The sequence below is a fragment of the Leptolyngbya sp. FACHB-541 genome (assembly GCF_014695875.1).
Taxonomy (GTDB): Bacteria; Cyanobacteriota; Cyanobacteriia; order Elainellales; family Elainellaceae; genus JAAUTN01.
The window spans coordinates 1-115,343 of sequence record NZ_JACJPC010000083.1; the positions used below are offsets into that span (position 1 = coordinate 1).

A 115,343-nucleotide genomic window follows, 5' to 3' on the forward strand; every position below is an offset into this window, starting at 1 on the left:
CAACACTCATCTAGCTTATTTACACTGCGGTCTGGACGAATCGCATGGCAGGAGGGTAGAAACGAAGGGCATCCTTGGAGAGCACATCGGTTGATTTTATCCTGTGCTGTAGATACCGATACTTGGACTCAAGAAGGTACAGAACAAATCCGGCAAAGAAAAGCTAATGAATGTACAAAAGTTATTGCTGGTACTAAAGCTAAAGAGAATTTGAACGAGAACCAGGAAGCGTTCATTAGAAAACGGGAAAGGATGCTAGCTCTGCTTGATAGTCCATTTCCTCGTCCCAACCGCCTTCTTTACCAAGGGCAGCCATCAATCCTAGCAGCGGTAAGCTATGGACTTGATAAACCTGCTACTCTCGCAATCGTCGATATTAGAACTGGAAAGGCTATCACCTATAGAAGTATCCGCCAGCTGTTAGGAGAGAATTATAAGCTTCTCAATCGATACCGTCTGCGACAACAGCGCAATGCTCATGAGCGACACAACAATCAGCAAAAAGGTGCATTCAATCAACTTAGAGAATCTAATGCAGGAAAACATTTAGACCGTTTAATAGCTCATGAAATTTTAGCAATCGCTCAAAAACATCAAGTTAGCAGTCTTGTGTTGCCCGACCTCGGCAATATTCGAGAGGTTATCCAAAGTGAGATCCAGGCTAGAGCAGAGCAAAAAATTCCTGGCTCCATAGAACAACAGCGACAATATGCCCTTCAGTACCGTGCAAATATCCATCGTTGGAGATACGCTCAACTGAGCGAGTTTATCCAAAGCCGAGCTGCTCAAATTGGCATCTCTATCGAGATCGTGAAACAACCACTTGTAGGAACTCCCCAAGAAAAAGCCAAAGACTTAGCGATCGCAGCCTACCAATCTCGAAAATAAAACTACTTGCAATCAGTTCAAATGTACTGTATAAATTAGATGCGCCATAGTTCATGCCAGAAATGGTCTCTGTGCTATTGCTAAAAGGCTAGTTTGACTATTGGAAGGTGGTCATGCTTTCTGGCTTTGGTTAACTGTCCACCTCGAAGTTGGGTGCGCTCCCAGCAAGAAGGTGCGGGTTTACCGCAGTGGTGGTTAACCGTTCTCACCTCCGAGCAAGGAGGAATCTACCTTAACCCTTAAAATTTGGCAAACCGAAGCAAGGGCAAAAATCCTGGAAGGTTTGACAGTTCATATTTAGTCAACGTTTCAAGGATTTTTCACCAGTTGAAGGCGCTTTTGAGTTTCTCAAAAGCCGACTTAGAAAGGAGGTTTGCCAAAAGCGTAGCTGAAAGCTTTAGTGGAATTGATTTTCCAGCACTCCAGTTGCGATCGGCATTTCGGCATTAGGCAGATTGAAAGATGATTTGAGGTTTTTGTGGGAGGGTGGCGCTTACACAGTTGCGATCGGCATTTCGGCATTAGGCAGATTGAAAGCATCAAGCACATCAGCTTGCATCCTTATCCCAGTGCAGGTTGCGATCGGCATTTCGGCATTAGGCAGATTGAAAGGACTAAGGAACCTCCGAACGCCCTAGCATTTGTTAGGAGTTGCAATCGCCATTTTGGCATTAGCATTTTGGCATCAGGCAAATTGAAGATTGAGGTTTAGAAGAATTTGATGAAGCTGGTTTCTTCTAAGGGAAAACTTACGCTAAAGTTTTGTACAGGGTAGATTGAAAGGCGCACCTTGTTCGGGATTGTTAGCTTCAACTCTCAGTAGAGTTGGTCTCATGGCTGTCAAAAAGTACAGTGACAATAAAGCGTTAACGACCAGGTAAAGGTGTTTGACGACAGTAAAGTGTTAACAGTGACATGAATTTGCTAACGATGACATGAACTTGTTAACGATGTCAAATAAAGTGTTATTCGATGTCCATTAAAGAATTAATTTCCACTTTAAAGCGATAACTTCACTTTCGGAAGTGGGCGCATAATTAGCTTCAAAGCTCCATTCAATAAGGCTTTGAAGCTAATTATGCGTCTTTTTGTCTTGTCAACGATCTTTAAATCAAACTACTTCCCAAATTTGCAACCATCATTATATTCTTTAAATCAAACTACTTCACTTTTTATAGTGTCTCAGGAGGACTTTTAGGTATATGGAAAACGACTCAGAAAATTGCCGTGCTGCTGACGGTTTGGGACTAGAACGGGCACAACAGGGCAATCCCCCTATGCTTCTTAATGAAGTTTCAAATGAGCTTCAGCAGGAGATCGACCTAATTGACGCTATTCTTCAAGCACCTGACAAAAAGGCTCGAAGGGAAGCTATTCTTCAGGCCGCCGAAACGCTCGGAAAGACCACCCGAACCATACGGTCGAAGATGAAAAACGTTCAGGATGAGGGAGTTGCTATTCTTGCAGTTGGTCGTAAAGACAAGGGGCAGTTTCGCATTCCTGAGCAGTGGTTCAAATTTATCGTAAAGATTTACGAGTGGGGACAACGAGAAGGTTCTCGAATCAATACAAGAGGGGTTCATGTTCATTTAGTTGCCCTAGCATCTCAAGGAGAAGCATTACGGGATAAGAAATACGCCAATGGATTTAAGGGCTATCCAAAAGTACTTGAAGATTTAATAGTGGGAAAGCATCCCTCTCATCCAACTGTTTATAAAGTTGTTAATTTTCATCTCGAACAAACAAATAAGAATGTTCGTCACCCCGGTTCACCTGCGGAAGGACAAATTATTCAAACTACTGAAGGAATTATAGAACTGACTCACAGCAACCAGGTTTGGCAATGTGATCACACTAAACTTGACATTCTGCTGGTCGATGCTGACAGGGAAGTAATTTTGGAGTGGGATGATGACAAGAAGAAAGACATTCTTGGTCGTCCCTACTTAACCTTGATTATGGATAGCTACTCCGGCTGTGTTGTAGGGTTTTATTTGGGCTTTGAAGCCGCAGGTTCTCATGAAGTGGGTTTAGCCTTACGTCACGCTATATTGCCTAAGCAATATGGGTCAGAATACGAACTTCAGCAGGAATGGCAAGTTTTTGGGAAGCCAGTGATTTGGTTAACCGATCGGGCTAAGGAATTCAAATCCAATCACCTGAAACAAATATCGATGCAGCTAGGCTTCAAACGCCGTTTGAGGGCTTTTCCATCAGCAGGTGGGTTGATTGAATCTATTTTCGACAAGATTAATAAGGAACTCTTATCTCATCTTCCAGGCTATACTGGGTCGAACGTTAAAGAACGTCCCAAGGAAGCTGAGAAGTACGCTTGTCTGACGCTTGATGAGCTAGAGAAGCTGTTGGTAAGATACTTTGTTGATCATTACAACCAACACGATTATCCAAGAGTAGCCAATCAAAAGCGGGTGGAGCGATGGAAAGCGGCACTCTTAGCAGACCCAGAGGTACTGAGTGAACGTGACCTTGACATCTGCCTCATGAAGACTGCTAAATGCAAAGTTCAAAAGCATGGCAGTGTTCAATTTGCGACTTTAGTGTATCAGGGAGACTGTTTAGTAGACTATGAGGGAGATTACGTCTCTCTTAGGTATGATCAACGCAACATCCTTACACTTTTAGCTTATACGTTCCCAAAACATGATCGACCAGGAGAATTGATTGGTGCTGTTCATGCAAGAGATGAAGAGAAGGAGCAGCTTTCTCTGGAAGAACTGGAGTGGACAAAGCGAAAATTGAAGAAACAGGGTAAGGAGGTTGACCGTAACTCAATCTGGGCTGAACGGCTAGGCTTGTATGGGTTTGTGGAGGAGAAGCGGAAATCCAAGCGGCAGCGTCGTAGAAAAGCTCAGCAGCAACATAGCCAAGAAACTAATCAATCGCAGGTGGTTGAGCTATTTCCTCAAAACGTTGCTCCTGAGAATCAGCCGGAGGTTCAGGAAAATATAGCCTCTACTGCTGATCAACACCAAACTGATATTGTAGAGTCTACATATACACCAGCAAGTTCAGAGTCGATCGCACCTGATGTTGTTGCCTACGATTGGAGTCAACTTTTAGAGGATAACTGGTAGATTTCAATGGTGCAGTCTAACGCAGTTCCACAACCAGGAAATGAGGCTAGGCAAGCAGCGATCGAGCCTCAAACTATTGCAGTACCGCAACCTGCACCAGTTCGACCTTTTGCTGAACCCGATCGATCGCCTGAAGTTCAGCAGGAGGTCGATCGGGTTCGCAGTAGCGATACTTATCGGCATGTATCTCGTGATGTAGCGTTGTTCAGTTGGCTCAATTCACAACGAGATTCACGATCGAATGGGTACATCGTTGGGGCTAATTTTGCAGATTTACGGAAAGCTTGTCAGTTTTATCGACTTCAATATGTTCGGAGAAAAGGTGTTCTCTACACAATTCCAATGCCGATTGCCTATGCCGAAGTTGAACAGCACGGTTCTCCGATTGATCTGTTTATCGCCATTCTGGAATCACTTGGAAGCCCATTTGCAGAGATTGGACCGCTAAAAGATATTAGATCACGTACTTTAGGTACACTCAAATCTTTTGGAGTCAAAATTCTGATTGTTGGTAATGCAGATTGTTTATCGTATGAATCCTACAATGAGCTTGTACGGCTTACCTGGAAGTTAAAAATTCCAGTGATTCTTGCAGGCTCACTGTACCTGAGTGAAATCTTTAGTAATTTCCTGAAGCGTCGGGGTAAGCGGTATAGGGATATCTACAACAATTTTCTAGACTTTCACGAGTATCAATCTTTTCAAAAGGGTGAGATTCAGCAGTTAGTTGCAAGTTGGGAGAACCAAGTGCTGAATTCTTGGACTCAAAAACTGGATTTAATTAGTATTGCTGGTGTTCCTGATTTTCTTCACCATCGCTGTGAAGGACAAGCAGAACCACTGTACGAAATTCTCCGCAAAATAGCAGTTTTTAAGTTAGATAACCCTTCTTATCAATTTAATAAAGCCAATATTGAGAAGATGCTTTCGTCGAGAATGATACCGAATCGATCTTAGAAAAGATCAGTTCACAAAATTCTTTGGCTCTGGATTTGCAGAACCAGGTCTGGATGGGCACTGTATGGAAAACGACGAGTTTGATTTACCGCGTTGGTGTCCTGAACCCCACGAGGGAGAGAGTATTGCCAGCTATCTCGTGCGTTTTCGTTCTCAAGAAATTACCCAAATATCTGCACCTAGTAGCTTTAGTAAAGCGATCGGATTAGGGATCGCATTAACTCGGTGGGAAAAGTTCCGCTTCAATCCTTTTCCAAGTGCTGAGGAAATAGAGAGGTTTTGTAGCTTTGTGGGCTTAGAAGTAGAAAAATTCGTTGCTATGCTTCCACCCCAAGGGGAGCGAATGAAGTTAGAACCGATCCGGTTGTGTGCGGCTTGCTATGCAGAAGCTCCCTATCATCGACTTGAATGGCAGTTTCAGTCAACGGCAGGGTGTAGTCAGCACAGGCTTCGTCTCCTTTCAAAGTGTCCTGGGTGTGAAAAACCCTTTACAATTCCTGCTTTGATGATAGAGGGGAAATGTCGGTGTGGAATGCCTTACAAGAGAATGGTGAAGAGGCAAAAGCCCTATTAGCCTTTTTTGCTGTATTTTGCTCCAGCGTGGTTATAGGGTAAGAAGTAGCCGTGCTACCTTTTGTGAATCAAGGGGCCTAAGTACATTGCGGCAAAGTAGTCTTGCAAGTATTTGTGGATAAATCGATAACGTCCTCCAATGCGTTGAAGGAAGAGACGTTCGGTACTGTAGTTAAGAAAACGGGCATAGTTCCAGGGAATTTGCTTATTTTGGTACAGCAGTAGGCGAAGAGCAAGGTGTTTGATGCATACTTTTCCACCGAAAACCAGCCCCAGAGCTAGCCCCAAAATCAGCCCTAGAATTAGCCCGCCAGTCGAATCGGTTAAATTGCCCGTTGAACTACTAATTACTGCAAAAAACAGTCCCAAAACCAGCCCACCACCCAGTCCAAAAATTACAGAATTTTTAGACGAACGCCTAATTCCCTGATTTGGACTAATTTTTAGTTCTACTGTCTCTCTAACTAATCCAGAAGTTAGCCCAACAATTAACCCAAATATTGACCCAACACTCAAACCATCACGCAACCCAATAATTAGCCCATCACGCAACCCAAAAATTAACCCAATACTCAAACCGATCATTGGACCAAAAATTAGCCCAATGATTAGTCCATTGTGTAGAAAACTGTGCCAAGACCACTTCAAAGTTTCTACAGGTTTAACATCAGCATATAGCCCACCGATTAGCCCAAAAATCAATCCAAGAATCAGCCCAACAATCAGCCCAACAATTCGCTCACCACTCAACCAACAAAAGAATGTAAGAATCAGCCCAACAATCAGCCAATCGTGTAAAAAACTGTGCCAAGACCATCTTGAGGCTTTTTCACGTTTAACATCACTAATCAACCCAACACTTAGTTTGCCAATTAGCCCACCAACCAGCCCACCAATTAGCCCACCGACCAGTCCACCAGCTAGTCCAAAAATTAGCCCAACAATCAGCCCAAGGATTAGCTCAAGAACTAGCCCTACGGGTAACTCAGCACTTAATACACCGATCACCCCACCCATTAGCCCAAAAACTAACCCAAAGATTAGCCCAAAGATTAGTCCAAAAATTGACTGGTATAGCCATTCTTGCCTCCTTGGCAGCATTAAAGGCTGTAGCTCCTCAATTAGGAACTCAGTCTGCGATCGCACTTCCATCTGGCGAGCCATCCAGATCAACCATCCTCTGGTTTCCCTAGCGGTAGGGGACTTACGTTTGCCATAAGCCCGACTCTCAAATTGACGATGCAGCATCCGCTCAACATAGGCATCTAGCAGAAACTGGAGCGGGTCACTAGCATTCTGGAGTTGCTGCCACTGCTTATCTGAATTTTGGGGATAAGTTAATAGGGCGATACTTAGCAGGAGAGGCGATCGCACTAGGTTTAATAGATCTGGATGCTGGGAAAGTATCCGCCATAGAAGAGGGCGATCGAGCTGGGTCAGGTAGGCTTGGATTTGTTCATCGCTTAGCTCCTTCAGACAAATCGCTCCATTCAATTTCAGCCGATTAGTCAAGTTCCCGTATTCTGCTAATCGACTACAAACTGTGATATAGAGAGGCGAAGATTCTGAACTCAAGAACTCATTAATACGAATAATGCAACTTTCCTGCCGTTCAGATGCAACCTCATCTAACCCATCCAGCAAGGGCAGCAATTTGCGATCGCTGACCCACTGGCGAGCCAGTTTCAGGCTTACTCCATACTTTAATTTCAGTTCTGCAACTATCCACTCTCGAATTGGTTGCTTTTCATCTTTCCAAGTGGATAGGTTCAGGATGATAGGAATTGGCTGATGAACGTCTGCCTGCGATCGCTCCAGCAGAACCTTTGCCAGATCTAGTAGGGTTGTGGTCTTCCCGGCTCCTGGTTGCCCCAGAATCAGCAGCTTTCCCGTGATAGCAGGGGCATCGAAGACTTGGGCAATGGTCTGATCGGTTGGAAGAGGAGTCGGAGGTTTTAAGCCAATGCGGAGTTCTCGCTCCCAAGGGCGGTTGACCTGCTCTGGCTGCGTTTCCTTCTCCAAGTTAATTAGGACAGCATAATGAAGGGATTGCTCTAAGCGAGAAACAACCTCATCTTCTACAGCTCGTAGCAGCAGCAGTTCCTCACAGGGACGGGTGGGAGCTTCTCGCCCCTGAAGCAGGACATTTCCTTGAACTTGCTCAATGTTGATCTGATCCCGTCCCCGATTGTCGTACTGTCGGCTCATTATTAGGAACCGCCGATTGTAGGGTTACCCTGAATAGTTTCTATGTTGATCTGATCACGACCGTAATTGCTATAAGCTCGATTGGAAACTGACTGGTTCTGAATATTGATTATCTGCTGAGCCACTTGCCGAATATCAGCCGCAAATGCTTCATCCTCCATCATTTCCAGATCTAGGTACTTGCTGACTTTATCAAGGGTAGCTGGAGTCCCTTGAGTTTCTACCTCTACAAGAGCGGCTTCGGCTCGCGAATTGCCCTTAAACTTAGCTTGGATTTTGTCCCGTAAACTCTTGACGAGACTCCCGGTGGCTTCTAGGGATTTCTTTGCCAATTCCCCTGCCCCAGATTTAACGAATTCATCGAAGGCGAGTTTTGCAATGGCACTTGCAGCTAATGCAGTGGCAGGATCCATAGCAGCAATTTTAGATAAGGGTTAAAAATTACGAGTGGAACAAAAAGCTTCCTCTGCTATAGCACAACCTATCCAAGAAGAGATAAAGCTAGCAAAAAACTTTACCTTTCTAGCATCTGATGAAAAAACAGCTTAAATAACATCTTCTACCTCAATTCCGTACTGAATGAAAAGATCGGAGATTGTGATATTTAATGCTGCTGCCAGCTTTTCAATATTGTCAAGGGACGGGTTGACCTCCCCTCGTTCAACATCCGAAATATAAGTTCGATGTAGCTCAGCCAGTTCTGCCAGCTCTTCTTGAGAAATATCTAACTCTCGCCGTCGCCGCCGGATCGCTTTGCCAAATCGTTGCCTGATGGGTTGTTTGCTACTTTCCGTCACCGCACAATACTCATAGAATGCGGATGACAGGTCTACAGGCAACAGACTAAGTTTTGTAGTCTTTGGGCTACAATTTAGCCAATCGCTTTTACACAACCAAATGACGATTCAAATTACGCTGGAACGGCGACAGTTCCGGCTGTATCCTACGGAGCGCGCTCTCGCTAAAGCTTCTGGGAGTAGAGATGCTGCACGCCTCCAATTGGAATCTCAACTCGAAGGCAGACAACTCCCCTATAACCCGGATGATCCTATCTCGATCGAGGAAGATTCACTGAAATGGATGGTTCGTAAATACTCCGAGCAGCTAATGTACCAACCGCTGGAGGAGATGCAGTACTGGTTCACCCATTCCAGCGGTGTGTTCCTAGAACCTGGTTATCCTCCTCTGTTCTACAGCCAGGCAGGAAAGGAGTCGCTATCAGCTAACAAAAGTGCAGTTGCAGGGGTAGGTGAAGGAATCGCTGGTTATTTGATGCAGCGGTACTATCGTGCTCATAAGCTTGCTAGACCTAACCAGGACTACCCTGACATTGTGATGGAGGGAAACGGCAACACCTATCTTGTGGAGTCCAAAGCGACTACTAGCTCTCTTAAAAGGATTAAAACTGTGCTTGAGAAAGAGCTAATTCGCATGACTATTCACACTGCTACCTGCGCTGGATTAGATACTAGACCCGTCATAGGTGTCTTGATGGGTACTGTCTTAGTTGATGAATTGCACTACCACTGCTGTATTACAGAGGTTAGAGCATGAGGTTCAAAGTTCTATCCCAGGAAGAGTTTGTCCTACGTGAGATCGTGAAATTGGTCTGCTACCTTAAAAAGCAGCAATTGGAGGACTACAGCAGCAGCTTGGAGTGGAGCTTAGTTGAATTGGTGCGAAGTTCAATGCGGCAACTTGCCCAGAGTGGCAAGTTTCGTAGAGACAGTACGCTTTTAGAAGCTGCGATCGAGGAGACCAATACAGAGATACAGGAACGTCTGAAAAAGGACAGAATTGACTTTGACTTTGACCCTTACTTTGCCATTGTCCGAAGAACACTGAAAGCTCTTGCTAAGGAGATGATCGAGTTAGGGGTGGAGTTAGGAAAATCTAGGAAATCGAACCGTATTGGTGAGCGACAAAAATTTGTAAGCGAAGCGCAAACTCCCTTTGAGGTGATTGAGCTAGGGCTACGCAATGCTATTGAAGGTTTAGTCGCTTTACCACTTGCAAAGGAATGTGTACTTGATCTAGAAAGAATTAAGCAAGATTACTCTGTGGAGGGTGAATGGTGCCCCTTTAGAGTCAGCACTGGCAATTTGAAATTTATAGTGGATGACGACGGAACGATTTCTATTTCATTGAGGAATCCTTCAGAAACAGTAGTTAAAGAAGCGAAAGAAGTACTGATAGCATTGGCAAGCCAAGTGTACGTAGGGAATTAGCTTAGCGTTGCGAGAATAATTTTCAGCGGTTGCGACGATTTTGGGGCGCGTTTAAGACATGGGGGCAAGAGTCTGAACAGGTGTGTGCAGTTTGACCCAGAAGGCAGCCTAGATGTGCTGTACGGAGCTAGAGCTTGCAACTTTCCAGTAGAAGCCGCGCAACTAGAGTAGAGGCAAAATAAAAGATCCAGCATTTCTGCTGGGTCGGATGTTTTCATGTAATTCAGAGTTCCCTCGGTAGGGGAAGAAGTAACAGACAACTGCCTTGCTGGGCCAAGTGTCAAAAAGTACTGAGGCTTCACGTACTCTTCATCGTTTTTAGTTCTGATGCTCGTGAATGTGCTGGTTATTTTGGGCAGGTTGAAAATGTCCAGGAATTTTAATCAGCATGAAATTTTTCTACACCCTATGCAATTTCTACTGGAACAGTCTTGATAGACTGCTGGGCGATCGAAAGACCTCCACCAAGCTTTTAGCCAAGATTCTGATCACTATAGCGGTATGCGTGTGGACTCCTACTGCTTTGCTAGCTTCAATCGTTAGGTCGCAAACTGAACCATCAGCTACAACAGCGGCAGAAACACCAGTGTCAGAAGCTACCACCGTCCCTGAACCTGTTCAAAGTCCATCTGAAGTAGCCCAAGCTGAGTCTGTGCCTGATCCTCAAGAAACCGTAGAAACCGAGACAGCACCCAATCCCTTCAATTTTCCCCGTTCAACTTGCGGTGATAGTTCATCTGGTTCAGATGACACTTGGTATCCGGTCTTTGTTGACAGCGGCAACTTAGAGTCTATCCGCAATAGCTACTGCGCTGATGCAGTGGCGACAAAGCGTGAAGATACAGGAGTTGAAACTGTTCAACTAGCAAGCTTCACCGATCGCAGTAGAGCAGAAGAGTTTGCTTCAGCAGTCAAAGGAGAAATTGGACAGCCATCACTGCCTGAAGAACCAGAAACACCATCCGCTAGCCAAACTCCATCAGAAGCAGTTAGTTCAGTCGAACAAAGCTGCGACCCTTCATATCCTGGAATCTGCATCTCGCCTAATGAAGGTGATTTGAATTGTGGAGATATCCCTTATCGACGGTTCCAGGTGTTACCTCCTGACCCACATGGTTTTGATAGAGAAGGGGACGGAATTGGCTGCGAATCGTAGTTGCCTAGCCAAATTTTCTATGGCACTCGAAAGGTGTGAGAAATTGAGTGTAGCTTGTTGAGGGGGCACTCCTAAAGGTGGTCATTTGGTGTCTTTGCCATGTCTATCTGACCACTGAAATCGAGTACTGGTCTCAGTGGCGATCGTTGCACTACTAGCGAAACTGGGAAGCTAGAGTCGGAGGATGCTTCTACAAACTTATAAGGACATTAGATGCTGAGTAAAGAGCAAATTGCTGAGATACTTTGCAGAACAAGGCTTTGATTGAGGGTCAGGACTATAACATCTACTCCATCCAACCGCTCAACGGTTTTTCAAAGTACTTGTTCTTCTATTAAGAACCAACAGTTAGACTCATATCAAAGCATTTAGCTTCTGAGAATACTATGAGTCGGGATGCTCTGGTTGTTGGGATCAATAGTTACGCTAATCTGTCCAACCTCTCTGCTCCCTCGGAGGATGCTGAGGCGATCGCCCAACGCCTAGAGCAAGACGGTGACTTTCAGGTGAAGCGACTGCCTGAAACGGTCAAAGATGGCAAGCTGCAAGTCGGCAAACAAACTCAAGTCACCCTACGGGAATTGCAGGAAGCACTGAAGCAGCTTTTCAAACCCGACAGCAAGCAGATTCCTGACAGTGCCTTGTTTTACTTCTCAGGTCATGGCTTACGGGTGGATTTAGGAGTCCAGGAAGGTTTTCTAGCAACCAGCGACATTAATCCTGAATTCAACTTCTTCGGGTTGCCCTTGCGATGGTTGCGGCAAATTCTAGATGAAAGCCCCATTCGGCAACAGATTGTCTGGCTGGACTGCTGTCACAGCGGAAGCTTAGTCAACGTTGCGGAAGCTGACCCAGGAGAACGGGGGCAAGCGCGCGATCGCTGCTTTATTGCTGCCTCCCGTGACTTTGAAACCGCTTGGCAGGATACCAACAGTACCTACAGCGTTCTGACCAAGGAGCTACTAGCAGGACTTGATCCGACTCGCCACCCCAACCGCTGGGTAACAAATTACAGTCTGGTAGATTTTCTCAACCAAGGGCTGCAAGGGGCAACCCAACGCCCTGTCTTCACCAACTTTGGAGAACCAATCAACCTGACTCGCTCCTGGCGAGAGACAGAAGCGATCGCAACAGCACCCTCTGAATCAGATATCTGTCCCTATAAAGGACTGCGGTATTTCGACTGCAACGAAGAGGACCCTAAGTACTTTCATGGACGAAGGGCACTGACTGACCAGCTCCTCGATCACGTCAGGCAAAGCAATTTTGTGGCGATCGTCGGTGCCTCTGGTAGCGGTAAGTCTTCAGTATTACGGGCAGGACTGCTCCATCAACTGAAACAGGGGCGACGGCTTTCGAGCAGCGACCAGTGGAAAATTTGCATTATCTTGCCGGGAGAACACCCACTTCAAGCTCTGGCTCAAGCCTTTGTCGATCCAGAAGCGTCAACGCTGGATCGGGCTGAGCAACTTGGCAAAGCTGAGGGTTTGCTGAAAGCAGGTGCAGACGGACTGCGGCGGCTCATACAGGTGTCAGGGGCAAGTCGAGTGGTGCTGGTAGTAGATCAGTTTGAGGAAGTGTTCACCCTCTGTCACGATTCAGCAGAACGTCAGCAATTTTTTCAATGTCTGCTGAGGGCTTTGGAAATTACCCCACAGCTCTGTCTAATTGTGGCAATGCGGGCTGACTTCTTTGGTAAGTGTCTAGAGCAGGAGTACAGTGGGTTGGCTCAACGGATTCAGCAGAACCTGGTATCGGTCACGCCCATGAGCGCAGCAGAACTAGAAACCGCCATTTTAGAGCCTGCTCGTCTCGTGGATCTGACCGTAGAACCAGAACTGGTTAGCCAAATCATTCAAGATGTAGCGAACGAACCCGCTAGTCTACCGCTAATGCAGTATGCGCTAACGGAACTGTGGAAGCAGCGGTTAGACAACCAACTTAAGCTCAGCCCCTATATCCAACTGGGAGGTGTGAGTGGAACGCTGCAAAAGCGGGCAACAGCAGTCTATGAGCAGCTATCCCCAGATCAACAACAGACTGCTAAGCACATCTTTCTAGCACTGACTCAACTCGGTGATGAAACTGCCGATACGCGCAGACGGGTGCTGAAGCAGAATCTGGTCACTGCTCAGCACCCCACTGAGCAAATTGATGCGGTGGTCAAACGACTGGCAGATGAAAATTTAATTGTGACCAGCGAACTGGTCGGTAAGAGTACAGATCAGGCACGTTTAGCAGTAGTGGATGTTGCCCATGAAGCCTTAATTCGACACTGGCCGCTATTACGTCAGTGGTTAGAGGTCGATCGCGACTATCTGAGACAAAAACAGCGAATTGAAACGGCGGCAGAAGAATGGCAGCTTAGAGACAACCCTAATGATTACCTATGGCAGGGCAAACTGCTTTCAAAAGCCGAAGCATTTCAGCAGAAACAAGCTGCAACTTTTTCACTATCTACAACAGCGGAACGATTTATTCAGCAGAGTCTGCACCAACGGCGTAACAATCGCTTAAAGTTAGTCGTTCTGGGCTTAATTGCTCCTTTGAGTCTAACAATCTACGTTGGCTTTCGACTTGCAGAATACTTTAGGCTGCGCCCCCACTGGGAAACAGTCAACTCCCACACTGAAGACAACCCAGCATCAGGACCTGCTCTGGTCAGAGCGTTAGAAGCGCTGAACCAATCTAGACAATCACTAGAAGGAATTTACCTCAGCACCGCCAACCTCAGCGGTGCCAACCTCGGCGGTGCTGACCTCGCTGAGTCCGACTTCAGCAGTGCTGACCTCAGCGAGTCTGACCTCTTCGACGCTGATCTCCGCAACGCTAACCTCCGCTCCGCCAACCTCTTCGAGGCTGACCTCAGCGATGCCAACCTCAGCGATGCCAACCTCTTTGACGACTTCCGCGACGATGACCCTAGCGGTGCCAACCTCGCTGAGTCCGACCTCAGTGGTGCCGACCTCAGCGAGGCTGACCTCCGCAACGCCAACCTCAGCGGTGCCGACCTCAACGGTGCTAACCTCAGCGAATCCGACCTCAGCGACACTATAAGTTGGACAGAAGAACAACTGAGAGCCGCGAAGCTCTGTCAAACTCTGCTTCCAGCAGGAACGAACTTGGACCCTAACCGAGACTGCAAAGAATTGGGTACAGAGCCTGAAACTCTTAAGTGATGCGATCGCCTCATTATCACTCGACGAAATTCAGGTAAAACCGATCGCTTCTACTTTTTGCGCCTTGAGAATAGCCCAATGCTCGAAAAAATGAGCACATTGGCTAGCATTTCCCACCAAGTACATCCCCATCGACTCGTACAAACTTCAGCAGTAGCAAGCAGTATCAGCACATCTACTTTCATCCATTGAATTAAGTCTATGGGTTACGCCGAGCGATCGCTAGGGCAAGGGGGCGATCGCCTACTCCGTCTCATCCTTCCATCCACACCCACATGTCCATAGAGCAAGCTGTTGATCCTGAGAACGCGCCTGCCCGCACTGAGGGCATTTGCCCGTAAACAAGGGATGCCACATGAGCAGTTCTAGCTGCTGGGCACGAGTCCAGCGCTGGGGAGGTTGAGGAACTAGCTCTTCAGAGTAGGTAGCGGGTGGGGTAGACATGGAGGAATGAAGGCGATCGCTCTATCAGATGAACGCTAAGTTACTGCATTGCTGCATTGTTCCCAAAGCAGTAGGGCATTCTGAGTAAAGTTTAGGTGACATCTCAGACCTCCTATGGCTACCTTAATTCCAGCCTTCAGCTCTCGTTCCCAATACATGACACCCGGAGAGCGGCGGCTTGCCCAGAGACTTGAACAGAAACTAGAAGACGATTATCTGCTCTGGTACGATGTCCCGGTCGGTGAAAAGCGGCTGCATCCAGACTTCATCCTCCTGCATCCGTTACGAGGATTGATTGTTCTGGAGGTTAAGGACTGGAAGCTTGACACCATTGGGCAAATCAATCCAGTTTCCGTCACGCTACTGACTGTCAACGGAGAGGAGAGGGTCAAGAACCCCGTAGCTCAAGCAAGAGGGTATGCCTTAGCCGTGAAGCAGGAACTAGAACGAGATCATCTGCTGGTGGAGTCAGCAGGGCACTACAAAGGTAAGCTTGCTTTCCCCGTTTCTCATGGGGTAATTCTTGCTAACATCACCCGCAAGCAGTTTGAATCGGTCGAGGGCTTAAATGAAGTCCTTGAGCCGAACCTGGTCATCTGTCAGGACGAGATGTATGAAAGTGTCGATGCAGGGGAGTTTCAGCAACGCCTCTGGAACTTCTGCACCTACAAATTTGGCGAACCGCTAACCCCTACCCAGATCGACCGCATCCGCTGGCATCTGTTTCCAGAAGTGCGAATTAGCGATCGCCCACTTGAAAGGGAGACATCCCAACCCGAAGCACTGGCTGTGCCCGACGTTCTTCGAGTGATGGATCTCTATCAGGAGCAGCTTGCTCGAAGCTTGGGCGACGGTCATCGCGTGGTGCATGGTGTAGCAGGTTCAGGCAAGACGCTGATTCTAGTCTACCGTTGCCTTCACCTTGCCCAACAAAGCGGTAAACCAATTCTGGTGCTGTGCTTTAATGTGACGCTGGCAGCCAAACTGCGATCGATGCTTCACGAAAAAGGGGTAGGCGATCGCGTCACCGTGCGCCACTTTCACGGCTGGTGTGGTGATCTGCTCCAGCAGTATGGGATGGCAAAACCTAGCTACAACCAGTTTCAGGGCGATGAATACGTTAGGGAACTGGTCAGGCGCGTAATTGGGGCAGTTGACAGCGGGAAAATCCCAGCGGGTCAATACGGAGCAGTCCTAATCGATGAGGGGCACGATTTCAGACCGGAATGGTTGAAGCTTACAGCCCAGATGGTAGATCCCAAAACGAGTTCATTCCTCCTGCTCTACGACGACGCTCAAAATCTCTACGGGGAAAAACGAGCTAAGAAATTCAGCTTCAAAAGCTGTGGCATTCAGGCTCAGGGGCGAACAACTATCTTCAAGATCAACTATCGCAATACGGCTGAGGTGCTGACAGTTGCCTACCAGTTTGCCAGAGAAGCAATGCTGCCAACCGATGGGCAGGAGGAAGATACCCCCATGCTGGTGAAACCTGAAAGCTCAATGCGTCATGGTGCAAAGCCTGTACTAATACGGCTACCCAACTTTAAGCAAGAGATAGACTACCTGGCTGAGCGATCGCAGCAGTTCCACGAACGGGGGACACCTTGGAACGAGATGGCAATCGTCTACCGCTCTAAGTTTATGGGCGATCGCATCTGTAGCCAATTGAAGCAAGCTCAGATCCCGGTGGAGTGGGTCAATGAAAATGGCAACAGCCGAGACTTCAAGCCAACTGAGCAGAGCATTAAGCTCATCACCATGCACTCCAGCAAGGGGCTAGAGTTCCCGGTTGTCTTTATCCCTGGAGTTGGCTATCTGCCGAGTCAGTACAGCACTCCAGAAGAAGAGGCGCGGCTGCTGTATGTGGCGATGACACGGGCGATCGATCAGTTGGTGCTGACGTGCGATCGGGACTCGGAGTTTGTGAAACGGGTTGAAGTGGCGTTGCAAGCAGTGTGAGCGCGATCAAAGAACAGTCCTGAGCAGGCTAGCTTAGGTGCTGCTGCCGCATTAATTTTCTTTAATACCTATGGACGTAACAACCGATCTGAAAAATCAGCTTTGTTTGCCAATGCTGCAAACCTACAACTTTGTTGAACTGGCGCTGTACCACAAGAGCTATATCAACGAAGCCTATGCTCAAGACCCGACAGAACGAAGTTGGATGCTTGTACAACACAGGCGCTTAGCTCACTTGGGCGACGGTATCATGAATACTGCTGTTACGGACTATCTTTTTTTCAAGTTTCTAAATGATGATGCGGGTATTCTCACTGAGAAATCTCAACCACTGAAAGAGCGAAAAGGAGCGGTTTTATATGCTCATGCTGTGGGGATAAACCGAGTCTGCTTTTTGGGCAATGGAATCAGCGATAGAGACAGGCAGGGAGATATGTTTGGAGAAATGTTTGAGGCGTTGATGGGAGCAATTTATCTAGGGAGCGATCGCAATTTCTCTATAGCTTGTGATTGGTTTCATGCTCAATGTGGTGCTGTCATTAAGAAGCAAATTGGTGAAAGTAAATAACTCTCATCAAAGTTGTTTGGCACCTCTCTAGTTGGTTGTAAGCCATTTCAATTTTCACCCAGCCTAAAGCTGAGCCTATCTAGAATTACCTTAAATATTGTTTGCGATTACTGTTCCAATCCTCACCCAGCCCGAAAGCTGGGCGCTACCTGGCTGACAAACCCGTGCCAACGGCGCTGTCCAGAGTTCCAATCCTCACCCAGCCCGAAAGTTGGGCGCTACTGAGTGGATGCTGTAACAGATTTAACAGTTGACTAGGTTCCAATCCTCACCCAGCCCGAAAGCTGGGCACTACGAGAAATCATCATCATGCCAACAGCACTTCAGACTGTTCCAATCCTCACCCAGCCCGAAAGCTGGGCGCTACAGCCGTCCGCACCGAATCTCAGCTAGAGACTCGCTTGTTCCAATCCTCACCCAGCCCGAAAGCTGGGCGCTACATCCGCCAACTTAGGATTGAGGCATGGCTTATAGCTGTTCCAATCCTCACCCAGCCCGAAAGCTGGGCGCTACTCAAGCCAATCAGTTACTCTGGCGAAAGATGGAGATGTTCCAATCCTCACCCAGCCCGAAAGCTGGGCGCTACCTAGACCCATCACAGCTATCGATTTGCATCCTTCTGTTCCAATCCTCACCCAGCCCGAAAGCTGGGCGCTACGTCTGACCCTTTGAAGGGCATGAGGCAAAACCATCTGTTCCAATCCTCACCCAGCCCGAAAGCTGGGCGCTACCGGGCACAACTGCGAGGAGATACACCCGAAAGCATAGTTCCAATCCTCACCCAGCCCGAAAGCTGGGCGCTACGCTGCGGCGATCGCCCAATCCGCCAAGCGTATCGGTTCCAATCCTCACCCAGCCCGAAAGCTGGGCGCTACCATCTAAGATCGCGTTGCCCTCCATTCTGGAAATTGTTCCAATCCTCACCCAGCCCGAAAGCTGGGCGCTACGCTCCGGGATGCCAAAAGCTTTACCTCGACTCTAGAGTTCCAATCCTCACCCAGCCCGAAAGCTGGGCGCTACCCTTAGATCCAGTCGTTCAATCTCATCTGTCTTCCCTGTTCCAATCCTCACCCAGCCCGAAAGCTGGGCGCTACGAGGTGAAGGGCTATCAGCCGATCGCCTTGACATGGTTCCAATCCTCACCCAGCCCGAAAGCTGGGCGCTACCTCGTTCTATTCGTTCTGATAGCCAATGGTGGAATGGTTCCAATCCTCACCCAGCCCGAAAGCTGGGCGCTACCGGGAATTTAGCGATCGTTGCGGCATCCGGAACGAGTTCCAATCCTCACCCAGCCCGAAAGCTGGGCGCTACACTGCTGCATCTGGCTGTATTAGGGGCACTTTCGGGTTCCAATCCTCACCCAGCCCGAAAGCTGGGCGCTACTTGCCAGTCATCTGCATCTGCCACTCTAAAGCGGGGTTCCAATCCTCACCCAGCCCGAAAGCTGGGCGCTACGCGATCGCTGCTTCTACAACGTTGCGATCGCCCGTGTTCCAATCCTCACCCAGCCCGAAAGCTGGGCGCTACAGCGTGTGACCAGGTGAATCCACCACCCGCCACATGTTCCAATCCTCACCCAGCCCGAAAGCTGGGCGCTACATTCACCATTGGCGCGCCGCGCATATCGCAACTAGGGTTCCAATCCTCACCCAGCCCGAAAGCTGGGCGCTACTCCCATGCCCTAGCTATCTTGAGCAAATCAGGGATGTTCCAATCCTCACCCAGCCCGAAAGCTGGGCGCTACTTGTACTTGTTCCGATTTCAGCGCAGCGATCGCTTGTTCCAATCCTCACCCAGCCCGAAAGCTGGGCGCTACAACCGCAATTGCAGCCGTTTGTAATGGACAAATGGTTCCAATCCTCACCCAGCCCGAAAGCTGGGCGCTACCTTCCCGCATATTTCCCACATCCCTGAAGTAATGGAGTTCCAATCCTCACCCAGCCCGAAAGCTGGGCGCTACTATAGGATTGTCGGGAACTAAATGACTGTATTGCGGTTCCAATCCTCACCCAGCCCGAAAGCTGGGCGCTACACAAGCGTAGTAATGAGCTAGTTGATACAGATATTGTTCCAATCCTCACCCAGCCCGAAAGCTGGGCGCTACCTGCGGTCTAGCCTCAATTCCCCATTGATGCCTGAGTTCCAATCCTCACCCAGCCCGAAAGCTGGGCGCTACGCGCAGCTTGCCGACGCGATCGCACGGGTGGAGGTTCCAATCCTCACCCAGCCCGAAAGCTGGGCGCTACCTGCGCCACATGATCCCTACCAGTCAATGGCTTGTTCCAATCCTCACCCAGCCCGAAAGCTGGGCGCTACGACGGGTATGATTTCTTCAGTTAGGCTCGGTAAAGGGTTCCAATCCTCACCCAGCCCGAAAGCTGGGCGCTACTCGCAATTCGTTGCTTTGATTCTAGCCTTGTGTAGTTCCAATCCTCACCCAGCCCGAAAGCTGGGCGCTACTTTGGAGTGTTTGCAGAGAACTGTTATCAGTGGATGTTCCAATCCTCACCCAGCCCGAAAGCTGGGCGCTACCTAGCCGCTGTGCAGCAAAGGTAAGTAATTGTTGTTCCAATCCTCACCCAGCCCGAAAGCTGGGCGCTACTCGAACGGTCAATAGACTAGACTAGCGCCTTTTCATGTTCCAATCCTCACCCAGCCCGAAAGCTGGGCGCTACCAGAGGTTGCATAAATCCTTACCCTTGCTGGGTGAGTTCCAATCCTCACCCAGCCCGAAAGCTGGGCGCTACCCATTAACGGATCGTTGATGTTGTTGGGCAGGCTTGTTCCAATCCTCACCCAGCCCGAAAGCTGGGCGCTACGAGATTAACTGGCTCGCTTGCCCTCCACCGCGAAAGTTCCAATTCTCACCCAGCCCGAAAGCTGGGCGCTACATGTGGCGATCGGGCACCCATTCTGTGTGGAGATGGTTCCAATCCTCACCCAGCCCGAAAGCTGGGCGCTACGTAAGCAGCCATTAGAGTGACACCTTAAGGTAAGGGGGTTCCAATCCTCACCCAGCCCGAAAGCTGGGCGCTACCCGATGCATTCTCAGGATCAAAGATCACAGGGTTAGTGTTCCAATCCTCACCCAGCCCGAAAGCTGGGCGCTACATTGATTTTGTTTAGAGCTTCTTGGAGATTAGATGTTCCAATCCTCACCCAGCCCGAAAGCTGGGCGCTACTAGATAAAATCCAATGCTTTGCCGATGCATTTTTGTTCCAATTCTCACCCAGCCCGAAAGCTGGGCGCTACCAGATTCGCCTGAGTAGGCTTGCCCACTAGCTGTTGTTCCAATCCTCACCCAGCCCGAAAGCTGGGCGCTACTCTAGAGCGTCGGCACGGCAGGTATCGGGGTTGATGTTCCAATCCTCACCCAGCCCGAAAGCTGGGCGCTACCCAGTGTTCTTAGCCCGTCAACGCTTGCGTAAGTAGTTCCAATCCTCACCCAGCCCGAAAGCTGGGCGCTACCCATGAAAGAATCCGCTCACCATTTACTTGAGGAGTTCCAATCCTCACCCAGCCCGAAAGCTGGGCGCTACTAGTTGTTGCCAGGTTTGTGCAGGTGAGGGAGAAAAGTTCCAATCCTCACCCAGCCCGAAAGCTGGGCGCTACCTAACTAGTTGGGCTGTTTCAGTGGTAGAGAAGGTTCCAATCCTCACCCAGCCCGAAAGCTGGGCGCTACACAAAATTACTAACTGAAGCGCCTTGACCGATGACGTTCCAATCCTCACCCAGCCCGAAAGCTGGGCGCTACTTCGGGCTTTTTAAGTTCTTCCTCAACTAGTTGTTGTTCCAATCCTCACCCAGCCCGAAAGCTGGGCGCTACGTAGCGTTGTAGATGCTTGGTGTATTCCCGCGTGGTGTTCCAATCCTCACCCAGCCCGAAAGCTGGGCGCTACTCGCCAATGGTGTGCTAGCAACCTGCGACCTAAAAGTTCCAATCCTCACCCAGCCCGAAAGCTGGGCGCTACACCGACGATAGCCCTATCAAGCCGTTGGCACATTGTTCTAATCCTCACCCAGCCCGAAAGCTGGGCGCTACGGCTCTGCCTCGTTTTTTAGCAGCTTTATCCCATGTTCCAATCCTCACCCAGCCCGAAAGCTGGGCGCTACTTAAGCAAAAACAAGCCTGAGTTCAGTTTAATCGGTTCCAATCCTCACCCAGCCCGAAAGCTGGGCGCTACACAAAAAACTTGACCAGCTTTTTGGAGCAAAAAATGTTCCAATCCTCACCCAGCCCGAAAGCTGGGCGCTACGTCACACCACAGACCCCAACGATTCCCGTAACAGGGTTCCAATCCTCACCCAGCCCGAAAGCTGGGCGCTACACACTGTAATTTTACCGATCTCCTTACGCACTAAGGTTCCAATCCTCACCCAGCCCGAAAGCTGGGCGCTACAGTTCCGCCAAAAAAAGCGTTGTCTACTTGGCTTGTTCCAATCCTCACCCAGCCCGAAAGCTGGGCGCTACATCGGACTTTGAGCGAGGAGAGTTGGGGAGGAAGGTGTTCCAATCCTCACCCAGCCCGAAAGCTGGGCGCTACCTGGATTAGATCCGATTCGAGTGACAACACCGCCAATGTTCCAATCCTCACCCAGCCCGAAAGCTGGGCGCTACTTTGTGACAAAAAAACCTCTAACCCTCGCAGTAGTGTTCCAATCCTCACCCAGCCCGAAAGCTGGGCGCTACGTTAGCCGATTGCAATAGTCACCACCCTGCGTATGTTCCAATCCTCACCCAGCCCGAAAGCTGGGCGCTACCCTTGTCTATTTTTTCGCTCAACCAATGATGGAAGGGTTCCAATCCTCACCCAGCCCGAAAGCTGGGCGCTACTTCAGCGTCTAACTCAAACCCGCGTTTCTCAGGTGTTCCAATCCTCACCCAGCCCGAAAGCTGGGCGCTACGCCTTGTTGGTTCAATACGCCAGCAGGGTCTTTGTTCCAATCCTCACCCAGCCCGAAAGCTGGGCGCTACCTGTGCCGCTTTTGAGCGAGGTTGCTGTTTTTCGCATGTTCCAATCCTCACCCAGCCCGAAAGCTGGGCGCTACTTTGGCGATCGCGCATTTGCTGAGTTGTTAGCATGTTCCAATCCTCACCCAGCCCGAAAGCTGGGCGCTACGTGATCACTCCCACCGAGGGCCCTTCAAACTGTCCCATTGTTCCAATCCTCACCCAGCCCGAAAGCTGGGCGCTACCGCCGGACTGGTATCGCTTCAGACTGGAGATGGGTTCCAATCCTCACCCAGCCCGAAAGCTGGGCGCTACGGTTTGGTGGCGAGAAAACTGTGATGCTTCAGCAGTTCCAATCCTCACCCAGCCCGAAAGCTGGGCGCTACTCGTAGTGAGTGGCGATCGCAATTTCTTTAGCTGTGTTCCAATCCTCACCCAGCCCGAAAGCTGGGCGCTACCCAATCAGCATTGCGCCTGTATCAAGCTTGCCGAGGTTCCAATCCTCACCCAGCCCGAAAGCTGGGCGCTACAAGGACCCAGCAGGAGTGCTGAACCAAAAGGGCTTTGTTCCAATCCTCACCCAGCCCGAAAGCTGGGCGCTACGGCGATTGTATCAAACCCTTACTGGATGCAAGATTCGGAGCATAATAACGCGAACCTTGAATGATCTACCTATATTTGCCCTTTGCATATCTGCCAAAAACGCTTGAAAGTCTTGTCAGAGCTAGGGCGCGAACCCTACTGCTTTTCAGACATCGCTTCAGGTTCGCGCTGAAGTTAGATAATAAGCGTGTCATTGTAATCAATATACTTATCTATTCCGTAACACTCTACGTATTGCTCTCTCGGATTTGGCAGTTTGTAGAAGCGGAGATTATCAAGTTTTGGATCAATGATCTTTACTAACTGAGACTGAAATGTTTCATATTGAGCTTCGTTAATCTGACATTCAAAAATTGAAAACTGAACTCGCTGTCCATAATTTTTGCAGACAGTAGCAACTTTCCTCAAGCGGCGCTTACCTGCTGGTGTTTCAGTATTGACATCGTAAGCAACAATAATGTTCACAAGAATGAGAGGTTAGCGTTGAATGAATGGTTGATAGGCTGGCAGATCGCCTCGCAAGTGCCGTGCTAAAAGGCGGGCTTGAATGTGCGCTACCAGCCCTAGCGGAGTTTTAGAACCTACAAGGGGATGCGAAACTTCTTCCTGCTTGCGTTTCTGATAGGCAGTAAGCAGCGTCTTCCGAGCATCCTCAGTAAGGTGGATTGCTCCACCCGGTCTTTCAATAAAGTCATCAGGCTTGATTTGTCCTCGATTAATCAAAGTCAGGATTAATCGGTCAGCTAGTGGACTCCGAAGTTCCTCCATCAAATCGAGTGCTAGAGCTGGTCTACCGGGCCGAAGGGCATGAAGAAAACCTATCTGTGGATCAAGTCCAACTCCTTCACAGGCGGCGATACACTCTCCTACAAGCAATGTATAAACAAATGAGAGTAATGCATTAATAGGATCACGAGGTGGGCGGCGCGATCGCTCTGTAAACGTAAAGGCTATACGATTGGTACGAACCATTTGAGTAAATGCAGCAAAGTAGGATTTAGCCGCATAGCCCTCAATGCCCCGTAGCTTGTCGAGGTCTTCCGCCTTCTCTGTACTTTGAATAGCATCAGCGTGAACTTTAGCCGCCCTAGATAAGGCAATGCGATCGCTCTCATCATTTGCTTCTCGCGCCGCTCGCATTAGAACACTGCGAGCATTTTGTAGCTTACCTGCCACAACATGACGGGCAATGAGCAGAGTGGAATCAGTGTTATCGAGTGCTGTGTGTTGGGATCGCCGTAGTAGCACATTGCCAGTCGTTGAACCCGATAGCCTTGCTCTAAATCGTCCATGTTCTGAAAGCCAAACGAGATCGCGTCCATCATCCGCACAGCGATGAATCAAAAATGGACTGATCAGGACATTACCAAAAACGACAATGCTTCCCAGATGGTGTAGGGGCATCTGAAATTTAGTGCTGCGTTCGACTTCGAGTCTGAGCGTATCGTGATCAAGATGAACATAGGTGCCTTGAGTTTGAACGTAGAGGGTATTAAGGAGTTGTTTCATGCATCACCCTCTACAAGAAACAATCCATTGGATTGGCTTACACGGGTAAACGCTGTGACAGCGTAGGGCATACAAGTTTCGATGAGGGAACAATCTGGGCAGCGTTCATCTGCAACAGGTAGAGGTAGTTGAGTAGTTGTTACTAGGCTGCGAACTTTCTGTGTGGTTTCAATGACAAGCGATCGCAAATCATCGTTGAATTGCACTTCGCGCCGTCGCCTGGAAGCGTGGTGAAATATAGCCCCAATAGGCACTGGGCGACCTGTCATTTCTTCTAGACAAATTGCCTGGGCACATAGTTGAAGTTCATCCGCTTCACGGGGTTTGCGCGGTCCTGATTTGTATTCAACGGGATAAGGAGTGCCATCGGTGTAGAACTCCACCACATCCGCAATGCCTGTTAACCCTAATTGGTGTGACCAGAGGGGTAGGGCACGTTCAACCCTAACCCCCTCAATCAATTCGTACTCAGGAATATTGACAGTTTCGTGAACCCTATGCCCTCGCAGCGTGTAGAGATTTTCGTCAAAGGTTTGCTCGACGTGGATTAGCGCACATTGACGAGGGCAATAAGCGTAATGCTGGAGGGCACTGATGAGAACATAGTCATCGAGTTCCATAGGGTTAACCCTCAATTAATCGGGTGAGGGTGACACCATTAGGTAAGTTTTGATCATCTACCTGAACGCTGTAGTCTGTAAATTGCCGGGGAACAATGCCTTGATCTTGAAGTTTTGGGATTTGGATGCGCTCAAAGAGTTTGTGAGCTGGGGCGCAACCAAGTTTGTTGTCGTGGGAGAAGACATACAATCCGCGAGGAGCCATCATGCCACGACTGGCAGAGCGATCAAACTCCCACATTTTGACAAGGCTTTCCCAAAATAGTTCTAAATCTTTTTTATTAACTCCTGTTTGAGATGCCAGGTGGGGGGAGTAGAAGCCATGCCCACGAAACAAACCATAGGGAATCATGGTTTTGCGCCCAATAGTCTGTAGTTTCTCCCGATCTTTGGCATCGGTGACAGCAACACGGGTAATAGCTAAATCTTGCGGTTGAACAGGGTCAATCGATCGCGCAAAGGTGAGTTGCATTGCCCCACGCACTTGACCTGCATTTAGACCCGTACTCATGACAGCACCAAACATCCGTACATCGTAGAAGTTTTGGCACATCCACTTTTGAGCTTTTTCAGCATTGAGGCGATTTTTCTCTGGCTTGCCCGCCTTCTTCACTAAATCTTTGATAAATTTGCTAAACGCCTTGTTCTGTTTGAACGATTCTGCTACTACATCAAACTCATAGAATTCCTTCAACTCATCCTCAGACAACTCGCCGCTGTACTCTAAGGTTGCATCTACTTCGCCCGATTCCTCATCGTTATCAACAAAGACAAATGCAGTGGGAAGATAGGGCTTTAACTCCCGTAGCGGTACTAAAACCTTGTTATCTTCAACAACAGCTTTGGCAGATGTACCGACTGGAATTTTTTCAGCGATATATGCTCGACGAATTTGATCATTCAACACCCCGCGATGTTCGACAAAGATTTTCAGCCTTGCCGCTTCTTCATCACTCGCTGCTTCATAATCTGCATAGGTAGCGATGTAGTTGCGAATTTTACGTTTAAGCGCCACATCCGTCACCAATCCTTGAGAAGTTTCCACATCAGTGCGAGGCATATTGCCCCCATCAGGGTCGCCATTAGGGTTGCCATCAACCACGTCAAATAGCAGAACAAAATCGTGGCGAATGTTGGGATCGAGGTGTTTAGTCATGTAAAGTTCTTTATGGACGAATGTCAGAAGTGTTCAATTGATGGTCTAGGAAGAATAATTTGAATAACTGCTTAAGCTGAGGCAGAGACTTGAGCTGCTTTGTTTGCCTCAGCTTTGGCTTTGGCAGTGGCGCGGTCGTTGGCTCGTTGGTGGTAGTAGCCTAAGCCGAACAGCCCTTGCTGCTGTAGATTCAACGTTTTTGGAAAAGTTGGTAGGCGATCGGGAGCCATAATTTCTTCGACTCTTTCTTCTAAGGCTCTGCAAGTCCCTGGCATCGTTTTTCGTAACTTAGAAAAATGTGCTCTTGCCCCTCGTAGTAGGGGAGGAAAGGCAACCGCAGGGGTACTTGATGCTGTGCCGTAGTAGCGATCCGTAAGTGATGCGTTGACAGAACCAATTGCTGATCGCTGAATAGACTCTAGTACTGCTAACAATCGACCACAGGAATAGGCTGCGAGATCATTGCCTTCTAGGTTTGGGTTTGGGTTTAACTGTTCCATGTTGGTCATCATGTCCTTACGGGTTGGGTGACTCGAAAAAATGAGTTTCAACAGAACGGTACGAGGGTAGGTGACTTCCTGCTCAGTGCGATTGCGCCGTACTAATTTGATCAGCAATTCTTCAGGAATGCGATCGCCGTGTAGGGCATTGCGAATCAAAGTTGTGGGGGCAGTTGGCTGCATTTCTTTGGAAGCATCACGATAGACACTTGCCGCCAAAGCGTAAACGCTGAAGAAACGGGGTGCTGCTCCATAAGGGTCAACGATTTGCTGGTGCTGAAACCATTGCTGTAAATTTGTCTGGACGTTAGAAATCGTTGTTTCAAGCCAATCGCGGACTACTGCCCGTGCATTGTTGGCAGTTAGTGCTAGGGCATAGAATTGATTGACCTTTGACTCGTCTAAACTGGATGCTTGTTGGGCTGTAAAAGGAGATTTCAGTAGATTTTCTACTTCTTCTAACTTGGGCTGATTTAGAAGAGCTAATGGGTTGAATCCGGTTTCCTCCCTTGTCCAGAAGGTGTAAACCGTTGAGCCAATGTAGAGACGCGATTGCTCATCAGCGATTAACGAGTTCAATGCTTTAGTAAATCGTTCTGCGGCATCACGAGAAACAGGTGATGTTAAGGAATTCTGCAACCCGTAAGACATAAATGGTGGAGAATTGGCAGACACCAACGCCGTTCCTGATGGTTGCCCACCGATTAGTCCTTTAACTAGGAAAGGAAGGCGCTTCTCAACAATGCCCTCCTCACCTGTGATTAAACAGGTCATAACTGGATTACTGTTATTTTCTTCCTCACTTTCTCCTGATGTGTAACTTGCCCAGAATGCTTCTACAGCTTGGAGCTTATAGCCTGTATCAGCGGGGACCACGTCTCCGACTCTAAATGTCACTACATCACCCGGATCAAAATCTTTGGGTAAATCGACTTTGGCTTTGTCAAATTCGGATGTCGTAAGAAACCTAACAATCGCTTTAACTGTAGGCTCTTCGGTTGCTTTAGCACACGCTTGAATTAGTTGCTTGAATTGTTCATGACAATCTGCAACTCTTTCAGGCTTGGAAGTTGGTCGTCCAACCCCCAACACATACTCACCTGTATCAGCTAGAAGCTTTGGTTTAACACCAACTGTACGACCAATGTGTGGAGTAACTACCGCAATACCGCGTTTTGCTTCCTTTGTTTTCAGAGGAACAAGCCCCTCATAATTGCCTTCTGGCGATAAACTAATGAACCAGGCGACGTTGGTTTTGCCATACATGGGAGGTGGCAAATCGTCTTTCATCCGGTTATCGGCATACTCTTTCAATTTCGTCAGAATCATGTTGGAATCCTCAATATGCCGTCTTCTAACCTGGCTCGAAAAAATCGAGGCTGAGCTTTGCCCCTGGTGACTTTTGCTCCGCTGCTGTCGTGAGTAAAATATTCTAAAGTCGGTGATTCAGTTGTGGGAGTAAATTCCATATCTAGCAGCATTAACCCCAATTCATCGCTATGGGCGATGGGATGATCTTCTGGACTGGGTTCATCGAAAAAGGCACTAAATTCACGAGTTCCCAAGTAGGGCTGATGGTGGCATTGCCCTTTTTTCACCCGTCGTCGAAACTGATCACGATATTTTGCATCATTCGCATCAGCATGGGCTTTGAGTTCGATGTCGGCTTTGATGATGTACGCTACATCGCGTAGTCCTAATGTGTGACGTTGGGCACGATCGTCGTCAGCAAAGTAGTGATAGTCTGCACTCTTGGCAGAACTGGCACTCTGCCAACTGTTCATCTCGTTGCGGACGATGGAGAAATGTTGGATAGGCTTTAACACCTGAATTTCTCGTATGAGCCAGCGAAACTCTGGTTTCCAGAAAATCGCCTCTAATACTCCTCGTGCTGCACTTGCGGTCATGACGGGATAACTAACTCGCTCTGCACCGAATTCAGGGCGTGTGAAGCAGGCATAGTCAGCCCAGACTTTAACTATCAAAGGTGGACTCATCCTTTTTCCTCTTCAAAAAATCAAATCGGCTGGATCACGCACGATCGCCATGTCTCCAATAGCAATTCCCTTTTGGCTGTCGTAGTTGCCTTGCCAGAGCCAAAGACCGGGAGCGATCGCTTCTCGTAGTTCTTCAGTTTCTTGAAATTCGCGGTTACGTAGGTTGATGAGGTAGGGTTGCAGTGCCTTTAAGTCTCCTGAACGCAATCCGTACCGCTGAATGCGGTGAATGATTTCTGAGGCACGATCGTTATACTCAATCACAACAGGTGTGGTGTCGTCTGGAATGAGCTTGAAGCGGGCTGCAACTTCGGGAAAATCGAATACCTCTCGATAGTTCTGCACCTTATTCGCGTCTGTATCTAAGCCTAGATAAACCCTACGGAAATAGGTTTCAAAAATGCTTGGGTCATCCCAATCTAAGTTTTCACGACTCAGCAATATTGCCGTTTCTTCAAACGCCTTGCGATATTCACCAGGAGGCATTTTGCCCTCTTGAGGGTTAAAGATAATGACTTGCCCTTTTTGGGGTCTACGTCCTTCTCGGTTACAGCGTCCTGCGGCTTGCACAATTCGGTCGAGTGGTCCGATTGCTCGATAGACAATTGGAAAATCGAGATCAACTCCTGCTTCTACAACCTGTGTAGAGACAAGAATGCAGGGTTCATGAGTGGTAAGGCGATCGCGTACCTGCTGTAATACTTGTCGTCGATGTTGACCACACAGCAGTGTTGAGAGGTGGAAGATGTAGTCTTCGTTTGCATTCGGCAGTGCATCTAAAATCGCCAGTGCGTCTTTGCGTGTATTCAGAATTACCAGGGCTTGATCCTGCTGTTGGATGCTTTGCGCTACGTCTAACCAACTCCATGCTTCTATCGGTACGGTATAGCTCACGCGGTTCAGTGCTGTGAAATGTTGGATTGCGGTTGCTTTAGGGATGATGTCCCTTACAGTTCCAGCCGTGAACCCTTCTAAATATGGTGTTTCCCCTTCCAATGCGGGTTGGGTTGCGGTGCATAGCACGACACTTACTTGATATTGCCGACAGAGTTCTTTTAAGACACTCAGAATCGGCTTTAATAGCTTAGCCGGAAGGGTTTGAACTTCATCCAGGATGATGACGCTTTTGACGATGTTGTGGAGCTTACGACAACGACTTGTACGATTCGCAAATAGACTCTCGAACAGTTGGACTGTGGTTGTGACAATGAGGGGAACATCCCAATTTTGGGTTGCCAATCTTGCCTGAGCCTGGCGTGATCGGGCATCTTCTTCGTTTCCCTCGTCGGGTTTGACGGCACTGTGATGTTCTAAGACAGCATCTAGTCCAAAAATGCTGCGATAAACCTCCACAGTTTGTTCAATGATGCTGGTGTAGGGAACGGCTACAATCACCCGATCTAAACCATATTGCACCGCATGAGCTAGGGCAAACGCTAAACCACTGCGGGTTTTGCCTCCTCCAGTGGGCACGGCTAGACGAAACACACCAGGAGGTAATGAAGCTGCCTCAGTACAAGCCTGGTAGACTTGCGATCGCACCTGGTTAACCGGAGTGTCAGCAGCTTGAGCCAGCAATTGATCTTGAGCGACTTGTAAACTCTCCCAAAGTTTTTTTACCGTTGTTCGAGAGCCACGCTGAGCCGCCATTTCTGGATCGAAGTGGGTTTCGGTATCGAGATAGTCAGCATCGACCAAACAGGAGAACAATAACCGTAGCAGCAGTTCATACCCTGATTTGTCTTGAAATAACCCCATCAACTGCTGTGCCGCACTGGACGAAATATTGAGGTCTAATGCATCTAATGCTGCATTTTGTAAAACACTTTGGTAAGTAGTAGCATCCACTTCCTTGAGACGATCGCCCAATTTCCCGTAGCTTTGTAAGCCTGCATGATGTCCGAAGATCAGTGGTGCTAATGGTTCAAATCTCTCAGCCGCTAGTTTTGCCCCATAAATCGCATGAGGAACTCGATCGCGAGGCTCTGCATCTTCTGATTGGGATGCTGCTTTGCATTGCTCTAAGTATTTCTGAAAATTGAAGTTGTATTTGCCCAAATCATGCCAAAGTCCAGCATAGTAACCTAACTCACCTGCATCAAGCTTTTCCGCAAATTGCTTTGCTCTAGTCGCTACCTTCTGAAGGTGTTGCTTTAATCCATGCCATGTATCAGAGTCTCTTGGAGGAGTATGAGCAGCAAATTTAGGCTTCATGACAACTGATTATGCGGCTTCAGGAGTACATTTGTTCTAAAATTTCCCTAAATCTAACCTCACTTACTGCATTACTGCAATTCTTTAAATTTGTACACAAATTGTGGTGGGAAAAATAATAGTCTTCTACTTAGACCGAGCTAGCAGCTAATCGCGTCTCGTAAGGTACGTCTCAAGTCCCCAGAAATAGGCAATCCACCAATCTCACCACACAATCTGGATCTAGCTTCCCCTTTGCGTATCCGCTCCCGATAAATAGCAATTAGTAAGGCTTCAAGACCGTACTTTGCGAGCATATCGGCTGCTAACCCAACAATTCCAAGTAATACAACGCCCAAAAACATTCCACCTGGTCCTAGCATTGCCAAAGCTGCGGTAATTGCAGCAGCCCCTGTTAGCCCCGTTGTAGCCATTGCGACTAGCAGAATGATTGCTGGCAGACCGATTCCGGCAGCTTTTCTAACGAACTCATCCATACAAAAAGCCCCTACATGAGATAAATGAATTGGCTTATGCACGATCAAGACTTTTTACACCAGTAGTTTGCTGTCACGACTGTTGACAACCTTGCTGTAACTTGTGTTGATCGTCCGAATTAGACGGTGTGCTAGCTTTTACTTGCCAAGCCGCCCTAGTATTGTGCCAACCCTCATGCCAAAGCTGCTAAAGCTTTGGCAGTGCGAAAAGTGATTACTTTGCTTCAATGGCATTTTGCGTAACCCGATTCAGTTTTCCCAGAATCTAGCCTCGGTTACTGCATGACTGCATCATCTTTAATATCCTTTAATAATCAGTCGATCGCCCTATACACCACTCAAACATCGGTCTTGCCTTTCCAAGCTGCTAAGACTGATAGTTTCCAGTATTAGGAATCATCTGCTATCCGCCTAAAGCAAACGCTCTTGAACTGCCTGTGTCGATTGGCTTAAGCGTCACTCTCTCTGTCCTAGTCAGTCTTAGGCAAGAAACTTGCCCATGTTGAGTAATCAGATGGTTTCCTTCTGCCGTATCCAGCACAACCTTGACTGACCCAGCACCATCATTCTCAACAAACTCAACATCCCCGTCTAAATCGTTAGCCCTCTCCAAAGCAGCGATCGCAGCCGGATTGCCCTGCTGCGCCAACACGGTAAGTAGGTTAGTGACGGTTTGGCTAACGGATTTGAAGACTGGCTCTAACCATAGTTCGACCTTTTGCAGTAATTGACCTAGCTGCTTAACTGTTGGGGGACGAAACGTTGGGAACAATTACCTGTGAGCTAGTGGAAGCCATTCGCTGTAACGTCACTATTGATTGAACAAAGCAGGAAACCGTGAGAGCCAAACTCCGTACTGTCAAATGATTGCTCCGGAAATACGATTATCCACCTGTAAACAGGAGAAGGCAACCCAAGCCATCATTCATTAAGCTGAAACTTTTTGTAAAGATTGGGCAGACTGAACAGTCGGCGATTAATAAAGATGGTTCTTGAGCAATCGAGATTTTTATCCCTACTGACGTTGGTGTTTATACAACTGTTTACAATTCAGTTTCTTCCAACAGTTCAGCTTTTTACAAGTTAGAAGTTGTAACCGCCAAGGAACACTAATAACTGTGAGCAATCTTAAGGGATGTTCACTATTAAACATGAGTTGAGGAAAAATACATGGTATTCCCAGGCTGGGAGTTAACACGCGCAATTCCTTCCGACGTAATCATAGGTCTATTGAGCGGACAGTATAAGCTCTACGGCGGAGTAATTCGTTGGGCGGCAGGCACAGAAAACGCAGGGCAGATTGTGCGGCACTTAGTTCCAGCAGGGGCGCAGTTGCTTAACTTTGTCCCAGGACTCAACTTTATCCCAGGCATCGTCAACAGCCTGCAAATGTCTGAGTTGAAAGACGTGGTGAAAAGTAATACCGTGCAACTTACACAACTCTCCAGCCAGGTAGGATCACTCTCACAAAGTACGCATCAGGTTCTTCAGTTTGCTACAGGTGCTGCTGCTTTATCGGGTTTAGGACTTGTAATCAGTTGTGTTGGCTTTGTTGCCATTAACAATAAGCTCAACGCGATTGATAGCAAGCTCAAGGATATCCAAAAAGACGTTCAAGCGATTCAACAGTTCTTAGCCAGCAGCGAACGCGGCAAGCTCTTTGCCGCACTCGATTCCTTACTTAAGCTAGATAAAACACCCGTCGAGCATCGCCACACCATTTTGCACAACGCTCGGCAAACACTGACCGAAATCAATATGCGTTATCGTGAACTACTTTCGAGTGCTACAACAATCGAACCTGCGATGGCGTATGAGGAATATTTTGTCTTGACAGCCCTCGCTCAAATTCGTTGTACTGCTGAATTAGGTATGTTGGATGTTGCCCAGCATGAAATTCAAGAAGCAAATGGCATCTGGCAAACTCAGGGGCGGAGGATTGCCAAAGAAATTTTAGTCGGTGAGTACCCAGAACGATTTCTAGCCAGTGATTTTGTTAACTCTGTTTCCGTCTCTGAGTTTGTGGAATGGTTGGATTTTGCCAATGAAGAAGTGAAAGGCTATGTGTGGGTCGATGACCTGCGGCGCAAACTAGATGAAGCCTGGTATGCGAAAAGCTGGCTCCCAATGATGAATGGTGGCTCTGGGTTAAACAAAAATATCGGCATTGGCTTAGAGAAAGAACAAACGATGGTAATGCCAGCGTTACGAAAGCTAATTGCTCGGAGTAATGTGTTCGAGGGATATGTTGCCCAATACGACCTATTGGTTGCCCAGAACTTGACTCCCTCTAAGTTTGAGCAAAAAATGGTAGCCCTTCCTCAAAGCTCTGTCGTTGAGGGTTACTTCATCCTAGAACCAGTATCAGCGCCAGTGGAGCAAGTGGAGCAAGCCCCACCAAAGCGCTTTCCTTTTCAAAGGCCCTTACGGCCGCGGTAGCGTTTACAAGACACCTGAACTAGGATTAGCTGCTTTTCAGCGTTCAAGATCCTCGATGAGAGGGTCAGTATTGCATTGATTCTGATACTGTTAGATCCTCAGTCCGCAACCATTGAGCAGAGCTAGCTTCATCTACTGAGATTGCAGTTTAGAATAGCTCATGCTCTGACTGAGGTTGCTCTAACCTGACCACTAATATGCTCTGAGCAGTACTGACCTGAGATGTCCCAAAAGCGACATTCGTGAAAACTCGGGACTTTTCGCGCTGGAGCCGAGCTGCTGAGAATCGCGATCGCTTTCCGCAACTGTGCCTTGAACTTAGCATTCACCGACTTGCTGGAACGCGAATGCTGCCGTCTGCATAGACAGCCGCCCCTCCAACCGTAGCCCTCGACATTGCTTCACACTCAGCGGCAACAGTACCACATGTTCCTTAACCACCCCACGCCAATCAAACTTCTGAGTAGGAAACTCCCACCCAGAAACCTGATATTTTTGCGTCTGCACGTTGAATACCGCGAGGACGTACTGCCAACCGCTGCTCTAAATTGAATTGGTCTCGCTTCTGAGCGCGTTGTAACCCTTCACCAATGTCGCGCAGCTCCTAGTCGAGCCGTAAACGCCCTGTGTCCTTGAGGTTGGCGGCAAGAAACAAGATGGATTATGGGGCTGTACTAAGAAAGGGCATAAGGTAATTGAGCTTAGGAGAAATCGATGTTGCTCAACTATTAGCCGAGAGCGGAGAAAGCCATGTGATTTCTATCCTGCCTCCTCTAATAGCTGTAATCCTCCCCTCCATTTCGGGCAACTCACACTCATATCCGTCACCATCTATCAAATTAGCTACCAGGCTTACTGGCTTAGTTCTAGTAACGATGCTGTTGGTGAAGATATTACAACTGCCCTGACGATCATATTACAAGGGTTGATGAGTAACGAAACGAAAGTCAAGTGATACAACGTTTGCTATACGCTTGTAATTCTGCTCGTACTGAATTCACCAGTAGCATCTGCTGCTAAAACTAAACCTACTTCAGAAAAGCTTTTGTCTTAGCTATCTTTATTGCAAGCCACAAGACTTCCTATTCATTATTTGATTTTTTATAACTAAACCTTATGTAGACAGGATTTAACAGATTTACTCCAGTCCAAAGTAGAAGCCACGAGTCTTTTTACATTGATCAGAATTAACTGAAAATTCTTTTATCTAATAGCTAGCTGATCTCTTTTAAGGATTAAAGATGTAGAGTTAAACCTTTGAAAGCTTTATTTTATGGAGTTTATGCTTGCTGTTTATAATAGCCTCAGCCTCAAAAAAGCACAAATGCTTCAAAAATAATTTGAAAAAGTGGGTTGCAAAATTACATTAGAGGGCCTATAGTTGATCGCATTCGAGTTCGGATTCTTTCAGTGCGACTAAAGGCTTTAACTACCTGGGTTGGTGTAGTCAGCATTAAGTGGCATAGGAATAGCGACTTCAAAAGAAGGAGAAGTAATCTGACTATATATTTCGACTTCCTGATGTAAATGGAAAAGAGTGATTTTGTAAGCTTTTAAACTTGCAAAATCAAAACATTCATTGAAATTAGTAGGTGAAAACTATGCCTGCTAGTAGTCATAGTTCTACTTCTGCACTCAATCCCTGATCTACATTGACTCTGAAGGTAGTGCTTTAAGACAGAAATTTATTTGTATTGTTTTGAAACTTTGTGTTTTAAAGTTTTGGGGATTTAACACTAGGTGTCTGACGACAATTACTTTTTGCCTCCGCGTCAATTATACGTAGAAGCGATCGGAGCTTGTAGCAAGGGTTTGAGCATCTGTTCTAGTTGTCGTTTTGCCCAAAAGTAATTTTTGTCAGACACTGCATGAAGCGTGAAAACTTTAAGTAATCAACTAGTAGTGACTTCGCTTAACCCAGCTAAAACCGCCACATTCACTTAATGACGAGGTTGAAATGGTTGTATCTAAACCGAAACCTTCGGGAAAGAAGAACAAGTCTGACAAGCTGAAGAAAAAGGAGGAGTCTGACAAGCTGAAGGAAAAACAAAAGTCTGACAAGCTGAGGAAAAAGGAGGAGTCTGACAAGTTATACAAAACAGTATGCTGCTACCTTTGTGCAGATGAACTAACTCGTAAGTTCCTCTGGGAAGTGATGGAAAAGCACGGGCTTCTAATCAATGCCCTATTAGACCAAGTTGGTCACTCACTTGAGTTTGAAGAGTGGAAACAGCAAGGCTGGTTGCCGGATAAGGCTCTGGTAGAGTGGTGCAAAGCTCTCAAGCAAGAGAACCAGTTTAAAGGTTTCCCTAGCCGCTTCTATATATCAGCTCAGTCGATAGTAAAAGAGATGGTTGAGAGCTGGGTGAAGCTACAGAAGCAATTATTGGGCAAGAGCAATGGTAAGAAGCGGTGGTTGAAATCTGTTCAGGAGGACATTGAACTTTCCAAAATTACCGATTTAAGCCCGGAGATGATTCAGAATCGGGCAAAAGAGATTCTCTTGGAACTATATCAACAGGAAAACTCTGAGTCCCAATCCTTGGAGAGTTTAGAGGATAACTCGCAGGAAGATCAGCAAGAAGATGAAGGCTCAGACAGCCAACCATCGCTTTTCACCCTTCTGTTTGACACGTATGACATGTACAAGGTGACAGAGGATTTCCTCTCTCGCCGTGCAATTGTTCACCTATTGAAGAATGAGGGTGAGGTGAATGAGGAGATAGAGAAGCCAGAAAAGTTGGAGGAGAGGTTAGTAACAAAAAGGGAAGAAATTCAGCGTTTAGAAGAACAACTAGCAAGTCGTTTACCTAAAGGACGTGACCCGACAGGTGAGCAAGCGCTGATTTTCTTAGAAGAAGCTATTCAACTTCCAGAACATCCAAACTGTTATCCACCTTTATTTCTGTTTAATGTCTTTTACCATTATGCTTTGCTACCAACGCCTTACGTGCAGTACACCGTCTACTTGCTTCAAAAGCGCCTGATTGAGCAAAAAATTGTTGAGTCAGAATTTTTAGCTTGGCAAGAATCGGTGGACGGACGACTTGCTAATGCGGCAAAAATAACAAACTCTTCGCTGTATCCGCTTAGCTTTGGCAGTACAGATGATCTTTACTGGTTATTTGAAACGAAGGAGGGGAATCAACAAGATCCTGAGCTTAGGCAATCATGCGAAGGTACAAAGTTGAGAAAACGCCCTTCAAAACGCAAGCGAAAAAAGCTTAAAACACGGTCAGAAGAACGAATATCTGTTCGTTTCAAGGGATTTGGTGAGTTTGTCTTCAGAGTGAATTGCGATCGCCGTCAATTACCATTGTTCCGACTATTCGCTACAGATTATGACACCCACAAAAAGCTGGACAAAGAACACAAGTACTCCTTGGGATTATTTGCATTCCGCTCAGCAAAATTAATTTGGAAGGAGGATAAGCAGTTACTCCATAAGAAGAAAACAACAAAACAAGCAAATCTAGAAGATATTAATACCTCTCTAGAACCCACATCTCTTCCGCCCTGGAAAACTCATCGCCTTTATCTTCACTGCTCATTTGATCCAGATTTATTAACAGCAGAAGGAACTGAAAAGGTTCGCTTAAGGAAGATTGCTGAGACAAGGAAAAAACTTGATAACACTAAGAAGAAAGAGCAAGAGCTTCTAGCACAAGCATCTGCGGACAACTTGACTGAGCAGGAAAGGCAGGAACTAAAGTACGAGGCAGCTAAGAGACGCAAAGGGATCTCAGCTTACGAGACAAGCTTAATTCAACTGAACAATATACCACCGCGTCCCAGTAAGGTTCCGTATCAAGGTGAGGCAAACATCACACTGGGTATTAGCCTTTGTCGTCAAGAGTTAATAGGCGTGGCTGTTGTGGATTTGCAAACTCAACAAGTGCTTGAGTATTACAGTATTCGAAAACTATTGACTAATCGACGAGTAAAGAAGTTAAGACGCAATCGAAGCTTGCTTCAGTTGAAGTTGGAGAAATATCGTTTAGTGAACCGATTACGAAAATTGAAAAGGCGCAACTTGGTTTATAGGCAGAAGGAACAAAAACAAGGGCAAGTCGTTGAAAGTAACACAGAGTCTAACCTTAGTCAGTATTTAGAGCGATTAATTGCTGCAAGAATTGCTCAAGTTGCTTTGAAATGGCAAGCAAGTAGTGTTGTTATTCCAGATCTAGAAGGTATGAGTGAATACATCGAAAGTGCAGTTCAAGCTAGAGCTAAGCAATTATTTCCGAACCACCGGGAAAAACAGAAAAACTACGCTAAGCAGTTTCGGATTGAGGGACATCGCTGGAGCTATACAATGTTAACTGAATTTATTCGTAGCCGTGTTTTGAGTGAGGGAATTTCAGTCAAAGTTGGAAGGCAACCAGTAACGGGAAGTCTTGTAGACAAGTCCCGCAAAATTGCTTTGTCCGCTCACAGCCTTGCCTGATTTCAGAATATGTTTTTGATCTGTACTTGGACAATGCAATAGTTTGAAGCAATAGCGCGCCGTTACTAAACGGTGTTAAGTGAAGGGGTCAGTTTTATTGCTTTCCGCCCCGGTAGCTGAATGCTCTTCCTGTGAATTTCCATAGGCACAATGCAGGGTCGCGCCTAGCATTAAAGGGTAATTCTTATTATTAGTGGTTCTCGCCTCTAGTAGTAAGGATACAGAAATACATGTATGTCGGCTACCAAAAGCCCAAGCAAGGGTCCCACCGATTACTTCTTTGGCAAACCAAAGCAAGGGAGAAATCCTCAAAGGTTCGCCAATCCCTCAAACTCAAATCTACACAGCTCTCTCCAATTGCTGCATTTTCTTCCAAGGAAGAAAAGGGACATCCATTTAAGTTTGATAAGAGCTTGCCAATCGTTCAGGAGAAAACTGTGTCAGCACAAAGGCTTTGAGGATGGGAGTTGCATCAGCCCTCCCATGATTGGGCGGGTTGAAAGGCGTAGCTTAGCGGTTAACCGCACTCGCCAGGCTCGGTTGCATCAGCCCTCCCACGATTGGGCGGGTTGAAAGTAGCAAACCTAAATGTATGGCTGAGCAAGAGGAGAAGGTTGCATCGACCCTCCCACAATTGGGCGGGTTGAAATAGTCGGGTGGGTTGAAAGGCGCACTTCGTTCGGGAAATGTCCATTAAATGGCTATTTGTCTAGTTTTTAAATTGACAATCGCCTTTTTTCTAGCAATTCCTAAGATACATCAGTTCAGCTTATGAAAGATCCAGAAACTGCATCTGCTGCTCAACCGCCTGCTTCCACAGAGGTGACCGTCTCCGTAAAAGAAAATCAGCAACCCGTGCATAGGATTTTGACCGATCTTATTGAGGATGTTGAGGATTTAGATAAGCGAAGAGAGGTAATGCGGTGGATCGAGGCGATTGAAGACATTATCCAAGCTCCTGACGATCTTCAACAGGAGAGAATTCAGTTGTGGGCAGACCGATTGGAGAAGCACCCCCGAACGATAGAACGAGCACTGGAGAAGGCTGAGAAAGAGGATCTAGCTTCGATCGCTAGGGCTACTCGGTCTGATGCAGGAAGGATTAGGGGTAATAAGCGGTGGAAGCCTTCTGTCCAATATTGGACAGAGTTTATCTTGAAAACTTATAACGATGGTGTTAAAGCCAAATTAGGTATGACCCCAAGTCTTGTTAACAATCAAGTTAAGAGCCATGCCGAGTTGAAATTAGGGTTAAAGCGAGGGGAATACCCTTCTCATATGTTTGTATACAAAATCATAGCTCCCCTCATCGAAAAGAGGAAACAGAAGATTCGTAATCCAGGGCAGGGCCCCGGAATCATTGTTAAAGTTACGAGCGGCAGGAAAGATGGCAAATGGCTTGAGGAAGATATTGAGGTTATCCGAAGCAATCAAGTTTGGCAAATTGACCACACTCGGTTAGACAACTTGCTTGGTGATGAAAAGGGCAATCTCGCTGGCTCTGTATGGATTACTGCTGTTATAGATACGTGGTCAGGCTGTGCGATGGGGTACCACCTCAGCTTTGGCTCTGCTGGATCTTATGAGGTTGCTCTAGCACTCCGCCACGCTATCTTGCAGAAACACTACGGAGCTGAGTATCAACTCCAAAAGGAGTGGGAAGTCTGTGGTCTACCTGAATACATCGTTACTGATCGGGTTAAAGAGTTTAAAACGGCACACTTGAGACACATTGCATCAGACTTGGGCATCAAGTTGCGCTTTCGTCTTTACACGGAACAGGGCGGAATAGTAGAACGGTTATTTTTGGAACTGAAAAGCGAATTTGCAGCATTGATACTTGGCTTTAAAGGGGAGCCTAAAGGATGGTCCAGAAGATGCTGAGAAGTATGCTTGTGTTGTCTTTGAGGACTATGACCGTAAGTTAGTCCGGCATTTCGTGGATCACCACAACCAACATCTTTATCCAAGGGTGCCGAACCAAACACGCTTGATGAGGTGGAAAGTAGGTTTATTAAGTGGTCAATCTAGAATGCCTGCTAGTGAAAGGGAACTCGATCTCTGCTTAATGAAAACTACGAAGCGCAACGTCGAGGAACGGGGATGTATCAATAAATAAGGGTACTGTGTTAGCAAATAAGTTGCGCAAAACTTTCGTCGCAGCAACTTTTATTGTAGAAATTTAACTGGTATTCAGTGAGATGTGCAGATCTAGACCTTGGAAAAGGTGAACAAATGCTCCTAACTCTCGTAAGACATGTAATGGGTTAGAGTTAATGGGTTAGAGTACGCAGACCATAAAAACAGTTTTGCGATTGGGCAACTTCGCTTGTAGCAGGTTGTGCTTCCAGTCAAACAATTTCAGCAGCACGTCCTTCACAGCAGTTTTTGTGAAATTAATTCTTTAAAACTGGTTGTTTAAGTCCACGGTGAGTCAATATGACACCACAAGCTCTTAATGGCCTGCAAATAGGTCACATTTGGCAAGATTGTGAAATTAATTCTTTAAAACTGCCCATTAATTCTTTAATGGACATTCGACAACATAAATCGGGATGAAAGGATTTGAACCTTCGACCCCCTCGTCCCGAACGAGGTGCGCTACCAAGCTGCGCTACATCCCGTAGTTTTTCAACTTTACACTAGCCTATCACAGCAAACGGGTATCCAAGTCATTCACTTGTGGCTCTGATTTCAAGTCCTGACTCTTGCTAAGATTAGATTTGTTAACGTTTGGGTAAGGTTAAGCGTGACTGTTAAGCCAGATTGGTTAAGGGTTAAAGCGCCTCAGTGGGAGCGGGTTGGCAGTGTCAAGGAAATTTTGCGTGACCTGTCGCTGAATACAGTTTGTGAAGAGGCTTCCTGCCCCAACATTGGTGAATGCTTTAGTCACGGCACCGCAACTTTTTTGATCATGGGTCCAGCCTGCACGCGAGCCTGCCCCTACTGCGACATTGATTTTGAGAAGAAACCTCAAGCACTTGACCCAACTGAACCATCTCGGTTGGCAGAAGCGGTTCGCCGGATGAATTTAAACCATGTCGTGATTACATCTGTGAATCGCGATGACCTACCGGATGGCGGTGCATCTCAATTCGTTCAGTGCATCGAAACAATCCGGGTCATTTCTGCTAAGACTACCATTGAGGTTTTGATTCCAGATTTGTGTGGGAACTGGGAAGCTCTGGAAGTGATTCTGCAAGCACGGCCGGATGTGCTGAACCACAATATGGAGACCATTCCACGACTATATCGACGGGTTCGTCCTCAGGGAGACTATGAGCGAACTCTAGAATTGTTGAGGCGATCGCATCAAATTGCTCCCTGGCTCTACACCAAATCGGGAATTATGGTAGGTCTGGGCGAGACTGATGCAGAAGTACGTCAGGTAATGCGAGATCTGCGATCGGTAGACTGCGACATTTTGACGATTGGACAGTATCTTCAGCCCACGTCTAAGCATTTAGCTGTACAGCAGTTTGTTACGCCTGAGCAGTTTGCTGAGTGGCAGCAATTTGGTGAATCTATCGGTTTCCTTCAGGTTGTTTCCTCGCCTCTGACCCGCAGTTCTTATCATGCTGAGCAGGTACAGGAGTTGATGGAGCGCTACCCCCGGACTGCTGATCTCTCAATTTGATGGAATCTACCCGAAAAGAACTTGTAAAGGCATCCATTTGGAGCATAGTTGTCTTTACAAATGGCGTCTTGTTCGCAAATTAAGTAGGGCTGCGGTTCTCACGGCCAGAGGCGGAAACCGGCAGTTAGGTTTGTGGTGCACAACACTGCCTAATTCTATTCCCTAAGAGCGAAAGACTTCCTTGAGTCTTGCTTCTGTAGATCTATAGAGTTGAATCTAAAGCAAAACTCTTGACAGAGATATTTACCCCTAACTTTTAGCTAAAACCTAGATACTACTCTAATGAATAAATTTAGAGCAGTTAAATGGAAGTTTTACTACGAGCGTATTTATAGAAGTAGAAAGGCGATCGCAGCTAGATAGAACCAAACTATTGCTTAAACAATCCTTATTTCTACACACAAATTCAGCCTGGATTGTTAGCCAAAAACTGTTTCTATTTACCGAAGGAACCTTAATAAAACTCCTATAAATGTGCTCCAAGTTTAAGCTTCCTCTCTGAACAAGTGGAGAATTTATTATGGTTGGTCAAATGTGCTGGCTATCTAAACTTGGGAAAGACGGGGAGAAAATTTTACACTTAAAAGCTCAACCGAATGAACCCTGGTTGCCGTATACTGCCTATCCCCAGTTTGCCGCTCCAGATTACAAGATTCCTGGGGGTTCAAAAGGTTGGGCAACTTATCAGAAATTGATGAAAGCGGGTTGGACATTAATACCCAGTTCCCAGGCTAGAGAACTGGTGGCTTTATCTAGACATTAATACTCTTTCAGTTAATCCGTTTTCAACCACTTATTAACGTGTATTGCTTTTGGTTATCTGATACCAGCTGTATCTAAAGATGTGGGTAGGGGCACGCTGCGGCACGCCCTTGCAGAAATTGATACGCTGCGAAATCTATCTAAATCGGTGTGTGATACACCTGGTCAATAATCATTGGTTGTTGGACATCAGCGTTATTCAGGTACTAGCTATAGCTGAACAGTGTTAATAGCTGGGTTCAACAACAAAACATTCAATTCTTTAATCTTCAAATTAGAATCATGAATACTCTATTAATTCAGCAAGAGCTTGGCTGTAGCACCAGAGATTTGGATGGAATAGCGATCGCTCCTACGCTTCATCAAGTCCCTGTATTACCCAAATTTAACCGGAGTGAAACGGTAAGTTTCTTAGGGGGTATAGGTACGATCAAAAGCTTTCAACCTACTTTTGGTACCTGGATGTATCGAGTGGAGATGGAGTTAGGACCAGAACCAGAAATGGGTCGAATTGGTAGCGAAACAACAGTTCTACTATACGAATCTGATATTGACGAAGTGGCGATCGCCAAAGAACAGGGATTGAATTAGTTCACGATTTCGTAGGGGCAAAGCACTCAGCAAACATTCTCTCAATAGCTACAAAGATTTGCGCGAATGCTTTGGCTCCTACAGGTGAGTGTTTGCCGCACCAATGTAATTCAACAGGCTCATCTCATTTAGACCGGACATAACAATTTCCCGCAACAAACTTTAAAGGAGATCCCATGTCATTCATAGAATACGCTTTTGTCTTTGCTCTAGTTCTGACCGTACTGCCATTTTCGATCGTGCAAATGGAGGTTTCCCTCAATCAAGACGAAGACGTTGAAGCTTTTTGCCTCTGGGTTTGCCTCGCAGGCTTGATGGCAGGCTTGCCCCTTATTGTGACGACGATGGAGCAGGTTGTTTAGCTTCTTGGCTGAGTTTGTAGTCCAGTAATTTTACTTAACTTAATGAATAAAGTTTGGGTGAAGTACCTTTGGGTTTGGGCATAATTGAGTTTGCTAGCGAGTAACTGGCCGATTCATGACATCCGAACCCTTTTTGACTGTTGACGACCAGCCCATTTCTCTTGGGCAAGCCATTCGATATTTACAGACGGGCAGAAAATTCGACGCATTCATCGGCGAAATCATTCGCCAGTTTGTCGTTGACCAGGAATTACAAACCCGTGAAGACCTTAAAATCAATACGGCCGCAGTTGAGCAGGCTGTGATTGATTTTCGCTTGGAGCAGCAGCTTACTGATCCAAAGCAGTTTCAGGAATGGCTCTCTAGCAATGGGATGGATTATGAGACATTTCACAATCAGGTCTCTTCTGGGTTTAAGCTGCGAAAGCTGAAAGAAGATGTGGCGTTACCCAAGCTGCAAGAATATTTCATTGAGCGCAAAATTTTCTTAGATCGGGTTGTACTGTCCCGCATCATCGTCGTCGATAAAGAACTGGCTGAGGAACTGAGAAGCCAAATTCTAGAAGAAGGCGCAAAATTTGAACAGCTTGCTAGGGAATATTCCCTGACCGATGACCGCATCGTAAACGGCATGGTCGGTCCAATCAGCCGAGGGACAATGCCAGATACGCTTCGGGCGGCAGTTGATTTGGCGAAGTCCGGAGAAATTGTCGGACCACTGGGAATGGAAGATCGGTGGGGATTATTTCGCGTGGAAGAATTTCTTCCGGCCTCACTTGACGATCTGCAATTAAGGCAAACCCTGGTAGACGAGCTATTTGAACAATGGCTAATGGACAAAATTCAGGGATTGCCGATCAAGCTACAGGTGGGCTCATGATTACTGATGACCAGCTAGCCAGCATTCCGTGGGATTCTCCCCCGCTGAACTGGCTATCTGCCGAACAGCAAATTCGACTTAAAGATCAGGCAAGGACTCGCTATTGCGGGTTAGGAGAGGTGATCTGGTCTACAGATACACCCGGCACTCAGTTTCTAGTGATTTCGGGGAATGTTCGCCTGATTCCTGATCAGGGCAAACCAACGGTGTTGAAGTCGGGCGACTGGTTTGGCGATTTTCCAGAACTGACTGACCAGTGGAAAGCTAGAGCTTCCAGTAAAGAAGTCGTCCTAATTCAATGGGATGCTCAGGTCTGGAAGGCGATCGCTACTCCTGAAATCAAACAATTTTGGCTAACGCTGCGATCGCGCTATCAACCCGAATTTTCGACTGCGCCGCAGCCTGTTTCTGGCTACCCCTTTGTATCCGCAATCAACACCGCTGCTGCCTGTCTGACGATGTTGTGTCAGTACCTAGAAACTCCAGCTCAGTTGGAATGGGTGCAACGTCAACTCCGAGGACAACGCCCTAAAGATCTGGCGGACACAGGCGAAAAGCTAGGGCTGCAACTGCGACGGGTTCTAGTGAGCAACTGGCAAGACCTGCGGCAGCTTACCCTGCCGGGGCTGATTCGCTGGCGGCAAGAGCGCTGGGTGGTCGTCTATGCAGTGAGGGGCGATCGCCTCGTCATTGCCGATCCAATGAATCCTAGCCAGACCTGCGAAAGCATTCCCAGAGCGATGCTAGAGGAAGTCTGGGATGGGCAACTCTGGCAGGTCGAACTTGTTCAAAAGCAAGAACAATTCAGCCTGACCTGGTTTTTGCCTGCCGTCTGGCGGTTTCGCAATCTGCTAGGGGAAGTGCTGCTGGCTTCCTTCACCCTGCAACTGCTGGGGCTGGCGACTCCGGTGATCACGCAAGTGGTGATCGATAAGGTGATGGTGCAGGAAAGTTTGGCCACGCTGGATGTGATGGCAGTTGCCCTACTTGCCGTTGCCATCTTCGAGGCGCTGCTGGGCACCCTGCGGATGTTTATCTTCACCCACACGACCAATCGGCTCGATTTGGGGCTCTCTGCCCAGCTTTTCCGGCATTTGCTGCGGCTGCCACTGTCCTACTTTGAGGCGCGGCGGGTAGGAGACACGGTCGCTAGAGTGCAAGAACTGGAGGAAATCCGTCAATTCCTCACCAGCACTGCTCTGACCGTTATCCTCGACAGCATTTTCTCGGTGGTGTACCTGGCGGTGATGTTCTACTACAGCGCTCGCCTAACCGGAGTAGCGTTAGCAGTGATCCCACTATTCGCGATTTTGACGCTGATTAGCACCCCCATCCTGCGAAACTGGCTGAATGAAACCTTTAACCGCAGTGCTGACAGCCAATCTTTTCTAGTGGAGACGGTAACGGGGATTCACTCGGTTAAGGCTCACGCGGCAGAAAAGACATCGCGCGATCGCTGGGAAGGGCTCTACGCCCGCTTCATTCGCACGGGATTCAAAGCCACCACCACCGCTAACATCAGCAACCACATCGGTGATTTTCTAACCAGTTTCTCGGCACTGCTAATTCTTTGGTTTGGTGCAAGGCTAGTGATCAACCAGGACTTCACCATTGGTCAACTGGTTGCCTTTCAAATGCTCTCCGCTAGAGTCACAGGCCCTCTGTTGCGCCTGGTGCAGCTCTGGCAAAACCTCCAAGAAGTGCTGCTTGCCGTTGACCGCATTGGCGACATTCTCAACGTCGCCCCCGAAGCAGAACCCGGAACGGGTTTGGTGTTGCCGCCGCTGAGAGGACAGGTCAACTTTGACCAGGTATTTTTCCGTTATCAGGCGAACCAGGAGCCGATCCTGCGTGGCGTTTCCTTTGACGTAGAACCCGGCATGTTCGTTGGCATTGTTGGACGCAGTGGTTCTGGTAAAAGTACCCTCTCCAAACTGATTCAGCGGCTCTACCAATCTGAGTCAGGGCGAATTTTGATAGACGGGTTTGACATTAAAAGTGCAGACCTGTCCTCGCTCAGGACTCAAATTGCCGTTGTGCTGCAAGAGGATTTCCTATTCAACGGCTCCATTCTGGAAAACATCACGCTGGGAAATCCTGAAGTAACGGCAGAGCAGGTGGTAGAAGCTGCTCGTATGGCTGTTGCCCATGATTTTGTCTGCGATTTACCCGATGGCTATGAAACGGGCGTAGGGGAACGGGGCACTGCCCTTTCTGGTGGACAGCGTCAAAGAATTACCCTGGCACGGCTGTTTCTCTCTCAGGCTCCGATCCTGATCCTGGATGAAGCCACCAGCAGCCTTGACGCAGAAACCGAGCAGCAGGTGCTAGAAAACCTCCAGCGCGTCTCCAAAGACCGCACGATGTTCTTGATTGCTCACCGTTTTGCACCGCTTAAACGAGCCGACTTAATCCTGGTGATGGAAAAAGGCGTAATTGCTGAACGGGGAACGCACGACTCACTCATTCAGCAAAAAGGATTGTACTGGTCACTCTATCAGCGTCAACAGATGTCCATCTAACCCTTTTTCTTCCTCGTTACAAGGCGGAGCCTTGTAATGTCTGATTACGAGGCTCTGCCTCCTGTCCACGAAGCAGAGCCTCACGGTCGGAATTCCCAGGCAGAACTGGGGAACGAGGTTAAGCAGTTTCAGCGATCGCCAACCCTAATTCCTGTCCCTGACGCTGTACTAGGGACGGTAAATATTTTCTACAGCTTTCGCAGGAGCAAGCAGGTGGGCATCAATCACGAACACTGAGCAACCCAATGCAACTTGTCCCCATCTAGGAAGAAATAGACCTGCCCTAAATCTCCCCAACCTACAGGAAGTCCAAGAACATGCCACGGATCATAGACTCCAAGTTGTTCTATTTTCGGAAGAACTGGTCGTGAGGGAACGTTGATGAAAGGATAAGGTAACAAGCTTTCTGGTGCTAGAGAGTGAATTTGGAATAGGAAACGACCTGGAACTGAAACCTCTTCTTGAATCCACGAAGGCGTTCCCCCAATTTTGGTTCCTGCAATTGGCTCAGTAGTTCGATGGATTGCTCCATAACAAGGAAAGACGTTCAATTTGGAAGGAGGAAGATCGGTTGGTAGTACGAGAGGAGAGTTGCCAATTGAAACCCATTCAAAGTGAAGTACGGAAGGATCGTCGTCAAATACAGAGACGTAGATTCTCTGATCTGGCTTTGCAAAAATAACTAGTACATCCCCAGGCAGTGATCCACATACGTCAAGTGAATCTTTGAAGCAAATTTGAGCCAAAAATTCTAAAGGTTCGCCCTCAGCAGATTGGGGCCAAGGACGAGACGCAGGGAAGTAAGGCAGCCCTCCCATCTTTGTTACCTCACGTTTTTTTGGCTCTCCGTAAGCCCAAACGAATATATCAACTGGAAAACCCTCTCCTTTTTGTTCATGAGCTAGATTCTGTTCCTTCAAATACTCATTGACAACCAGGTGAAATGGACTAGTGACTTCCCAATCTCCTAAATCGTTCCAGTAAGGGTATGCAGGAAAAGTTTCGTGCAGGCGATCGATTGGAAAGACGGTTTTCCAATACTCCAGATCAAAGAGTTCATGCACCATTTCAGGTGGCATCCGTCAACAAATTGTTAGGACTACTGTAATGTATCACCCAGCCAAAGGTGTACAAATTCCTGTTCCTGTTGATTTAGGAACGTTCGACGTATTGCTTCAACTCTTGCGCCATTCTTCTTAAGCCCTGCTGCTCGTCCTGACGAATAAACGGGAAGAACAGACGGGTTAGTGGACCGGAGAAGTTTTCCCGGTGAATGTATTTGGTGCGTTTGCCAATATCTAGTAGCTCAAAGACATGCTCGTTGCGAAATCCGGGGGCAGAGGAAAGCCACTGGAGACACACTTCCGGCTGAAGTAGGGTAATCGTAGGTTGAAACTCGGTTTCCTCCTCGCGGGAAACTCGCTTGAGTGATAGCCAGACCATTTTGCCTTGCTCGAAGGGCTGAACCGGATCACGATCATAGAGAAAGGTATTCCACCGAAGCCAATCTTGCTTGTTGAGCAATGCTTGCCAGACTGCTGAGCGGGGCGCGTCAATCTCGATTTCGACGTAGAGACTTGGCATACAGGTGAAATTGATCTACTCGGTGTGACGGAGTACAGTCATGAGTTTATCGCTAGCCTAAGCTGTGAAGGGCTTGCGTACAGCATTAGTCTTTGAGAAATTCCTGGGTAGAGCAATCAGGAACAGGCTCAAAGCTGTAGCATTAAAGTCCTGACTAGATCGACTCGTATTTTTTATCCAAGGAGAGCAGCGGCAGCAGTATGGTCAGCCTGACACCCAATCCTAGTTTTAGTCTAACGATTCGTTTTCAGCTTCCTAATCGGGCAGGAACGCTGGCTTGTGTAACGCAGGCGATCGCCGCTGCTGGAGGCAACATCGGGCAGATTGACCTAATTGAGCAAAATCGTAAAACTCTGGTTCGAGACATTGCAGTTGATGCCTACAGCACTGAACATGCTGAACGGATAGTGGCAGACGTGAAAGCGCTCACAGACATCAAGGTAATCAGCGTTTACGATCGCACCTTCAACCTACATCGCGGCGGCAAAATTAGCGTCCAGAGCCGGATTCCGCTAAAGACTCAGGGCGATTTGGCGATGGCTTATACACCGGGGGTGGGGAGAATCTGTACGGCGATCGCTCAAGATCCAGAACAGGTTTATGCACTGACGATCAAAAGCAATACGGTGGCGATCGTCACCGATGGCAGTGCTGTATTGGGACTGGGTAATTTGGGACCGGCGGGTGCACTGCCTGTGATGGAAGGCAAAGCCATGCTGTTTCGCGAATTTGCTGGGATCGATGCTTTCCCCATCTGCCTAGATACACAAGATACCGATGCGATTGTCGAAACGGTGAAAAATATTGCGCCTGTGTTTGGTGGGGTCAACCTGGAAGACATTAGCGCCCCTCGCTGCTTTGAAATCGAAGCTCGACTTCAACGAGAGCTAAACATTCCGATTTTTCATGACGACCAGCACGGCACCGCTATTGTCACCCTGGCTGCTTTGTTCAATGCGCTGAAGTTTGTGCAAAAGCCGCTAGAGCAGGTGCGAATTGTAATTAACGGAGCAGGCGCAGCAGGGGTGGCGATCGCCCGTCTGTTGCACAAAGCCGGAGCTACAGCAATTTGGATGTGCGACTCACGCGGCATTATTTGCCACAGCCGCACCGATTTAACTGCGCAAAAGCGCGAGTTTGCTGTTGATCAGAGCGGTTCCTTGGCAGACGCGATGGTTGGCGCAGATGTATTTTTGGGAGTCAGTGCGCCTGGAGTGTTATCCCCAGAAATGGTGCGATCGATGGCGAAAGACCGGATTGTATTTGCAATGGCAAACCCGATCCCGGAAATTCAGCCAGAACTCGTAGAAGACGACGTGGCAGTAATGGCAACCGGACGTAGCGACTACCCCAATCAGATCAACAACGTGCTGGCATTTCCTGGAATCTTTCGGGGAGCGCTGGATTGCCGAGCCGCCGCGATGACCACCACGATGTACCTGGAAGCTGCGATGGCGATCGCCTCTCTGATCAATCCCTCTGAACTTGACTCCGAACACATCGTTCCCTCGGTGTTTGACGAGCGAGTCGCCCCAACAGTCGCCGCTGCTGTGCAGCGAGCCGCCCGTCAGGAGGGCATTGCTGCCAACTAGCAAGCGCTGGTAGGGGCGTTTCGCGAAACGCCCCTACGGGATGTCTATGGGTATGGATTGGGTTGGAAAATTGCTCCTTACCAACCCCAGGTTCCGGCACTGCCTTTGAATGGACCGACGATATCCTTGGTAATCCAGCCGCCGTAGAAGTCACCGGGCTGGGGCTGCACCTGTTCGCCGTTCACATAGCAAGCTTCCATACGGCTGGGGTAAACCGCTACGTAGTCTTTGAGCAAAGCAAAGCGGGAAGTGGGAGATGGATAAAACCATGCCGCATCCTGAGCCTGTTTGTCGCCAACTTGAATCGTGTAGTAAGCTGCTTGTCCCTTCCACTCACAGAAGGTTGAGCGCGAAGTTTGCTTGAAGTACTGCTGCTGAATGTCTTCAGGCGAAATGTAGTAAACCGGTGGGTGGCTGGTTTCTAATACCCGCTTGGCACGATGGGTGTCGGCGATCGCCACGCCGTTAAAAACAATCTGAATGTGTTTAGTCGAGTCTTCTAGCCGGGGAGGACGGGGATAATCCCAAACAGACTCCTGCCCAGGACCGGGGGCAATACGTTCACGCGACACTGAATTCTCCTCTGCATCATCAAGATCAAAGCTCTGCTAGCTTTTCTTGAATCATAGAAGGCAATCTGTGTCCATCGCCATCTTGCAGCGTGTTCATTTTTTGGTTAAGTTCTCGAATCCGTCGAGACAGCAAGCGAATAATGTTCACCGCAATGCCAGGGGTTTCATCAATCGCTTCATAGAGCTGCTGTTGGGTTAGCATCAAGCATTCGCAGGGTTCTAAAGTGGTGACTGAAGCGGAGCGAGGTTCTGCATCAAACAGCGACATTTCGCCAAAACTGTCTCCCTGCTGAAATCTAACAATTTCGTGATTGCCAATGTGAACCCGCACTTGCCCAGACACCAAAATATAGAGCGATCGCCCCTCTTGCCCCTGTGTAAAAATGGTGTGCTTGGTTGGGAAAGATAGCTCATCCATGATGGAAGCTAACCGGACGAGAAAATCATCCCGTAGCTCTGTAAAAATTGGAACTCCCCGAACAAACAGTAGACGATCAACGCTAGTCAGCATAGAAAACCGATATTAAACTTCCCTGGGCAATCTTGCTTGAACCAAGCCACACCGCTTTCACCTTTCCCCATAGATGCATAACCCCAAAAACGGCAAGTGAGACAAGCGGTCTGCCACTAGCTTGCCCATTTTCAAGCTTTTTTTGTCTGTCAGTCAATGTCGTGGCGATCGCCTAGATCGGCTCAAGCCCAGAATGACCGGGCAACCGTACCGCACCATTTGACTGCCCCTCAACACCAGAAATTGCAGCGTTCAATGGCTCAAGCCCTAATTCTGCCATCATTTGGCGTACTTGAGCTGCAACCAAACGATCTGGATCGTTCTGCAACAGCGGCAGCAGTTCTGGCAGCACTCTGGGTGAAGCAACTTTCAGGTAAGTTAGCACAGCTTCCCGCACAAACCCTGTCGGGTGGCGCAAGCAAGAAAGTGTTTGCTCCGAAGTAACGCTCCAGCGGGCTTGACGGGCCAGGTGAAAACAGCAGGATAGCGTCCAGTCTGACAAAAAGCTGCGTAGCTCTAATAAATGCCGTAACCGCTGACTGGGCGACATCGGCGTGTAAGGCATAATCTCTGCTAAACTTTCCAGCTTCTCAAGTGTAGAGCGGCGATCGAGGATGCTCAACAGGGCGCGTTTGCTGGGAATGTCGAGGGTATTATCCAAAATTTCCAGCCCTCGTGCCATGCTGTCGTGGGAGTCAGACTGGAGGTTAAAGGATGCTGCCTGAATTGCGCTAGAAGGATAAAGAAACCGCATCAGCAGAAATAGCCGCTCGAATGCATCGACCTGAGCATCATTCAGCGATCGCCGCAGCAAATCTGCTTCGCGCCCAGCCACTCTTTCTGGAGTCAAATCCAGCAGGGCTGCGTAAACTTGCCCAATGAACAGCAATTCCTGATTAATTAAATTCTCAACCCCGCTTCGCCCTAAGATATCGGCAACTGCATCAATGCCAATCTCTTGTGGTAGCTTCAGCAGAATTCGCAGAATGTTGCGACGAGTTGCTCCCCAGGCAGTCATCAGTTGAGCGACCAGTGCATTCAATGCTTCTATCGTGCCAATTTGACCAATTGCCGTCAGCGCATAGGTTCTGATCAGCTCCGGTTTGCGAACGTCCTCTGCCAGTTCGATTAGCATTGGGATCGCATCATTTTCTAGACGCACCAACGCCCGCATTGCCGCCTCACGGGTAGATTTGTAGTGCAGTCCGCGCAGGAGTGAAGGGTAGTACTCCTCTAAGTGAGTGGCGGCGATCGCCTCCAGCAAAGCGCACCTCACCCGCAACGACTGATCCTGCAGTAGCGGTCTGATATACAGCCGCAGCGCTTGCAAATAAATTGCCTCACCTAGCGCCCGACAGCCCATCACCCGTTCTCGTTCCCGCATATGGGTCAACATTCGTCGCAGCGTATCCGTTGCTTCTGCCTTTTGACGAGGATTGCCACGCCTGAGCATGAGAGAAGCGGCTGTTCCTCTCACAACTGGATCAACCTCCGACTTCAGATAAGGTCGCAACTCCTGCATATCTGGATCGGGTTCCGTCAGCCAGACATAGCGCAAAGCAACTGCCAAAACTTCTGGCTGCAAGTCAGATTGCTGAATCAGCGCCCTGACTCGATCCAGGTAAATCGGATTGGGAAAGTTGAGCATTGTCTCCAAACTCTGACGCTGCAAAGCAGGAGACATATTTGGCAGAAGCGGAGACAGCACCTCGCCAACATTTTTGGGATCGATATGGGCGAGTAACTCAATGCAAGAATGTTTGTCCGCCTCAGTACCAGGGCGATCGAGCGCTTCCACAACCGCCCGCTTAAATGTTCGCAAATCTACATCTGATAGGCTTAACTGTCCCCGTTCTGCACTGAGTACCAGCAGCCCCAGATATCTAGAGCGCAACAGCAGAACGGCTCCCAGCCAGACCCCTGCAAAAATAAAAATTTGAAATAGAAAGACTCGGCTCTCCAGGTTTTGAAATAGATTAGCGTCTACGTTAGGAAAAAGCCGCTGACAAAGCCAGATGGTAATTAAGATTCCAGCGCCAGTTAAGCCTGAAGAAATCGGTTCAGCAATCCCCCGAACTGTAGACTGAATGCGACTGCGAACCGTATCGGGAATGGGTTGAAAGAGAACCGGGCCAATGCTCGCTAGCAGCGTGTAGCGCAGCAGTTCATCTAAAAACTTGAGAATGATGACGCCCCAAAATAGCCGCAGCAAGTCGATGGAGGAGAGAAAGCTGAGCACCGTGAGCAGGGCCGGGGGGAGAATGGCGATCGCAAACACCCCCAACCGCTCAATTGCTCGCCCTGAAATAAACCACTGTGTAATCAGCTCAAAGATGCCGAGAATGCCGCTAAATAACGCTAAAAAAGCCGCAATATCGGAAACGCTCAAGTTTTGCTCTAGCTGACTGAGATATTGAAAATCAACCAGCAGCGACAAAATCTGCGCCATCACAAAAAAAGCGACGATCAAAATGACATAGCGCTGAAGCGGACCTCGTAGACGACGCGCCGTAAAGTCATGTTGAGTTTCCTGCAATCTACGCTTGAGAGAGTCAGGAAAGGCTTGCTGGTATGCCTCGCTGAGATAAAACAAGATCCCCGCCCCAACCAGCAGCATCAAACTTGCCAACAAAATAACGTTAGAGAGTCCGATCCAGGACTGCAAGAGTGGCAAAGAAAACCCACTCAATACATCAGCCGCCAAAATACCGCTGCTGATTAAAGGGTAAGTGCGTTTAATTTCCCGAATGTTAAATAGCTGATTAGCTGTAATGGAAGTGTTGAGTTCATTTAGAACATAGATTGCTTCCAGCCAAAGCCGCATTAAGAAGATGGTATACCCGCCCAAAAAAGCCGGATTCAGCCCTAGACGAAAGATGAACAGCGGCATCGCCATTAGCACTGCAATGATTACGATCACCCGACGCAGCGGCAGAAACTTCTGCATCAGCGAGTAGACAAATCCTAAACCTGTCCCAATTCCAGCACTGGCAATATAGATCCAGGGTAGGGAGTCAGCCCCGTATTCACCCAAAAATAGTGCTGCGGCACTAACCTCCAGCCAGAGAATACCAATAGACGTAGCGGTGTAAAAAGCAAACATGAGGAATGTTCGCTCGCTTTCCTCTGGACGGAGGTTAAACCACTGTAACCACCTCCATTGGGCTGCGTTTTGACTCGCAGCAGACCACCACCCATTCAGATTCATGCAGTCTTGCCCTGCCCTTACAGCTTTTTGTCAATGCTTATCATATAAGCACGCCTTGGAGCTTTCACAGCTATTTTCTGTATCAACAAATTTGGACGTGGAAGTCAAACCTCCACGTCCAAAATCCCTATGGTTTGACCACTTCCTGTGTCGCCAGGTAAGCAGTATTCCTACTTCTTGGGAGAGAGCATCATCATCATGTTGCGCCCTTCACGTTTTGGAGCTTGCTGAAGTTCAGCAACTTCTTGCAAATCGGTTGCCATTCTCATCAGCAGGGTTTCTGCCAGGTCACTGTGCTGGATCTCCCGACCCCGGAACATGATCGTAGCTTTAACTTTATCGCCTGCTTTAAGAAACTTTTCTGCCTGGTTTACCCGAACGTGATAGTCGTGATCTTCAATCTTGTATCGCATTTTCACTTCTTTTACGTCAGAAGTGTGCTGCTTCTTCCGGGCTTCCCGCGCTTTCTTTTCCTGCTCAAACTTAAACTTGCCGTAGTCCATGATCCGGCAAACTGGCGGGTCTGCTTTGTCGCTGACAAGCACCAAGTCCAGCTCTTTTTCCTCTGCCATTTTCAGGGCATCGCGGGGCACCATAATTCCTAGCTGCCCACCATCTGTATCTATAACCCTAATTTTTGGAAAGCGAATTCGTTCGTTAATAGTCGGTAAGTCTCGGTTTTGCTTGATCAGAGCCATGTGCAATTGTGTTAGCTGTCCTTTGTTAATGTTTTGCGGTTGCGAGAGGGAACTTACTAGGGTTTGCGATGAAACGAGATAACAAACATATTAGATCGCACAGCAGAAAGTGGAACTATAGATTTGTTACCCGCATTCTACTCGGAATTGCAGGGTGTCTGCCTACTACAAATGGGGGAGGGGCGGGTGCAGAGTTTGCGCGGATTGCTGAATTTGTTTTTGGAGTCGGGCTGTTCGCTTTGTCAACGGTCTACCCCGGGGGAACTGTGCCAGGGGTGTCAACGGCAAATTCAACGATGTCAAGGCAGTGACGCTCAGTGGCAGGAACCACTGCCCTTATTTGCGTGGGGGGTGTACGGTGGGGCGCTGAAACGGGCGATCGCCACCCTCAAATATGACAACCAACCTCGTCTAGCACGCCCTTTGGGACATTGGTTAGCTCAGGCTTGGCTAGAGTCATCCCAGCAAAAGATGCTGCGTCAAAAGCCGACGGTCGTGCCTATTCCAATGTACGCTGCCAAAAAGCAGCAGCGGGGGTATGACCAGGCTGAACTGCTGGCAAAACATTTTTGCGAATTCGCAGGTTTGCCTCTACAACGGCGAGGTCTAGAGCGGATTCGTTCGACGGAAGCGCAATTTACTCTTTCTGCAACAGCCCGCGAGGAAAATTTGAGCGACGCATTTCGACTGGGTAAAGAGCTTCAGCGCCATCGCTCATCTGCGGTGCTGTTGCTGGATGATGTCTATACGACGGGAGCGACTGCTCGCGCTGCGATGCAAACCCTGCATCATCATGCAATTGAAGTGGTGGGGTTGGTAGCGATCGCTAAACCCATCATGGAAACCCAAAACAAGCTTGAGCATAAAACTCAAAGCAGCCTATGAGGGACGCATAATGGGGCGAGTTGGCGGCAACTCGGTAGAGCCAAACACGGGAGTCGGGTCGAGCCCAGCAATTTGCTGAAACTGAGATGGGGTAATGGTGCTAACAATCGGCTGATTTTCCCAAGTTTTGAGTTTGTTATGAGACTGAGTTAAAAACTCAACCCCTCTCAGCATTGGAACGCTTGACCATTGATCGACCAGCGTTTCAACCAAGGCTAGCTCGATCAGGGGCGGTGGATAAATTTGCAGAAGTTCGTCCAGATAGGTATTGAATCTATCTACTTCATTGCCGCTCAGCTGATAGCTACTGATGATGTATTTTACGCGCTGCTGGCTTAGCTGTTCCCGAATCTCCATTAAGACCTCAGCCGGAGGGTTTGTCATTGCTTGTTTGGCGGAGTTGCTATTTCAGGGCGATCGCCAAACCTTGCTTTTAAGATCGTACTCCGAAGTAGATCAAATTGGACTAAATCGACTGAGATTGTACTTGTCTCAATAGATGAAACGTAGGTTTTCTTAAAGTCATGGGCAAGAAAGATAGAGCCAGTCCCACTAAAGCTTTAGGACGTGAAGCAGATTGACCGACCCGAACTAGCGCCTTTCCGGCTTGTGTCTCGCCCGTCTCGATCAGACGCAATCCCAAAAGAAGCTGAGATTCAGCAAGACGCGATCGCCTAATCTGCTCTAGTTTTTCTGACTCAAATTGAAAATTCTCCAGGTATTGGATTTTGTCTTTTAAGTAGGGAATTGCTCGTCCAATGCCCTGTTGCTGAGCATGAAAGCGATATTCCATTAGCCGCTCTGGTAAGTAATAACCCTTTTTACCTGCTAGAGCCAAACGCACCAGCAAATCATTGTCTTCGCAGTTTTGAATATTAGGACGCATGTAGCCCTGTTCTGCTAAAACTTGCCGCCGAAACAAGGTTGCGCCAATTTGAAAACTTTGCTGCACAAATACGACTTCTAGTAAGTTTGGGATGATCCCAGCAGATAAATTGGTGCGCCCCCACTTCTGGGAATTGTCGTCTGTCACTTGCGGATCGCGCGCATTATTAATGTCGATTACCCAGTGATCGGTACCAACAAAATCTACGTCGGGCTGTTCGTCTAAAATTGCTGCAGTTCGTGCCAGGAAGTCAGGCGTAAGGCGATCGTCATCATCAAATTTAATAAAATATTCGCCACTGGCAGCTTCAAAACCAGAGCGCATGTTATTGCTCTTGCCAATGTTTCGAGGATGGCGAACGTAGTGAATTCTACGGTCATCGATTTGAGTCACGATCTCAGCCGTGGTGTCGGTTGAGCCATCATCACAAATGATCAGTTCAAAATCCTGGAGAGTTTGCTGAAGCACGCTTTGAATGGCGATCGGCAGCAGTTTTTCTCGATTGTAGGTAGGAATACAAACACTAACTTTAGGCATCTGTTTGAATTGTGGACAGATTAATGAAAGGGGGATTAACAGTCAGACTATGGTTGTCCGCTTGCTCTGGTTTGGCAGCTTAAGCCTGATCGCCAGGTTCCTCACGTATATTAGCCAACCCAACAGACCCGATTCTTTAGATGATTGCCGAGAAGCCTTGTGGATTAAGCAACAGAGCTTAATCGGTGTTCGTAAGAATTCTACGGTCGCATAGCCTCACTCCTAGGCATACAACCTTGGTTGTGCAAACCCAAAATTAAGCTGAGGAACCTTCCCTAGTGGGGATGCGGTCTTAGCAAATGTTAACTAAGTTGAGAAGAATTTAACGTCAGCGGCAGCTTTAAGCCATTCAAGGCAATCAGTTTTTCTAACTAAAGTGAGGTAACTGATGCAGACCCAGGAATTTAAGCACTTTATCATCACTCGGATGAACGTGGACTGGCAGATTTCGCGTCCTAGAAGCGATCGCAACGAGCCAGAGTTCCTCAGCAGAAGGTTTGCCTTGTTCGAGCAGATCTGCCTTCCGTCCATCACAGCACAGACCAACAGGAATTTTACCTGGTTGATGCTTCTAGATGCAGCCTTACCGACTCAATTTAAAGAGAGAGTTGAAAAATATTGCTCGATCGCTCAGCTTGTTCCCATCTATATAGAGAGTCGGGAGACGTTGCTAGACTCCGTTAAGCAGGTAGTCAGAGAACACACAGATCAGGATTGCAAGTACTTGATTACGACTAGCTTAGATAGCGACGATGCAATTTCAAAGGACTTCTTGCAGCTAGTTCAAAACCAATTTAGGAAGCAAGAATTCGAATTTATTAACTTTCCGTTCGGCTATTTGTATCGAGTTAGTGAACAGAAGCTTTATCTGAGAGAATGGTTGACTTCGCCATTCCATACGTTGATCGAATCCTATCAAGGCGATTTCAAAACCGTTCTTGAATACGGTCATACTGAAATTAGCAACTATAAAACTTGCCAGATTGTAGCTGAACCTGTTTGGTTAATGGTGGCTCATGGTAATAATGTGCGAACCAACTTTGATGTCAGTGCTGCATGGCAGCCCGTTAACCGCCTTGGTTCAAATTTTGCAGTTAACCTGGATTTCCCTAAAAGCAGCAGGCTCAAGAGTCTGAAGAGGATGACTGTAGAGATTCTGAATGTTGTGAGAAGCAACAAGGAATGGGATACTTTGAAGGTCAAAACAAGAAAAATTTCTAATATTATTTCTCCCTCTACAGTGCGTACCTTGAGGAAGGTTAAATTCAATTTTTCCAGGCAGGTATAGTACTAGAAGCGCTTACCTGAGTTTTTGAGAAATTTTTTGGATGTAGCGACCCAATTGAGTCGGAAAGTTGACCGCTTGTAAATGTTTGGGCTCTTGATCGGGTTGTTTTAAGAAACGGTAATGTAAAAAGATTTCCCTGTAGCATACATCGATATCCTCTCCTTTGCTCAGGCAGCAAAAGTCTTCTGGAGAGTAATTCATGTAGTGCAAGCGGTGAATGGGCTTTAAGCCTTGTTCATTATAAAGAACGTTATTAATGTTGACGAAAGGATCGGCATCAGCACAGTTGCCAGTTCGTTCCTGCGCGTTGGGACTCAGCGTAAAGTTAAATTGAGGGCGATCGCTTCTCAAGGTCAAATAGTTAAACAGAAAAGCATCATCCCACCAGCGAGGAACCCAAGATACTTCCTGGCAATCAATCAGTTTTTGCTTTAGAGCTAATAGTTCTTGCTCCGCAAAAATGCCTCGTTTTGAGCCAAAGAAACTAGAGCAGTGCAGTTTAGTTCTAACCTGAGTTTCAGGGTAGCAACCTGTTTGAGTTGCTAATGCTAAATCAAGGGCAGTCTGCCCCTCTGGTTTGTTATGTTCCCAATCGTTAAATACAAAATCGTAGGTATTTAGCTTTTCAAATATGTCGTCAATCGGCTTCATCGCTAGACTGTCTGCGTCGTAAAATACGAACTGGTCGAACGGTCCGTCAAAAGTAACAAATTTGCGATGCAGCCCTATATTTTTTGCTGGCAAACGAGTTAGCCATTGAGATTGGGCGATAGGATGGGCTGTCCAAACCTGCCGAGCAAAGTCTTCCCAGCGTTGAATTGAGTTCCAGTCTTGAAAAAGTTTTACATTAGGTCTGAATTCTATTTCTTGAGTGATTCTCTCAATCTGATGATCAAAAGGAATAACCAGAATAGGAATATTTGAACTAACGTTTGCTTCGATGCTATTAAGCAGGGCAATGAGTTGGTCATAGACCCGATCATTTGCCAAGGTATAGAGTCCGCGCGATTGCATAAATCCTTTTCTAGAATGCGAAATGCATTAGTTAATTGAAGACTCAAGATGAATTTGAATTGAAAGATTCAAGCTGGTTACTCTTTAAGGTTCCCAATTCTAATTCTGTCTGCTTGTTCAGAAGCTATGGGACGGATCCCTTGAACTGAGGCTAGTTTTTGCTCGTGAGCCGCCAAAGCCAGGTTCTACCTCGCTCTTGGTAAGCAGGTTGGACAGATGCCTGCTGCTGTGCTGCGAGTTGCGATCGCAAGGACTGCGAGTAAGTCATTAAGAAAACATCACTAAAGCCTGCTCGAATCTGGGGCACGTTCGGCTCGACGGTCAGTTGAAGCGTCACGTTTGGATTCAGTAAACGGCTTAGTGACAAAATTTCACCCGCCCCCATTGAGGTGTTTGCAATCAGCAGGGGGCGTGGCGATTGATTGATGATCTTGGCGATAGGCGGATTGTAGTAGCTGATGACCTTATTCCAGCCGATCGGGGTTTTAGCGCCAATGTTGCAAGAGAGAATGCTGAGGGCGATCGCCCCTGCCAAAACAGCCAGCGCTAACACTTGCTGCCATGAACCAAAAGCATTGGATTCCAGTAGGTTTACCAGGCAATAAGCAACCGCGATTTGAATGCCCAAGTAGCAGGGAATGGCGTATCGCGTAGCGGTGGATCGTTGTCCGCCCCAAATCAGGTCGGGTAGCAGAATTGTGAAAGCCGTCGTGCCAATCAGGGTGAAGACAAATAGCCAAACCCGAATCGAGGTAGATTGCCAGAGCCAGTAGACTGCACCGATTTCCAACAGCAGCACAAAAGCATAGACACCGAAAATACTGGCTGTGTAAGCAAACTGAGAATGAAGTTTGAAGTCTGCATCGAAAAAGATGCGTCTCAAATTCAATGCCCAAACTCTGGCGATCGCCTTCCAGCTAGACGGCCGGTTTGCCCAGGCAGTGGTGGTTTGCACAGAACTGTGGCGGGTGGCGACTGCCCAGATCCAGGGCACGAATGTGAGCAAGGCGACGATTGAAGCCAGCAGATAATGTTCCAAGATTGGAGTCCAACGAAATTGCTCCACTCCGATTACATAAATGCCGTGCCCGATCGCCACCAGTCCTGAAAACAGGAACGTGTACAGTCCCAGGGAAAGCGTCACAGCGTAAAGCGCCCAACTGGCAAAGCTATCGACTCGCATCGCGTAAAGCAACGCAGCGCTGGCTGCCAAAATTAGCACTGTCCACAGGCTGTACTGTCTGGCTTCCTGAGCAAAGACGACATGCAGTGGCGAGATCGCAACCAGGGCGATCGCTAACCACGCTACATCCATTGACCCAAATAGCTCCAGGCAAAGCCAGTAGAGACTGGGAAACACCAGCAAGCTAAAAATTACAGACAAACTTCTCACTTCTGTTACCGAACTGCCCACCCATTGCGCCCATAACCGGATCAGCGTGTAGTACAGCGGCGGATGCTGTGGCTCTTCTTGGGCGAGTCCTCGAATCGTTCCCCAAATGCCTTTTTGAGCATTGGGATGCTGAAATTTTTGCAACTCTTGCGGAGTAATTTCCTTGCCGTGAAATGCCTGCTGCATCACCTCTGCTTCGCTGTAGCCAGAGATTCGCAGAGACGTGAAAGCTTCGTCGTACCAATAGAGTTTTTGCCCTAAAGCTGTGCATCGAAAGAAGATGCCTAGAGCGAGGATGGCGATCGCACCAAGTTGAATTTCAGTCATGGAAGGTTTGGATTTCTGAAGCATTGCTGTTCACACAGGTGACCCAGTCGCTACGATTAGCTACGATTGCCCTGGTGAAATTGATATCTATCCCAATAATTCCCCTGATGAAGATCCTGATGCTCTCTGCAACGTTCCCTTACCCACCCACACGGGGAGGAACTCAGGTCAGAACGTTTAACCTAATCAAGTATTTGAGCCAGCGTCACGATATCACCCTGATAACACAACGTTCCCCTGATGTAACTGACTCTGAGATAGAGGAATTGCGGCAGGCAATCACAGAATTGGTAGTTTTTCCGCGCCCTCAAGCCGCTGCTAGGCAAAGCATCGGCGGCAAGTTAAAGCGCTTCGGCACCTTTTTGGCTGAGGGAACGCCGCCCAGCGTTCTCTCGATTTATTCGCCTGAGATTCAGAATTGGGTGGATCAGGCAGTACAATCAGGCAAATTTGCAGCCGTGACCTGTGAACATAGTGTAAATGAAATTTACGTGAAGCCAGAATGGCGATCGCAACTTCGCACTATCGTCAACATCCATAGCTCGGTCTACGGCACCTGTAAAAATCAGCTTGAGACGGGCACCTCTGAGAATTGGCTGCGCGATCGCCTTAATCTGCCGCTGCTGCACCGCTATGAACGGCAATATTGCGGCAAATTTTCTACCATCGTGGCGACCACTGAGGAAGACCGAGATCAGCTTCAGCGGTTTAGCCCGAAGACACCGATCGCTGTCATTCCGAATGGCGTGGACTTTTCTGCCTTTCCCTATCGTGCTGCTGATCCGGGAGGGCATCGGCTGATTTTTATCGGCGCGATGGACAACACGCCTAACATTGATGCGGTCTGCTTTTTTAGCCAGGAAGTGTTTCCTAAAATCCAAGCCCTTTACCCCGATGTGACGCTGGAGTTGGTGGGTGCCCGTCCCGTGCCGCAGGTGCAGCAATTGGGCGATCGCTCTGGTGTCACGGTTACTGGGAAGGTTCCCTCGATGGCGGAATACCTGCACCGGGCAACGGTCTGTGTGGTGCCCATGCGAACCGGGTTTGGGATCAAAAACAAGACGTTAGAGGCAATGGCGGCTGGGGTACCTGTGGTAGGCAGCGATCGCGGCTTAGAAGGACTGGCAGTAGATGGCGAAACTAATCCTCTAACGGCTTTACGGGCCAACCAGGTTGAGGAATACGTCAACGCAATTAGCCGCCTATTTGAGAATCCAGAATTGCGGGGTCAATTGTCCAAAAATGGTCGATCGCTGGTCGAGAACACCTATACTTGGGAACAAGCCGGACAGCGCTATGAGCGGGCAATTGTTGAAGGGTAGAAATCTACGCAGTTTTGGATGGCGAAACGACCGCATGACTTAGATTCAGCTTCAGAGGAGCGGCAAAAGCATCAGCCCGTTCCTCCTAAGCGTTCAGGGGGACAGGAGAGAGGCGATCGCGCCTCTCATCCGGTTAAGGTGAATGTGCTGGTTTCTAACCAAAAACGCTTAACTCAGGGAACTCTGTCTGCCCAAAACGGACAATCTACAGAACCAACGAGCAGCACACCTACCCCACCCGCCAAGGTGCCCGTCAAGGTGAACGTGTTGGTGTCGGCTCAATCCAAAAAATTTTCCAAGAAAGCTCAATCGCCCCGAAAGGCAGAACCAGAGTGGCTCGAAGAAGAGGAACTGGACGAAGAGCTAGAGGATGAAGCGGGCCGTCTTGCCATTAATGTCTTAGTTACGCCTAAACCGAAACGAGGATCAAGGATCAAGTCTGCCTTGCTCGTTTCCTTTGTCCTGCTGGGTATGGCGGGAACCGTTGTGGGCGGAGGTTGGCTGGCGGTGCAGCTCATCATCAACCCTGGGTCAGTCAGATGGCTAAGCTGGATGATGCCAGAGTGGAATCGTCACGCACTCCAGCGAGAGGTCATTCAAACGCTGGCTGAGATTGAAGCAGAAGCGACCGAGGCAGGGCGATCGCTAGGCACTCCGCTCTACCTCCCGGCAACGGTAGGGTTGCCGCAGGATTTGCTGATCCCAATTTTGGCGGAATCTGATCACTGTGGTGGCAGGGGGGCGATCGCCTCCGTTCCGTCTGGCTGCGGCAGGCTAGTCGAAGTCAGAATTTATCGTCCGCTTTCAGCCAGGGAGGGAGCGCGCCCTGGTTCCTTTCAACTGATGAGCCGGATGTCGGTAAACGGCCCTGAAGAATTTTTTGTGCTTGACCCGTTTGTTACCTCGCCGACGGCTGTCCCTGGCTCCAATCGGATCATGCCGCTTAGCACCGTCACCCTGATCGAAGGCAATGCCACAGAGCCGGGAATCTGGCTACATCTCAGCGGCGAACGGATGCGGGGCAGCACACGCATCGTCTATGGGCAAGTGGTGCGCTACGATCCGGCAATTCCGCAGCTCTATTCTCTAGTGGAGTGGACAAGCCCCGCTGGGAAACTTCCCACCTGGCAGCAGATTACGGGCAGCGAAGCTACAGAACTGGTTGTTAACCAAACGGTTGGGCTGGAACCAAGCTTTAAGGTTTATCAGGTAGAGAGGCTGCAATCGTCCACGGAACCGATTCGCCTGACACCAATTTTGTTGGAACAAGCTGCTCTTGATAGTCGGACTTATGAAAATGGGCTGACTCTGGCGCGAAATGGGTTGTGGTCGGCAGCACTGCGAACGCTGGAATCCCTCAAGCAGCAGATCGATGCAGCGAATTGGTCAGCTCCAGCCCAGGCTCAGCTAGACCTGATTGCGCTCCATGCCAACGCCACCAAAGCTCAAGCAGAGCGTGATTGGGCTAGCCCCAGCCAGCAGATTTTGGCGCAGCTAATTGACGGACGTTGGGGCAATGCACTGCAACTGCTGCAAACCACCATTCGCAACGGTTATGATTTGTCGAGCCTGTTGGAGGTTGACTCTGACCGGATTTGGCGACGAGTTAATGCTGCTCTTCAAGTCAACCGCAACCAGCCCGATGTCCAGATTTGGGGCGCTCTAGTGCTAACGGCTCAGCGCGATCGCGCTGCTGCGATCGCCTGGTTGCGCCAACAAAACCCGGCTCCAGATACCAATACCCGCGTCCAGCAAGTCCTGAATCTGGTTAATCCCCAATCAGCACCAACGCTTACAGCCAGCCATGATAGCCGCATGATTGGCTCTGCGACCCAGGTTTCTAGCATCAATGCGGTAGATTGGCTGCGCCCCCAAGCTAACAGTCCACTGACCTTAACGGGGCAGCAAGTTTGGTATCAGATCCAGCTTGCTAATTTTCATGATGGGCAGCGCTGGCGGCGATCGCCCTTTTCTGACCTGAACTTACCTTCTACTGGAGCGGCTCAGCGGCTCTGGAGCCTATTGGGGCTAACGAATAATTCGCCCATTCAAATCCTGGTGTGGTCAGCCGATGGTCAGCCTCAAACGATTGAAGCAACCGTCAAAGCGGCTCGTGTTAGCGGCGGCAACCTGCAACTGCTGGCAGCAGGTTCACCGCCATCTAATGCAAATTCATCTGCTGGGCAAGCGCTTTCTCCATTAGCCATTACCCTATCCACCGTCAGTTGGTTGGAGACAGGAAACTTGCTAACGCTGAACGAGTTAAGCCAACAGCAACCCGACGGAGGGTCAGCGCTACTGACCAATCTTTGGCAGGAGTTGCAGCGAGCAGGTCAGGTTCAAGCTACCGATCTGGAAGACCCGGACTTGCTGCAAGAGGTAGGGCAGTGGTCGGTCGAGTTGATAGATTTGACTGGAGATGGCCAGCTTGAATCAGTGTTTACCTTCAAGCCCAGTCTGCTAGCTGCTTCAAGCTATGTCACCGCTAGCGCTCAGGCTGCAAATCAGGATGAAACTCGAACGCTGATTTTTTCGGCTCAGGGGCAGTTAATTTATAGTGAACTGAGTACCGACGCAGCTCAATTTTTGGTGGCGATCGCCAACCCCGGCGACGGCACAACGGCTTTATTGGTTGCGAATGGTCAAACCTACGGACTACAGCGCTGGTCAGCCCAAAATCAGCGGTTTGAATAGAAAAGCTTAGCTGCTTAAGCTACGTTTCCTAGAAAAATTGCCATTGCCATAATTGCAATGGCTCCAGAGGTCAGCAAAACCACAAATAAGGTTGCCTCAATGAAGAAGCTGCCTTCAAAGCTATTCTTGAGAACGGTCACTGCCCCCACTAGCCCAACTAAGAGCAAAATTGAGGCCAGTTGGGTAAAGTCTTCCCAACGATACGCAATCAAAGGATCATGATCCATCACTACGCCATCACTCGTACTGTTAAATTCAATCTGAGATTGAACTGAATTGTTGAATCCAGTTATTCAACCTGGCAATCTAGTTTTACCAGGTATGCAGATCCTAGATCCTAGTTTGCCTATCGTCCAACTGACTACCTCCAGTTAGTTAAAAAGCGCCTTTACCACCACCGGATCGGGGACGCGTGCTCCATCGGTGCGGCGAATTGCGCCAAAGCCGGAGTCATATTCCCACATCGCCCAGCCAATTTGAGATTGCTCTAGCAGCGATCGCACATCTCGCAACCATGCCTCACGCCCCTCTGCGGGTGCAGCCCGACGATAAACGCCAAACTCATTACAGGTGACGTGCACCTGATGGGATTGCCCCCACTCTGCCGCCCGCTGGAGGCTTTCCTTCAGTTTGGCTGCATTCCATTCCTCCTCTCCGTAGTCCATCAGCCAGTCCCGAGCCGTTTCGTTTTCGATCTCAGGTAAGATAGCGGCGATCGCCTCTGCGTCTGCTGGGTAAGGCACGTTGCGAAAATGTTCCCAGGTGTCCTCTCCCCAATCTGCTCCCTGGTGGGTGAAAGACATCGGCTGATAGAAATGGAAGTTGTAAACGACGTTAGGGTCTTCCACGGGCGTAATTTGTTGCAGGGCTACGATCGTGTCCCAGTCGTCCTCTACGCGCAGGTTTGCTGAAGCAATCAGAGTATGATCGGGTGCGCCAGCCCGCATTTCAGCCAAGAGCCTTTCCTGAATGACATACCAATCCTGCGGATTTCGGGTTGCAGGCTCATTCATGACTTCCAGAAAAACCTGGTTTGGATTGCGTGAACTTAGGTGTTGAGCAAGCGATCGCCAAAACAAGCCCACTGCTTCAACAAATGATTCTTCCTGATACAGCCGTCGCTTGAATTCCGACCGGGGATGCAAGTCCACAATCACCGCCAAATCTGCCGCCAAAATCTGATCCAGGGCAGCATCAACATAGGGCAAATTTTCTGAATTCAAGCGCTCTGGCTGTTCTTCGTCAAATAGAATTGTCGGATCGAGCGGCAGTCGAATGTGCCGAAACCCAATCTGTTTGATTAGCTGAATGTCTTCAGGCTGGATTCGATTTTGGAAGTTGTCAGCCGTCAACTCTGCCTGAGCAAACCAGTGAGCCACATTGATGCCCTGGGTTAGCCGCTCTAGGCGGGATTGCTCCACGCCAAGCGATCGCATCATCAGAAGAAGCGATAAGAACAGCGCTGCAAACAGCCCAACGCCAAACAAAATCCAAAATTTTCGCTTCATGCAAGCTGTCCGGTTTGGTCTTGCTGAATTTGTCGCTTTTGCGTCGCTCCCGTAATTTTCAGTGCCAGCGTCTCCATTTGAGTGTAGAGCGACTGCGGCAAGAGCCACAGCAGATAGGCAGCAGCAGCGGTAATCAACGTGCGGCGCGGTTCGTCAATCACCATGCGCCAGTGAGTTCTAATCGCCTGATGCAACAGCGAAACGGCATCTTTTCTCAGTTGCAGCGTCACGGCTCTGCGGGCTAGATATCTCAAGTGATAGGCTCTAGCAGGGTTCTCCCATTGCGCGACGATGTCCGGTGCATAAGACCGGGTTTTTTCGATGACCTGCTCCCAGGAATCCTGCTTTTTCATCAGATTAGCTGAAATTCCGGCTGAGTTGACTCGATAAAGGGTCAGAGATTCAGGAATTCCTTCAATCTTCCAGGGCGTTTGAATCGCGATCCGAAACCAAAAGTCGAGGTCTTGAGAACCCTGAAGCCGCTCATCCCAGTAAAAATCTTGGGTGATGCCATGCAGGTTATCCTCAAATTTGATGGCGGCGATCGCCTCTCGTCGCAGCACTGCCGCTGATCCGTTGCCAATCGGATTTCGACAAATTAAATGAAAAATCTCGATGTCTTGTAATCTAGGCATCTGATAAATACCTAAAGCATTGCCCTGCTCGTCAATGAATGCAGAACGGCTAAAACTAACGCCAACTTCGGGTGAGTTTTCGAGATGCTCAACGTGTTTTTCTAACTTTTCTGGTAGCCATACATCATCTCCATCCAGGAATGCAATGTAGTCGCCTTTGGCAGCACGAATGCCTGCGTTTCTAGCTGCATTTGCGCCTTGATTGGGCTGACGAATAATCTGAATGCGCGGGTCTTGAAACTGCTGACAAATACTGACGCTCTGATCAGGAGAACCATCGTCAATGATCAAGAGCTCAAAATCAGAGTAAGTTTGATCTAAAACAGATTGAACGGTTACAGCGATGTACTGCTCAACTTTATAAACAGGAACAATTACAGATACTTTTTTCATGGGTTAGATCCAGCGTTAGAGGGTTAGTTAATTTAATTATGGGGAAGTTGCCTGTTGAATTTGCTCCTTCTGAATGCGGTCTTTTTGAATTGAGCCTGCTGCTTTCGCTGCAAAGGTTTCAATCTTTGAGTAAAGCGATTGAGGTAATAGGTAAAGCAGATAGGCAGCAAACCAGGTTCTTAGAGTTCGGCGCGGTTCTTCTAACAGGATTTGTTTGGAAGTAGCGATCGCCCGATGTATCAAATTTACTGCCATTGCCCCATCTTTGAGCCGAACGGCTGTCCGAGCAAGATAGCGCAATCGGTAGGCAACCCCTAAATCTCCCCACTCTTCTACTATCTCAGGTGCGTAGGAACGAACTTTTTCAAGCACCTGTTCCCAAGATTCCAACTGCTTGAGTAAGTTAGCAGAAAGCCCTTCAGCATTAACTCGATAAAGCGTTAGGGCTTCAGGAATTCCTTCAATTTTCCAGGATGTTTGAATCGCAATTCTTAACCAGCACTCAATGTCTTCTGAACGTTGGAAGCGATCGTCGAAATAGAAATCTTCTACTGTTCCATAGAGGCTATCTTGAAAACGGATTTCCTCTAATACTTGCCGTCGAATCACCGCTGCGGAACCATTGCCAATCGGATTACTACGAAATAGATCTTCTACTGTAATATTCGTCAATTTGGGCATTAAGTAAGTATTTAAAGAATTTCCTGCCGAATCGATTAATGCAGAACGGCTAAAGCTAATACCCACTTCTGGTGAATTTTCTAAATGCTCAATGTGTTTGGCTAATTTTTCTGGTAGCCACAAATCATCCCCATCTAAAAAAGCAATGTAATCTCCTTCGGCATGGCGTATTCCAGTATTACGAGCACCCGCCAAACCTCGGTTTTGCTGATGGATAATTTTGATGCGTGGATCAGAAAATTGCTGACAAATCTCAATGCTGCGATCGGGAGAGGCATCATCAATCAAGATTATTTCAAAATTTTGATAAGTCTGTTCTAGGAGCGATCGCAGCGTCGCCGCTATATACTTTTCAACTCCATAGACTGGAACAATCACAGACGCTTTTTTCATAACATTCCTTAGCGTGACAGTAACAGTAATTTATGCTTGGGCGAGCGCTCGTTGCTTAGCAAAAACATAGCGAGTTGCCCAAGCGGTATAAAGCGGAATAAAGATAGCATGAGCTAATAGGACGGCGATCGCCACGCCCACGACTCCCCAATGAACACCGACCAAAATGCTAACGGCAAAGATAGCCGTAAACATGACATTGCCGATTAAACCGAGACGGGTTTCATCAACAGCCGCTAATAAGCTAAAAGCGGCTGAGTCAAAAGCACGAGGAATTGCAGACAGGCAAATCAGAACCAGAATTGGAATAGCAGGTGTCCACTGTTCGCCAAACAGGATAGGAACATAAAAAGGCGCAAGACCTGACTGTAGCAAGACGAATGGAGTAATGATTAATCCAATCGTTTTCAGGCTCTTAAAGTAGCCTTTCTTGAAGGCAGCGAATTGCGATCGCAGCTTACATAAATGTGGATACAAAGCCGTCATAATCGACTGAATGATGGTTAGACTAATTCCTAATCCCGCGTTGTAAGCAAAGAAATAAGTTCCTAGCTGTGTAACTCCTAAGAAACGACCGACTAACAAGTAATCTAAATTTTCCCTCAAAGTTTTTAATAGATTGATCCCAAGAATGTTTATGCCAAAATTAAAGATTATGCCCCACTTCTCGGTTGTAAATCCTTTATTAGGTCGCCAGGGATGATTCATTAGATAAATGACGAACTCGATTGGCGCTGCTAAGAGTCTTGGCAAAACAATTGCCCACATTCCCATTCCCATAAAGGCAAATACTGCAGTTAGAATATTTGCCGTTCCATAACGTGCTGCTTGGGCGATCGCGATCGTCTTAAACCGATTTTCTCTCTGGATTAAAGCTGACTGTACTCGCCCAAATGGGCTAACTAACAACGTTAGAGCCAGCACACAAATAGGTAGAATTAGCTGGTCGTCGTTATAGAACCAAGCAACTGGAAAAGATGCAATGCACTGAATCAGAAATAATGCTGCATAAATGATCCAGTTTAGCCAGTATGCACCGATCGCAGTACTCTCTAGGCTTTCATCATCAGACTGAATGACTTTGGCAAAGATGCCGATTTTGGTAAAAGTTTGAGTAAATTCGTAAGTGGTTAGAACTAATGCCGCCAAACCGTAGTCATGGGGCGTTAGAAAGCGCGGCAGAATTACTGTTGCCGCCAGGCGAGAAACTCGAATTGCTAATTGGGCAATACTTAACCAGCCTAAGTTGCGAGTGAAATCATTGTTGATTACTTTTTTGAGAATGAACTGTTTCACACTTTCAAGCTGTGGAGGTAAAACAGTTCTGTTCTCAGATTGCTTGAATTTTACAGAGGAATTAAGCAATCGCTTCCGAAAGTTGGATTGGTAGACTCTTCGTTTAATTCCAACACTGAACTGTCTAACGAAACTCACAAAGATAACCCCGACCGCAACATCAAAAAATAAGTTCCTGTATTCAATTTGCTTTTGATACTGACACCATTGGAAAGTTCTTCCCTAGAAACTGAATGAAACGACGAGCAGTTCCCTGAGGAAGAAATTTTACGGTTAGCAGTTTGAGAACTAGGCGTAGGGTTTCGCGGTTCAACAGAATTTTGGGAGATAGTTGAATAGCTTTTAATAGCTTTCGCTGAGCTTGCTGAACTCCCTGGCGATCGCTTCCATTAAACAAACACTGTTTCGCTAGATACCGATAGGCATTAGCCAAACTTTGATTCTTCAAATACTGAAGCTCTGGGGGTGCTGCCTTGAATGCCCTTTCAATCACAGTCAAGTTTGCATTTTCCATGATCTCAATTTTGGAGGTCATCGACTGAGTGGAGCGACGATACAGAATGTGATATTCAGGAACTACAGCAAAGGGACACAAAGCTGCTAAGCGTAGGTAGTAGTCCCAATCTTCAACGGATTTTAGATTAGGGTCAAACTCTCCCGCAGCTTGAACAAACTGCCTACGAATCAGAATATTGGAACCGCTAGAAATAAAATTGCGAATAAGCAATTTAGGATAAATATTTCCCTGCCAGTGAAGTGGCTCCCAAGCATAAAGAAAATCGCTGTTTTCATCAATAAAAGCTGTCCAGCTATAGACAACCCCTGCTTCTGGATATGCTTGTAATGCCTTAAGCTGAGCTTCTAGCTTGTTGGGTTTCCATAAATCGTCGGCATCAATGAAAGTAATAAACTCTCCTGTAGCCCTTTGAATACCGCGATTTCGCGCTACAGGCAATCCGCCATTTTCGTAGGAAAAAACTTTAAGTCGAGGATCGTTAATCGTGCTGAGAAGCTCAATGGTGCGATCGCTTGAGCCATCATTAATCACAATCAATTCAAAGTCAGAAAAAGTCTGCGCCTGAATAGATTTAATCGTCTCAAGTATGGTCTTCTCAGCATTGTAGGCTGGAACGATCACAGACACACACGGCATGATATGAGCCTCTACAAACTAGGAATTAAAGTTTTGTCGCTATAGGGGGCAAACAACCGTTTGCCCCTACTCAAGCTTGAGATTGATTGAGTTGAGGTTTGAGGTGAGAAAAAAGTGCTGGGAATGGCTCCTTAAGGGCAATACCTAGCATGATTAAGCCTGGCCAATAAAGGTAGGCTAGAGTTTCCAAATTCTCGCCAAATGAGAAGAGAAGTAGGATCAGAAGTACAGCTAATCCTGTTTGAGCAGCCTTACTTTTTTGGGCTTTGATAATTAGTTCTACAAAGCTGTACAACATTGGAATTGCTAAGGCAATAAAGCCAACGATTCCATGTACATAGAGCAGTCCTAGCCAGGTGTGGTGGCTACCAATGGGCATAAAGTTTGTTACGGCCGGACCACGCGGAGCTTTGATTCCATGTCCCCAAATTGGGGCTTCTTGCCATTGATAGAACGCCATTCTTGCCAGGAGTCCCCGAAGGCTGGAAGAGGAAGCTCTTTGACTATCAAAGTAGTCTTTAAAGTCTCTTGCGTAACCAATTAGCTGAGGACCAAAAAGACCAGCCGCAAAGCTAGAGAGTCCGGCTGCAATTTGTACACTGGGGCGGCTGAGATTAGCGGCGATCGCCTTCAAAAACGGCAAACTTACAAGGCATAGTAAACCCAGTCGAGAAGCCGAACCCCAAACCATGAGCGCGCTAGAAAACATGCCGATCCAGCGCCATTTTTTGTCAGAATCTTGGCTCGCTAGACAAAAGTAAATGTTGCCTGCAAAGGCCAGGGCAGGTGCCCACGGCGCAAAGATGAGCAAACGAACTTCGCCCTCTTGCCGCAAAAACAAGCTGACATTATAAAAACGTTCGCTGTTTCCGCCGATCTTAGCCATCAGCGAAACGTTATACAAAGGAGTTTCAATTCCCGTTGTGCTCAGCAAGTAGGCAATTGGAATCAGCACCAAACATTGCAAACACAAAATGCAAATTGCTCGGTAGAGTAGCTGCGGTCGAATGTTGAGGCAGCCAATCAGTGGAAATAGCGCCAATAATGCCCAGGTTCGCAGGAAGAAGTTGATGAATGATTTGATGATTTTGGCGTCATCGTAGTTGAAGTTGATGTGTCCGATGATTAGCGCTAAGCCAATCATTAGCATTGCTCCAATCCACACCCAAACTCCTAGTGGAATTGAAATTCTTTGGTCAGCAGGGGTTTCGTCTGTTTGTTGCCAGAGTCGCTTAATTACGTAAAGGGCTAAGAGCCAAGCAAGGGCAGGTCCAGTAACAAACAAAGCTCCGATGAAATACAGCCCCATGCTGCCAATAATGTAGTACCAGATTACGGTTTCTTCAAAGTTTTGGGGTTTCATTGAAGGGGGAGAGAATGGTTTGCAGTCAGGCTATTTGTCTTCAGCATTAACAATGGATACTTCTGGAGCAGACTCATGCTTGGCTGAACCATTTAACTCATGTGGCTTGGGAGCTAGTAATGCTCGCAAGGTTTCAATGTCAATGTAGGGCTGAGGTGCTAATGGCTGGGACGGCTGCCCTGCTGCTGCAACGGTTGCATCTGCCAGCGGTCTACGAGGTCTGAGCCAGAGCGCAATGATAGCCATACTAATCAGTAGAGAACCAGCGGCTGTACCCAACAGAATCAGGCTGGACCGGGGAGAAGCGGCGGATGCAGGCAGGCTGGGCTGGTTGATTAGCTGAACCTGCGGGTAGGAGCCATAAATATCAGACTGGCTCAAATCTAGGCGGGTAATCGTAGAAGAGAAAACAGCTTCGGCGATCGCCACATCACGAGACAGCGCCTCTAACCTGGAGCCGTACTGGGTCATCTGGCGCAGCCTGCCTTCAAGCTGAGCAATTTGGCGATCGAGTTCTGCGGCTTGTGCGCTCAAGCCCTGACTGTCAACCTGGGCAGAAACGGTTTCCTGAAACAGGTTTTCTCGAGCTGAGGAGCGCTGCTCGCCCTCACCCAGATTGAGCTGTGCCAGGGTGGTCTGGTCGACGGGTCGTCCTAAAACGGTGCTGCCTCGCTGTAGCATGGCGGTTCTGGCAGCTTCTTGGCGAGTTCGCTCTCGCACAATCATGGGATGGTTGGGACCAAACTGGTTTGACAGCACGCTTAGAGCAGCGCTGGCTTCGCTATAGTTGAGTAAATTCCTTTGAAAAAGCTGGTCCGCACTCAGGCTAAAGGCATCCGCCGCTTGTCGGGGAGAGACGTTCAGATTGCGAGAAAGCTGTCCCAAACGGGCGTTAGACTGCTGCTGCTGAGCCGCGATCATGGCACGTTCGCGACGCAATTCTTCCAGGTTGGTGGAAATCTGGTCAATTTGCATGTTTGAGCTCAAGCCCGATTCAGCTTTAAACTCCGACAGTTCGTTTTGGGCTAGCTCTAGTTTTGCCTGAGCGTTTGCCAGTGCCGTTTGAACGCCTGCGTTCTTTTGTGAAACTTCCTGAATCCGAAGCTGGCTCAGGCTTTCTTCCAGGGACTCATACAAAGCTTGAGCTTTGCGTTGAGCCTGTTCGGGCGAGTCGCCCTCCATCGTGACTGAGATCAGGGTGGTGTTATCGACGATTTGCACCTCTGGTGTGCCAAATTCGCCTCTAGTTAGCCCGACTTTTTCGGCTGCGGATTCAATCACAGCACTGCTTGTGAGAATAAATTTGTAGTTTTCGCGAGGGTCTTGAATGTCGGGGTTGTTGTAGGGCGATCGAATTTCAGAGGTGGTGTCACCAATGTCGGGCAGCGCGACGCGGGTAGTGGTGCCAGCAGAGGGTAGGGCGACCGCCCACTTGCTTGCGTAGTCTGGCTTTGCCATCTTTAGATAGGCGAATGCCAGTCCCCACAATAGTGCATTAGCTGCCAGTCCTATCAGCAGATAGCGCAGCCAGCGACCGTGAGAGGGGGTCGTTTCAGGAACATAAGCCGGAATTGCAGGAGACGTTGTCATAATGTTCAACTCATTTAGCTAAAGGGTTAATCAAAGAATGGGGCTGCAAGAATTTAGTCAAAGAAGATTGAGCGGAGGGTTCTAAACGGGTTAAGGATGTTGCCAATAAAGTCGAGTACACCTGTTGTGTTGGTCACGGCTGAGTCATAGCAAACAATGCTGTCTTCAGGCATGAGGTAGGGGTTAATCTCGGTGTCGTTAGAGTTTCGTAGCAGGTCTTCAACTTTGCGATCAAAGACTTCGGTTTGCCCTGTACTGCGGTTGGTTTGAATGAGCGTGACGCGCCGATTGGCATTGGTCGATCGCGTTCCACCTGCACATTGGGCCGCCACAACCGCTTGAGAGAAGCGTGAACCGTAGGCAACTTGAGTCACTTCGCCATTGCCACCGCTGCCGCCTGGAGTGGTTTGGTTGGAGAGGAAGATGGCGATCGCTGAAGGGGTCACCTGCGAGGGGCGCACCAGTTCTGGCTGGATTTGGGTCAGTTCCGGCACAACAATCTGATCGCCTGCAATCAGCGCAATGTCTTCGACAGGTTCGCCGCTCAGCACGCCCGATAAATCGACAACTATTTCTTCATCGCCGCGAATTAAGCGAACGTTTTCGATATCGGCTTTGGGAGTCAAGCCACCTGCCCGCCGCAGCACAGAGGTGAGATAGCGCCCAACCGGATACTCTCCCGAAATGGTGAAGGGTTCAGTTTGAGTTTCTTCCACAACTACATCGCGGGGTGCAGCTTCGGAGGGGGTTTGATCGGTGACCAGAATGCGACCCGGTTCAAAGGTTGCGCCTGCTACTGTCACCTGCACGGGGCCCCAATCCACAACCTGAGCCGTCACCTGAAGGAACTGAGGCTGAAATAAACCGCCGCTCACTAGAGAGTCGGTTAGTTGCTCTTGCACTTGAGCGACCTCTAAGCCCGCTGCTGGCATTGGCTCGAGGAAGGGGACTTGCAGCGTTCCGTCTAGGTTGACCTCATAAATACCGCTGAAGCGGTAGGTTTCAGGAATGGCATCGTCAGCCGGAACCGAAATCCGAATGCGATCGCCTGGTGACAGCGGTAGCGCCCAACTGAGCGCCGGAACTGCCAGCATTGCTGCCGTTGCAACAGATGTAAGTAGAGAGAACCTCAAACCCTTAATCATGGAATTCACCTGACTTGAAAAAATTAGATTGTCCAGACCGATCAACCTGTTTGACTTAGCCGACTGATGAGTAGCTCAGCCTTTGGAATCTCAAGTGTCTGGAGTGTTTAGCCTGTTTAGGCGTTTGCTCTCGCTGTGAAACCACTTTTGCAGGCACACCCACAGCCACCGAATAGGGTGGAACGTCTTTGGTGACAACGGCTCCTGCGCCAATCACGCTGCCCTGGCTGATGGTGACTCCGTCCATCACCTTGGCTCCATAGCCCAGCCAGCAGTCGTCTTCAATCACAATGCCTTCGTAGGAGTGCCCTTGCTCGACGATGAGCTGAGTTGGGTCGGCATAGACGTGATTGTTGGCAAAGATGCCGACGTGTGGCGCGATCAAACAGTTTTTGCCAATTTTGATAAACAGACCTGATAGGCAACTGTAGGGTCCAATGGAAGTGCGATCGCCAATTTCGATTTTGCCGCCTTTACCAGGATGTACTTTGACATTTACACCTCGACCCAAACAGGCGCGATCGCCCAAGCAAATTTTGGTGTTTCGCTTGATGTTTCTCAAGCGAACATCGCGGTCAATTCTGACTCCATACCCCAACTCGATCGAATTCGCGTTAACCAATTCAACTCCCGTTTCAATTTTGGTAAACTTTCCGATTCGCCCTAAAATACTGCGGTACACCAGGTTTCGCAATATCCTTCCTGGAGAAAGAGGTATCCACGAAAAGAGGACAACGACTAAAACTTCTTTCCAATGAGTGAGGTGTGCTAAAAGCTTTTCAGTGTTCATAGCGGACTTCGTTCCTAACTGCAAATCATTAAACGTGAACTAATGGTGACACTGACTAGCACTGGTGTTCCTAAGCAGTTTGACCCGTTAAGGGGGACTGATTAGGGCTGTAATTGCACTCAACTCAGATGTATGAAGCTTGGTGTCGTTCTCATTAACCCTACGCCGAACGATCTTGGCGGGTATTCCAGTTGCAATTGAATACGCTGGAATGTCTTTTGTGACCACTGCATTTGCGCCAATGATGCTGCCCTCGCCAATCGTGACTCCGTCTAGCACTTTGACCCCGCTGCCCAGCCAGCAGTTGTTTTCGATCACGATGCCTTTGTAGCTTTGTCCTTGCTCTCGAATGCTGCGGGTGAGGTCAGTAAACACATGACTGCTAGCAAAAATGCCAACTTGGGGAGCAATCAAGCAATCCCGTCCGATGCGGATCTGGCGACCTGAGAGACAGGTGTAGGGTCCGATCGCCGTCTGCTGCCCGATCTCAATTTGCCCCCCGTTGCCGGAGTGCATTTTGATATCGACTCCGCGATTGAGGGTGACGCGATCGCCAATCCGAATCGTGTTTTGCCCAATGTTTCTGATCCGGACGTGGCGATCGATTTTGACGCGATCGCCCAACTCCAAGCAATCAGCATTGATTAGCTCAACCCCCGGTCGAATCTCAACGGCAGCACCAACTCGCGCCAAAATCGCTCGATACAGCAGTCGCCGCAGCGCCGTACCGACTGAGAGTGGCACCCAGCCCACTAGTGTTGTCAGAATTGCTTCTTTGTAGTGTGTCCAGCGAGATTGAGGAAGTGGGTTTGCAGCAGTCATCACGTTCACCCGTATGTTCAAAGTCTTGTAAGTTGGGAAGATCCAGCGATTTAGTGATTTATCCGGCTAAGCCTCGTACTGGAGCGCGATCGCCTGCTCCCATTGAGGTTGTATCAGCCCAGGAATTACCCGCCGCAGACTGTTTTGCCAGCACGCTCTGGTAGACCATCAGCGACTCTGCTGCCTCCATGCTGATCGTGCGGACAGGCTGAATTCCGGCTCGTAGCTGATTTAAGTAGCCTTCGTCCAGCGTCAGTCGCGCAAATGCCTCTGCCCAAGCGCCCGGATCGCTAGCTGCAACCAACAGCCCATCTACCCCGTGGTTTACCTTCTCAGCAATGCCGCCCAGGTCAGAACCAATCACGGGTAAACCGTGTGCATGAGCTTCCAACACCACAACTGGTCCCGTTTCTAGCCACTGTGAGGGAACTGCTAGCACGTCAAATCCAGCCAACGCCTGGGGCAATTCTGACCGCGACAGTTCTTTAGCAACGCGAATGCGCGAATCGTCGCCAATCCGGGCAGTGATGCGTTCTCGATAGGCAGCATCTTGCGGTACGCCGTGCAGAATGAGTTCGATCGGAAAGTCTTCTGGTAGTCGTTTGATTGCTTCTACTAGAACGTGAATGCCTTTATCGTGTGCCCAACGCCCCAAAAAGCCGACCCGAAGGCGATCGCCCCGTTTCACATGAGCTACTTTTTGCTGAGCAAACGTATCCGAGATGCCGTGCTTCAGCAAAAACAGCTTCTCTTCAGGAATGCCATTGATCATCAATGCCTGCCGCACCCATTCGCTCATGACGATAATGCGATCGGCAAATTGCGCCATTTCCTGTAGCCCGTACTGACGCGCTGCCACAAATGCAGGAATGGCGATCGGTCGCAGCGTCGCTTCTGCTACCGGGCGAACACTTCCTGAGTTGAGCCGCCGCAAGATTCCTGCTGCTGCCACACTAATCGGCATTGGCGTATGGCTCAACCCCTTAACAATTGCGGGCGGTAAATCAGACGAAACGCCACAGCAGCGGCTACAGCGCACCACGTCAATTTTGCCGTCACAGGCTGTTTCCCCATGCAGCATCATGGTTTGGCGCTGACAAATTGGTTGGGGCAGCCGCACGGACACCACCGTCGCCATTCCCAGTTCCTTCGCCAGGCGCAGATGGGATAAGCCACATTTGGGTGTCCACTGGTGCTGGTGATACACGTCCGCTTGTTGTGCTTTGAGCCATTGAGCAAAGTAGTCGAACCCACCGTGGGCGATCGCCCCATGATTGGGCTCAGACTTGGGCTGCGGAGACACTGGATAGCGATAAACTTCCGTGTCCCGGTAAGTGTAGTGATCTTCGGTTGGTAAATCCTGCGATGCCGCAACTTTGCTCTCCACACCGAGGGACTTCAGCACAGGTAGCAGTTCGCTCAAGTGAATGTGAATGCCACCACACTTCTCTGGAAAATATCGAGCAACGGCTTGAATCGTTTTCATCAGAACGCACCAAATCAGTTATCGAGGAGGGGAGAGGAAGCTGAATCTAAGTCCCTCTCCCCAGGAAGACGGATTTAAGGAAGCAGGACTACTTGACTACAGGTAAACCTACTAGCGGTTTGCCGTCTGCATATTCCAGTGGCTTTCCGTCCAGATGTTGGGGAAGCGGTGCTTCCATCATTTGCAGAATCGTTGGAGCCAAATCAACCGCATGTCCTTCTGTCAAGCTGGTTCCAGCCGGAATGTCTGGACCCTGCGCCATGACAAACCCTCTCGCTCGATGTGCGCCGCTGCGGTTGTAGAAGACGGGTCCAAAACGACCGTAGGTGGGGCTATCAACCGTATCGACCGCAGAGTCTTCCCACATCACAGCCAGGTCTGCGTCGGGCAGCTTAGGATCGGGGTCAAGCGGATTTTGTCGGGTCCGCACGATACCTTTGACGACGGGTTTACCCGTTCTTGCATCGGTAAGTTCCTTCAGTTGCTCAATTAGCTGATCGCACACTGCGTCATACTCAGCCAAAGGCACTACACCGTATGCTTCCCGTCCTGCCAGATTGATCCGAATGTAGCCATCTGAGAAACCAGGCAGATAGAAGGCTTTCATCTGCGGCCAAAACGGCTTGTACCAATGTGCTGGATGCCAGTCGTACAGGTTTGTCTGAGCTGAACCGCGCAGTTTTGCTAACTGCTTGTATGCCTTCATCAGCAACCGCGTTGGCAAGATGGGTTCTAAGGCTCTAAACAGTCGGGCGATGGGGTCAGGGTCGTCCTTGAGCTGGTGAATTTGCTTGTACCAGTGTTCAGATTTTTTGGGGGCGATCGCCTCCGACAAAGGCGCACCCATTGCCTGCGACTTCAACATCGACTTACCCGGAAAGCTAAACCGATAGAGAAACTCAGGCAGCATCACCATGCTGAGCAAGTCAGCAGAATTCGTCCCCATTCCATGCACCGAGAAAATCAGCACATAGGCATCCTTAGGAACTTCAGCCAAAATTGCTCCTAGAGATTGGTCAATCGTTTCAAAAACATCCAGTAGCGGATCAGTTGCACTTGGCTGATAAAGCGGATGATCAGGCTGGCTCAAATGCCACAGATAATGCTGCGCCGTATGAGGTTCCCCAATATCCGTTAAAAACAGATCCCACGTTTCACGCCCCAGCAAGTCCCGAGTGATTGCAGTTCGACGCAGAATGCCATCTGTGAGCGATCGCCGCAAATGCTCTACCGAGTCTGAGTTGTACCAGTCCGAGCGATCCTGGTGGTGCAAAACATCAATCGGATAGTCCCCATACTTTCTGATCAGCTCTTCTCTCAATCCTTCAGGTTGAGATGCAGGAGCCACCATGGGTGCATGCGCACCCCAGGCCAACACCTGCAACCCATTCACCTGATCTGACAAAGCCGTTTGAGGCATGTCAAACATTGCCACCCGATGATCAGACCCAACGGCGTAGAAGGGAGGATATTCCGCATAGTCGTAAGCACCGTAATCACCGATCTTGCTAGCCTCATAAGTTTGAGGATTGAACTTGTATTTAGACCAGTAGCCCGTCTTGTGCGGCAAACAACCCGTCAAGAAGTTTGTCCAGGCAGATTCGCCCTTGTAATACTCCATGTTGACCAGCCGCCCATATGCCCCCTGCTGCTGAAACTGTCGCAGGTTTTTCAAATACCCCTGAGACATCCATTTCTCCAACAAAACCGGATCCGCCGAGTCTAAACCAATTGCAACAACCGGATACTTCATAGCTTTGTTCTTACCTAGTGATGAATGAATGAACGTAGCGTTACTTCGCTAAAATCAACGTCTCAATCAACGGTCTTCCCTCAAAGTGAGGAGGGATCGATGCACCCATCAGGCTTAAAACGGTTGGAGCGAGATCTAGCGCATGTCCTTCTGGCGCACTAGAACCTGGCTCAATTCCTGGGCCCTGCGCCATCAAGAATCCATCGCTGCGATGGCTCCCGGTGCGGCTGTAGGGAACGGGCCCAATTCGTCCCAATTCAGGACTATCTACAACATCAGTGACATGCTCTTCCTGCCAAATGATTACTAGGTCGGCATCGGGCAGCTTGGGGTCACGCTGGTCTGGCTGCTGGCGCGTGCGGACAATCTGCTTCACCATGGGCTGCCCTGTCCGCGCGTCTTTTAGGTTGTAAAGCAGTTGGCTCAGTTCGTCACACAGCGCTTCATACTCGGATGGTTCAACAATGCCTTCTGGCTCACGACCTTTGAGGTTAATGCGAATGTAGCCTTCAGAGTAGCTAGGCAGCGCGAACGCCCGCATCTGCGACCAAAATGGCTTGTACCAAACCGCAGGTTGAAAGAACAGTGCGTCGCCCTGCTCAATTAACTTGAAGGGGGAAACCAGATCAGGCTGTGAATCTTTGCCAAATAGCGGCTCCACATGTTTGAACAGCTTATTAGGCAGCTTTTGCCGCAACCAGCTTCTAAGCCGATTTGCATCGTGTTTTAAGCCCCAGACTGCACCAATCCAGCCACGCTCAACTCGCCCTTTAGTAATCGGTTCTGATGGTGGAGCGCCTAGCTGCCCAGGAGCCAAAGCCGGTTTGCCAAAGTTAAACCGATAAAGCAGTTCCGGCAAAAACACCATGCTGGGCAAATCCATCACGTTGTTGCCCATGCCATGTGCTGCAAAGACGACTACTTGAGCATCTTTGGGCGCTTTGTCTAAAATCTCTCCGATCGCCCGGTCAACCGACTCAAATACTTCTAGCAGCGGATCGCCAGAGACTTGATCTTTGTAAGTGTCATACAGAGGGTGACTAGGTTGGCTTAGATGCCAGAGATAGTGTCCCGCAGAGTGAGTTTCACCAAAAATCGTAAGAAACAGATCCCAGGGTTGACGCTGCAACAAGTCCTGACAAATGGCTGAACGACGAGCAATTCCTACCTGAATGTCTGACTGTAATCGCTTCAATGCTGCTACATTCATGCAGCTCGCGTGGTCCTTCCGCAATCTGGGATGTTCGCCGTGTTTCTGTATCAGTTCTTCTAATAAACCTGCGGGTTTTGAGTGGCTAGGTGTAAGTGGTGAATGTGCACCCCAAGCTAAGACCTGCAACCCGTTAACCTGCTCTGAAAGAGTGGACTGCGGCATATCAAATACTGCAACCTGATAGTCATCTCCTAGGGCATAAAAAGGAGGATGTTCAGAGAAATCGTAAGCTTCGATTTCTTCCACTTCGTAGGTGCCTTCGTGGAATTTTACAGGTGCCCAATAGCCTGTGTTCTGGGGAGAGCAGCCTGTTAGGAAAGTTGTCCAAGGCGTTTCAGCACGATAGTAATTGAAAGTTTTGAGGCGAGTGTAGAGTCCGCGATCGCACAATTGCTTTAAGTTCTTCAGATGCCCTTGCGACATCCAAGTTTCGATTAACAATGGGTCTGCAGCATCAAGTCCAATGGCGATAACAGGATGATTCATAGGTGTCCTCACAGCGGTAATAAAATCAGATAAAACCAGACCAAAAAATTAACTCTAGCTATTGTGAAAAGCCAAGCCAAGTTATTCGATATTCCCCAAAAATCTAAACCTTGGCTGAAAGGTTACTAGTTTGCTTTGGAGATTTGTACTGCTCTGATTCCAACCCCAAAGCGATTGGAATCTTGTAAAGGTTGAATCTTTGCTGCAAAATTAGCCAAAAGAAATAAACATCATCCACCAGATACCGTTTCCAGAGTCTTCTCGGCTCTGAGATAAGTCGGTAAAGCCATTCAAACCCAACTTCACTCATCCATTTGGGCGCTCTACGCTTATACCCTGCTTCAAAGTCGATCGTTGCCCCAATCGCCAGAAAAATCTTGACCTTAGGCAGCTGATCTTTATATTTGCAAATCCATTTTTCTTGTTTGGGTGCACCTACTCCAACTGCCAAGACCGTTGCTCCTGAACGGTTGATGATATCTATAATTTCTTGACACTCTTCCTCATTCTTCTCAAAACCAAAAGAAGGAGAATAGGAACCTACAATAATCTGTCTACCAATTCTTTTATTGATTCTATTTTGGGCTTTGCTAGCTACACCAGCAGCAGCACCTAGCAGAAAAATTTTGATTTCTTGATTTTTTTTGTGGTACTCGTAAAATGCAGGAAAAAAATCAGAGCCGGAAATCTTTTCTTTGATAGGACTCCCCAAGAACTTGGATGCAAATAACAGAATTTTGCTATCGCAAATTTTATAATCCGCAGCAGCATAAACCTTAAGGAAATCCGAATCGCTTTGCAGCTTGATTAAGTGATCTACATTAGGCGTAAAAACAACACCCAGTTTTAATTGATTTAGCAATTCTGTCCTAGATAAATTGCTAATAGACAGGTTTAGAATTTTGACCTCTTCCGTCATCTGGAATTTACCCCTTTTGACCTCACGACCCATGTTCTTTTCTACTTGAATAACTTCAACTGCTGACTAATTTGATCTTTCACGATAGCTGAGGCAAAGCTTTAACTTACAGCACGAGATAGCCTATGAGAACTTACAGTTCTCTCAAGCAATCATCACTATCGCAGAATGAAGACTCTGGAAACTCCTGAACATAGCCTAAAAGAGCGATTCATCTGAATCAAATTTCTTCAAGGCAGCAGTTTGAGAAAAGCCTATGCTATTGGGAGGAGTCATGAGATGGTAATGTCGCCCTTGTCCTCGCCTCTTGACCGCTTAGAGTTTGGTGAAGAAGATTCTGGAAACTTTTAGTTAGAAGTCATCGGGGGACAAGATCATGAGTCCTAAAAACTCTTGAGTTCAGCGTGATGTGCTCTTAATTTGCCTTTGCACATATGTAGAGAACACTCTAGTAACTTTGCTTGCTCCAGGTTAGAACTGCTCAAATCAAGAATTTGTTTTGAAACCAGTTGTGGAGTAATCACTAATTAAGTGTATCTACGCAAGGTATTAAGAGGACATGCGAAGAAATATCGCACAGTTTTTATTACTAGATCAACGATTCTGCGCAACTTCACCGAACACTCATATTACCTTTACAGATTAATACTACGTATACGGAGAGTGGGATGTGATCAATTTTAGTTGGCTTGAAAATAATTCCCGATTCTTCTAATAATACTTCCGTAAATCCTTGCAATTTGGATTGTTTTCCTTGTTTCAAAGATTACAAGAACAGGAGGTTAACACGATGAAGCTAACTCGAGAAGCTAATTTTTTTTCTCGCTTCTACCTTTGGATAGATTGTAGACGATCGCCCTATATAATTTTCCACTCTGAACTGAAACAGCATTGCTTCTAGGACTGCCCGTAGAAGGTCTGAGATGCTCAAATGCCTGTTGGGAGGAACTTACAGCAATTTGCTAGGCTTCTACAAACAGCTCAAATAGCATCTTAATCGTCTTCACGCTGAGAATCGGAAGACCCGAGTTCTTCTAATCTATATCTATAGATAGAAGACGGCTTGATGGAGTTTGTATTCCTGATTAACGCTCTTTTGTGCAAAAGGAAAGCTGTTTCATCTGCCTACTTCATTCTCAGCAGCATCTACCTAAAGGAAGTGAAACAACAGTTTTTCTTCCACTTTATAGATAATTTAAACAAGCTGGAAAATACTGATCCCGCAATAAAGTTTTGGATAAGTCGTCTTGGAAACTGTTTTGTCTTCAAGAAGTGAATATATGTTTAGGTAATTAAACCTGAGTGAATACACGCTTTATCTCAATACGACAGCGATAGCAAGGAAATAAACTATGCAATCTACACTTTCACCTACGATCGCCGATTCCTCTCAATCCCAAGCGTTAAAGCTCAGTTCTCTTCACCCTTCTGTAACCTCTAACTTCAAGCGGATACTCGACATTGGTGGAAGTCTTATTGGGTTATTGGTTCTAGCCATCGTCTTTGTACCCATCGCGATCGCCATCAAACTCGACAATCCTGGTCCCATCTTTTTTGTCCAGAAGCGTTGCGGTCTACAAGGGCAGGTGTTTCACTTAGTGAAGTTTCGCTCAATGGTCACGAATGCAGACGAGCTAAAGGCGCAGATTAAGAATGAGGCAAAAGGGCTAATCTTCAAAAATCGTCAAGACCCTCGCATTACCAGAGTAGGTAAGTTTCTACGTAAAACCAGCCTGGACGAACTGCCCCAGTTCTGGAATGTGCTGATGGGTGACATGAGTTTGGTGGGAACTCGTCCTCCCACCATTGATGAAGTATCTCAATATAGCGATCGCCATTGGCAACGCCTGAATGTCAAGCCTGGAATTACCGGCGAATGGCAAGTCAATGGTCGTTCTGCCATCGAAGATTTTGAGCAGATTGTAGATTTGGATCTGCGCTACCAGAGCCGTTGGACTCCCCTTTACGACCTGTTCGTGATCTTTAGAACTCTCTACGTGGTTTTCGCGAGGGTAGGAGCATTCTAAATAAGTTTAAGTTCGTCTCTCTAATAGTCAGCAGATTTGTATTACGAATAAGTAGATTGTTACGGGGGCTTATGCCCCCATTTTTGTTCATAGCGTTTCTACAGGAAACTGTATGTTTTGAAGAGCGAAGAGAATTAGTATCAATTGATATCATTTGACAGGCAGATATTAGAGTTTTTAGAAATACATCTCTAGGGAGATGTAGCCAGTCTGCCTGGGGAACGATGTGTCTCTATTATTCGAGTGTTATTCTTCAAATCGAAAGGTTAACTTTACATCATTTATAAGGGAGTACAAACATGAGTATTGAAGATAGAGCAAAAGCGATTGCAAAAAATGTCGAAGGTAAAATTCAGGAAGTAACCGGCGATGTAACCGGTAATCCCAGAGATAAAGTTGAGGGTCAAGATAAGCAAAGCCAAGCAGCAGCAATGCATGCTGTAGAGGATGTTAAAGATGCAGCAAAAGACATAATCGACAGAGCTTAGACAGAAAAATTTAGCTTTGCTGATTAGCACAAAAGGTTGCTAAGTCGTCTTAGACCACACTTTTCACACCTCACCTTAAAAGCCTAATTTCTAATGTGTAATGCCCAAAGCGTTACCGGCTCAGAGATTAGGCTTTTTTCTTTACATAAAGTATTTAATATCAATCTTCTCTAAGGCTGTCCGTTGAAGAAATAGTTTTGAAAAAGGTAGTAGACAGCGGAGTTTCTCAAAATATCGCTGTTTGTCATATCAGGTCCTAGCCCTACTCCAATCCTTGATGTAAAAACTCGTTATTTGCTTTCGTCCCTCAACCTTGGGGTTTGACTCAAGGTTAAACACTTCCTGTAATGTTTGCTTTACTTGATGTAAGGGTTGGCATTAGCTTGCCATTTAGCAGAGAATAACAAGCAGACTGAACAACCATCAGAGCGGTTACGTCTATCATCCAGCATCTACTAATTGTCCAAATTGTGAATCCTTAGGGCTGCCAGTTGCGTAATGCTTCTGTGCAATGCCTTTGCTTTCGCTTTCTAAGGAGGTGCGTACTGTGGCGGATAACGACTACCTCGAGTTGATTGAGCAAGGAATAGAAGTTTGGAACCGCTGGAGAAAGGAAAACCCTGCAGTTAAACCAGATTTCAACAGAGCATACTTTTTTGAGGCAGATTTAAGTAAAGCTGACCTGAGTGATGCTAACCTCAGTCGCGCCTGCTTAATTGGGGCAAATCTGAAAGGTGCAAACTTATCTGGAGCAAACCTGAGTGCTGCGTATGCTAACGGAGCAAATCTGCAAGGTGCAAATCTCGCGAGCGCAGATTTAAGTGATGCTAAATTTAGCGAAGCTGACTTTACTCATGCCGATTTGACCCAGGCCCAGGCAGAAGGAGCTGACTTTACTGCTACTCGGTGGACTGGGGCTTGCCTGAAGAATTTGAAAATTAATGCTGCTACTCAGCTTCATAAAGTAGAGGCAGAGTATGTTTACTTGCAAAACCACCAACAGGAACGCCGTCCCGAACAGGGAGAATTCAGTTCAGCAGAGCTAGCTGAGTTGTTACACTCCTTGCCCAACATTTCTATTCCCGACCTTGAGGGCGCGGAGAATCTGAGCATCGTGATAGCGTTGCCAGGACTGCAAAACACCGTTTCCTCAGCAGGATTACCGGCTGTTGAGTTGCCTCCCTTAGAGCAAGAGGTTCAGCATCACCTCCAGCCAGCGTTACAGAGTTCAACCGTCTCAACAGCAGGCGATTTACAGCTCATTCTTGCTAAGGAAGTAACGGTAACTGATATTGCTCAGCTACCGTTACTTCCTTGGGCAAAGCCGATTGAAGAAGCAGAAATTTCGCCTCGAAGCCCTAGACGGCATCGCTCCCCACTGCTGATGTTTGGCGCTGGGGTTCTACTGGGTTTGGCACTTGGAGCTTATTATTACGGGCTACCGCTTTCGGTGTCCCCTGCTCCAATTGAGTCACAGGAAGCATTTCCAGAGCCCGATTTCTCCTTGACAAACTTCCTGAGTCAAACTTCAGATACTATCTGGGCAGTTGCTGTTAGTCCTAATGGTCAAACCTTGGTAAGTGGCAGTTATGACAGCAATATTAAGCTTTTGGATCTTTATAGCGGTGAAGTTCTCCGCTCTTTTTCAGGACACTCAGATGCGATTCGAGCAGTTGCTATTAGCCCCGATAATCAAACGCTGATTAGCAGTGGTGGGGACGGAACCATCAAAATTTGGAATTTACAAACTGGTGAGCTGCGTGGAACGCTTTTAGGTCACCTGAGTCCAGTGTGGACGATTGCGATTAGTCCCGATGGCAGTAGGTTTGTTACCGGTGACTACGATGGCACAGTCAAAATTTGGGACTTGCAAGATTGCGAACTGCAACATACGGTCACTGGCCATTCAGAGTCGGTTTGGTCAGTGGCGATCGCCCCCGACAACCGCACTTTTGCCAGCAGCAGCAGCGATAAAAGTATCAAGGTTTGGGACTTGCAAACCGGGAAAGAATTACGCACCCTCAAGGGACACGCCAACGCTGTCAGGTCGATCGACCTCAGCCCTGATGGTAAAACTTTGATCAGCGGTAGCTGGGATCAAACCGTCAAAATCTGGGACTATCAAACCGGAGAACTCACCAAGACGCTATCCGGTCATTCAGAACAAGTTGTTGCCGTTGCCGTTAGCCCTTCTGGAAAAACGGCCGCCAGTGGCAGTCTCGACAAAACAGTTCGCGTATGGGACTTGCAAACTGGGGAACTCGTGAATACGCTAGCTGGACACTCAGATTGGGTGATCTCGTTGGACTTTAGCCCCGATGGGAAAACCTTGATTAGTAGCAGCAAGGATAGAAGCATCAGACTTTGGCACTAACAGGCTGAAGGTGATTTGCTGAATGTACTACTCTTGACAGAGCGATCGCCTCGCTATTCATGCCTATTTTGAAAGAGTTACAGCCTGCGGCAGATAAAACGTTAGCTGCTGTAGCAGTAAATCGAATCGACAGAAAAGGCATTTTAGATGACCCAAAAATTTGACTTGATCGTCATAGGCACCGGAACAGCGGGTTCCATTATTGCCAAAAAATGCCGATCAGCAGGTTGGAGTGTTGCCATCCTCGACTCTCGTCCCTTTGGTGGAACTTGCGCCTTGAGAGGTTGCGATGCCAAAAAAGTGTTAGGTGGTGCCGCAGAGGTGATCGATTGGGCAAAGCGGATGCAAGGCAAGGGCATAACCTCAGCAGACCTGCAGATTAATTGGCAGGACCTTATGCAGTTCAAACGCACTTTTACTGGACCCGTTCCCCAAAAACGTGAGAAAACCTACACCGATGCTGGGATCAAGACCTTTCATGGTCTTGCCAAGTTTGTAGATGAAACAACTGTTCAGGTTGGGGACGAACGCTTGAGCGGACGCTATGTGGCGATCGCCGCTGGTGCAGAACCTGCCCCCCTGGGTATTTCAGGCGAAGAATATTTAACCTACAGTGACCAGTTTCTAGAGTTGGAAACATTGCCCCGCCAAGTTGCCATGATTGGAGGCGGCTACATTTCAATGGAATTTGCCCACGTTGCAGCACGGGCTGGCGCTCAGGTGCGAATTTTGCATCAAGGCTCAAGACCACTGGAACCCTTCGATCCAGATTTGGTTGAGCGGCTTGTTGAAGCAACTCAGAATCTAGGTATAAATCTGCAAGTCAATACACAAGTCAAAGGCATCCAGAAGCAGGCAGACCGCCTAGTGGTGCAGGTCGAGACAGAGCAAGGTGAAGAAACTTTTGATACGGAGATGGTGGTTCATGGAGCAGGACGCGTTCCCACCACTCAAGACCTAGATTTAGAAAAGGCAGGGATTAAGTATGAGAAAAAAGGCATTTCGGTAAACGACTACCTTCAGAGCATCTCAAATCCTCAGGTTTATGCAGCCGGTGATATTTCAGCGAGTGGTGCGCCGCCTTTGACGCCTGTGTCTAGCATCGAAGGGCATGTGGTAGCTGATAACTTGCTCCAGGGAAATCATCACAAACCTGACTTCACAGAAATTCCTAGTATGGTGTTTAGCATCCCCACACTGGCGTCGGTGGGTTTACAAGAAAAAGCGGCGAGAGAGCAAGGCTTGAAGTTCAAGACCCTCTATGAGCCGGATACTTCAGACTGGTACTTTTCACGCCGTATTAATGAACCCTACTCAGGTTTTAAGGTGTTGGTCGAAGAAGGGAGCGATCGCATTCTCGGAGCGCACCTGCTGGGATCTTATGCTGAAGAGCTAGTCAACATTTTTGCGTTGGCAATCCGATACAAGTTATCTGCAGAAGATCTCAAAAGAACAACTTTTGCCTTTCCAACGGCTGCATCAAACTTGATTGATATTGTGTAGTCAGAGAAGCTAACCTGCTGCTGCGGTTTGACGACCAGCCAGCGTCCCGTCTTGGGATCGCGATAGGTGAGAAAAGGATTTTGCTGTAGGGATTTGGTAGAGGACTGACGCATTCAGCTTGAGTTCCAGACGATACCGTACTTCTAGAATGGACCAGACATCTCCTATTCTTCTCAGCTATTTTGCTGAAGTTAGGATCATGTTTGCTCAAATTGCTAAATGCTTTACAGTTTGATGTTGAAGTCGATCATCAAAAGGGGATGAAGCGATGGAAGGTCAAACTGTTCCAAGCTCAGTAAAAGTCTTTGGTATTTTAAATATCGTATTTGGTAGCTTTGGACTGGTTACTAGTCCGCTCGGACTGCTCAGTCTAGATCAATCAATTGAATTTTTTGAGAACTTTGGAGCAAATTCGGCGACTATCGGATGGTTCAGGGCTTCCGCGTAGTTTGCTCCGTTAATGGCTCTGGCGTTGCTGATTCTGGGAATTGGACTGCTGATGAAAAAGCCCTGGGCAAGGTCAGGCTCAATTATTTACGCCTACATTGCGATCGCCATCGGCATTTTGAACATGATTTTTATCGTTGGAATCTTTTCCGACGGTCTTGCATCCAGTGATCCGGCTGCCATAGGGGGTATTGTTGGCGGCGTGGTTGGTGGCTTAGTAGGTTTGATTTACCCTATTCTGACTATTATTTTTCTAAGTAACCCCAACGTCAAAGCTGCTCTGGAGCGACGCAATAGGGTTTAGGTTTTGTGTTCTGTGACTAGAGTCAAGCTAACCCAGCCACCTTGAGCGTCATAGCTGCGAATTAGGCGTTGACGTAAACCAGGCTGGACCAGCCATCCCGCTTCGAGGAAAAAGGGTTTACCTTTGGGAATTGCCAGCGGTGTATTAGAAGAAGCCCCGTCAGGCAACAAAAGTACCTGTATGGGATAACTTCCCTGGTCAAACAGCAGCAGGTTTGGCTGAATTTGTGTGCTTGAATTCAGTTCTAAATTGGGGGCAATCAGTTTTTGGTGTAAGCGATCGCCCTCTCTCTGCACAATCAACTGGGTGGCGTAACAGTCGGGCGATCGCCAATCTGAATAAAGTGTTGTCGCTTCCCCGTGCCATTCACCGATCAACTGCTCGACAGTCAGAGTAGGACGTTCTGCTGCTTCAGTGCTAGCCCGATGTTCGCGAATTAGCGTCAGGCTAGAGAGACTGCTGTGGGTGTCAAAAAGCTGCACGAGACGCAAACGGCGATCGCCCCGAATGAAGCCTAGCTCTGCTCCAAATTCTGAAAATGGTCCAAACTGTATTGACCCCTGCGAAAAAGCACCGTCTTCAAAGAATAGTGTGCTGCGGTTAAGAGAACTGTACTCCAATACCTTCTCCTGCGACACCTCACCCGCCTCCGAGAAATGCCGGATGACCTGGCGAATGGTTTGATTTTGGTTCAAGCCTTCCAGTGTTACTTGGGTCGGGATATCTTCTTTGACGATTCCTTGAGGAGAGAGTCGGGTAAATGAGCCTCGCCAGTCTCCTAGGTTGCAAAGCAGATTATCCCATTGAGAACGAGTCGGTTGGATCACAAAGAATCACCCTCTAAAGATGCAGAAGAAAGTCGACGTGCGACAGAGGCTATGGATTGCTATGTTTGCGAAGCTTGAGTCGTTAATAAGATTCACAGCTTGTTTGATTTTTAGTAAGAGTTGAATATGAATACTCCAAGATTTAAGCCAGGCGATCGCGTCAAAATTCAGATTAACAGGTTGCTTAAGCCTCACCACCTAAATGGCAGAACGGGAGTGGTTGTACGTAGCCCGGATGTGACGACCCTGTGGGGCGCTTCCTACACCGTGGAGCTAGATACAGGTGATTCAATCAAGCCCAAAATTCGTGAGTTTGACTTGATTCCAGTAGATTAATCAAAGTTTCATGAATCCTGTCCGCATTCAGCAATGCTAGCTTAAGATTGCAAGCTTCTAACCAGACTAGCGATCGCCTGAAGCACCTGCCGAAACCACCCTCCTGGCTGGGATAGACTCGCTTCTCCATCTGCCTGATCGGATGGTAGTTGAAATGTTGCCTCAATAGGACGGTGATCGCTAGTTATTTCGTCATCAGGACAATAGTTTGAGGTGGGATCAGCAAACAGCACCTCAGAGGACTCTACCGTCCAGGTTTTAGCAGCATTGGCGACGAAAACAAAATCCAGGATGCTGTTGTATTTAGTACTGCAAAGAGTTGCAACCAACTCTTTAGGGCGAATCCACACGAAAGCTTCGTTTTGGGTAAGTAGATCAAATCCTGCATCGCGATCGCCCTGGTCGCCGTCTGTCACATTGAAGTCAAAGTTGTAATCTCCAACAGCAATGACTGGAAGAGATTGTTCTTGTACCTAGGCGTTGAGTAGCCGGGACTGTTCATGGCGCAGCTCAGTTTCACTGCGATAGAGATGATTCACCACAAACAGAAATTCCTCGCCTGTTTGCCGTAGGCGAAACTGGGCAACTAGTGCAGCTCGAACATTGCCGCCAAGATTCAGTTCGTTTAGTTCTTCGTGGCGAACTGCTTCTAGGAGAGTGCTGTTATAAAGAATGGCGAGGCGATCGCCACCTCCCGTTGTACCCAAGATCGAGTCGAAGTCAGCTTGTTCTCCTGCTTTCGCTCCGGTTTCTAAAGCATTGACCCAAGCTTCATTTTGTACCTCAGACAGACCCCACACATCCACGCCGTCCAGGGGTGCCATCTGCTGAGTCGCCATCACGACTGGGTCAGAACTTCCCGACTCTACATTAAAGCTGACTACAGTCAAATCTTCAGCAGACGCGGCGCGACCAATGGCAATCGAGGAAATAAGCGTCACTAGCACAGGGCCGATTAACCCTGCACGAATCTGACTAAAGCTACTCATCTTGCATCCCTGAACGAAGTTCTCTGGAGGGTGCTAACGACCAGAAGATTTACGTTATCTAGCAATCCCAAATTGATTGTGAGAGTTCCGCAATGACACGATTCATTGGGTTTCTACAAGCCGTCTGGGATTGCTACAGATGATTTGAGAATTGCGATTCGCTTGCGCTCTCCTGGGTCAAATTCGCAATTAAATCCAGGCGAAAGTTTTTAACCAAAGTAGTTAAGGCTGACTTTAAAGATGAATCTGGATCAGGAATGTAGTCCAATAAGGTGTAAATTTGTTGGCGATCGCCCCTCAAAGCTGCCTCATTCATCTGCTCTAGCCAGAGCGACGGCATCGCCAGCAGTGCTTCGTGTTTGGGCATTTTGATTTCTGTCAAATGCTCGGCTTCTGTAGTTTGAAGCAAGGGCGTTTGAGAGGAACTTTCATAGAGATAGCGCACTCCCAGATGTTGAGCAATTTTACTTAAGAGCAATGCTTCTCGAATGGGTTTGCGAACAAAGTCGTCACAGCCTGTTGCCATAATCTTGGCGCGTTCTTCGTCAAAGGCACTGGCAGTGATTGCAATGACGACGGTTGACTGCCCTTTAGGATTGGCTTTAATGCGTCGAGTTGCTTCATAGCCGTCCATGATAGGCATTCGCATGTCCATCAAAACCAGGTGGGGTTCCCAATTTTGCCAGAGGGTGACTCCTTCTTGCCCATCGTTTGCCTCAAGCACCTCAAAGCCGATGTGGCTGAGCATTCTCACCAGCAAGCTACGATTTTCCCAACGGTCTTCGATTACCAGAATGCGGTAGGTGGGCTGTTCGGGAGCTATCCCAATTACCCGTTCTCCTGAGAGGTTGGCATAGCTGAGTGGGGCTGGGGTTAGTTCAACGGGTAGGTCAAAGGCGATCGCCGTTCCCTCTCCTAGCTTGCTGTCAACCATTAGCTTACCGCCCATCATGTCCACAAATCGATGGCTAATCGCTAATCCCAATCCTGTTCCCTCTTGAGATTTGCGTCCTGTCTCAGTTTGTACAAAGGGGTTGAACAAGGCTTCAATCTCGTGGGGAGCGATGCCAGGACCGGTGTCTGTCACTTCAAAGTAGAGAATTTGATCTGGTGAAGAATCACCATCGTTTAGGGCTGTTTTAGCTGCTACATGCAGTTCAACGCTGCCGGTCACGGTAAATTTGATGGCATTACTCAGCAGATTGAGCAATACCTGACGTAACTTATTTTCATCTGCTTGAATGTATTGCGGCACATCCGGGGCGATCGCCGTAATAAACTGCAAGCCTTTAGACTCAGCCTTGAGTTGCAGCATCTCTTTCAGTCTGGCAATCAGTCCGCATAGATCAAAGCTGTTGGGATTGAGCGTTGTCATGCCTGCTTCAATCTTCGACATCTCCAGCACATCGTTGATCAGCGACAGCAGATGTTCGCCGCTGCGGTCAATGATGCGGAGTTGTTCGTGCTGGTCAGTGGTGAGGTTTGAGTCACAGGTCAACAGTTCTGTAAAGCCCAAGATTGCATTCAAAGGAGTGCGTAGCTCGTGGGTCATGTTTGCTAAAAATTCGCTCTTTGCCCGATTGGCTAAATCTGCCTCTAGCTTTGCTTGCTCCAGTGCTAAATTTTTTTGCTTGAGTTCTGCCTCAATTCGCTGGCGTTCCCTAATCTCGTCGTTGACAGCTTCTAGCTGAGCCGCACTGGGAATTGCCATCGCCACAGGAAGCAACTTTACCAGTGCGATCGCTGTGTAGAGAGAAATAGCAGCAGTTCCCAATTTGGTCATTCCAGAAATCCAGTAAACAGGATGCCAAAGTGTCCAGATTTCTAATAAATGAGTGGTGCCGCAGGAAACAATGAATGCCCCAAACAGCAAAAAGATCCAGTTAAAGGGAATGTCTCGCCGCTTTTGGACAAGGTAGATCAGAGTCAGGGGAATCGAATAGTAGGCGAGCGCAATCAATGCATCTGACACAATGTGCAAGCCTACCAAATCGGGCTTCCACAGATAGCAGTGTCCGTGAGGAATAAAGTTTTCCGTGAACATTCTTGGGTTGTTGGATAGCTACAAATTAATCTAGTCAGTCTTTAACATTAAGCAACTATTACCTAATTAACTTTCCCAAGGATTCCGCTAAACAAACTGGTTAACACAAGAACGTTAATTTAATGGAACTTGTTGTTAATGTTTGCCGAAAGTCTATTAATTGAAAGACACAAATTAAGTTGATTGGTCTACTAATGCAGTCTAATAAAACACCTAAAGGTAATGCACCAAATTAAAGCGCAACGTAGACCACTGGAGGATGCTGTAGTTGTTATAGCATGAGGATTCCTAGAATCTGCGATGCTCAACACTTTCTAGGAATTTGAGCAAACTCCTAGAACGATCGATACATTTCTCAACTTAACAATTCTGGGGCTGCTAAAGTTGAAGTGTCGTCATCTACCCGAAGGCAGATCGTAAATTAATATTTATTAATGAGAAGTTTAGATTCTGTGAGCGCAACTTTTTACTGCCACTTGGTGAAAATTCAGTTTCGTAAATCTATTTTCTCCTTGCAGGTCAATAGCTCGGCAGCTTGACTAGCGTGAGTGACTTGCCAACTTCAGGTGATCCTGACTTGCTCGCTCTCGCAAAGTATTAGTAGACTGTTCGTCTATCAGGCTCTTCGGACTAGCTGCTTACGAGAGATTTCTCTTTAATCACTAAGTAATTCTTCACTTAGTTGGGATAGCTGACGCTAAATCTCTTACTAAGTGAAAATTGCAAATTAACCACGCAATTTAAGCGCCGGAACTCCTATTTTTAGCAAGTTACTGTTATGGCTATCCCAATTCAACATGAGAATTAAGTTGAATAATTCATTCGTAGGAAATTTACAACAAGTTCATAGCAGGTTGTTGTGACCGTTTAGCAACTGCGCTATTAACGTCTTGTATAAAAAGAATTAAAGTTTAACTAAATTAAGACTGAATACTGTATGCCCATGAAAGTAAATGGTAATCATTCTTGCCTAAGTGATATCTTACGGTGAATTGCTAGCTGTAAAGTTGGGACAGGAGTGATAAAAAGAACAGCTTCTCAAAGCAAGTAAGTTTTTGTCGAGGAGAGGTGAATTGAAGCACGATGAAAACCCAATTTCCAAAGCGTAAGGATTGCTGAGAGCCTATATAGAAAAGGCAGGTACGGAGATGGCAACAGATTCGGTTGAGCGATTGATGTCGCTAATGGGTAGCAATCCTTACCTGATTCAGCTAGCGTTGCATCATCTAAGTGGAGAAGAAATTACGTTGGATGAGCGTGCAAAATCAGAAGGTTTTACCGAGATGCGATCTGTACGCCCGTTATTTTAAGTTGGCTTTGGCGATTGCTTGAAGGGGCGTGACCCGACGGATTTAGCCCCAACAGCAAAGTGAATTGCCTCTGCTGGGCGTGACCAAACTATTCACCTTTGGGGCCTGGAGCAAATTCTGAATTTGGACACGCTCAAATATGCCTGCAATTGAATGCAGGATTATTTGAGAACGAACGCTGAAATTAAGCTAAAAGATCAGCATTCGTGCGATCGCTCCCAATAACACAGCATTTAGAACGGAATGTCGTCGTAGTCTGCCGTCTCAGCAGGTGCAGAGTAGGCAGCAGACTTGCTAGTTTCCGGAGCAGCAGAGCGGGTTGCCGAGCGACTCGCCGTTTTAGCAGGTGCCTGACTACGAGGTGCGGATGCAGGTGCAGATGTAGGTGCGGGTGCAGCGGCAGTTGCAGGATTAGAAACTGCGCTGGCGACTACGTCTCCGCTAACGCTGTGAATTTTTTGGGCGGTCAGCTCAGCCCGCTTTTCCTTGAACCCTTCAGGGCGATCAATGGTATTCATGCTGAGGCGACCCTCAATAATGACGCGATCGCCCTCATGAAAGCGCTCCTGAATCTCTTGGGCTAAATTGCCCCAGCCCACTACCTTCATGGTTGCTAGTGGGTCATCATCCCGTATTCCTGGAAATTGAACGATCATTTCAGTGATCGGCGTTTGATTATCAGAGGTATAGCGAAGCTGAGGTTCTTGAATAATCTCCGCCATCAAAATACAGCTATTCATCTCAACACTCCTGAGCTCAAATAATAGTTTTAATCTAAAAAGCCCCAACTCTGCATTTTTTGGGGTAAATTTTTCGCGTTAGTTCTGTAGAGACGCGATTCTCCACATTGTTGAAGGCGATCGCTCTCCTTCTGAAGTTTTACAAGATAGTACACTTGATCTACCGTCTACTAGTATAAGATCTGACGGAATAAGTTGACAGCCTCTACTTCCTCAATGCTCAAACGCCTATTTTGTCGAGATCAATTCGAGGTTCCTCAGTACCCTGCTCGTGATCGACAAACTCTTGCACCTGAGCGCGATATTCTCTCAAAGTTTCATCGACCCAACCGCGATCGCTGCTATCTGCAAATAGATGCACCAGCGGCTCTCCAGCATCTGGCAACACCAAAACCCAACTGTCATGCTGCGGGTTGAGAATCTTTACCCCGTCCGTCAAGTCGAGATCCTCAGCCGGATGGGTTTCGACTAGATGCCGCATCAATGCCCCTTTTGCCGTCCAGGGGCAACGCACCGTGATCGTTTTGTGGCAAACGCGAGGCAGTTCTGCTCGAATTTGACCTAGTGTGCGTGGTGCATTGCCAAACATCTCCTGTTCTCGCAGCGTCAACATTTCGATCAGTTTAGCGATGCAAAACATTGCGTCAAAGCCAGGATGCAATTGGGGGAAGATAAAGCCCATTTCCCCGCTGCCACCCAAAACCACATTGCTGTTGGTGTGGCAGGCTTCCATCAGCGCAGTCGGGTTTGCTTTAGTGCGAATCACCTTGCCATCATGGCGACGGGCAATCTGCTCTACCGTGCTGGAGGCATTCACGGGCACAACCACCGTGCCTCGTGGATGCTCTGTCAAAATCATGTGAACCATCAGCGCGGTCAGCAGTTCGCCGCGAATGGCACTGCCTGACTCGTCTACCAAAATCAACTGTTCGCCGTTTGCAGACACCTGTACGCCCAGGTTGGCTTTTAGTGCTTCTACCACATGTCCCAGTTGGCTTAACAGCACTTCCCGGTCTGCTACCGAAGGAACGTTAGGGCTAAGGCTCGCGTTTAGCACTACGGCATCGCAGCCAAATTTACCCAAGAGAATGGGTAAAACGGCACCTGACACGGCATACACGTAGTCGATCACCACTTTAGAATTACTGTTGCGAATCGCTTCTGCGTTGAGGTGGCGCTCAAAGCTAGTGCTATAGATGTCGATTACCTGTCCCGGATAAACGACATTGCCAATTTCCTGAATCTGCGCTCGGCGAAAATCTTCCTTAAAGTAAGCGCCTTCAATCTTCTTTTCTCGCCCTTTGGAAAGGTTGATTCCCTTGGCGTCAAAGAACTCGATCAAGATATGGTCAGAGCGATCGGAGCCAACCCGCACATGAATTCCCCCGGCAACCGATAGTGTGGGCAACACCGCACGGGCAACCGGAATGGCGGTTGCTTCTAAATTTTGCACATTGATGCCCACGGACATGAGCCCAGCAATCAGCGATCGCGACACCATACGCGAAATGCTGCGCTGGTCACGAGAGACAGTCACATTAGAACCCGGTTTGAGCGTTGAGCCATAGGCTGCACCCAACCTGACTGCAAACTCTGGCGTGATATCTACATTCGCCAGTCCTGAAACGCCGCGTTGTCCAAATAGGTTGCGATGGGCGGCATGTCCCCAGATTAAATTCATGTTGAGTGTTGCGCCCGGTTCAATTTTTTTGCTTGGCCAGACACGTACTGCTGGATTAATCAACGCCTCCTCGCCCACCGTCGAAAGTGAACCGACGATCGCCCCTTCTAATACATGAGCACGGCGATCGATGCGAACACCCCGCGCTGCAACACAGGCTCTCAGGTGAACTTCATCCCCCACAATTGCTCCATTCCACACAATCGGTCGCTTCAAATCTGCATCAGAACCAATCGTCACATTATCGCCAATTACCGTTCCGGCATCGATTTGCACCCGTGCCCCAATCCGGCAATTGCTACCAATGAGTGCTGGAGTCTCAATCTGAACAGTCGGGTCAATGTAAGTGTTTTGTCCTACCCACAAATTGGGCGATCGCTCTTCATAGCTACTATCCAGCTTTACCTTGTGATATAGTGCGTCATACTGTGCCTCCCGATAAGCATCGAGATGACCCACATCACACCAGTAACCCTCCGCCACATAACCATACATAGGTTCCCCCTTCTCTAGCAGCAGCGGGAATAGTTCCTTAGAAAAATCTGATTCCTGATTAACAGGCAGGTAGTCCAGCACCTCTGGTTCCAGGATGTAGGTACCTGTATTCACCGTGTCTGAAAAAATTTCGCTGCTAGAAGGCTTTTCTAGAAACCGTCGAATTCGCTGATTTTCATCAATGATGACCACTCCAAAATCGATTGGGTTAGGAACATGCGTCAGCACCAGTGTGGCTTTTGAGCCGCGCTGCTTATGAAACTGAATCGCCGCACTCAAGTCAAAATCTGTAATGCTATCGCCACTGATCACGAGAAACGTTTCATCTAACAATTCAGCAACATTTTTGACACAGCCCGCAGTGCCCAAGGGTTGATCTTCCTCAACGGCATAGGTCATTTGCACCCCAAAGTCGCTGCCATCCTGAAAATAGTCGCGCATCACATCTGGTAGGTAGTGCAGAGTTGCGATCACTTCTGTAATTCGATGCCGCTTGAGCAAATTGACGATGTGTTCGGCTATCGGACGATTTAGGATAGGGACCATCGGCTTTGGCAAGTCGCAGGTTAGCGGCCTGAGCCGTGTTCCCGATCCACCGGCCATCAGCACTGCTCGCATAAATCCTCCTTAGTTGTTGCCAACCGTCTCTCTGTAATTTTGCGGTTAAGACTGAACCGCATATTTGTATAACTTATCTGCTTATGCAGTCTCCTATGGGCAAGAAACTCTGAATATCCCCACTAGAGGTGATTTGTGAGAATCTTCACAGTTGCTTCGTTGAACTCAAATATTTTTCATTGCTCAAGAGAATAGTAACGATATCCCGCAAATTGGAACAGGGTATTAAGCATATTAAGGGGTGTAGCAGGAATTCGGTTCGCTACTCTACACTTGGATTAAAGCGTCTGACTTCAAACTGGAGTTTAAGCGATGACTGGATTACTTGGTTTTGTGCTGTTAGCTGTTTATCTAGGCGGTGTATGGAAGTTTTGGACAGGATTTCACCGCACTAACTTCAGCCAGGGAAAGCTTTATCTAGCGGCACTGTGGCCAGTTTTGTTGATTTCTAATAGGTCCTATCGTCAAAACTTTAACCGAGCGCTGAAGGGGTAACAGAACGGAATGCCCCAGGAACGGAAACGCAATTCTCAAGATCTAGCCAATTTTTTGGGCGATCGCTCCAACAGCAGCCCAGATTGGCAAACCCAACTTGCAGCAGTAGCACGTCGATTTAACCAGGAATATCGACGGGAATCGTTTGATTTGCCGCCCGAAGTCGAGGCAATGCCAATTTTTCGAGAATGGGCTTCCGGTTCCCTTGCTGCCAAAATTGCCTCACCGTTCTGGGAAATTGCCCAACCTCGTAAGCAGCAGCGCTGCCTGGATATTGGCTGTGGAGTGAGTTTCCTGATCTATCCCTGGCGTGATTGGGAAGCATTTTTTTACGGTCAGGAGATTAGTGAGGTGGCACGAGACACGCTGAATGCGCGCGGACCTCAGCTGAATTCAAAACTGTTCAAGGGTGTGCACCTTGGCGGGGCACATCGATTGAGCTACGAGGAAAATCAGTTCGATCTGGCGATCGCCACTGGATTTAGCTGCTACTATCCGCTGGATTATTGGAGTACCGTCTTGTCAGAAGCAAAGCGAGTGCTCAAGCCAGAGGGACTGTTCGTGTTTGACGCAATCGATCCTGATTCAGCGATCGCCGAGAACTGGGCAATCTTGGAAACTTATTTGGGTGCTGAAGTATTCCTGGAATCGCTGATAGCTTGGCAGAAAATGATTCAGTCGACTGGTGCAAAAATTGTGAAACAGCAGCCAGGAGAACTATTTCAGCTTTATAAAGTGCGCTTTTCCTGATCCTCATGTTTGGGCAAGTCTGGCTGATTGGCGGTACTCAGGAAAGTGTGCAACTAGCACGGGCGATCGCCTACTCCAATCTGCCCTGCATCGTTACTGTGACAACCGAATCAGCGCGATCGCTCTATTGCTCAACTCCATCACTACAAGTTTGGGTGGGTCGCCTGTCCGAGGTGCAGCTCAAAGATTTTTTGCAAACTCACCAGATTAGCTGCATTTTGGATGCGTCTCATCCATTTGCGGTGGAAGTGTCCAGGATGGCGATCGCCGCTGCTGCTAAATTTCAACTTCCCTATCTGCGCTATGAACGACCAAGCCTGGACGAAAACAGTAGCTCAAACCAAATAATTTTAGATAACTTTGGAACCCTGGTAGCTGGGGATTATCTGAAGGGACAAAGGGTGCTGTTAGTTGTGGGCTACAGACCGTTGGAACAGTTTCGCTCGTGGCAATCTCAAGCAACTCTGTTTGCCCGCATCTTACCTTCCGTTACAGCACTGGAGGCAGCACTAGCAGCAGGCTTTACGCCCGATCGCCTAATTGCTTTGCGTCCGCCTATTTCAGCCGATCTCGAACGGGCACTCTGGCAACAGTGGCAAATTTCAATGGTTGTCTCTAAGGCTTCTGGGGTTGCCGGAGGCGAGGATGTAAAGCGGCAGGTGGCGGTTGAGCTAGGGGTGAAGTGGGTAACGATCGCTCGTCCTCCAGTCTCCTATCCCCAACAAACGGGTGAGGTGGCGATCGCCCTAGAGTTTTGCCGACAGCACTACACTGCCGGATCTATCCCTAACTGACGCAATCGCTCAGCCAAAGCCTCAGCCCGTTGGCGTTCTTGTTCAGCCCGTTGGTGTTCTTGTTCAGCCCGCTGACTTTCCTGTTCAGTGCGCTCTTCAGACCAGAGCAACATTTCTCCATCGGAATTCCACCAGCGCAGCCAATAGCCCATTCGTCCTTCGTGAGGGCCTTCCCAAACACCTAAAAACAGTTCCAGTCCTGAAATCCAGTAGCGATCTGAGGCGTCTGCTTTTTGAATCTGGTAGCGTCCTTCGGTCAGTGCATAAACTTCTACGTGTCCCGTGTCAGGTCGAAAGATGATGTAGTGGGGAACCTGCATCACCTGTTCATAGAAGAACCACTTGCCGACCGACTGCGTAAACTCAACCGAATATTCTTCGCCGTAGGTTGCAGATAAAAACTCCATCACCACTTGGGGAACGCTGCCCTCAGTGTGTGGCGTATAGCTGCGGCGAGACTCAGGTCGTTGCCAGGGCTGCACTGGACGGACATACATCCAGTCAGGTGCTTTACAAATAGTTCGGTCTTGAATGGCAGCGCAGAGGGCAAAATTGGAAACGACCAAAGCATCCTGCATCAACTCAGGAAATGCGGTAAGCGGCTGTCGTAGAGCGGCTGCAAGCAGGGGTTGATCGGTGTTTTCCACGGGGTCATCAGGCAGAATGAAGTCCTCTGGCAGGAGGGGCCAGGTAATTTTGAGATGGGCGATAGGAGCTTGGCTTGCAGTAGATGTGACAGTAGACATTCGCAATCTCCTAATCCAAAAACACTCTAAATCAAAAAGCCTGAATCCACTCTTTCACTTCGTATTCTGTCCAGATGCTGTTTTGCCAGTAGGGATCTTCTTCAACTAACTGTCTTACGGTAGGCTCGTCCTCAGCCTCATATACCCCAAACACCTGAGTCAGATCTTGAGTTGGGCCAATTGTGACCAACGCTCCAGATTCCTTTAGCTTAGCAAGCCGATCTAGATGCGCCTGACGATAGGGAGAACGCTTCTCCAACACGTCATCACAGTAGCTTCCCCACATCACGTATTTAGGCATAAACCAGTATCTCGGTGAATTGATCTACAAAAGATTTTGGCAGCACAGGCAAAACCCACACTGCCAAAAATCATTACAGATTTAGGACTTCTTGAGAAGTCAATCCTTAAGCGGGTTTTGAAAGGTTAAGTTCTTACGGGCAACGCGCATGAGAACTCAACCTTTCGAGTGAACTCTAACTTCTCGGATCGACCCCAAACTTTTCAATCAAAGCATCTCGAACTTTGCGGTGCACGGGTTCGACATCTTCATCAGTGAGGGTGCGATCGCCTGCTCGATAAACTAACCGCAGTGCCAAACTGCGCTTTCCTTCAGGGACATTCTCTCCTCGATATTCGTCGAATAGCTCTACTGATTCCAAAAGTGTGCCCGCTGCTTTCTTAATTGCCCGCTCAATCTCAGAAACGGATACTTTTGTCGGGGCAAAGAAGGCAATGTCGCGATCGGAAGCTGGGTAAGTCGAGTAGGGTTTGAATGCGGACGCAGTGTTTTCCTCTTGCTCCATTTGGGCAAACATCACATCCAGGTCTAGCTCAAAAACATAAACCTCATTGGGTAAGCCCCTTTCTTGGCGAAGCTGGGGATGCAGTTGACCAAACGTGCCCAGGCGGTTTCCCTGAACCCAGAGAGAGGCAGTCCTTCCAGGATGCAAGAGAGCGTTACGGCGATCGGGCTGATACTCAACGGACAGTCCCAACCGCTGAAAGGCGCTCTCCATCACTCCTTTCGCCTCAAACCAGGTAATCGGCTGTTCTCGCCCGCCGCGCACCCACTGCCCCTGGCTGGGGTCGCCACCCAGGATGCCAGCAACCATATCCGTTTCGTTTAAGCCTTCCTCTTCTCGCCAAAACACTCGCCCAATTTCAAACCCATTCAGTGCTCCGTTCCCCTGCTCCAGGTTGTACTGAAAGGCATCAATTAGCCCAGACAGAAGCTCAGTGCGAAGGGCTGAGTATTCTGCGAACAAAGGATTTGCTAACGAAATTTGGTTCTCTTTGTCTGGTTTCACCAGAGAATAGTGAATCAGTTCGGTTAGTCCGACGGCTCGAAACGCCTGCTGAATCTTTTGAGTTAGTGCTTGCTCAACAGAAAGGTATCCTGGCTCAGTTTTGGCAGGTAGAGTGTCGCAGAAATTGTTGTAGCCGTAGAGTCGGGCAATTTCCTCAATCAGGTCGATTTCTCGCTCCAAATCCCGGTAACGATAGGGTGGAACGGTGACACTCCAAACTCGCTCTTGAACTGGAACCAGCGTACAGCCCAAAGCAGTCAAAATGCGCTCAATGTCTTCAGGCTGTAGTTCGCCAACGTCTTCGTCCATGTCTTTGGGGTCGGTCGTAGCGGCGCTTGAGAGCACCTCTGCATCCGGTTCGATTGGCCCAAGTACCTGATTGACGCGGTCAAGGCGTAACTCAATGGTGCGAGTTGCTGTTGCCTGACTGGAACGTGAGTCAGCGATCGCCTGCACCGTTGTCACCCCCCCTGCCAATTCTGAAATTAGATGAATGGCTCTGCGGCAGGCGATCGCCAGTTCTGCCTGATTTACGCCCCGCTCATAGCGAGCAGAAGCCTCCGTCCGAAGCCCCTGAGAGCGAGCCGAGCGGCGGACTGCCACAGAATCGAACAGGGCTGCCTCCAGCATCAAATTTTGCGTATCGGCAAAAACCTCAGTTTCTTCACCACCCATCACACCAGCCAGCGCTACGGGTTTATCGTTTGCCGTAATTAGGAGCGTTTGCTCATGTAGCGTTCGTTTTTGGCTGTCTAGAGTGGTCAAAGACTCCCCAGAGTTAGCAAAGCGAACACCAATCGTCAGGTTATCGGTGCCGACGACAGAACGCAAGCGATCGCGGTCAAACGCATGAAGGGGTTGCCCCCATTCCAACAAAACATAGTTGGTGATATCTACAACATTGTTAATTGGGCGCGTTCCTGCTGCCTGGATCCGTCGCTGCAGCCATTCAGGCGAGGGTGCAATCTTCACCTGCTCCATGATTGTGCCAATGTAGATGGGGCAAGCTTCAGGTTCAGAAACTTTCATAGCTAAGCTTGGACTGGTTTCGACTGAAAGCTCAGGCACATCGGGCAATTTCAACTTAGCACCTGTCAAGGCTGCCACTTCTCTTGCTACCCCGACCATACTGAGTGCATCTGCTCGATTTGCTGTTGAGGTCAAATCCAGCACCACGTCATCCAAGCCCAAAAGCGGGCGAGCATCACTGCCGACCTTCAAGGAATCTTGCTCAAAGTGATGGATACCTGCAGACTCTTTCGCAAGCCCAAGCTCTGCCAGGGAGCAGATCATGCCCTCCGAGGCGACATCCCGCAGCTTGCGAGGGCGAATCTTTAAGTCTACAGTTGGTAAATAAGTCCCCACTGTGGCAACAGGAACGTAAAGATCTGCCTTGACGTTAGACGCGCCACAGACGATGGTGGAAGGGGAGCCTCTGCCGATATCAACCTGACAGACATTGAGTTTGTCTGCATTGGGGTGTGGCTCACAGCTCAACACTTTTCCGACTACGACACCATCTGCCCAAGTGCGACGGTCTTCAATTTCTTCGACCTCAAATCCAGCCATTGTTAGCATTTCTGCTAATTCTTCTGGATTCATTGTCAGGTCTACTAGTTCTCGCAGCCAGTTTAGTGAGATACGCATTGCCTAACTTGCTCTTTAACTCTAGGTCGGTCTACAATAGTGCCCCACCATTCTACCGCTCAACTGTGAGAAGCCTCTGAAATGATGGAAGCTTACTACGAGTCTGTGGTGCTTTGCCATAACTGGGTGCAACCCCTCCACTGTGACATCTTCTCCTCCCTTAAACTACAGAGAATCGGGTATTCACAAGGATTTTAAGGAAAGTAGGGTGAGCTTTAGCAACTCTTCAAGAGATTTTCCGCAAACTTGGCGCTTTATCTCGTCTTTCTTGGAAAGATAATAGAAGTTAAGGTGTCTACGTCTAGAAGTGGATGAAGTGATGCCCCGGCGACTGACATAGCGAGTGATGCCGCATGAGCTACTGCTTAAATCCAGCCTGTCCTAACCCCGAAAATTTAGTTCATACCGAGCTTTGCCAGGCTTGCGGCTCCAAGTTGCTGCTGCGCGATCGCTACCGAGTTCTCCAAACCCTTGGTCACGGTGGTTTTGGGGCAACGTACCTGGCTAAGGATGAATCATTACCAGGTTTTCCCCATTGCGTTATTAAGCAGCTTCGCCCAGCCGCATCTTCTCCTCACGTGCTGCAGATGGCACGAGAATTGTTTAAGCGCGAAGCCAAAACCCTTGGCAGAATTGGAAATCACCCCCAAATTCCCCGACTGCTAGATTATTTTGAAGCCAATCAAGAATTTTACTTAGTACAGGAGTACATCAGCGGCTCTACCCTTCAGCAAGAGGTTAAACGTTCTGGCCCATTTAGCGAAGCAGGGGTCAAGCAGTTTCTCAGCGAAGTCTTGCCGATGCTGCAGTACATTCACAGCCAACAGGTGATTCATCGCGACATCAAGCCTGCTAACCTGATTCGCCGCTCTCAGGACAAAAAGCTGGTATTGATTGATTTCGGGGCAGTAAAAGACCAGGTAAATCCGACTCGTGCTGGCGCTTCTGAGCAAACTGCTCTAACGGCCTATGCAATCGGCACTCCGGGTTATGCTCCACCTGAGCAAATGGCAATGCGTCCAGTCTATGCCAGTGATATCTACGCCCTTGGAGTCACATGCATCTATCTACTAACTGGGAAGTCGCCAAAAGACCTAGACTATGACCCTGCAACCGGAGAAATGCTCTGGCGGGAGAAAGTTCACATTAGCGATCACTTTGCTGATGTTTTGCGGAAGATGCTGGAGGTCTCGGTTCGCCATCGCTATCAGTCTTCCAACGAAGTTTTGAGGGCACTCGACCTTGAGCCTTATCTTGATAGCTTAGCTCAGGGCATGGTCACGAAACCTAATCGACCTCTCTATCAAGCTGAGCCGGAGTATTCTCCTTCTGTTGACCTGAATGACACCACTCCATCTACCCCATCTTCTCGGATGGCGGCCGCAATTCGGGCGCGACAGCAAGCCAAAGCAGCATCCTCTGAAGCCACCAGCTTACAGCCTGGCTCTCCTCGACGTAGGCTTATGACCCAAAAAGCTTCTTTATCTACTGCTATCAAATCTAAGGGGACTGCTGGGGTACCTTCTGCGGCACCTAAACTGGCTTCTACTGACCTGCTCACAGCCTATGCCAAGGGAAGAAGGGACTTTACTTCTCACGATCTCAGCTTATTAAACTTACAACGAGCTAATCTTGCTGAAGCAAATTTCCATCAGGCGAAGCTACAGAAGATTAACTTTCAGGGCGCTAATTTGTTTAACGCTGACTTTGGTAAAGCCAGTCTAAGTCACGCTGTTTTACGAAATGCAAATATGGCGAGAGCTTACTTGAGTCACGCTGATTTAGAGGGAGCAGATTTGCGTGGTGCAGACCTGAGCTTTGCCTACTTGAGCAATGCCAATTTACGCGGCGCAAATCTGTGTGGGGCTGATTTGACAGGAGCAAAAGTTTCTGAGGAACAGCTTGCTACAGCTCGAACAAATTGGACAACCGTTCACCCCAGCGGCAAGCGAGGCGTATGGTAGCGAATGGCTACAAGATTGCCCAGTGCCTAAGTTTTGAATCTGCTATCTTATCTAGGCAATCCTGGTCTAGTTGAGAAGGAATCTAGTTATGGCTGATTCAAATTCTAAGCGTCGTCGCAAGGCGAAACCCGCTCAAAATCTTAGTCCTGAAAAGTATGCTCGTTTGAGGGCTGAGGCGAAGGCACCTTACCGAGGCTTGAGGCAGTTTGTTTATGTTGCTTTTGGTGCATCTGGACTGATTGGAGCTTTTGTCTTTTTCACACAACTGCTTGCGGGTCGGGAAGTTGGCGCTGCTTTTCCCAATTTTGCACTCCAAGTTGGAGTGGTAGCGCTAATGGTCTGGCTGTATCGCTTGGAGCAGAAAGGTAAAGTGAAAGATGAGGGATGAAGAGACGTGAATATATTTGAAGTTTGGGGGATAAAAGGTTGAGAATCCTGAGGAAGGGAAACACAAAGAAAAGATTACAAAATTGAGGAGCCGCAAAAATCTCCGGCAATATAGTAAAAGTTCAATCGGGATCAGCCGATATAAAGGTCCTGACTATTAACTCCCTGTGAATAAATAATGCCGAGTGCCAGCCCATAAAGGGCTGGCACTCGGCATTTATGGTGGCCGCTTAGGGGATTTACGAAGCTATCGTTTTAGCTATTGCAAAGGATTAACATCAGAGCTAAGCACTAAGTATGGTGAGGGAATTGCCTCAGCTTGACCCGCGTTAACTAAAGCCTGATAAATGAAGGCCGCTACATCTGCCCGGGTGGCAACCTGATTGGGGTTTAGCTGCTGCACGTTGGGGTAGTTGACGACAATGCCTCGCTGAGTGGCAGCGGCGATCGCCCCCGTTGCATAAGCCGGAACCTGTCCAGCATCCTGGTAACGAGTTAGCGCGGTCGTATCGCCAGCAGGCAGCTTTAAGCCCGATGCTAGGGAAACGAGTGCCTGAACTCTAGGAATTTGTTGATTGGGTCGGAAGGTTGCATCTGGATAGCCGCTGAGGAAATTTCCCCGGTAGGCTGACTGAATTGCGGCATTGCCCCAAAAGTCTGAGCGAACGTCAGGGAAAGTAATTCCCGATCGCTCTGGGGTGGGTGAAAAGGCCGCATTCACAATGGCGGCAAACTGGGCACGAGTGACGGGCTCATTAGGACGGTAGGTGCCATCGGGAAAGCCACCAATTACATCTCTGTTAGCTAAGGCTTCGATGTAGGCTGCTGCCCAATGTCCTGTCACGTCTGAAAATCTGGATGCGCCTGCAACTGTAGCTGCAACAAAGTCAACGGAGCCAGAGATTTGTTCGGGGTCAATCTGATTGCCAACTGCCACAATCGTGTTGCTACGGGTAGCGTTGTAGAGGTCATAGCGACCGTTGTTACGGATCAGGTTTTCTCCAGGGCTTTCAGCGGTACCCAAGTCAGGTTGAGCATTGGCGATTGCCACTACACCATCGCGGGTATTGCTCTCAATTACGTTATTTCGTAAAACCGGACGAGCGTTGTTAGAAACAACGATGCCATCTACGTTCTGAACGACTTGATTGTTTTCTACTCTAGGGGACGAGTTGTCGCCGATCGCAATTCCAAATCCAGTGCTCTGGAAAATGTTGCCGCGAATTTCACCCTGAGCAGTCCGAGCCACCGAAACGCCATTCCCCTGATTGTTGGTGAAGACGTTGCCTTCAATCGTGGGGGCAGCCGTACCGGTGACAAAGATACCGTCTCGCAGGCTATTGGAAAGTGTGCTGTCGCGAATGCTAGGGTTGGTGGATTCTACCCAAATAGCAGTACCGCGACTGTTGGGGTTGGTGACGGTGACACCGCGAATCGAGCTATCAGATTCTGCTCGGATTGTCACGTTCTGAACGGCAAAAGTGGGACTGGCATAACTGCCGCTGCCAATGATCAGAACCGTTTGTCCCTTGGTCGATTCATCCCCTCGCAAGATTACATCAGGTCGGACGACGATTGGAAAAACTTCCCCTGTATCGCGGGTGTAGCTACCAGGCGCGAGTTGAACGACCGTATTAGGCTGTGCCTGCTGCATCGCGTAGCTGATGGTGCGAAAGGGAGTTGATTCCCTACCTGCGCCAGGGTTGTCCGTTCCCAGGGTCGGGTTGACATGAAGGACCGTGGCATTTGCGGGAATTTGGGCGGTAATGGAGGAGTCTAGGTTAGCAGGAAGGGGGGCAGCGATCGCTCCACTCGCTAGCAGTAAAAGAGTGGTTATGCCCACAGGAAGGGACATTTTGACATGGGGGGAATGTCTTCGTAGCATTACCTTACTAATAGATGGGGGGGTGTGCAGAAATGAATTTATGAATCGATTCAAACTTAAACTCCGACTCATGGCCGTTTTGCTTAACGCGGGCGCTACGAGGAAAAGCTAGTAAATGTTGTTACTACAGTTGGGACAGGGTTTAAAGACTCTCAGTTCCACACAGACCAAGCCACGCAAAATACTGCTGGATCTAAATTTTCTTCTAAAGTAAACACCCCAAGTCCCAGCTTTTCACCTACTGGCTTTAGCCTATACTGAAAGCCACCTGGGTCTGGGGCAAGAGGTAGACAGTTCTTAGCCTGTCCCTCAATTAATCATGCACTGTACCGTCAGGCATGACTGCGCTTCGGAGGTTTGCACGAGTTAAGTCGGCATAAGTGAGATCTGTGTTGCTGAGATTTGCATGGCTAAGATTCGCTTTGCTGAAGTTTGCACCTTTTAGTTTTGCGGCTCTCAGATCAACACCCTCTAAGTTTGCTTTGCTTAGGTTTGCCCACCTTAAATCCGTTCCTCGTAGTGACGCTTCCTGGAGATTTGTACTGAATAGGTAGGCGCGACTCAGGTATGCCTCTCCGAGGTCTGTCTGCGCTAGGTTCGCTCCATACAAATAAGCCCCAATAAATTGGGCCTGGTAAAGAGTGGCGTTACTGAGGTTTGCGTTACTGAGGTTTGCTTGATACAGATCGGCTTGGCTAAGGTTAGCTTTTGCCAGCTTTGCTTCGGTTAGGTCTGCCCAGCGCAAGCGAGTATTGCTCAGGTTTGTGCCAATTAGGTTGGCTCTGGTCAGGTCTGCTCGGTTGAGCGTCGTTCCTCGCAGGTCAGCCCCAATCAGGTTTGCTCCAGTCAAGTCAGCTTCTTTAAGGGTTGCCCTTCTCAAGTCAACGACAACCAGCTCAGCTGCATAGAGATTTGCCCCACTTAGTTCTGCGGCTTGTAAATCAGCGTTGCTGAGGTTCGCCCTGCTGAAATCGGCGGTGGTCAGTTTAGCACCCCTGAGGATAGCTCGACTTAAGTTGGCATTGCTCAGGTTTATTCCTGGCAAGTTTGCACCATGCAAGTCCGCTTCACTCAGGTCGAGTTGAATTTCAGGGTTTTGGATTCTCCAGGAAGCCCACTTAGCACTTTGGAGGAGCGACAGATGTTCAATCCTTGCCATCGGAAAGCCTCATTCCTTGTGCCCGCCAATTGGGTTTTCTCGCCCAAAGACGTTTTCCATTGCGGCGATCGCCGCCTGAGAACCTGCTAAGATATCTTGCTCTTCGCCGCCCAGATAAAGTCGCCCAAAGCTGCCAACTGCTTGCACCTGAAGAATATTAATCAGCGCTGCTTTTTCTGCCTCGTTTGCAGCTAAAGCGGCGTAGGCAGCAGGCTGAACTTCTAGCACGTAAAGCGTTTGCCCTGCCAGGAGCATTTGTCCGCGACGGTTGCGGTTGATCAGTTGTGCCTGGTGAGCGTCAATATTGCGAATGATTTGGCTGGAAACGACAGACGGTTTAAGGCGATCGCGCTCTTGCACACCTAATGCTTCAAGAATGGCTTTGCCTGCGGCACGAGTTTCTCCCTGGCGGTTAGAATGCACCTCCAGTAGCCCGTATAGCCGCTCGACAAACTGCACCCCTGGACGAACGACGGCAGACTTAAGCGCTACATCGGTGATCCGGTTAATTTCAACGCCAGGCGAGATCTCTACCCACAGAGAGGCATCTCCTGGTAAGGGCAGAAACCCTAGTGAGACTGTGCCAATGTAGGCAGCGTGCTGAGACTGCAAACTGTCTAAATATACGTAACTGCGAAGTTCTACGCCCAATCTGCGATCTCCGTGTGCTGAGGTCAAACTCCTCAATGTGTAACGATTTGAGTTTACCGCGCTATTCGACTCTTAAGGATGTTATTCGATAGCTTTGCGGAAACGAGCAATAAAAAAACCGTCCATATCGCGCTGATGACACCAAACTTTGAGCCATCCTTCTGGAGTGACAAAAGCATCGCCAGGAGGGTGAGACGGCGGCTGAATCACCCATTCTGAATGGCGAGATAGGAAGGATTGGGCGATCGCCTCATTCTCGGCGGGATGCAGCGTGCAGGTGGAATAAACTAGCACTCCGCCCGGTTTGACCCAGGTTGCTGCCTGGTCAAGCAATTCGGTTTGCAGTTGGGCTAATTCCTGGACGGTTTCTGGGGTTTGTCGCCAGCGGGCATCGGCATGGCGGTGCAAGGTTCCCAGCCCTGAACAGGGAACATCGAGCAGCACCCGATCTGCTTGTTGAGCAAATTGAGTGAATTGACGGCTATCTCCAGCACAGGTCTGGATGCAGGTCAGCTTCAGTCGTTCTGCATTCTGGCGTAGTTTTTTCAACCGCGAAGCATAGCGATCGCATCCCCAAACAATGCCGCGATCGCCCATCAATTCAGCGATGTGTGTTGTTTTGCCGCCTGGAGCCGCACAGCCATCAACAATCGTTTCCCCTGGCTGCGGGTCAAGCAAATGACCTACCAGTTGAGCGCTGCTGTCCTGCACGGTCCAATAGCCCTCCCGGAATCCAGGAAGGTTCTGAATTGACCCCGAATTATCCAACAATCGCAGTGATTGAGGCAGGGCGGCGACCGTAGTGGTTTTGATTCCCACCTCTTGCAGCGCTGATTGAACCTGTTCCAAAGAAGCTTGCAGTGGATTAACTCTTAAGTCAATGTGAGGCGATCGGTTCAGCCATTCACAAAGCATCTCCGTTTCCTCAAAGCCCAATTGCTCCAGCCAAACCTGCACCACCCAGTCGGGGTAGCTGTACAGTACTGCCAGTCGATTGACCGGATCGTCGGGTAGCTGTAGCGGGTCGCCCGTTTCTGCAAGCCGAAGATATTGGCGCAACAGCCCATTGACAAACCCTGCCAATTTCTCAAAGCTGTTTTGCTTTGCCAGATCAACCGTCGTATTGACTGCTGCCGCTGCCGGAATTTGATTGAGATAGCGCAGTTGATACAGCCCCAAATGCAAAATAGCTCGTAAATCGGGGGGCTGCTGATACGATCGCCGCTTTGCAAGTTGATCAATTAGAGCATCCAACGTTCTTTGTCGTCTAACGCTGCCGTAGACCAGCTCCGTCACCAGGCGGCGATCTGGAGGGGCTGGTTCTGACCGCTGTAAAGCACGGTCTAACGCTATATCTGCAAATGCCCCCCGATGGACTGATCGGAGCGCGAGGAAGGCCGCTTGCCGGGGATTTTGAGTCACTGAACCATTCGGACGAAAGCAAACACCACACAACAGCCCAGCGAAAACTCTCGTAGGCTATTGCCTTGAGATTTTAGCGAATTTAGCTTCATTCAATCGGGCGATTCGTCCGGATGAAGATAAATCCCCCAATGGAATGAGATCTACGTTTTCGGTATATTCACTTACGAAATGGATGCACTTCAAAGCGATGTATAGATCAGGACTACATGGCCAAGGTCGGTGAGAAGTCCTGGCGTAAGTCCTATTTAAAGGTTCTTGATTTCAGAAGGATTTCTATGATTCATCACATTTCTATCTCTGCCAGCAATCCGCTTCATGTTGCTGAGGTTTTGGCTGAATTGTTGGACGGCTGCGCTGCCCCCTTTCCACCTCATCCAGGTAGCTACATGGCGCTTGCCCTAGATGAACATGGAACTTTAATCGAAGTTTATCCGGCTGGAACTGAACTGCTGCCAGGAACTGATAGTGAACAGGCAACTTTTTCTACCAATGCGTTTGCCTACAGTTTTGGTGCGGTTCACGCTGCAATTTCGGTGCCTGTTAGCCAGGAAAAGATTCAGGAAGTGGCTCAACGGGAAGGGTGGCGATCACTCCACTGTAGTCGGGATGGACTGTTTGAAGTGATTGAACTGTGGATCGAAAATACGATGATGATTGAATTGCTGCCACTTTCGATCGCGCGTCAGTACCTAGAATTTGTACAGCCCGAAAACCTGAAGCAAATGCTTTCCGCTGCCGCAGTTCCAGCATGAGTCCAGAAGTCTGAGTTTGTTGCCCAGCACGGAGTAGGGGAGTAGCATTTGGGCAGTGTATTACGCTTAATTCAAGTAGCTTACTTATCGAATGCTACGCCTCGACAATGAACTCCAGGGTCTCATATTCCTCCAAACCTGCGCCGCGAACGAAACCGATTTTCTAAACTTAATGGCCCTGAACCGAACGCTGTCACCATCAGCAGTCCACCTAGAATAGCCAGGTTTTTAAAGAACTGTGTAACCTGCATTCCCTCTGCAAAATTGGTGTGAAAGAGCAGCGTCGTTGGAATCAGAAACAAGATGAGTAACAGCGCGCCCCACTTGGCTTTGTAACCTAACAAAACCAGGACAGCCCCAACTAGTTCAAATACGATCGCACCTATTGTCATCAGGGCTACGAGAGGCAAGCCTGCCCCTGCAATTTGTTCTTGCGTGCCAGCAAAATCAAGTACTTTACCTGCTCCAGAGCGAAGAAAGATCACTGCCAGACAGGTGCGAGCGATGAGCGGAATGATTTTTTGCAAGTCCATCGGCTTACCTCTAAACTCGTTGTCTGTTGTAAATCTGGCGAACTTCGTCCGATTTATGATCTGGCGTTGGGTAAGTTTCAGCGATCGCCCCCGAAGTAGGCAACACAAATCGAGCAGGGCGATCGCGCAAAAAATAATCCCACAGCCAATCAATCAAAACCTGTAGGCGATTGCGAAATCCAGGTAAATAAACAAGATGAACCCCCAACCACAGTAGCCATGCGGGGAACCCAGTAAAGACGAATTTGCCAATCTGGGCTGCTGCCGCATTTCTCCCAATCATGGCGATCGCTCCCTTATTCCAATACTTAAACGGAACGGGCTGTCGTCCTATCAGTTGCCGCTGAATATTTTCTGCTGCTCTTCTTCCTTGCTGAATCGCAGCCGGAGCCACCATCGGCAACGGTTGACCGCTTTCCTTGAGCAGTGCAAGATCTCCTACTCCATAAACCTCTGGATGATCTGGCACCTGGAGAGCCGGCAAAACAGTCACCTTCCCTTTGTCACCCATCGGTAAACCCCATTGCCGCAAGAGTGAATTAGCCTGTACTCCTACAGTCCAAATCGGACTTTCTGTAAGAATGATGCGTCCGTCCTGCAAATGCACGGCACCGGAAGTGATTCGGTTTACCTTTGCGTCCAGGATGACTTTCACGCCCATTTTTTGAAGCTGACGCTGGGTATAACGCTGCGATCGCTCTGGCATGTCCCTCAGCAAGCGGCTTCCTGATTGCACCAGCAGCACCTTCACCTGACGAAAATCTAAAACTGGGTAGTCCCGCTTGAGAGAATTGCCGAGCAATTCAACCAATGCACCTGCTAATTCGATGCCTGTTGGACCGCCGCCAATGATTGTAAAGGTCAATCGCTGCCGTCTGCGTTCTGGGTTTGATTCATAGGCTGCCTGCTCAAAGCAACGCAAAATGTGATTGCGAAGGGCGATCGCCTGTCTCAAATTGTCCAGCCGAAATGCATATTCTGCTGCCCCCGGAACGCTAAGAATCTGGGTAACGCTTCCCGTCGCCAAGATCAAAAAATCGTAAAAAATAACGGTGCGATCGGTTTCCACAGCTCGTTGAGCAAAATCAATTCGTTTTACTTCTGCTTGCAAAAACTGAGTATTTGGCAGCTTTCGCAAGATATTGCGAATTGGGTAAGCAATCTGCTCTGCTCCCAGTTCAGCCGTCGCAACCTGATAAAGCATGGGGCTGAAGGTGTGGTAATTGTTTCGGTCAATTAGCAACACTTCAACTGCTGAGCTAGCAACACTTTGCACCGCCGATAGCCCACCAAACCCACCTCCAATGATCACGATTCGAGGGCGCTTTTGCGTACTCATGGTCAGTTCCTCAAGGAATAACCGCCAATTGCCAAGTATTTTTGCCTGACGGTCGTGATCTACACGTATCTTTACATAATTCTTAAGGGTAAGCTGCTAGCTAAATCACAGATGGGATCTTACGGATGCACCACCCACGCTAGAGGGAAGGCGATCGCAAGTTTTCTAAGATAAAAACAGCAAAACGGGTGACAGTAGGTGACCGTATGAGTCAGCAAAATTCTTCTAGCTGGGATTTGGGACGCTTTGTTAAAACGCTGT

At 48.3% G+C, this 115,343-nt stretch carries 94 protein-coding genes, 1 tRNA gene, 1 pseudogene and 2 CRISPR repeat arrays (1 of these 98 running past the window's edge); of the genes and pseudogenes, 40 read left to right on the forward strand and 56 right to left on the reverse strand.

Annotated features, from left to right (window positions below):
• The 4 genes from cas12k (H6G00_RS17805) to H6G00_RS17820 all read left to right on the forward strand — a co-directional run.
• Positions 1-888 (forward strand): type V CRISPR-associated protein Cas12k (gene cas12k / locus H6G00_RS17805; RefSeq protein WP_199318566.1); only part of this gene is annotated, 888 nt, incomplete at its 5' end.
• A gap of 423 nt (positions 889-1,311) precedes the next feature.
• Positions 1,312-1,589: a CRISPR direct-repeat array (repeat unit 37 nt; unit sequence GTTGCGATCGGCATTTCGGCATTAGGCAGATTGAAAG).
• Positions 1,590-2,090: 501 nt separating this feature from the next.
• Positions 2,091-3,983, forward strand: coding sequence for a Mu transposase C-terminal domain-containing protein (locus H6G00_RS17810; RefSeq protein ID WP_190797777.1), 1,893 nt, complete (start codon positions 2,091-2,093; stop codon positions 3,981-3,983).
• 6 nt (positions 3,984-3,989) lie between these two features.
• Positions 3,990-4,940 (forward strand): ATP-binding protein, encoded by a 951-nt coding sequence (locus H6G00_RS17815; RefSeq protein ID WP_190797778.1) that lies wholly within the window; start codon positions 3,990-3,992, stop codon positions 4,938-4,940.
• 64 nt (positions 4,941-5,004) lie between these two features.
• The gene (locus H6G00_RS17820; protein ID WP_190797779.1) at positions 5,005-5,514 is read left to right on the forward strand and encodes a TniQ family protein; all 510 of its coding nucleotides are present in this window, start codon (positions 5,005-5,007) and stop codon (positions 5,512-5,514) included.
• 53 nt (positions 5,515-5,567) lie between these two features.
• On the opposite strand, the gene H6G00_RS17825 is transcribed toward H6G00_RS17820, so the two are convergent.
• The 3 genes from H6G00_RS17825 to H6G00_RS17835 all read right to left on the reverse strand — a co-directional run bounded on the left by H6G00_RS17825 (position 5,568) and on the right by H6G00_RS17835 (position 8,518).
• Positions 5,568-7,721, reverse strand: coding sequence for an NACHT domain-containing protein (locus H6G00_RS17825; RefSeq protein WP_190797780.1), 2,154 nt, complete (start codon positions 7,719-7,721; stop codon positions 5,568-5,570).
• 2 nt (positions 7,722-7,723) lie between these two features.
• Complete coding sequence (locus H6G00_RS17830; RefSeq protein ID WP_190644043.1) at positions 7,724-8,134, reverse strand: hypothetical protein; 411 nt, start codon at positions 8,132-8,134, stop codon at positions 7,724-7,726.
• Between the two features lie 132 nt (positions 8,135-8,266).
• A complete protein-coding gene (locus H6G00_RS17835) occupies positions 8,267-8,518 on the reverse strand; it encodes a helix-turn-helix domain-containing protein (protein WP_190678456.1) in 252 nt (83 codons plus the stop codon).
• Between the two features lie 100 nt (positions 8,519-8,618).
• Here H6G00_RS17835 and H6G00_RS17840 point away from each other — a divergent pair, with 100 nt between their 5' ends.
• The 4 genes from H6G00_RS17840 to H6G00_RS17855 all read left to right on the forward strand — a co-directional run bounded on the left by H6G00_RS17840 (position 8,619) and on the right by H6G00_RS17855 (position 14,284).
• Positions 8,619-9,275, forward strand: coding sequence for a hypothetical protein (locus tag H6G00_RS17840; RefSeq protein ID WP_190797781.1), 657 nt, complete (start codon positions 8,619-8,621; stop codon positions 9,273-9,275).
• Between the two features lie 134 nt (positions 9,276-9,409).
• On the forward strand, positions 9,410-9,949 hold the full coding sequence (locus H6G00_RS17845) for a hypothetical protein (RefSeq protein WP_190797782.1): 540 nt from the start codon (positions 9,410-9,412) through the stop codon (positions 9,947-9,949).
• 388 nt (positions 9,950-10,337) lie between these two features.
• Positions 10,338-11,105 carry a hypothetical protein gene (locus H6G00_RS34790; protein ID WP_199318567.1) on the forward strand — a complete coding sequence of 256 codons (768 nt, stop codon included), beginning with the start codon at positions 10,338-10,340 and terminating at the stop codon, positions 11,103-11,105.
• Between the two features lie 386 nt (positions 11,106-11,491).
• Entirely contained in the window at positions 11,492-14,284 is a 2,793-nt protein-coding gene (locus H6G00_RS17855; RefSeq protein WP_190797783.1) for a pentapeptide repeat-containing protein, read from the forward strand.
• A gap of 243 nt (positions 14,285-14,527) precedes the next feature.
• Here H6G00_RS17855 and H6G00_RS17860 read toward each other — a convergent pair whose 3' ends face one another.
• Positions 14,528-14,728 (reverse strand): hypothetical protein, encoded by a 201-nt coding sequence (locus H6G00_RS17860; RefSeq protein WP_190797866.1) that lies wholly within the window; start codon positions 14,726-14,728, stop codon positions 14,528-14,530.
• A 114-nt stretch (positions 14,729-14,842) separates the two neighbouring features.
• Between H6G00_RS17860 and H6G00_RS17865 the strand changes: the two genes are divergently transcribed.
• Positions 14,843-16,690 carry a 3'-5' exonuclease gene (locus tag H6G00_RS17865; protein ID WP_190797784.1) on the forward strand — a complete coding sequence of 616 codons (1,848 nt, stop codon included), beginning with the start codon at positions 14,843-14,845 and terminating at the stop codon, positions 16,688-16,690.
• A 70-nt stretch (positions 16,691-16,760) separates the two neighbouring features.
• A complete protein-coding gene (locus H6G00_RS17870) occupies positions 16,761-17,258 on the forward strand; it encodes a ribonuclease III domain-containing protein (protein WP_190797785.1) in 498 nt (165 codons plus the stop codon).
• 44 nt (positions 17,259-17,302) lie between these two features.
• Positions 17,303-22,813: direct repeats of the CRISPR family, unit length 37 nt; unit sequence GTTCCAATCCTCACCCAGCCCGAAAGCTGGGCGCTAC.
• 174 nt (positions 22,814-22,987) lie between these two features.
• Here the strand turns inward: H6G00_RS17870 and cas2 are convergent.
• From cas2 to H6G00_RS17915, 9 genes are all read right to left on the reverse strand, one after another.
• Complete coding sequence (cas2, locus tag H6G00_RS17875; protein WP_190797786.1) at positions 22,988-23,278, reverse strand: CRISPR-associated endonuclease Cas2; 291 nt, start codon at positions 23,276-23,278, stop codon at positions 22,988-22,990.
• 12 nt (positions 23,279-23,290) lie between these two features.
• The gene (cas1c, locus tag H6G00_RS17880) at positions 23,291-24,322 is read right to left on the reverse strand and encodes a type I-C CRISPR-associated endonuclease Cas1c (RefSeq protein ID WP_190797787.1); all 1,032 of its coding nucleotides are present in this window, start codon (positions 24,320-24,322) and stop codon (positions 23,291-23,293) included.
• The gene (gene cas4 / locus H6G00_RS17885; protein ID WP_190797788.1) at positions 24,319-24,942 is read right to left on the reverse strand and encodes a CRISPR-associated protein Cas4; all 624 of its coding nucleotides are present in this window, start codon (positions 24,940-24,942) and stop codon (positions 24,319-24,321) included. Before cas4 ends, cas1c begins: the two co-directional genes overlap by 4 nt.
• Before the next feature lie 4 nt (positions 24,943-24,946).
• A complete protein-coding gene (gene cas7c, locus H6G00_RS17890) occupies positions 24,947-26,098 on the reverse strand; it encodes a type I-C CRISPR-associated protein Cas7/Csd2 (RefSeq protein ID WP_190797789.1) in 1,152 nt (383 codons plus the stop codon).
• A 71-nt stretch (positions 26,099-26,169) separates the two neighbouring features.
• Complete coding sequence (gene cas8c / locus H6G00_RS17895; protein WP_190797790.1) at positions 26,170-27,927, reverse strand: type I-C CRISPR-associated protein Cas8c/Csd1; 1,758 nt, start codon at positions 27,925-27,927, stop codon at positions 26,170-26,172.
• Positions 27,924-28,595 (reverse strand): type I-C CRISPR-associated protein Cas5c, encoded by a 672-nt coding sequence (gene cas5c / locus H6G00_RS17900; RefSeq protein ID WP_190797791.1) that lies wholly within the window; start codon positions 28,593-28,595, stop codon positions 27,924-27,926. The genes cas8c and cas5c overlap by 4 nt, the downstream gene beginning before the upstream one ends.
• Positions 28,596-28,607: 12 nt before the next feature.
• Positions 28,608-30,809 (reverse strand): CRISPR-associated helicase Cas3', encoded by a 2,202-nt coding sequence (gene cas3 / locus H6G00_RS17905; protein WP_190797792.1) that lies wholly within the window; start codon positions 30,807-30,809, stop codon positions 28,608-28,610.
• A 140-nt stretch (positions 30,810-30,949) separates the two neighbouring features.
• Entirely contained in the window at positions 30,950-31,285 is a 336-nt protein-coding gene (locus H6G00_RS17910; protein ID WP_190797793.1) for a hypothetical protein, read from the reverse strand.
• A gap of 403 nt (positions 31,286-31,688) precedes the next feature.
• Entirely contained in the window at positions 31,689-32,057 is a 369-nt protein-coding gene (locus tag H6G00_RS17915) for a hypothetical protein (protein WP_190797794.1), read from the reverse strand.
• A 398-nt stretch (positions 32,058-32,455) separates the two neighbouring features.
• Between H6G00_RS17915 and H6G00_RS17920 the strand changes: the two genes are divergently transcribed.
• A complete protein-coding gene (locus tag H6G00_RS17920; protein ID WP_190797795.1) occupies positions 32,456-33,724 on the forward strand; it encodes a hypothetical protein in 1,269 nt (422 codons plus the stop codon).
• Positions 33,725-34,042: 318 nt separating this feature from the next.
• Here H6G00_RS17920 and H6G00_RS17925 read toward each other — a convergent pair whose 3' ends face one another.
• Both H6G00_RS17925 and H6G00_RS36710 read right to left on the reverse strand, forming a co-directional pair.
• Positions 34,043-34,231 carry a hypothetical protein gene (locus H6G00_RS17925; protein WP_190797796.1) on the reverse strand — a complete coding sequence of 63 codons (189 nt, stop codon included), beginning with the start codon at positions 34,229-34,231 and terminating at the stop codon, positions 34,043-34,045.
• A pseudogene (locus H6G00_RS36710) lies at positions 34,227-34,382 on the reverse strand (TIR domain-containing protein); the annotation flags it as partial. The pseudogene H6G00_RS36710 and the gene H6G00_RS17925, both read right to left, overlap by 5 nt.
• A 1,299-nt stretch (positions 34,383-35,681) precedes the next feature.
• Between H6G00_RS36710 and cas12k (H6G00_RS17930) the strand changes: the two are divergent.
• Positions 35,682-38,171 carry a type V CRISPR-associated protein Cas12k gene (gene cas12k / locus H6G00_RS17930; RefSeq protein ID WP_190797797.1) on the forward strand — a complete coding sequence of 830 codons (2,490 nt, stop codon included), beginning with the start codon at positions 35,682-35,684 and terminating at the stop codon, positions 38,169-38,171.
• 771 nt (positions 38,172-38,942) lie between these two features.
• Positions 38,943-40,055 (forward strand): DDE-type integrase/transposase/recombinase, encoded by a 1,113-nt coding sequence (locus tag H6G00_RS17935; protein ID WP_199318568.1) that lies wholly within the window; start codon positions 38,943-38,945, stop codon positions 40,053-40,055.
• A 666-nt stretch (positions 40,056-40,721) separates the two neighbouring features.
• Here the strand turns inward: H6G00_RS17935 and H6G00_RS17940 are convergent.
• Positions 40,722-40,795, reverse strand: a tRNA-Pro gene (locus tag H6G00_RS17940).
• 125 nt (positions 40,796-40,920) lie between these two features.
• Here H6G00_RS17940 and lipA point away from each other — a divergent pair.
• From lipA to H6G00_RS17975, 7 genes are all read left to right on the forward strand, one after another.
• Complete coding sequence (gene lipA / locus H6G00_RS17945; protein WP_190797798.1) at positions 40,921-41,808, forward strand: lipoyl synthase; 888 nt, start codon at positions 40,921-40,923, stop codon at positions 41,806-41,808.
• 520 nt (positions 41,809-42,328) lie between these two features.
• On the forward strand, positions 42,329-42,571 hold the full coding sequence (locus H6G00_RS17950; protein WP_190688361.1) for a hypothetical protein: 243 nt from the start codon (positions 42,329-42,331) through the stop codon (positions 42,569-42,571).
• A 281-nt stretch (positions 42,572-42,852) separates the two neighbouring features.
• Complete coding sequence (locus tag H6G00_RS17955; RefSeq protein ID WP_242042334.1) at positions 42,853-43,161, forward strand: hypothetical protein; 309 nt, start codon at positions 42,853-42,855, stop codon at positions 43,159-43,161.
• A 176-nt stretch (positions 43,162-43,337) separates the two neighbouring features.
• The gene (locus H6G00_RS17960; protein ID WP_190797799.1) at positions 43,338-43,523 is read left to right on the forward strand and encodes a hypothetical protein; all 186 of its coding nucleotides are present in this window, start codon (positions 43,338-43,340) and stop codon (positions 43,521-43,523) included.
• Positions 43,524-43,638: 115 nt separating this feature from the next.
• Complete coding sequence (locus H6G00_RS17965; RefSeq protein WP_190797800.1) at positions 43,639-44,403, forward strand: peptidylprolyl isomerase; 765 nt, start codon at positions 43,639-43,641, stop codon at positions 44,401-44,403.
• Positions 44,400-46,925: a peptidase domain-containing ABC transporter gene (locus tag H6G00_RS17970; protein WP_199318569.1), complete on the forward strand. Its 2,526-nt coding sequence runs from the start codon at positions 44,400-44,402 to the stop codon at positions 46,923-46,925. Before H6G00_RS17965 ends, H6G00_RS17970 begins: the two co-directional genes overlap by 4 nt.
• 36 nt (positions 46,926-46,961) lie before the next feature.
• Positions 46,962-47,162 carry a hypothetical protein gene (locus tag H6G00_RS17975; protein ID WP_190797802.1) on the forward strand — a complete coding sequence of 67 codons (201 nt, stop codon included), beginning with the start codon at positions 46,962-46,964 and terminating at the stop codon, positions 47,160-47,162.
• Here H6G00_RS17975 and H6G00_RS17980 read toward each other — a convergent pair.
• Both H6G00_RS17980 and H6G00_RS17985 read right to left on the reverse strand, forming a co-directional pair.
• A complete protein-coding gene (locus H6G00_RS17980; protein ID WP_190797803.1) occupies positions 47,150-47,992 on the reverse strand; it encodes a DUF1963 domain-containing protein in 843 nt (280 codons plus the stop codon). The two genes, H6G00_RS17975 and H6G00_RS17980, sit on opposite strands and share 13 nt — an antisense overlap.
• Positions 47,993-48,077: 85 nt before the next feature.
• Positions 48,078-48,509: an SRPBCC domain-containing protein gene (locus H6G00_RS17985; protein ID WP_190645931.1), complete on the reverse strand. Its 432-nt coding sequence runs from the start codon at positions 48,507-48,509 to the stop codon at positions 48,078-48,080.
• A 200-nt stretch (positions 48,510-48,709) separates the two neighbouring features.
• On the opposite strand from H6G00_RS17985, the gene H6G00_RS17990 reads away from it, so the two are divergent.
• Entirely contained in the window at positions 48,710-50,101 is a 1,392-nt protein-coding gene (locus tag H6G00_RS17990) for a malic enzyme-like NAD(P)-binding protein (protein WP_190797804.1), read from the forward strand.
• 77 nt (positions 50,102-50,178) lie between these two features.
• Here the strand turns inward: H6G00_RS17990 and H6G00_RS17995 are convergent, their stop codons facing one another.
• The 4 genes from H6G00_RS17995 to infC all read right to left on the reverse strand — a co-directional run bounded on the left by H6G00_RS17995 (position 50,179) and on the right by infC (position 55,090).
• Complete coding sequence (locus H6G00_RS17995) at positions 50,179-50,673, reverse strand: DUF427 domain-containing protein (protein ID WP_190797805.1); 495 nt, start codon at positions 50,671-50,673, stop codon at positions 50,179-50,181.
• Positions 50,674-50,698: 25 nt separating this feature from the next.
• A complete protein-coding gene (locus tag H6G00_RS18000; protein ID WP_190645928.1) occupies positions 50,699-51,184 on the reverse strand; it encodes a cyclic nucleotide-binding domain-containing protein in 486 nt (161 codons plus the stop codon).
• Positions 51,185-51,356: 172 nt separating this feature from the next.
• A complete protein-coding gene (locus tag H6G00_RS18005) occupies positions 51,357-54,392 on the reverse strand; it encodes an MFS transporter (RefSeq protein ID WP_199318570.1) in 3,036 nt (1,011 codons plus the stop codon).
• Between the two features lie 170 nt (positions 54,393-54,562).
• Entirely contained in the window at positions 54,563-55,090 is a 528-nt protein-coding gene (infC, locus tag H6G00_RS18010) for a translation initiation factor IF-3 (RefSeq protein WP_190645927.1), read from the reverse strand.
• A 186-nt stretch (positions 55,091-55,276) separates the two neighbouring features.
• Between infC and H6G00_RS18015 the strand changes: the two genes are divergently transcribed.
• Positions 55,277-55,975 carry a ComF family protein gene (locus H6G00_RS18015; RefSeq protein WP_347278196.1) on the forward strand — a complete coding sequence of 233 codons (699 nt, stop codon included), beginning with the start codon at positions 55,277-55,279 and terminating at the stop codon, positions 55,973-55,975.
• Here the strand turns inward: H6G00_RS18015 and H6G00_RS18020 are convergent.
• A complete protein-coding gene (locus H6G00_RS18020) occupies positions 55,970-56,359 on the reverse strand; it encodes a hypothetical protein (protein WP_242042335.1) in 390 nt (129 codons plus the stop codon). The genes H6G00_RS18015 and H6G00_RS18020 overlap by 6 nt on opposite strands.
• An 82-nt stretch (positions 56,360-56,441) precedes the next feature.
• Positions 56,442-57,398 carry a glycosyltransferase family 2 protein gene (locus H6G00_RS18025; RefSeq protein WP_190797807.1) on the reverse strand — a complete coding sequence of 319 codons (957 nt, stop codon included), beginning with the start codon at positions 57,396-57,398 and terminating at the stop codon, positions 56,442-56,444.
• Between the two features lie 49 nt (positions 57,399-57,447).
• On the opposite strand from H6G00_RS18025, the gene H6G00_RS18030 reads away from it, so the two are divergent.
• Entirely contained in the window at positions 57,448-57,612 is a 165-nt protein-coding gene (locus tag H6G00_RS18030) for a hypothetical protein (protein ID WP_190797808.1), read from the forward strand.
• 213 nt (positions 57,613-57,825) lie between these two features.
• A complete protein-coding gene (locus H6G00_RS18035; RefSeq protein WP_277881908.1) occupies positions 57,826-58,686 on the forward strand; it encodes a glycosyltransferase in 861 nt (286 codons plus the stop codon).
• Between the two features lie 12 nt (positions 58,687-58,698).
• Here the strand turns inward: H6G00_RS18035 and H6G00_RS18040 are convergent, their stop codons facing one another.
• Both H6G00_RS18040 and H6G00_RS18045 read right to left on the reverse strand, forming a co-directional pair.
• Positions 58,699-59,700, reverse strand: coding sequence for an Npun_R2821/Npun_R2822 family protein (locus H6G00_RS18040; RefSeq protein ID WP_190797810.1), 1,002 nt, complete (start codon positions 59,698-59,700; stop codon positions 58,699-58,701).
• Between the two features lie 151 nt (positions 59,701-59,851).
• Positions 59,852-61,420, reverse strand: a complete 1,569-nt coding sequence (locus tag H6G00_RS18045) for a glycosyltransferase family 39 protein (RefSeq protein WP_190797811.1) — start codon at positions 61,418-61,420, stop codon at positions 59,852-59,854.
• A 107-nt stretch (positions 61,421-61,527) separates the two neighbouring features.
• Here H6G00_RS18045 and H6G00_RS18050 point away from each other — a divergent pair, with 107 nt between their 5' ends.
• Entirely contained in the window at positions 61,528-62,742 is a 1,215-nt protein-coding gene (locus H6G00_RS18050; protein ID WP_190645920.1) for a glycosyltransferase family 4 protein, read from the forward strand.
• Positions 62,743-62,760: 18 nt separating this feature from the next.
• Positions 62,761-65,436 carry a hypothetical protein gene (locus H6G00_RS18055; RefSeq protein WP_190797812.1) on the forward strand — a complete coding sequence of 892 codons (2,676 nt, stop codon included), beginning with the start codon at positions 62,761-62,763 and terminating at the stop codon, positions 65,434-65,436.
• A gap of 14 nt (positions 65,437-65,450) precedes the next feature.
• Here H6G00_RS18055 and H6G00_RS18060 read toward each other — a convergent pair whose 3' ends face one another.
• The 15 genes from H6G00_RS18060 to H6G00_RS18130 form a co-directional block, all read right to left on the reverse strand.
• Positions 65,451-65,663: a hypothetical protein gene (locus H6G00_RS18060; protein WP_190645918.1), complete on the reverse strand. Its 213-nt coding sequence runs from the start codon at positions 65,661-65,663 to the stop codon at positions 65,451-65,453.
• Positions 65,664-65,807: 144 nt separating this feature from the next.
• Complete coding sequence (locus H6G00_RS18065; RefSeq protein WP_190797813.1) at positions 65,808-66,944, reverse strand: cellulase family glycosylhydrolase; 1,137 nt, start codon at positions 66,942-66,944, stop codon at positions 65,808-65,810.
• Positions 66,941-67,972, reverse strand: a complete 1,032-nt coding sequence (locus tag H6G00_RS18070) for a glycosyltransferase family 2 protein (RefSeq protein ID WP_190797814.1) — start codon at positions 67,970-67,972, stop codon at positions 66,941-66,943. Before H6G00_RS18070 ends, H6G00_RS18065 begins: the two co-directional genes overlap by 4 nt.
• A 36-nt stretch (positions 67,973-68,008) precedes the next feature.
• Entirely contained in the window at positions 68,009-69,046 is a 1,038-nt protein-coding gene (locus tag H6G00_RS18075; RefSeq protein WP_190797815.1) for a glycosyltransferase family 2 protein, read from the reverse strand.
• A 30-nt stretch (positions 69,047-69,076) separates the two neighbouring features.
• Positions 69,077-70,342: an oligosaccharide flippase family protein gene (locus H6G00_RS18080; RefSeq protein ID WP_190797816.1), complete on the reverse strand. Its 1,266-nt coding sequence runs from the start codon at positions 70,340-70,342 to the stop codon at positions 69,077-69,079.
• 181 nt (positions 70,343-70,523) lie between these two features.
• The gene (locus tag H6G00_RS18085; protein WP_190797817.1) at positions 70,524-71,495 is read right to left on the reverse strand and encodes a glycosyltransferase; all 972 of its coding nucleotides are present in this window, start codon (positions 71,493-71,495) and stop codon (positions 70,524-70,526) included.
• A gap of 70 nt (positions 71,496-71,565) precedes the next feature.
• Positions 71,566-72,858 (reverse strand): O-antigen ligase domain-containing protein, encoded by a 1,293-nt coding sequence (locus H6G00_RS18090; RefSeq protein WP_190797818.1) that lies wholly within the window; start codon positions 72,856-72,858, stop codon positions 71,566-71,568.
• Between the two features lie 30 nt (positions 72,859-72,888).
• On the reverse strand, positions 72,889-74,448 hold the full coding sequence (locus H6G00_RS18095; RefSeq protein WP_190797819.1) for a hypothetical protein: 1,560 nt from the start codon (positions 74,446-74,448) through the stop codon (positions 72,889-72,891).
• A 53-nt stretch (positions 74,449-74,501) separates the two neighbouring features.
• On the reverse strand, positions 74,502-75,593 hold the full coding sequence (locus tag H6G00_RS18100; protein ID WP_190645910.1) for a polysaccharide biosynthesis/export family protein: 1,092 nt from the start codon (positions 75,591-75,593) through the stop codon (positions 74,502-74,504).
• A gap of 55 nt (positions 75,594-75,648) precedes the next feature.
• A complete protein-coding gene (locus H6G00_RS18105) occupies positions 75,649-76,383 on the reverse strand; it encodes an acyltransferase (protein WP_190797820.1) in 735 nt (244 codons plus the stop codon).
• 87 nt (positions 76,384-76,470) lie between these two features.
• Positions 76,471-77,205 carry an acyltransferase gene (locus tag H6G00_RS18110; RefSeq protein WP_190797821.1) on the reverse strand — a complete coding sequence of 245 codons (735 nt, stop codon included), beginning with the start codon at positions 77,203-77,205 and terminating at the stop codon, positions 76,471-76,473.
• A 58-nt stretch (positions 77,206-77,263) separates the two neighbouring features.
• Entirely contained in the window at positions 77,264-78,691 is a 1,428-nt protein-coding gene (locus tag H6G00_RS18115) for a glycosyltransferase (RefSeq protein ID WP_190797822.1), read from the reverse strand.
• Positions 78,692-78,779: 88 nt separating this feature from the next.
• Complete coding sequence (locus tag H6G00_RS18120) at positions 78,780-80,444, reverse strand: alkaline phosphatase family protein (protein WP_190797823.1); 1,665 nt, start codon at positions 80,442-80,444, stop codon at positions 78,780-78,782.
• 40 nt (positions 80,445-80,484) lie between these two features.
• Positions 80,485-82,143: an alkaline phosphatase family protein gene (locus H6G00_RS18125; RefSeq protein WP_190797824.1), complete on the reverse strand. Its 1,659-nt coding sequence runs from the start codon at positions 82,141-82,143 to the stop codon at positions 80,485-80,487.
• Positions 82,144-82,246: 103 nt separating this feature from the next.
• Positions 82,247-83,095, reverse strand: coding sequence for a WecB/TagA/CpsF family glycosyltransferase (locus H6G00_RS18130; RefSeq protein WP_199314149.1), 849 nt, complete (start codon positions 83,093-83,095; stop codon positions 82,247-82,249).
• A gap of 1,319 nt (positions 83,096-84,414) precedes the next feature.
• On the opposite strand from H6G00_RS18130, the gene H6G00_RS18135 reads away from it, so the two are divergent.
• The 5 genes from H6G00_RS18135 (at position 84,415) to H6G00_RS18155 (ending at position 90,205) form a co-directional block, all read left to right on the forward strand.
• On the forward strand, positions 84,415-85,089 hold the full coding sequence (locus H6G00_RS18135; protein ID WP_190645904.1) for a sugar transferase: 675 nt from the start codon (positions 84,415-84,417) through the stop codon (positions 85,087-85,089).
• Between the two features lie 299 nt (positions 85,090-85,388).
• Positions 85,389-85,577, forward strand: coding sequence for a CsbD family protein (locus H6G00_RS18140; protein ID WP_190797825.1), 189 nt, complete (start codon positions 85,389-85,391; stop codon positions 85,575-85,577).
• Between the two features lie 547 nt (positions 85,578-86,124).
• Complete coding sequence (locus H6G00_RS18145) at positions 86,125-87,951, forward strand: pentapeptide repeat-containing protein (protein WP_190797826.1); 1,827 nt, start codon at positions 86,125-86,127, stop codon at positions 87,949-87,951.
• A gap of 147 nt (positions 87,952-88,098) precedes the next feature.
• Positions 88,099-89,454 (forward strand): NAD(P)/FAD-dependent oxidoreductase, encoded by a 1,356-nt coding sequence (locus tag H6G00_RS18150; RefSeq protein ID WP_190797827.1) that lies wholly within the window; start codon positions 88,099-88,101, stop codon positions 89,452-89,454.
• A gap of 460 nt (positions 89,455-89,914) precedes the next feature.
• Positions 89,915-90,205, forward strand: coding sequence for a hypothetical protein (locus H6G00_RS18155; protein ID WP_190797828.1), 291 nt, complete (start codon positions 89,915-89,917; stop codon positions 90,203-90,205).
• Here the strand turns inward: H6G00_RS18155 and H6G00_RS18160 are convergent.
• Positions 90,202-91,032 (reverse strand): DUF3598 family protein, encoded by an 831-nt coding sequence (locus H6G00_RS18160; protein ID WP_347278197.1) that lies wholly within the window; start codon positions 91,030-91,032, stop codon positions 90,202-90,204. The two genes, H6G00_RS18155 and H6G00_RS18160, sit on opposite strands and share 4 nt — an antisense overlap.
• A 126-nt stretch (positions 91,033-91,158) precedes the next feature.
• On the opposite strand from H6G00_RS18160, the gene H6G00_RS18165 reads away from it, so the two are divergent.
• Positions 91,159-91,368, forward strand: a complete 210-nt coding sequence (locus H6G00_RS18165; protein ID WP_190645898.1) for a hypothetical protein — start codon at positions 91,159-91,161, stop codon at positions 91,366-91,368.
• Between the two features lie 41 nt (positions 91,369-91,409).
• Here H6G00_RS18165 and H6G00_RS18170 read toward each other — a convergent pair whose 3' ends face one another.
• From H6G00_RS18170 to H6G00_RS18180, 3 genes are all read right to left on the reverse strand, one after another.
• Positions 91,410-91,784: a hypothetical protein gene (locus H6G00_RS18170; RefSeq protein WP_190797829.1), complete on the reverse strand. Its 375-nt coding sequence runs from the start codon at positions 91,782-91,784 to the stop codon at positions 91,410-91,412.
• Between the two features lie 57 nt (positions 91,785-91,841).
• On the reverse strand, positions 91,842-92,357 hold the full coding sequence (locus H6G00_RS18175) for a hypothetical protein (protein WP_190797830.1): 516 nt from the start codon (positions 92,355-92,357) through the stop codon (positions 91,842-91,844).
• 133 nt (positions 92,358-92,490) lie between these two features.
• Positions 92,491-94,401, reverse strand: coding sequence for an ATP-binding protein (locus H6G00_RS18180; protein WP_190797831.1), 1,911 nt, complete (start codon positions 94,399-94,401; stop codon positions 92,491-92,493).
• A gap of 1,112 nt (positions 94,402-95,513) precedes the next feature.
• On the opposite strand from H6G00_RS18180, the gene H6G00_RS18185 reads away from it, so the two are divergent.
• Positions 95,514-95,711, forward strand: coding sequence for an AAA-like domain-containing protein (locus H6G00_RS18185; protein WP_277881907.1), 198 nt, complete (start codon positions 95,514-95,516; stop codon positions 95,709-95,711).
• 233 nt (positions 95,712-95,944) lie between these two features.
• Here the strand turns inward: H6G00_RS18185 and H6G00_RS18190 are convergent, their stop codons facing one another.
• Positions 95,945-96,451 carry a single-stranded DNA-binding protein gene (locus H6G00_RS18190; protein WP_190645894.1) on the reverse strand — a complete coding sequence of 169 codons (507 nt, stop codon included), beginning with the start codon at positions 96,449-96,451 and terminating at the stop codon, positions 95,945-95,947.
• 220 nt (positions 96,452-96,671) lie between these two features.
• On the reverse strand, positions 96,672-99,245 hold the full coding sequence (locus H6G00_RS18195; protein ID WP_190797832.1) for a mannose-1-phosphate guanyltransferase: 2,574 nt from the start codon (positions 99,243-99,245) through the stop codon (positions 96,672-96,674).
• A gap of 312 nt (positions 99,246-99,557) precedes the next feature.
• On the opposite strand from H6G00_RS18195, the gene H6G00_RS18200 reads away from it, so the two are divergent.
• From H6G00_RS18200 to H6G00_RS18210, 3 genes are read left to right on the forward strand one after another with little or no spacing between them, the layout of a single operon-like run.
• The gene (locus H6G00_RS18200; RefSeq protein ID WP_190645892.1) at positions 99,558-99,740 is read left to right on the forward strand and encodes a hypothetical protein; all 183 of its coding nucleotides are present in this window, start codon (positions 99,558-99,560) and stop codon (positions 99,738-99,740) included.
• A gap of 9 nt (positions 99,741-99,749) precedes the next feature.
• Positions 99,750-100,490, forward strand: coding sequence for a class I SAM-dependent methyltransferase (locus tag H6G00_RS18205; RefSeq protein ID WP_190797833.1), 741 nt, complete (start codon positions 99,750-99,752; stop codon positions 100,488-100,490).
• 5 nt (positions 100,491-100,495) lie between these two features.
• The gene (locus H6G00_RS18210; RefSeq protein WP_190797834.1) at positions 100,496-101,284 is read left to right on the forward strand and encodes a cobalt-precorrin-6A reductase; all 789 of its coding nucleotides are present in this window, start codon (positions 100,496-100,498) and stop codon (positions 101,282-101,284) included.
• Here H6G00_RS18210 and H6G00_RS18215 read toward each other — a convergent pair.
• From H6G00_RS18215 to pheT, 3 genes are all read right to left on the reverse strand, one after another.
• A complete protein-coding gene (locus tag H6G00_RS18215; RefSeq protein WP_190797835.1) occupies positions 101,257-102,030 on the reverse strand; it encodes a Uma2 family endonuclease in 774 nt (257 codons plus the stop codon). The two genes, H6G00_RS18210 and H6G00_RS18215, sit on opposite strands and share 28 nt — an antisense overlap.
• A 31-nt stretch (positions 102,031-102,061) precedes the next feature.
• Positions 102,062-102,331 (reverse strand): YciI family protein, encoded by a 270-nt coding sequence (locus tag H6G00_RS18220; RefSeq protein ID WP_190797836.1) that lies wholly within the window; start codon positions 102,329-102,331, stop codon positions 102,062-102,064.
• Between the two features lie 175 nt (positions 102,332-102,506).
• On the reverse strand, positions 102,507-104,987 hold the full coding sequence (gene pheT, locus H6G00_RS18225) for a phenylalanine--tRNA ligase subunit beta (protein ID WP_190797837.1): 2,481 nt from the start codon (positions 104,985-104,987) through the stop codon (positions 102,507-102,509).
• A 353-nt stretch (positions 104,988-105,340) separates the two neighbouring features.
• Here pheT and H6G00_RS18230 point away from each other — a divergent pair, with 353 nt between their 5' ends.
• Positions 105,341-106,951, forward strand: a complete 1,611-nt coding sequence (locus tag H6G00_RS18230; RefSeq protein ID WP_190797838.1) for a serine/threonine-protein kinase — start codon at positions 105,341-105,343, stop codon at positions 106,949-106,951.
• A gap of 88 nt (positions 106,952-107,039) precedes the next feature.
• Complete coding sequence (locus H6G00_RS18235) at positions 107,040-107,339, forward strand: DUF3493 domain-containing protein (RefSeq protein WP_190797839.1); 300 nt, start codon at positions 107,040-107,042, stop codon at positions 107,337-107,339.
• 258 nt (positions 107,340-107,597) lie between these two features.
• Here H6G00_RS18235 and H6G00_RS18240 read toward each other — a convergent pair whose 3' ends face one another.
• The 4 genes from H6G00_RS18240 to H6G00_RS18255 form a co-directional block, all read right to left on the reverse strand.
• Positions 107,598-109,193, reverse strand: a complete 1,596-nt coding sequence (locus H6G00_RS18240) for a DUF1565 domain-containing protein (RefSeq protein WP_199318573.1) — start codon at positions 109,191-109,193, stop codon at positions 107,598-107,600.
• A 343-nt stretch (positions 109,194-109,536) separates the two neighbouring features.
• Positions 109,537-110,382, reverse strand: coding sequence for a pentapeptide repeat-containing protein (locus H6G00_RS18245; RefSeq protein WP_190797841.1), 846 nt, complete (start codon positions 110,380-110,382; stop codon positions 109,537-109,539).
• A gap of 9 nt (positions 110,383-110,391) precedes the next feature.
• A complete protein-coding gene (locus H6G00_RS18250) occupies positions 110,392-111,033 on the reverse strand; it encodes a hypothetical protein (RefSeq protein ID WP_190688702.1) in 642 nt (213 codons plus the stop codon).
• An 81-nt stretch (positions 111,034-111,114) separates the two neighbouring features.
• The gene (locus tag H6G00_RS18255) at positions 111,115-112,455 is read right to left on the reverse strand and encodes a 16S rRNA (cytosine(967)-C(5))-methyltransferase (RefSeq protein ID WP_190797842.1); all 1,341 of its coding nucleotides are present in this window, start codon (positions 112,453-112,455) and stop codon (positions 111,115-111,117) included.
• 278 nt (positions 112,456-112,733) lie between these two features.
• Here H6G00_RS18255 and H6G00_RS18260 point away from each other — a divergent pair, with 278 nt between their 5' ends.
• Complete coding sequence (locus H6G00_RS18260; RefSeq protein ID WP_190797843.1) at positions 112,734-113,210, forward strand: hypothetical protein; 477 nt, start codon at positions 112,734-112,736, stop codon at positions 113,208-113,210.
• Between the two features lie 122 nt (positions 113,211-113,332).
• On the opposite strand, the gene H6G00_RS18265 is transcribed toward H6G00_RS18260, so the two are convergent.
• Positions 113,333-113,743, reverse strand: a complete 411-nt coding sequence (locus tag H6G00_RS18265) for a DoxX family protein (RefSeq protein ID WP_190797844.1) — start codon at positions 113,741-113,743, stop codon at positions 113,333-113,335.
• A gap of 10 nt (positions 113,744-113,753) precedes the next feature.
• The gene (locus H6G00_RS18270) at positions 113,754-115,082 is read right to left on the reverse strand and encodes an NAD(P)/FAD-dependent oxidoreductase (protein ID WP_190797845.1); all 1,329 of its coding nucleotides are present in this window, start codon (positions 115,080-115,082) and stop codon (positions 113,754-113,756) included.
• Positions 115,083-115,288: 206 nt separating this feature from the next.
• On the opposite strand from H6G00_RS18270, the gene H6G00_RS18275 reads away from it, so the two are divergent.
• Positions 115,289-115,343, forward strand: the 5' portion of a protein-coding gene (locus tag H6G00_RS18275; RefSeq protein WP_190797846.1) for a CIA30 family protein. Its footprint extends 1,301 nt past the window's final position; 55 of the gene's 1,356 nt are visible here — the first part of the coding sequence; the start codon lies at positions 115,289-115,291; its stop codon lies beyond the right edge, outside the window.

What these genes read in the sequence shown, in the direction of transcription:
- infC (WP_190645927.1), bottom strand. Translation starts at nt 55,090, where the DNA reads ATGGCTCTGATCAAGCAAAACCGAGACTTACCGACTATTAACGAACGA.
- H6G00_RS18235 (WP_190797839.1), top strand. Translation starts at nt 107,040, where the DNA reads ATGGCTGATTCAAATTCTAAGCGTCGTCGCAAGGCGAAACCCGCTCAA.
- cas12k (WP_190797797.1), top strand. Translation starts at nt 35,682, where the DNA reads ATGGTTGTATCTAAACCGAAACCTTCGGGAAAGAAGAACAAGTCTGAC.
- H6G00_RS18060 (WP_190645918.1), bottom strand. Translation starts at nt 65,663, where the DNA reads ATGGATCATGATCCTTTGATTGCGTATCGTTGGGAAGACTTTACCCAA.
- H6G00_RS18005 (WP_199318570.1), bottom strand. Translation starts at nt 54,392, where the DNA reads ATGAATCTGAATGGGTGGTGGTCTGCTGCGAGTCAAAACGCAGCCCAA.
- cas8c (WP_190797790.1), bottom strand. Translation starts at nt 27,927, where the DNA reads ATGATTCTGACGAAATTGAAAGAGTATGCCGATAACCGGATGAAAGAC.
- H6G00_RS18045 (WP_190797811.1), bottom strand. Translation starts at nt 61,420, where the DNA reads ATGACTGAAATTCAACTTGGTGCGATCGCCATCCTCGCTCTAGGCATC.
- H6G00_RS17955 (WP_242042334.1), top strand. Translation starts at nt 42,853, where the DNA reads ATGAATACTCTATTAATTCAGCAAGAGCTTGGCTGTAGCACCAGAGAT.
- H6G00_RS17950 (WP_190688361.1), top strand. Translation starts at nt 42,329, where the DNA reads ATGGTTGGTCAAATGTGCTGGCTATCTAAACTTGGGAAAGACGGGGAG.
- H6G00_RS18270 (WP_190797845.1), bottom strand. Translation starts at nt 115,082, where the DNA reads ATGAGTACGCAAAAGCGCCCTCGAATCGTGATCATTGGAGGTGGGTTT.
- H6G00_RS18115 (WP_190797822.1), bottom strand. Translation starts at nt 78,691, where the DNA reads ATGAAAACGATTCAAGCCGTTGCTCGATATTTTCCAGAGAAGTGTGGT.
- cas4 (WP_190797788.1), bottom strand. Translation starts at nt 24,942, where the DNA reads ATGGAACTCGATGACTATGTTCTCATCAGTGCCCTCCAGCATTACGCT.
- H6G00_RS18140 (WP_190797825.1), top strand. Translation starts at nt 85,389, where the DNA reads ATGAGTATTGAAGATAGAGCAAAAGCGATTGCAAAAAATGTCGAAGGT.
- H6G00_RS17820 (WP_190797779.1), top strand. Translation starts at nt 5,005, where the DNA reads ATGGAAAACGACGAGTTTGATTTACCGCGTTGGTGTCCTGAACCCCAC.
- H6G00_RS17855 (WP_190797783.1), top strand. Translation starts at nt 11,492, where the DNA reads ATGAGTCGGGATGCTCTGGTTGTTGGGATCAATAGTTACGCTAATCTG.
- H6G00_RS18035 (WP_277881908.1), top strand. Translation starts at nt 57,826, where the DNA reads ATGAACGTGGACTGGCAGATTTCGCGTCCTAGAAGCGATCGCAACGAG.
- H6G00_RS17985 (WP_190645931.1), bottom strand. Translation starts at nt 48,509, where the DNA reads ATGCCAAGTCTCTACGTCGAAATCGAGATTGACGCGCCCCGCTCAGCA.
- H6G00_RS18055 (WP_190797812.1), top strand. Translation starts at nt 62,761, where the DNA reads ATGGCGAAACGACCGCATGACTTAGATTCAGCTTCAGAGGAGCGGCAA.
- H6G00_RS17975 (WP_190797802.1), top strand. Translation starts at nt 46,962, where the DNA reads ATGTCTGATTACGAGGCTCTGCCTCCTGTCCACGAAGCAGAGCCTCAC.
- H6G00_RS18265 (WP_190797844.1), bottom strand. Translation starts at nt 113,743, where the DNA reads ATGGACTTGCAAAAAATCATTCCGCTCATCGCTCGCACCTGTCTGGCA.
- H6G00_RS18110 (WP_190797821.1), bottom strand. Translation starts at nt 77,205, where the DNA reads ATGACTGCTGCAAACCCACTTCCTCAATCTCGCTGGACACACTACAAA.
- H6G00_RS18215 (WP_190797835.1), bottom strand. Translation starts at nt 102,030, where the DNA reads ATGTCTACTGTCACATCTACTGCAAGCCAAGCTCCTATCGCCCATCTC.
- H6G00_RS34790 (WP_199318567.1), top strand. Translation starts at nt 10,338, where the DNA reads ATGAAATTTTTCTACACCCTATGCAATTTCTACTGGAACAGTCTTGAT.
- H6G00_RS18070 (WP_190797814.1), bottom strand. Translation starts at nt 67,972, where the DNA reads ATGAAAAAAGTATCTGTAATTGTTCCTGTTTATAAAGTTGAGCAGTAC.
- cas3 (WP_190797792.1), bottom strand. Translation starts at nt 30,809, where the DNA reads ATGAAGCCTAAATTTGCTGCTCATACTCCTCCAAGAGACTCTGATACA.
- H6G00_RS18075 (WP_190797815.1), bottom strand. Translation starts at nt 69,046, where the DNA reads ATGAAAAAAGCGTCTGTGATTGTTCCAGTCTATGGAGTTGAAAAGTAT.
- H6G00_RS18155 (WP_190797828.1), top strand. Translation starts at nt 89,915, where the DNA reads ATGGCTCTGGCGTTGCTGATTCTGGGAATTGGACTGCTGATGAAAAAG.
- H6G00_RS17840 (WP_190797781.1), top strand. Translation starts at nt 8,619, where the DNA reads ATGACGATTCAAATTACGCTGGAACGGCGACAGTTCCGGCTGTATCCT.
- H6G00_RS18210 (WP_190797834.1), top strand. Translation starts at nt 100,496, where the DNA reads ATGTTTGGGCAAGTCTGGCTGATTGGCGGTACTCAGGAAAGTGTGCAA.
- H6G00_RS17860 (WP_190797866.1), bottom strand. Translation starts at nt 14,728, where the DNA reads ATGTCTACCCCACCCGCTACCTACTCTGAAGAGCTAGTTCCTCAACCT.
- H6G00_RS18095 (WP_190797819.1), bottom strand. Translation starts at nt 74,448, where the DNA reads ATGACAACGTCTCCTGCAATTCCGGCTTATGTTCCTGAAACGACCCCC.
- H6G00_RS17920 (WP_190797795.1), top strand. Translation starts at nt 32,456, where the DNA reads ATGGTATTCCCAGGCTGGGAGTTAACACGCGCAATTCCTTCCGACGTA.
- H6G00_RS17870 (WP_190797785.1), top strand. Translation starts at nt 16,761, where the DNA reads ATGGACGTAACAACCGATCTGAAAAATCAGCTTTGTTTGCCAATGCTG.
- H6G00_RS18180 (WP_190797831.1), bottom strand. Translation starts at nt 94,401, where the DNA reads ATGTTCACGGAAAACTTTATTCCTCACGGACACTGCTATCTGTGGAAG.
- H6G00_RS17990 (WP_190797804.1), top strand. Translation starts at nt 48,710, where the DNA reads ATGGTCAGCCTGACACCCAATCCTAGTTTTAGTCTAACGATTCGTTTT.
- H6G00_RS18165 (WP_190645898.1), top strand. Translation starts at nt 91,159, where the DNA reads ATGAATACTCCAAGATTTAAGCCAGGCGATCGCGTCAAAATTCAGATT.
- H6G00_RS18195 (WP_190797832.1), bottom strand. Translation starts at nt 99,245, where the DNA reads ATGCGAGCAGTGCTGATGGCCGGTGGATCGGGAACACGGCTCAGGCCG.
- H6G00_RS18090 (WP_190797818.1), bottom strand. Translation starts at nt 72,858, where the DNA reads ATGAAACCCCAAAACTTTGAAGAAACCGTAATCTGGTACTACATTATT.
- H6G00_RS18020 (WP_242042335.1), bottom strand. Translation starts at nt 56,359, where the DNA reads ATGACAAACCCTCCGGCTGAGGTCTTAATGGAGATTCGGGAACAGCTA.
- H6G00_RS18230 (WP_190797838.1), top strand. Translation starts at nt 105,341, where the DNA reads ATGAGCTACTGCTTAAATCCAGCCTGTCCTAACCCCGAAAATTTAGTT.
- H6G00_RS17965 (WP_190797800.1), top strand. Translation starts at nt 43,639, where the DNA reads ATGACATCCGAACCCTTTTTGACTGTTGACGACCAGCCCATTTCTCTT.
- H6G00_RS18125 (WP_190797824.1), bottom strand. Translation starts at nt 82,143, where the DNA reads ATGAATCATCCTGTTATCGCCATTGGACTTGATGCTGCAGACCCATTG.
- H6G00_RS18220 (WP_190797836.1), bottom strand. Translation starts at nt 102,331, where the DNA reads ATGCCTAAATACGTGATGTGGGGAAGCTACTGTGATGACGTGTTGGAG.
- H6G00_RS17830 (WP_190644043.1), bottom strand. Translation starts at nt 8,134, where the DNA reads ATGGATCCTGCCACTGCATTAGCTGCAAGTGCCATTGCAAAACTCGCC.
- H6G00_RS18205 (WP_190797833.1), top strand. Translation starts at nt 99,750, where the DNA reads ATGCCCCAGGAACGGAAACGCAATTCTCAAGATCTAGCCAATTTTTTG.
- H6G00_RS18240 (WP_199318573.1), bottom strand. Translation starts at nt 109,193, where the DNA reads ATGTCCCTTCCTGTGGGCATAACCACTCTTTTACTGCTAGCGAGTGGA.
- H6G00_RS18245 (WP_190797841.1), bottom strand. Translation starts at nt 110,382, where the DNA reads ATGGCAAGGATTGAACATCTGTCGCTCCTCCAAAGTGCTAAGTGGGCT.
- H6G00_RS18105 (WP_190797820.1), bottom strand. Translation starts at nt 76,383, where the DNA reads ATGAACACTGAAAAGCTTTTAGCACACCTCACTCATTGGAAAGAAGTT.
- cas7c (WP_190797789.1), bottom strand. Translation starts at nt 26,098, where the DNA reads ATGACTAAACACCTCGATCCCAACATTCGCCACGATTTTGTTCTGCTA.
- H6G00_RS18260 (WP_190797843.1), top strand. Translation starts at nt 112,734, where the DNA reads ATGATTCATCACATTTCTATCTCTGCCAGCAATCCGCTTCATGTTGCT.
- H6G00_RS18085 (WP_190797817.1), bottom strand. Translation starts at nt 71,495, where the DNA reads ATGCCGTGTGTGTCTGTGATCGTTCCAGCCTACAATGCTGAGAAGACC.
- H6G00_RS18120 (WP_190797823.1), bottom strand. Translation starts at nt 80,444, where the DNA reads ATGAAGTATCCGGTTGTTGCAATTGGTTTAGACTCGGCGGATCCGGTT.
- H6G00_RS17980 (WP_190797803.1), bottom strand. Translation starts at nt 47,992, where the DNA reads ATGGTGCATGAACTCTTTGATCTGGAGTATTGGAAAACCGTCTTTCCA.
- H6G00_RS18040 (WP_190797810.1), bottom strand. Translation starts at nt 59,700, where the DNA reads ATGCAATCGCGCGGACTCTATACCTTGGCAAATGATCGGGTCTATGAC.
- H6G00_RS18100 (WP_190645910.1), bottom strand. Translation starts at nt 75,593, where the DNA reads ATGATTAAGGGTTTGAGGTTCTCTCTACTTACATCTGTTGCAACGGCA.
- H6G00_RS18150 (WP_190797827.1), top strand. Translation starts at nt 88,099, where the DNA reads ATGACCCAAAAATTTGACTTGATCGTCATAGGCACCGGAACAGCGGGT.
- H6G00_RS17825 (WP_190797780.1), bottom strand. Translation starts at nt 7,721, where the DNA reads ATGAGCCGACAGTACGACAATCGGGGACGGGATCAGATCAACATTGAG.
- H6G00_RS18030 (WP_190797808.1), top strand. Translation starts at nt 57,448, where the DNA reads ATGGTTGTCCGCTTGCTCTGGTTTGGCAGCTTAAGCCTGATCGCCAGG.
- H6G00_RS17815 (WP_190797778.1), top strand. Translation starts at nt 3,990, where the DNA reads ATGGTGCAGTCTAACGCAGTTCCACAACCAGGAAATGAGGCTAGGCAA.
- H6G00_RS17935 (WP_199318568.1), top strand. Translation starts at nt 38,943, where the DNA reads ATGAAAGATCCAGAAACTGCATCTGCTGCTCAACCGCCTGCTTCCACA.
- H6G00_RS18200 (WP_190645892.1), top strand. Translation starts at nt 99,558, where the DNA reads ATGACTGGATTACTTGGTTTTGTGCTGTTAGCTGTTTATCTAGGCGGT.
- H6G00_RS17910 (WP_190797793.1), bottom strand. Translation starts at nt 31,285, where the DNA reads ATGGATGAGTTCGTTAGAAAAGCTGCCGGAATCGGTCTGCCAGCAATC.
- H6G00_RS18175 (WP_190797830.1), bottom strand. Translation starts at nt 92,357, where the DNA reads ATGAGTAGCTTTAGTCAGATTCGTGCAGGGTTAATCGGCCCTGTGCTA.
- pheT (WP_190797837.1), bottom strand. Translation starts at nt 104,987, where the DNA reads ATGCGTATCTCACTAAACTGGCTGCGAGAACTAGTAGACCTGACAATG.
- H6G00_RS18050 (WP_190645920.1), top strand. Translation starts at nt 61,528, where the DNA reads ATGAAGATCCTGATGCTCTCTGCAACGTTCCCTTACCCACCCACACGG.
- H6G00_RS18135 (WP_190645904.1), top strand. Translation starts at nt 84,415, where the DNA reads ATGCAATCTACACTTTCACCTACGATCGCCGATTCCTCTCAATCCCAA.
- H6G00_RS17970 (WP_199318569.1), top strand. Translation starts at nt 44,400, where the DNA reads ATGATTACTGATGACCAGCTAGCCAGCATTCCGTGGGATTCTCCCCCG.
- cas1c (WP_190797787.1), bottom strand. Translation starts at nt 24,322, where the DNA reads ATGAAACAACTCCTTAATACCCTCTACGTTCAAACTCAAGGCACCTAT.
- H6G00_RS17810 (WP_190797777.1), top strand. Translation starts at nt 2,091, where the DNA reads ATGGAAAACGACTCAGAAAATTGCCGTGCTGCTGACGGTTTGGGACTA.
- H6G00_RS18025 (WP_190797807.1), bottom strand. Translation starts at nt 57,398, where the DNA reads ATGCCTAAAGTTAGTGTTTGTATTCCTACCTACAATCGAGAAAAACTG.
- H6G00_RS17865 (WP_190797784.1), top strand. Translation starts at nt 14,843, where the DNA reads ATGGCTACCTTAATTCCAGCCTTCAGCTCTCGTTCCCAATACATGACA.
- H6G00_RS18065 (WP_190797813.1), bottom strand. Translation starts at nt 66,944, where the DNA reads ATGAAGCGAAAATTTTGGATTTTGTTTGGCGTTGGGCTGTTTGCAGCG.
- H6G00_RS17845 (WP_190797782.1), top strand. Translation starts at nt 9,410, where the DNA reads ATGCGGCAACTTGCCCAGAGTGGCAAGTTTCGTAGAGACAGTACGCTT.
- H6G00_RS18190 (WP_190645894.1), bottom strand. Translation starts at nt 96,451, where the DNA reads ATGAATAGCTGTATTTTGATGGCGGAGATTATTCAAGAACCTCAGCTT.
- H6G00_RS18000 (WP_190645928.1), bottom strand. Translation starts at nt 51,184, where the DNA reads ATGCTGACTAGCGTTGATCGTCTACTGTTTGTTCGGGGAGTTCCAATT.
- cas5c (WP_190797791.1), bottom strand. Translation starts at nt 28,595, where the DNA reads ATGAGTCCACCTTTGATAGTTAAAGTCTGGGCTGACTATGCCTGCTTC.
- H6G00_RS18130 (WP_199314149.1), bottom strand. Translation starts at nt 83,095, where the DNA reads ATGGGTCGTGAGGTCAAAAGGGGTAAATTCCAGATGACGGAAGAGGTC.
- H6G00_RS17960 (WP_190797799.1), top strand. Translation starts at nt 43,338, where the DNA reads ATGTCATTCATAGAATACGCTTTTGTCTTTGCTCTAGTTCTGACCGTA.